Origin of the sequence: uncultured Dubosiella sp. (assembly GCF_964018005.1) — a bacterium.
Classification (GTDB): Bacteria; Bacillota_I; Bacilli_A; order Erysipelotrichales; family Erysipelotrichaceae; genus Dubosiella; species Dubosiella muris.
Window position 1 is genome coordinate 15,175 of the sequence record NZ_CAXHOA010000003.1, and the last position, 84,443, is coordinate 99,617.

Sequence of the window (84,443 nt, forward strand, 5' to 3'; positions counted from 1 at the left end):
GGGAAGCAGGGCCCGAAAGAAGATGTCGTAGCGAATCGTTCCTTCGTGTAGATCCGTATCCTCGGTATTGCCTCCCTGGATGCGCGATCCTTGCACCGGCACCGAGGACACTTCCGGCGTCCCTTCGATATACTTGTTCATAATGTCGTCAATCGTTTCTTCCCGGTATTCGGGAACGCATTCCTTCAAAATCCAGGCGAGGACGATTTTTTCGGACAACAGCCGTTTGCACGCCGCGTCGTATTGGGACTGCATCGACGTGTCGTGCAAAGCTTGCGCCAAAGACGTGTCTTTGTGCTTACATTGTAGCACAGCATCGGGAGAAGAATCGCGTTTTTGCGATGGTCCAAACGGATACGCCATTTTTTGCTTCTCCTTTCTCGTTTTCAAATCTTGTTGTTTGTGGCATCGTTTTTCCCTCCTTCCCAATGAACGAAGTTATAAATTAGTAAATCCTTCATACCTTTATATACGACAAAACGAGGGAAAACCGGACATTATTTTTTAAAATTTTTGAAAATTCTAAAAACTTGCCATATTCGTCGGTTTTTATTTTTTGGTAAAGAGTGCTTTTTACAGGCATTGACTGAATGATGTTGAATAACACAATCGAAAATTGGATGTTTTTGAAAGAATTTGATGACTTTACTTCCTTTCTCCAAAAAGAAACGCCCTGAATCGTAGGCACAGGGCGTTTTGTTTGGATCTATAGATTTTGCTGGAGCGCGCGCACTTGCTCGATGGAAAGCTCGGTATCCTCGGCAATTTCCGCAATGGGAAGGTTGCGCGCAAGCATTTTTTGAGCGAGCTGAATTTTTACAGCTTGAGAAATTTCGTCGCGAATCTCGTTCTTGACTTCGCTTTTCACTTCGTCGCGAATCTCGTTCTTGACTTCGCTTTTCACTTCGTCGCGAATCTCGCTCTTCATTTCGTCACGAATCTCATTTTTGACTTCGCGCTTCACTTCGTCACGCAATTCCACCCGCATTTCCGCGCGGACTTCTTCCCACACCGAATCGGTAAACGTCATCATACTTTTTCGCTCCTTTCCATATTTGACTTGTCGCATTTTATCCCGCAAATTATCATGAAACAGCTGGTTTGGATTGCACTGCCGGAAATCGTGGATCAGTTTTCCCAGCGCAGTGTCCGTTTTTTCATAAGCTCCATTGACACAAACGATTTTTAAATGGGTGTCGACCACTTCTCCTGTTTCCAGTATACTACGTCCTAACGTATATTTGGGTAGATTCATTCCAAATACATCCGTTTCGGTAAAAAAGATGACCGTCACATCCGGAATCTGCTCATAGCTCGCTCCTTTGTTCAAGGCGGCGATAAACGTCAGCGCCGCATAAAACTCCATTCGCGGAAACAAAATGACGAGCCGGCCGTTGCGCTGCATTTCCAAAATATCAATTTTGTTTTCTTTCATCGCAGCATGCAGGTCAAAGACGCCATCGTGCTCTTTCAAGCTGTTAATGACACGATATTCGACTTTGGCATCCACACAAACAAGATCCGGTTCATCCAAAATCGTCCGGAACACGAATTCGACAAGCGGAATATCGTCGTGGAACATCATTTGAAACAATCCCGAATCCAAAATACGAAGCCGGTCAATGAGAGTGGAAATTTTGTCATAGTTTGTTGGCATAGCTTTTCTCCTTTCCGTAGGAGAAAGACCTCTACACCTTTCTATACGACAAAAAGGAGGAAAAGGGGAGAAAAAATGAAAAAAGTGAATGTTTCCGATTTTAAAGAAAACATCACACTTGAACAAAGCGTTTTCCTAAAACTGCTGCTTTTCCAAAAAGTTCAACAAATCATGACGAAAATGTCGAAGGGCGGACTCGTTAGCCCCGGTTTCTAAATAAAAGCGCATTTGCGTGACATATTCGTTTTCCAGCAATTCCATGGATTTTTTCTGTTTCTCCTGCTTCACATAGTGAAACAAGGAAAGAAACGTAAACAAATTGATGATAAACAAGACGCCAAGAACGATCCAGTAGTTTTTTAGAAAAAACAACACGTTGAAGGGTTCGAAAATATGACAGGCGCATAAAGCGACTAAAATCACATTCAGCATGAGTGAAATCAAATATCCGCTCATTTGCACGCTCGCAAGCCGGGCTTTGGAAAACCCGCGAATCATGCCAAACAACAAGAGAAGAAGCAGGCATGAAGCGAACAAATAGACAGAAAACATGTCGCCCATGTTCAACGCGTCGAATTCCGCCAATTCCGGCGGGCGATGCAAAAGAAAGTAGGTGAAAGAAACTGCTAGAATCTCCGAAACCACTAAAGCGATTTGACAAAGCAAAATACCGAAAAGCAACCGCTTTTTCGGCTCCTGCCGGATCGTCTGGCATAAAAACAAAAACTCCAGGGCGCAGTTGAAAACGTTTCGGAAAATCATGGCGCGACTTGGGATTAGATTGTTCACAGGGTACACCACGATCATCATGAACAATGTCATTTTCCAAAAAAATGAGAACCTTCGCTTCATAGAAAAAAACAGCGAATAAAAGAAAGCGATGGTCGCGGACTGGAAAGTCAAAATCAAAACAAACAATCCAAGTTCCATCAACAATCACGCTCTTCTTTCCAATGTCGTTCCCGGGCGCCCAGAATCCACAAATAAACCGCCAGCGCGAACAAAAAGGCGCTATACAAAAAGTAGCCCGGACTGATGCCGGCCACCCCGTTGGCTTTCAAAATAAACAACGTGATTTGAAGCGCGATGGAAGCGATCAGGCAAACAACACCACAAAGCGTCAACATACAAATTCCCCCTTTTTTCTATTATACCAAACTGCTTTCTTTTCCATGGAAAAAGAAAGGTTAAAATATAAGTTAGTATGATAAAAAAAGAAAAATATTTAAAAACAAAGACGTGTTTTCCATTCTTTCATCGGATAAAATAAAAAAGAGGAAAACCACATCCAAAAAGAAAGCGAGGAGGATGAAAAGACAAAAGGGAACAAAAAGCAAATGAATGGAAGTGAAAAAACCAGCGTTCTATAATGATTTTAAAGATGAAAGTAATCTCAAGTAAGGAGGACTTCTATGGATTTTGAAAAAATGTCCGAGAATCTGCAAAAGATCCTGATGAACGCCGTCAACGACGCGAAAGCGAATCAACACGCTTCCGTGGATACGATCGACGTTTTGGAAGCGATGTTCAAAGCCGACATTCTCGACGGTTTGTTCGACCGGTTGAATGTGGACAAGAAACTCGCCCTGACGATCATTGCGGATGAAGAAAAAAAGATCGTGAAGAGCTCTTCTCAAAACATCAATTTGTCGAACGAGGTACAAAAATCAATCGACAAAGCGGCAAAATGGGCGAGTCAGCACGATGAAATCTACTTATCCGTAGCTACACTGTGGATTGCGTTGATGTTCAACCGTTCCTATATTTCCCGCCGTCTCGTTCAAACGTTCAACTTGACGGAAAAAGCTTGCGAGCAAGCCGAACTCGATCGTCGAGGCGGACGCAAGATGGATACGCCAAACGCCGAAGACAATCTGGAAGCGCTGAAAAAATACGGACGCGACTTAGTCGCCGAAGTGCGCGAAGGAAAAATCGACCCGATCATCGGCCGTGACGACGAGATCCGGCGCGTGATGCAAATCCTGTCCCGGAAAACGAAAAACAATCCGGTTTTGATCGGTGAGCCAGGCGTTGGTAAAACCGCCGTCGTCGAAGGACTGGCTTGGCGAATCATGAAAGGCGACGTGCCTGAATCGTTAAAAGATAAAACTCTGATCGAACTCGATATGGGTTCCCTGATCGCCGGCGCGAAATACCGCGGCGAGTTCGAGGAACGCCTGAAAGCCGTATTGGATGAAATCAAAGGATCCAACGGCCGGATCATCGTCTTCATCGACGAGATCCACAATCTGGTCGGCGCCGGAAAGACCGAAGGGTCGATGGACGCCGGCAACCTGCTCAAACCAATGCTCGCGCGTGGCGAACTGCATATGATTGGCGCCACCACGTTCAATGAATATCGTCAATACATCGAAAAGGACGCCGCACTGGAACGTCGTTTCCAAAAAGTCAACGTCCGTGAACCGAACGTCGAAGATACGATCGCCATCCTGCGTGGATTGAAAGACCGCTTCGAAGGCTACCACGGTGTCCGTATTTTGGATGACGCGCTCGTTTCCGCCGCCACAATGTCCGACCGCTACATTACCGACCGGTTTTTGCCGGACAAGGCCATCGACCTTGTCGACGAGGCGTGCGCGACTTTGAAAGTCCAAATGGAAAGCATGCCGCAGGAACTCGACGAACTGGAACGTAAGATCATGCAGCTCCAAATCGAAAAGACGTCGCTCATGTCGGAAACGGATAAAAAAGCCGTGGAACGCCGCAGCGAAATCGAAGAGGAAATGGGCAAGCTTCAGGAAAAGCGCGACGAGCTCCACTCCAAATGGGAAGACGAGAAACGCATTCTCAACATGGCGCAGGAAGACAAGCTCGCGCTTGAAAAAGCGAAACTCGATCTGGAACAAGCGCAAAACGACCTTCGCTATGAGGATGCCGCCAAACTGCAATACCAGATCATTCCGGAACTGGAAGCGCGCATCAACAAAGACAATGGCGGATTGCCAAACGATGAAGGCGCCTTGATTCAGGAAACCGTCAACGAGGAACTCGTATCCAAAATCATTTCCCGCTGGACCGGTGTGGAAGTGACCCGTCTTGTCGAAAGCGAGCGCGAAAAGCTGCTCAACCTGCAAAAGGTTCTCGAGCGCCGCGTCGTAGGACAAGACCACGCGATCGAACTTGTTGTCGACTGCATTTTACGATCGAAAGCGCAAATCCAGGACGAAAACCGTCCAATCGGTTCGTTCATGTTCCTCGGTCCTACCGGTGTCGGAAAAACCGAAGTCGCCAAAGCTTTGGCCGAACAGCTGTTCGACGACGAGCGCCACATCGTTCGAATCGACATGTCCGAATACATGGAGAAACATAGCGTCGCCCGTTTGATCGGAGCGCCTCCAGGATACGTCGGCCATGAGGAAGGCGGACAGCTGACCGAAGCGGTACGCCGCAATCCATATTCGATCGTCTTGTTCGATGAAATCGAAAAAGCGCATCCGGATGTGTTTAACGTATTGCTGCAAATTCTGGATGACGGACGAATCACCGACTCCAAAGGCGTGACGGTTGATTTCAAAAACACGATCATCATTTTGACGAGCAATCTGGGAAGCCAGTACGCGTTCGAATACAAAAACGAACCGGAACTTCTTCAAGAGAAATACATGGAAGCGGTGAAAGCGCACTTCCGTCCGGAATTTATCAACCGAATCGACGAAATCGTCGTATTCAACGCCCTTCACGACAAAGCCTTTGTCAAGATCGCACGCAAGTTCATGGGCGAACTCATCGAGCGTTTGAAAGAAAAAGACATCACTGTCCATGTCAGTGACGCCGTTTACGACCGGATCGCGGAAAATGGCGTGGATCCGTTGTTTGGCGCCCGTCCGATGAAACGGTACATCCAGCGTCAGATCGAGACGGAAATCGCCCGTCAAATGATCAAAGAAGGCGCGATGCAGGACGCGACGATCCGCATCGACGTCCGCGATGGACACTACGACATCAAAGTGACAAAAAACAAAAAGTAAATCCTCAAAACCAAAGCCGGGAAGTCGATTTCCGGCTTTTTTCCAGCCAGAACGATCCCGCTTTGCATCGAGGAAAAAGAAGACTACAATAAAAGAAACAAGGAGGAAACAGTATGAATCCAATCAAGCAGTTACACGATATCATTGAGAAATCCGACAATATCGTTTTTTTTGGCGGAGCCGGCGTGTCGACCGAAAGCCACATCCCCGACTTTCGCAGCGACAACGGGCTGTATAAACGAAAGTATCCTTATCCGGCGGAAACGATGCTGAGCCACACGTTTTACACCCAGCATCCCAAGGAGTTTTTTGAATTTTATTTTAACGAGATGATTTATCAAGACGCCGTTCCCAACAAAGCGCATGCCGCGCTGGCCAAGCTGGAACAGGAAGGAAAGCTCAAAGCCGTCATTACGCAAAACATCGACGGCCTGCATCAAAAGGCCGGTTCTTTGAACGTGCTTGAGCTGCATGGTTCCGTGCTCCGCAATTTCTGCACCCGCTGCCATAAGGCGTTTACGCTCGAGGAAACGATCGCGCGCCGTGATCAGGACGGCATTCCGCGATGCGACGTGGACAACGCCATCATCAAGCCCGACGTCGTGCTGTACGAAGAAGGGCTCGATGAATCGGTCATTTACGCGGCGGTGGACGCCATCTCGCACGTCGACACGCTCATCGTGGCCGGCACAAGCCTGGTTGTGTATCCGGCCGCGGGACTCATTCAGTATTTTCGAGGAAAAAACCTTGTCCTCATCAACCGGGACAGCACGCCAATGGATGGAAAGGCGACACTGGTCATTCACGACGCCATCGGCAAAGTGCTCGACGAAGCCGTCAATGGATAAACAGAAAAGATCAAAGGAGAAGTAGAAACGCGCTTCTCTTTTCTTTTTCATAAAACGGCGGCTAGAACGTTTTGTCTTGTTCTATGGCGCGGACGTTTTCCATCCGATAGGACAAATGCTCGTCATAGTGGCGGGCAAAATAAGCCGAATACAGCAAATCGAGCAAAAAGAGAATGGAAACTTCCGAAGAATACGACGCGATTTTCGCAAACCAGTCTTCCTTGGAAAAAATCGTCAAAACGACATCCGCGCTTTGCCGCAAAACGTTATCGTGCCGTCCTGTCAAAGCGATCATGGGCACGCCGCGCGCCTGACAAAGCGGAATTAAAGCCATCGGCTCTCTTTGAGGCGGCATTCCGGAATAGGAAATCAAAATCGCGCAGTCACGAAAAGTCAATGTGTTGACGAAATAGCGGGCGTCGGCCGGCTCGCATAAGTCGACACGTTTTCCAAGCTTTACCATTTTTTGAATGAAGATCCGGCTCAAAGAGCGGTTGGCGCCAATGCCCAAAACAACGATCCGCTCGCTTTCATCCAAAATCGAGGCCGCCTTTTCCAACGCGGCGTCTTCGCACAAATCGTTCGTTAAATAAACGCTTTCCATATAGATTTGCGCCAAGTGGCTACGCATTTGCGCGGTGCGATCCTGCTTTGAAAAAGGAATGTTTGTGTCGACCCCCTCGAACAACCGTTCCGTTTCCTTTCTTTCGAAAACATACGCCTTGTGAAAGGCGGTCCAGCCAGAAAATCCGAGCGCTTTCGCGACCCGTACCAAAGTCGCCTTGGACGTAAAGGTCGCTTCGGCGACTTCTTGCATCGACATGTTTTCTAGTGCGTTGGCTTCCAGCAATAGAAAGCGGGCGACCGCGCTACGCGCGTCGTGGACTTCCTGGGCCAGACGCTCGATTTTTTCCCGAATAAGCATTGCGTTCCTCTTTCTAAAATTTCGTTTCAAATTTTTTCGTGGTTTTTCATTATTTTATCATGAAAGCGTAAAGACCCGAAACCGGATTTCAGCGCCATCGGGTACAATAAAAGCGAAAAGGAGAGTGTTGAAAGATGAGAACCATTCAAGTTGGAATGATTGGCAATGGAAAAAGCGCAAATCGCTACCACGCGCCGTTTTTGCTGGATCTACCCGAAAAATTCAAAATCAAAACAATTTATAGCCGGAACCATGCCCGGGATTCGTGGGCTGAAATAGAGGGTGTGTGCTACACGAACCAAATGGAACACGTGCTGCTGGATCCCGAGATTGAGCTTGTCGTGATTGCCACCAGACACGACACGCATTATGAATTCGCGAAACAAAGCCTGCTGGCCGGAAAGCACACGCTAGTCGAAAAGCCTTTTACCATGACCAGCGCCCAAGCCATTGAATTGTTCGCTTTAGCCCGCGAGCGAGACGTCATGTTGCAAGGCTATCAAAACCGGCGATTCGACAGCGACTACCTGACGATGAAAGCCGTGATCGAAAGTCAAAAGCTCGGTACGCTGCTCGAAGTGGAATTGCATTATGACTATTACCGGCCGGATGTGCCGCAAGCTGTCGAATCGTATTCGCGCATGAGCTCGTTTGTATACGGACACGCCTGCCACACGCTAGACCAAATGCTGGCGCTCTTTGGAAATCCCCAACGCGTTGTCGGGGATGTTCGCTCGCTGCTTGGCGCGGGCCGGATGAACGATTATTTCGATTTTGACTTATTTTACGAAGAGCCCTTGAAGGTTTCCGTGAAATCCAGTTATTTTCGCGCGAAGGCGAGGCCGAAGTTCATCGCATACGGGACGAAGGGAATGTTTATCAAAGAAACGGAAGACCGGCAGGAGGAAGATTTGAAACGATTTTACTTTCCGCAAGGACATCCGGATTTTGGAAAAGACCGGCCTTTCGAGTTTGGCACGCTCATATACTACGATGAACAAGGCGCGTATCACGAGGAAAAGGTGCCGACGGTCGAAAGCCGGTATTCCAGTTTTTACGAGGCGGTTTACGATACGATCGTTGAAGGCAAAAAACAGCTTGTAACGCCGGAACAAACGATTGCGCTCATGCGCCTGCTCGAAAACGCGTGCGCCGGTTTGGAAAACAAAAGCGAGGATTTAAAATGATCTTCGCTTTTATTCGTTGTCCTGTTCCAGAAAATTGAGCAAATCGTGACGCAGCCGCCGCCATCCGTCCTTGGAAGACTCGTTATTTAAATAAAAGAGCAGCTGGCCGTGATAAATGGTTTCCAGGCGCAGCTGGCTTTGGCGCAATCTTTCCAGCCGCGCAAAGCGGGAGAGCGAGAAAAGCGTCAAAACGTTCAGAACGAGCAGGATCGCCACCACGAATGGATAGGAAACGGAAAAAAAATCATCCCGCCTCGTTCCAAGCAGCTGGCAGACGCACAACACGAGCAAAATATTGTTTAAAAGCAGGCAGCCCAAATATGTGATCATTTTCGTGCTGGCAGTCAGCGTTTTGGAAAAGATTTGCAGCAAAGCGAAAACGATGAGCGTCATCCATCCGCACGCGATCCAAGTCATGATTTTTTGCACGTTGTCAAAAGCCGAAAAGTCCGTTGTTTTTCGCGTCAAGAGATACAGCATCGGAATGCCGCAAATTTCGACGAGCACAAGCGCGGTTTTATATAAGAGAACGGCGAAAACGATTCTTCTTGTCGTTTCCTGCCAAAAAAGAAACCGGCACAACACGCCAAGAAAGACGCAGTTGAAGAGATTTTTAATGATTAAATCCATTTCAGCCAGCCGCAAGTCGATTGGAAAGATGACGCCCACAAACGCGATCCATAAAACGAGAAATTGACGCCATGGTCGTTTGGCGCGCAAATACAAGGCGAATAAAGCCGATTGAACGGCAGACTGGTAAAACAGCGCCGCAATGTACCAGCCGGGCATCAGGATTCCTCCTTTGTCGTTTCCCAGAAGTTCAGCAAGTCGTGGCGCAGCCGGCGCAACACATGCTCGTCAGACTTGTCACGCACATAACAGGCCAGTTGTTTTTGATAGACGGATTCCAATGCGCGTTGTGCGCTTTGCGCTTTTTGGATTCGGATAAACCGGCGCAAAGAAACGAAAGTTGCCCCGTTAAAAACGAAAAGAAACGCCAGCGCGATTCCATAGGAACGGGCGAAGAACACGTGCTCGTCTGGGACGACGATGAACGCGCCGCAAAGCGCCGTAAAACCAACGTTCAGCAGCATGCCCAGCAAATACAAAAATCCCTTTTTCCGGGTCACCAGTCCGTTAGGAAACACTTGAAGCATGACAAGATACACGATGGTCAGCGCGAATGAACCGAGGGCATACATAAAGCTTTGATCGACGTTGAACCGTGTTGGATCCGGGCTGTGGCCGGTAAAGACGTAAAACGCGAAAACCGAAACGATTTCCGTAAGCACGAGTCCGAATTCGTACAACGCCGTCGCCATGATGATCGTGCGCCTTTTCAACGAGCGAAATACGATTTGGCTCGCGACGACAAGCAGTCCGAAGTTGAATATGTTTTTTAGCAGCGGCCACGTGGCTGGAAACAACGTGTCGAGCGGGTAGAGAACCAGCATGAACAATCCCAAATAAAACAGAAAGAGCCGCCGTTTTTCAGGCGAAGGATAGTAAAGCGCGAAAAACGCGGATTGCACGACGCTTTGATAAAGCAGCACAACAAAAAAAGCGGATGTCATCTGGATTCCTCCTTTGCCGCTTCCCAGAAGTTCAGCAAGTCGTGACGCAAGTGCCGCCACGCCATCGCGTCTCTTTCGCGACTGGCGTACAAGGCCAGCTGTTTTTTGTATTCCCGTTCCAGCCCCGAAAGCGTATGCTGACGGCGCGCCGCGTGGAAATGATGGTGCAGCGAACCGAGAATACCGGCCATCAAGACAACCATAAAGCCCGTTAAAAGGCTGTATGCGAGCGGATCGAAAGACAAAATCAGCAGGGATGCGCATAGCGCGGTCAAAATCACGGATACAAGCAGCCAGACCACATTCGTGGCGACTTTTATTTTGGCGGTGACTCTTTTCGAAAAGATGGCGAGCAAAACAAAGAAGACGAAGGTGGCGCCCAACGAGCCAAGTGTGTAAGTCAAAAGCTGGTTTTGATCCAAAGTGGATGGATCGGGCACAAAACCAAACGCGAGGTACAAGACCAAAATCAAAACCACCTCCGTGAGAAAGTAACCGATTTCCAGCAGGACGATTCCAAACGTAAGGACAAACCGCGGGACATCCCAAAGCAAAAGCGAGCTGGCGAACCATAAAATCAAAGCGTTCGCCGCGTTTTTCACAATGGGCTGCCGGGCGAAAAGCCACGTGTCCAGCGGAAACAGCACCAACACGAAAATGCCCATATAGCCTAGTCCAGTTTTTCTTTTTCGCGGAGCGTCGAAATAAAGTGTCAAAAACAGAGAGGAAATCAGCGCCTGGTATCCAACGAGCGCGGCATACCAAAGCGTCATGACTGGTTTTCCTCCCAGAAATTCAATAAATCGTGACGCAGCCGGCGCCAGCCTTCCTCGCGCTGGTCGTTTTCCATATAAAGAAGAAGCTGCTTCTTGTATTCGTATTCCAGCCGTTCCGCGACTTGACGCTGCCGTTCCCGCCGAATCACGCGAGTCAGCGAAAAAAGAGTAGCCAGATTGGCGCCAATCAAAACCGCGACCACGCCCCAGTAGCTGGATTCGAAAAACGAAGGGTTGTACGGTATGAAAATCTGGCAAACGGCCAACACGAGCAAAATGACGTTAAAGAGCAGGCAAGCCAAATACCAGAACATTTTCGTATGGGCGGACGGCGCTTTGGAAACGACAGAAAGCGTCCCAAAAACAAACACGGCCAGCCAGATGCAGGCAATCAACGTGAACACTTTTTGAATCGGTCCGTACATGCGCAAATCGGGCACGAAACCAAAAAGAAGATACATCGTCGGAACGGCGAGGATTTCAAAGAGCACGAGCATGATTTCATAAAGCAGCACAGCCAATATGATTTTTCTCATTTTCTGGTCGCGAAACAGAAACCGGCAAAGCACAACAAGGGACCCGCAAAAAAACGCGTTTTTGATAAAAAGGTCGTATTCGCCAATCCAGGAACCAATCGGAAACAAGACGAATACAAGCAGCGTCCACAAAATCCCAAACGCGCGGGCCGGATGCTTGCCGTTGAGAAAGACGATAAAAAAGATAGCGTGAAGCGCGGATTGATAAGCCAGCGCGGCGGCGTACCAGAGTGGCATAGCGACCTCCTTCACCCGTTGTTTTCGCACAGCGTGGCCGTGCAGCGGCACCGGGTTCCATCGGTTTCGTGTGTAAACAATCCATTGTGGGTTTTGCATGTGTGCTCGATGATCGCCAGGCCGAGGCCGTGCTGTTTTTGGTCTTTTTTCGTGGAACGGCCTTTGACCAGCGCCGCGTGGGCCGGAATGGTGTTTTCCACCTGGCAGACGAGCACGTTGGCACGCGTATGCAAGTGGATGTCAATCACCCGGTCTTTATCCAAGGCGAGCACCGCTTCGATGGCGTTGTCGATCAAGTTGGAAAGGACGCTTAAAATGGCGTAACCATCCAAATTCAGCTCAGCGGGCACGGCCGCGACAATCGAGTAGTCGATGCCATGCGATTTCATAATAAGCGATTTATGGTAAAGCAAGGCGTCCACGATTTTGTGCGGACAATAGTTGACGAACAGCGAATCGGCTTCCTCGTGAAGAAGCTCGTCGATTTTCGCCCGTCGAACCATCTCGTCCTGCGGGATATCCTTCATCATGGTTTTTAGTTTTTCCTGCAGTCTGGCCATGTCCTGCTCGGCTTTCATCGTCGCTAAAAGATGTTCTTTTTGAATCGCGTTTTGCGCGCGGAGCACTTCCTTGCGGGTGTCTTCCTGCATTTCCTCCAGCAGCGTGCGAATGAGCCGGACCGCGAAAAATCCCGAACCGCAAAAAAGCGCGAGAACGCAAAGAACCCATCCGGGAGCGAAGGTGATGCGAATCGTCCGGTTGGCAAGCGGAATGAGAACGATGAGCGCGGCTTCGAACAACAAATACATCGCCACGTTGAAGCGCGGTGAAGAAAAGCGTTTTTTCATAAAATTCCCTCCTTTGGATCGGTTAAATAGCGATGAAAGGAGGTCTTGATCGGCTGGATATAGCCTCTGGAAACCGAAAGAAGCTTGCCGTCGTCCATTTTCAAATCGTGAACCATATAAGAGCGGACGTAACGGAAGTTGACGACAAACGAGCGGTGGCAGCGGTGAAACGAATCGGGAAGCTGCCGGATCAGCGTTTCCAAATCCTCTTTGACTTTGATCGTTTCCGTCCGGCAGTACACGAGCGTGTACCGCTTGATGCGCTCCAAATAAAGCACCCTGTCGGGATCGAGCCGAATCGTCGAAGTGCCGGTGTGGGCGACGATTTCCTTTGGCCGGCTTTTCAGCAGCCCCACCGCCTTTTGCATCGCCGCTTCCAGACGGGTTTCTTTTTGTGGTTTGTAAACAAAATAGCAATGGTCGACTTCGTACACGTCGCACGCCTTTTCCAAATACGAGCTTAAAAACACGAGGATGCACGAAGGGTCGATTTTCTTAATGGTCTTGGCGGTTTCGATTCCGCTGACGTCGTTTTTGAGCATGATGTCCATGAGTACGATGCGCGGGATGCGCGCGGTTTGGATGTGCGCGATCAACGCGTTCTCGTCGGTAAATCCATGGATGGCGCCTTCCGGAAAACGGGCGCGAAGCCAGTCGATGAGCTTTTCGTTTTGCACGGGATCGTCTTCGCAAAGATTGATTTCATAATCCATAAAATTCCTACTTTCTTTATAAATAAAATTATAATTCAAGCGAAAAAAAGAAGGAAGCGGAACTTGAAATAAACACGGAAATTATAATTTAATACTTATATATTTGGATCAAAAAAGGCAGAATTGGCGGGTTCTTATGTTTTTTGGGTCAAAAAGCGTGCATTTGGGGACATAGAGGGGACAAATCGCATAAAAATCGGTAAGATATACTTAGAAGACGAGAACTGTTTTGTGGGGAAGCTGTTTGAATCTTGTTTCAAAAAAAAGCCGGAGGTAAAAATCCGGCTTTTTGCTACTGAGGATAGTGAAGGGAATCCGGTCCAATCGAATCCAGCGTTTGCGAAAGGTAGCGCCGGGCGACAAAACGGGCCATGGGCAAGTTCATATCGAGATAGTTGCCGCAGTCTTTCGGACTCGCGCCAGGGACATCGCCCTCGAAAGTGGCGATCCAGGCGAAAAGGGAGCGGACGAGTTCGACAACGTCCTCGGATTCCAAGTCGCCAGCCAAAATCAAATAAAAACCGGTCCGGCAGCCCATAGGGCCAAAGTAAATGACGTTTTCTTTCCAGTCCGGATCGTTGCGCAAATACGTGGCGCCTAAATGCTCGATCGTATGGACTTCTGCCGTGTTGAGCACCGGCTCGTCGTTGGGACTTGTCATGCGGATGTCGAACGTCGTCAGCGTCGTGTTTCCGGCATGGTCTTTGCGGGAAACGTAAATCCCGGGTTTCAATTTCAAATGATCCACAGTAAAGCTCGCTATTTTTTCCATCGGTTCCTCCTTGTTTTTGATTGATCGAAAAGGTGTTTTCAAATTTCTAGTAATTCAGCATTTCAAAATCGGACGCGCCAACCGGTTCAAGCGTCTGCACATCCACCGATTGGATTCGAATCCGGGGAATGCTTTCCATTTGGGAAATCAAGGCGTCGATTCGCGCTTTCGGCCCTTCGAGTTCCGCGTCCACCGAGCCATCTTCGTTGTTTTTGACCCAGCCCGCCAGCTTCATGTTGATCGCCCGGCGCCACATTTCAACCCGGAAGCCGACGCCTTGCACCGTTCCGGTAAAATGATAGCGGCGGCGGACTATGTCGTCTGTAGGCAGCGAATCGTACGCGTTCGCAACCGGATTTTTAGGATATTTGGTTTGATATTTTTTAAAGAAATTCATAGGGATTCTCCTCGTTTCTTTATTATACCATTCTTCAAAACAAGCGATGGATTTCTTTTTTAGAAAAAAGGCTGGCAAAAGCTGGAAGAATATTGTCTTTTTCGTATAATTGCCAGAAAAAATCGAAGACAATACAATACTTATGATATGATCCGTAAAAAGGAGGTTTTGCCATGTCAAACCAAACCAAAAACAGCGAGACGCTCTCCTGGGTATGTCTGGGCGTCGGCGTCGTTTCATGGCTTTTTAATCCATTCGCGCTGCTTTCGATCCTCGGCATCTTTTTGTACGTGTACACCCGTTCGACGTATGGCGTCAAAAACATCAAGCTGACCGCCGGAGGGCTTTTGTCCGGCATCGCGCTTTTGTTTTTTATACTCGCCATCTTGAAAATCGTAGGCTGGTAAGTGTTATACTGATAGCAATAGAAGAGAGGGTCCACGATGAAAACGTCAATCAAAAGCCAAATCGAAACGCAATGCGATCAAGGGCTGTCCGAATTTGAGGCAATTAGCGAATTTGTTTTCGCCCATCCCGAACCGGGAGGAAAAGAAGAGGTGTGCGCCCGGTATTTAAGCGACCGGCTCGAACAAAACGGCTTCAAGGTTTGGCGGGCGTACCAAGGCATGCCGACCGCGTTTCGCGCCGAATGGGGAAGCGGGCCGGTTACGATCGCGTTTTTAGCCGAATACGACGCGCTCCCAGGCTACGGGCCGGGCCATGACGAATGGGCGCACGCCTGCGGACACAACTGGATTAGCGCCACCGCGCTTGGCAGCGCCATCACGCTTTCACGCGTGTTCTCTTCCCGGGACATTCGTCTTGTCGTCTTTGGCACGCCGGCCGAGGAAACGTTGGGAGGAAAATGCGAGCTCGTTCAAAACGGGGCGTTTGACGACGTCGATTTCGTGCTCCAGGCCCATTTGGGCGGCCATACGATGGTCCGCCCGAAAACGCAAGCGATGGATTCCATCGAGTTTTCGTTTTTTGGCCGCGCCGCCCACGCCGCCATGTCGCCTGAGCAAGGCATCAACGCGCTTGAAGCCGTCTTGCTGCTTTTTCAAGGCATCAACGCGCGCCGGCCCTACTGGAAAAAAAGCGCTTCCGTCGCCGGGATCATTACCGATGGCGGGCAGGCGTGCAATATCGTTCCCGATTACGCCGCGTGCCGCTTTTATGTCCGCGACGCGACCCGCCAAGAGGTCGAAACGCTGACGTCCACGCTGCAAGCCATTGGACAAGGCGCGCAAGCGATGACCGGCGCGCGGATGGAAACGCGCTTTTTTGAAAACTCGTTTGACGAATTGCGCAACGACGAAACGCTTTGCTCGGTTGTCGAAGCCAATTTGCGCCGTCTTGGCATCGAGCGGTTTTACGAACCCGAGTATCCGGGTGGAAGCTCGGACATCGGCAACGTGTCCCACGTCGTGCCGACGATGTATTTTGAACTCGAAACCGGCATGGTTCCACCTGTCTACGCGCACGAGAGCGGATTTCTCGAGGCGGTTCACGGCCCGCTGGCCCGGTCCAGTTTACGGCAGGCGGTTTTGGCCATGACGTGGAGCGTAGCCGATATTTTGGAAGCCGGGAACAAAGAATAAATAAAAAAAGGCGGGTTTGAGAAAATCGCCTTTTTATAAGGTGTCGGATGGTTCGGTGTACAGCTTCCAGCCATCGCTTTCGCGCACGAGAACCGTCTTTTTGTTGGTGGCGCTGGCGTCCAATGCGTTTGGCGGCAGACGGACTCCGTTCGGATGGCTTTCATCGAACAAGAAAGGCGTTTGCCCGTCCCGAACAAAGACGGCGTCGTTGCCAACCGGGAAGGCGTCCTGAAAGGGTCCGCACATTTTGCCGCCGTCAATCACCAGAAACCCATCGTCGGTTTGAACGGGATACATGCCTTGGACCGGCGCGTAAAAGCGGGAAAGGCCATAGTTTTGAAACAAGTCGTTTTGATGGTGGTAAACGGCGTTTTGAAGCGGTCCGTACACTTCGCCGGTTTGCCGGTTCCAAATCCGGTACGCGCCATCGAGTTTTCCTTGCGCCACATCGTCCAGATCGTAAACGATATACGCCTCGCTTGAAAAGAGATCCGAAGGAATGTCCGTCCACGAAGCCCCCTTTGGATCCAGCAAATCGCTTGTGGTCGTATACCGTACTTTTTCGCTGTCCGGGTCGTACGCGAGCACGTTGGAGTCGACGCCGCCAATGCCTTCCAGCGCCTCTTTCTTTTTTCTCCCGGTCGCGTAGTCGAAACTTTGGGAATCGCCATCGCTTGTTCGAAGCAGCACGTCCTCCTCGATCCATAAGGCGTGGGTATACGTCGTTCGTCCCGCCTCGTTGCCTTCACTGTCCAAAATATGCAGGAGGCCGTCGTCCTGCTGCGCCAAATAGTAGCCTTTGTGGACTTGGGGGATGGAACGATCCGCCAAATGCGGCATGTCTTTTTTCAAAATATACGGACTGCCGGCTTGCCCGGGGCGGGCGCACGCAACCATCCCGCCAAGCAAGCACGCCATTCCAATCGTTTTCCATTTTTTCATCGCGCTCATTTCCTTTTTTCTTATCTTAGCATACAAAAAAGACAGTTTCGACGGGAAACTGTCTTCGGGTTCTTTACTGCAATGGCATGGCAGTCTGGACGCGATTGTCCTGCGCCAGTTGCGGCAAGGCAAGGTCGAGCGTTTCGCGCAAGACGTCTTCTACGGTTTTCACAGGGACGATCGTCAGGCTGTCCTTGATTTCCTGCGGCACTTCAGCCAGATCGGACTGGTTGTCCCATGGAATGAGAACTTTGACGACACCCGCGCGCTGGGCTCCAAACAGCTTTTCCTTAAGGCCGCCAATCGGCAGCACGTCGCCGCGCAGCGTCAGCTCGCCCGTCATCGCGATGCGCGCGTCCACTGGTTTGTTTAAAACGAGGGAAGCCAGCGCCGTAAACAAAGTGATTCCCGCGCTCGGTCCATCCTTTGGCGTGGCGCCAGCCGGCACGTGGATGTGCAAGTCCTGCGCTTTCAATCCGCTCGTCAAAGCCGGCATTCTCGATTTGAGCACGCTCAAACTAATGCGCGCCGACTCTTTCATGACGTCCCCGAGCTGGCCGGTCAAAATGGTTTGTCCGGTTCCGGGCATGGCGGCCGTTTCGATGAAGAGCACTTCGCCGCCGACCGCCGTCCAGGCCAGTCCTGTGACGACGCCGGCTGGGTTGCTTTCCTTCACTTGCTCGTGGCGGGCTTTTTTTGGTCCAAGCAATGGCTCGAGGTCGTTTTCGGAAACGACAATCGAGTCGCCGCCTTCCAAAATGCGTTCGGATTGGGAGCGGACAAGCGCCGCGATCTGCTTTTTCAATCCGCGGCAGCCCGCTTCCATCGTGTAGCCGCCAATGAGAGAGCGAATCGCCTCGTCCGTGATCGCGAACTGTTCCGGCGAAACGCCCGACTCGCTTAAAACGGCCGGAACGAGATGGTCTTTGGCGATGTGGAATTTCTCCTCGGCCGTATAGCTGGAAATCGAAATGACTTCCATGCGGTCGAGCAGCGGGGCCGGAATGGAATCCACGCTGTTGGCGGTCGCGATAAACAGCACGTCTGACAAGTCGTACGGCAAATCCAAATAGTGATCGGTGAACGTGTTGTTTTGTTCCGGATCGAGCACTTCGAGCATGGCCGCGGCCGGATCGCCGCTAAAGCCGCCTTGCATCAGCTTGTCGATCTCGTCGAGAATCATGACGGGATTGGTCGCGCCCGCGCGTTTCATCGACTGGAGGACGCGGCCGGCCATGGCGCCCACATACGTGCGCCGGTGACCGCGAATCTCGGACTCGTCTTTGACGCCACCCAGACTCATTCGCACATACGGCCGGTCCAGCGCTTCGGCAATCGACTTGCCCAGCGATGTTTTTCCCGTGCCGGGCGGGCCGACAAGCAAAATCGCGCTCCCTTTGTTGGAGTTTTTCAGCCGCATGATCGCCAAATGCTGAATGATTCGCTCTTTTACTTTATCCATGCCGTAATGCCGGCTGTCCAGGATTTGCCGGGCCTGGGCCAGATCGGCAAAGGACAAAGGCTGTTTTTCCCAAGGCAGGGCGAGGGCGAACTCCAGATACGTCCGCAAGACGTCCTGCTCGCTGCTGTTGGGCGCGAAGGCTGATTCCAGCTTCGCCACATCGTCCAGCAGCGCCTGCTCGATATCGTGAGGAAGGCGGGCGCTCAAAACGCGGGAACGCCAGTCGTTTGGATCGTCTTCGGATTCGCCAGTCGTTTCGGCGAGCTCTTTTTGCAGCGCCTCAATGTGCCGGCGCAGCGCCTGTTCCCGATACGTCTTATTGGCTTGCTCGGTGAATTTCTCGTTCATTTCCAAATTGATGGCGACAACTTCCTTTTGGCGCAGCAGCAAGTCGATAAACGACAGGGCGCGCTCTTTCAAGGAGTCGGTCCGCAGCAAGTCGTAGCGCTCGCTTTGGGTTAGCGGCATGTATTGGGCGACATAGACGATCAACTCGTTGATCGAGGCGATTTCCTCGGCTCGCGCAACGATCGCCTCGCCGCCGCGAAACGCCTGGGCCATGTCGCGGACGATGGAGCGCATGTATTCCAGCATGTCTTGCGTGGAGCGCGCCGGCAAATCGTCGCTTTCCGGCTGTATCGTGTAGGCGCAAGCGGGAAAGCGTCCTTCGACAACGTGCTCGATTTTGACGCGTTCGAGAGCCTTCGCCCAGACGCTTGTTCCTTTTTTCGTGTATTCGATGGAGGTGATTTCGCAGCGGATGCCATAAGGGTGAAAATCCGCGGCGCTCCAGTGGTCTTTTGTGTGCTCGGCTTGAACGAGTCCGGCGATGAACGATTCGTCGCGAATGCGGTCCACGTCGTCTTGACTCAAGTTTCGAAGCTGAATCGTCGTGTTCGGCAATAGGAGAGTGCCGAAGACGGGCACGATCACAGCGGCAGCCGTTTCGTTGTTTGTATTCATAGAAAATTTCCTCTCTTTCCATTTTGCCTTTTTTTGGCACTTTAAACGATGGAGTGCTTAAAGTAAGTGTATTATAACTCATGATAAGAAAAATGTAAATACACATAGAAAACTTACCTTGTTTATTTTTGTAATGAAGTATGGTATAGTGAATAAAAAGGAAAGAAGAGTTAAGAGATGATTGTATTTACGGATGAAACGTGCCCGATGCGCGTGGCGTGTCGGGCGATCGAGGGAAAATGGAAGCTGCCAATCTTGTATGTGTTGTGCGAAAACGGGACGCTGCGCTACAACGAACTGAAAAAGGCGCTCGGCATTACGAACGTCATGCTGTCGAACACCTTGAAGGAAATGGAACAGGAAGGGCTTGTGGCGCGTGTCCAGTACAACGAGATTCCGCCCCGGGTCGAGTATTCGCTCACCGAGGTGTCCGGCGCGCTTTTGCCAATCGTCCAGGCGTTTTGCGCCTGGGGCGAAACGCTTCTTTCTTTAGAGGAAACCGATTGACAGCGTCCTCTTTTCTCTTTATAATATCAATAACAAATAAGTTATATGTTATAGGAGGAAAACATGGCTTTGGATCAAACACTCAAGGCGCTGGACGACCCGATTCGGCGCTCGATTCTCAACTTGCTCAAGCAGCGTTCGATGACGGTACAGGAAATCGTCGAGCATTTTTCCATCTCGCAACCCGCGATTTCCCGGCATTTGTCCGTACTGAAAAAGGCGGATCTCATCCGTGACGAGCGGCACGGGAAATACATCGTGTACACGCTGAACACGTCGGTGCTTGAGGAAGTTATTTTATGGATGCAGGATTTGAAAGGAGAACGCTATGAACGCCAAGTCGTATCGAAAAGAACTTCTCGCTGACTCGCTGCTCATCGTCCTTCCGCTTTTCCTTGGCTTTTTTCTGCCGGTCAGTTCGGAAAGCGTGCTGCGAATCACGTGGCAGTTTGTCTTTCCGCTCACGACGCTAGGCATGTTTTGGCTTATCGCGTATTTGGGCATTTGGAAAGGGCGGTTTGAAACGATGAAGCCGGACGTCGTGCGCTGGACGCTGTTTTTGCAGCCAATGATCAGTTTGGCGGTGTGCGCGATGTTTGTCGGGCTCGAATATTTTCCAAACTGGAACGGACTCGTTTTTGTCAACGGCATGCTCGCCCTGATCTTTTTGGTCTGCGGCAATTTGCTGCCGAAGATCTCGCAAAATGAAATGATCGGGATCCGGACGCGCTGGGCGCTGGAAAACGCGGACAACTGGAACTACACGCAGCGCGTTGGCGGCCGCATTTGGGTCGTTTGCGGTCTGATCATGCTGGGCGCGTGTTTTTTTCCAAACGGGACAGGCGTCATCGTCGTTCTCGCCTTGATCGCTTCGGGGCTTTCCGTGTTCGTGTCGTGGAAGTACGCCAGGGTTCAAAAGGCGCAAGGTGTGGTGTTTTCCAAACCGAAGCCGTTCGACAAGAAAAATCTGCTCTGGCTAATCCTTGGCGTTCCGCCTTTGATTTTCGCCCTGGTGATCGTTTTTGCCGGGGACTATACCGTGCGAGTCGACCGCGGACAAATCACGCTGGACGCCAATTTCGTATCCGACACGGTCGTACCGTTTGACGAGATCGAATCCATCACAATGGAGCCGGACAGCGCGCCGGGAACGCGGGTGAATGGCTACGACGCGCGCTCGATTTTGATGGGACGGTTTGAAAACGACGCGTTTGGCCGCTACACGCGCTACACAAAAGGAAACGGGGACGTGATCGTGATCCAAACGAAAGAGGGAACGATTGTGTTCAACGAGGCGAGTCCAAGCAAGACAAAGGCGCTTTATCGTCAAATCCGGCAAGAAAAAGAAACGGATCACCGCGGAGTTTCCGCGGCTTTTTTTGTCGATCATGCCACAAAAACAGCCAAGTATGAAAGCGCTTTTCATTATAATTGACTTTGATGGTCTACGTTTGTAAACTGGACATAAAGGAAGGTGGAATCATGATCAGGAAAACAGATTACGCATTGCGTATTTTACGGACGCTTTCGGATGGCGGATTGTACTCGATGAAAGCTTTGTGCGCCAGCGAATGCATTCCGCAGCCTTTCGCGTATAAGATCGTCGCCTTGTTGCGCAACGCGGGACTCGTGCAAAGCCTGCCGGGCTCCAAAGGCGGATGCCGGCTGGCGGGGGATTTGCGCGATTTCACGCTGCTCGATTTGATTCGGCTCATTGAAGAGGACGAAGCGATCAATCTTTGCTTGCGCGAGGGTCATTGTTGCGAATGGACGCAGGCGCAAAACGAGCCGTGCCGCATTCATGGCGCGCTGGAAGACGTCCAGCGAAAAATCAACGCGGTGTACGCATCGTATACGTTGCATGACTTGATTCTGGGAAAGACAAAATAAATGAGAAAACCGGAAAAGCCGGAAAAAAGGGAGGTTAACATGTTTCGATGTACCGACGAGCACGAACAGCTTCGTGCCCAGATCCGTGAATTCGCGGAAAGCGAAATCAAGCCGTACGCGTTCCAGTGGGATCGGGAAAGCCATTTCCCGCGCGATGTCGTAGAGAAAATGGGCCAAAAAGGCTGGCTAGGCATTCCGTATCCGAAAGAATACGGCGGCATGGGAAAGGATATTTTGAGTTATTCGATCGCGGTCGAGGAATTGTCGCGCGTCGATGGCGGAACGGGCGTCATTTTATCGGCGCACGTCTCGCTGGGCAGCTGGCCGATCTTCGCGTTTGGAACGGAAGAACAAAAACAAAAGTATCTCGTTCCGCTGGCGAAAGGCGAAAAAATCGGCGCGTTTGGATTGACGGAACCGAACGCCGGTTCGGACGCGGGTGGCACGGAGACGACGGCCGTTTTGGAGGGCGACCACTACGTGCTCAATGGCGAAAAGATCTTTATTACCAACGGCGGCGAGGCCGACACGTATGTCGTGTTCGCAGTCACGACGCCGAACATTGGCACGCGCGGCATTAGCGCGTTTATCGTGGAAAAAGGCTGGGAAGGCTTCACGATTGGCGACCACTACGACAAGCTGGGCATTCGCTCGTCGGCGACGGCGCAGCTGCTGTTCGACGATGTGAAGGTGCCAAAGGAAAACCTGCTTGGCAAGGAGGGCGAAGGCTTCAAGATCGCGATGGCGACACTCGACGGCGGCCGCATCGGCATCGCTTCGCAGGCGCTCGGCATCGCCCAAGGCGCGTTCGAGAGCGCGAAAAACTACACGCTGGACCGGGTGCAGTTTGGCAAGCCGGTCGCGTTCCAGCAAGGCATGTCGTTCAAGCTGGCGGACATGGCGACACAAATACGGGCCGCGAGAATGCTTGTGTACAGCGCGGCCGAATTGAAGGAAAACCACGAAAGCTACGGTATGGAAGCGGCGATGGCGAAACAGTACGCTTCGGACACGGCGGTCAAGGTGACCGAGGAAGCCATTCAGTGCTTTGGCGGCAACGGCTATTTGAAAGGCATGGATGTCGAGCGAATGTACCGCGACGCCAAGATCACGCAAATCTACGAGGGAACGAACGAGATCATGCGGGTCGTGATTTCATCGCACTTGCTAGGCAAGCCGCCGAAAAAGGAAAAGGGCGCGGCGATGCCGGTCAAAGCGGCGAAAAACATCACCGGACCGCGTAAGAAAATCGTGTATAAAAAGGGCAGCGCGCAGGAGAAGGTTGACGCGCTCGTTGAGAACCTGAAAGCGGATGGCTACGATTTCACGGTTGGCATTCCGATCGACACGCCAATCACGAAGGCGGACCGCGTCGTTTCGGCCGGCAAGGGCATTGGACCGAAAGAAAATATGAAGCTGATTGAAGACGTCGCGAAGGCGGCTGGCGCGGCGATCGGCTCGTCCAGACCGGTGGCGGAAACGCTGCAATACGTGCCAATCGACCGGTATGTCGGTATGTCGGGGCAAAAATTCAACGGCAACTTGTACATCGCGTGCGGTATCTCGGGGGCTGTGCAGCATTTGAAGGGCATCGTGAACGCGGGAACGATCGTGGCGATCAACACGAATCCGAACGCGCCGATTTTCAAAAACTGCGACTATGGCATCGTGGGCGATGTCAACGAGGTTTTGCCGCTGCTGGCCGAGGCGCTGGACACGGGCGAGAAAAAGCCGGCGGGTCCGATGAAAAAAGTGCGTCGTGCGACGGTGAAGAAGGAAAAACCGGACTACGCGGTCATGGTTTGCGACGGCTGCGGCTATGAATACGATCCGATGAAGGGCGATCCGGCCAACGGCATCGCACCGGGCACATTGTTTGAACAGCTGCCGGAAGACTGGGTGTGCCCGGAATGCTCGGAACCAAAATCCAATTTTGAAAAGGCGTAAGGAGGGAATAACGATGCATGTCGTAAGAGAAGTAACGGATCAGTTAACGTGGATCGGGGCCAACGACCACCGGTTGACGTTGTTTGAAAATATCCACCCGATCCCGGAAGGGGTGAGCTACAATTCCTATGTACTGACGGGCGAGAAAACGGTGTTGTTCGATACGGTGGACTGGGACGCGTGCCGGCAGATGCTGGAAAATCTTGAATATGTGCTCGATGGGCGCGACCTCGACTATATCGTGGTCAACCACTGGGAGCCCGACCACGCGGCGAGCTTGCAGGAAGTGATCACGAAGTACCCGAACGCGCAAATCATTGGCAATACGAAAGGATTCCAGCTGGCGGAGCAGTTTGGTTTCCAAATCGACGAGGACAAGAAAATCGTCGTCAACGAGGGCGACGTGATCGACGTGGGCGACCACAAGCTGACGTTTTTGTTCATGCCGATGGTGCACTGGCCTGAAGCGATGGTGACGCTCGATTTGACGAACGGGGCGCTGTTTAGCGCGGACGCGTTTGGCTCGTTCAAGGCGCTGGACGGCAAGCTGTTCAACGACGAGGTGAACTACGACCGCGACTGGCTGGACGAGAACCGCCGCTATTTGACGAATATCGTAGGCAAGTACGGACCGCACATTCGCAAAATTTTGAAAAAGGCGGAGCCGGTGCTTGATCAAATCAAGTTTATCTGTCCGCTGCACGGTTTGGTATGGCGCAACGATTTTGGGTATTTGCTGGACAAATACAACCACTGGGCCAGCTACGAGCCGGAAGAAAAGGGCGTGACGATCGTGTACGCGTCGATGTACGGCAACACGGAGCAGGCGGCGCAGGCGCTGGCAGCAAAGCTTTGCGAGCTGGGCGTCGAAAATGTCGACGTGTTCGACGTGTCGAACACCCACGTGTCGTATTTGATTGCCGAAGTGTTTAAGAAGAGCCATCTTGTGCTCGCCTCGTGCACGTACAACCTGGGCATCTTCCCGGTGATGTTGAGCTTTTTGGAAGACATGAAGGCGCTCAACGTGCAAAACCGCACGGTGGCGGTCATTGAAAACGGTTCGTGGGCGATTCGTTCGGGCGACTTGATTTCCGAGTTCCTCGACGAGCAAATGAAGACGATGACCGTGCTCAACGACCGGCTGACGATCGCTTCCCGCCTCAAAGACGGGCAGGAAGAGGAGCTGGATGGTTTGGCGTTGTCGATCAAAGAGTCGATGCGCGGATAAGAAAGAGAAAGAATCAAAGAGCAGTCCAAAGAAAACGGACTGCTTTTTTCGATGGATCGAATAGAAATGGAAAAAATAGGTTTTTATCAGATATACTTGCGGTATCGTGTGAGAAGTTCAAGAAGCGTTCGAAAAAAAAGCGAGGCGATTTCATCGAATAGAAATCCCTCGTCTTTTTTACTGTACGCGCACATACTGGTCGGCGTCGAGCGGTTTGTTTGGATTTGTTTCCACGGAAACGGAATTGTCGTCGACCTCGATGTTCCAGTATATGTCCTCGCCTTCGCGGCTGACGATCAGTTTCGCCTGGCCGTCCTTGATATAGTCGGTGATGTCGAGCGCGAGATCGTGGTCATACACCATGATCGTGCCATCTTCTTTTTTGTCGACGTAGCGGGCGTTGGCTTCCAGAACGTCCTCGGCGGACAGCTTTACTTCCTTGCCGTTTTCAAAGGCGACGCCGCCTCCGCCCATGAACGGCTCGTCTTCGTTTTCTTTATAAAAGTTGTAGCCAAGATCGCCGTCGTCGACCGCCTCGATTTGGGTTTGTTTGCCTTCAAACCAGCTGGTGACGATCGTGCGGATGCCGCCGACGTCGTTCGCGTAGCAAATCGTTCCACCACTCAAAACGAGCACGAGCGCGCTCATCGCGAACGCCAAAGAAATTTTATGTTGTTTTTTCATCGTTTTTTCCTCCACTTTGATTGGTTCGATACACGTCAGTGAGGCGAACGTGTCCTTGTATTTTTGTTTATTCGTTTTCATCCCATTCCTCCTGAAGCTTTTGTTTGAGCGTGGCGCGGGCCCGGGACAGCCGTTTTTTGACGGCCGCCTCCTTGCATCCCAAAATCGCCGCGATTTCCTTGATGGAGTAGTCTTCATAGTAGTACAGCTGCATCGCGCTTCGTTGTTTTTCCGGCAGCCGCAGCACGGCTTCAAACAAGTCGCGGTGGCTGGAAGGGGCCGGATAGTAGGCGTCGACGACTTCGTCCAAACTGACTTTGTTCCGCTTCCAAAACGACTTGCGAATGTCTTTGGCCTGGTTGTACACGGTGCGAAACAGCCAGAGGCGAATGTGTTCCTCGCCATCGAACGCCTGACTGGACTGGTGATAGCGGATGAACGTGTTTTGGACCGCGTCCTGCGCGTCTGCCTGGTTTTGGGTGACAGAAAACGCGGCGCCAAAAAGATGGTCTTTGTAACGCGGAATCAATATTTCAACAGGTATGCGCATAAGCTCCTCACTTTCTTGGAAAGATCTTTCACCCATACTACGACGCAAACGATGAAAAGGTGACAAAAAAGATGAAAAAATGTAAAGGATACGGGGCTATCCAAAAAGCGTGAGCGTTCCTTTGTGGTTTTGATCATTCTACGCCGCCGACGAGCCGACCGGCGCCCTGGACCCGGAAAACCGGACGCTCGTTTTGCGATTGCTGCAAGGAATGCGCGATGCAGGAAAGACGATCGTGATCGTCACGCACGACGACTATGTGGCCAAAGCGTGCGACCGCGTCATCCGGCTTGATGGGATACAATGAAGGCCTATGATCGACAAATTCAACATGACGAAAACGGACAACGTGCTGGCCACAAGACGCGTTTTGCCCGATTCGATATGGAAGAGCGCGAATTTAGCGGGTATCCCGATTTCATACGCCCGAACGAACGATTTGTTGAACGATGTACCCGTTCCGGAAATAAAGCCTTCCGAATCGAACCGGATCCTCGCGCTTCGCGCCGCGTGGGAATGGATGCTGGACACGATCGACACGCCATTAGACTGGCGAACGGTCGAGATACTTCATCGCATTGTCGCTCCTTTCGGGCACGAGGGATGGTTGAAACGACCGGAACAGGCGAAGGCGGATTGGGATGGGTGGATGCGAATCGAAAACGAGACGGAGCGGGCGATCTCGGTTTTGATTGGGATGACGCGCTTGCCATGGTTTCAATATGACAGCGAAAGCGTCGCCCTGCTGGCGGCCAACAAGATCCTGATTGAAAACGGAAGAGGCGTACTTCAAATTCCGGTGGAACTGGACACGACGTTTCGAACGCTTCTTGATGGCGAGGAAAACACCTTGAAAGACTGGCTGTTTGCGCATTGCCTCGATGGCACGGTGTATTCGGAACAATTTTTAAAGGAGATGGAAAACGAAGAGGCTTGCAAGGCGTCTGTTGCGAAACGGAAGGAAAATTCATAATCCTTCCGTTTTTGCACATTTTCTTTGCTTTCATGAGATTTTGACAGGAAACGATCCGAAGCGGCTGACCGGTTTTATTGAAAAAGAAATGGAAGTACGAATCCAACATTTCTCGCGTGCACAAGTCTTGTACGCCAGCGTGATATTCTTTGACTTTTTTTATTCATCTCTTATCTGCCCTATTTGTAGGTTTTCATTCTTGTTTATGATATATTTAAAAAAAGGAGGTTTCTTATGAATCGTAACTATTCTATTTCCGATGAAACGGTTGTAAAACGCGTGCAAGCGGCGGTTGAACTTGAATTAGCCAAAAGAAAGGCGATGGATGTTTCCATTATTCGGTATGATCGGGGTTCCAATTCGATTTACAAAGAAAATAGCGATGGAACAATGGAAAAAGTAGGGACTCGTCTTAGAAAAGGACGTTATAGTGAACAACTCAAAAAAGAAGCCTGAAATTGTCGTATTCGCAGGGCCTAATGGCTCTGGAAAAAGCACGATTACCGAATTGCTAAAACCTCCAATCGACTATATCAATGCGGATGAAATCAAGAAAAATTTAAAGTGTTCTGATTTGGAAGCTGCCCAATTAGCAGAAAAGCAAAGACAACAACATGTTCAATCTATGTCTGAGTTTGCCTTTGAAACAGTTCTATCTACTCCAAGAAATTTAAATCTTTTGAAAGATGCGAAAAAGAAAGGGTATTTCATTCGCTGTTACTATGTATTGACAGCTGATCCCGGAATCAATGTGTGGCGTATAAAATCCCGAGTGGAATCGGGAGGACATGATGTTCCAGAAGAAAAAATCATCTCTCGATATGATCGAGCTTTAAAGTTACTGAAAGATTTGATTCCTGTTTGTGATATTTGCCATATTTATGATAATTCAGGTGATGCTCCTTTCCGAATATTCAAAAAGCGGAAAACAATTTTTTTCTTCGATTCTTGTGAAGACTGGCACTTAGAGGATATTCAAGCCTTAACCAATATTAAGGAGATAGAAAAGAAAAATTTAAATTATTCTCATTAAAAACGCAATCTGGATTTGACATGACGTCTGTTGCGAAACGGAAGGAAAATTTATAATCCTTCTGTTTTTTTTGCGCATTCTCTTTGCTTTCATGAGATTCTGACAGGAAACGATCCGAAGCGACTGACCGGTTTTATTGAAAAAGAAGCGGGGATCCGCCAAATTTTAACATCCTCTAATCCTGTTGTTCTTCGGTGTGAAAAACTTGTTGAGAAAACAAAGTATCTTCTTTTTCTTTTTGGTATCAAAAAAAGGAAGGAGTGTTTCCTTCCATTTATTCAAAACTCGTGATTTGCTTGAACGTGAACGCGTCGCTGGCGTCCAGCGTCACATCGTCCATCGCCGGGCAGTAGCCGCCCGCCTCCTTGCACGACGTGTTCGTTTCCGACTCGTATACAAGCCATGGGCCCTTGTCCATGTCTTGTTTCAAACCGTAAATTTCCGTCAGCAACGAACCATACTCGCCTTGCTCCATTGTGGCTTTCAGTTTCGGCGTGCTTTCCAGAAACTTCGTCAGCGTCGGCGCGTCGGTTTCAAAGTTTTCGTCCAGCACGGTTTTTCCATCTTGGTCCACGATCGTGACGTGCACTTCCTTGTAGCCGTCAACCGGCTCTTTTTTTGTCGTTTGGCTAAGCAGCCACGCGAGCCCGCCCACGACAACGACCGCGATCAGCGCGGCGATCCATTTTTTATTCATTCAATCTCTCCTTCAAATTGATGCTGGTACATCCGGGCCCAGCTTCCTTTCTCCTCCATTAACGATTTCCAGATCGTACGATCTTTTTTAACGCGCGAACGAACGGGTCGTACAGGAACACAAACTCCAAAAACACGATGCCCGCTTGAATGATCGACGTTTTCAAACCCATGAGGATGTAGAGAATCGTAAGCTTTTTGTCAAACAGGATAAACGGCAAATCAACGAGCTGCCCAAGAAACAGGGCGGCGATGGCGCCGTTGATCCACGCGATCCACTCGTGCTTTTTTACCGCTTTTTTCAAAGTGGCAAACCAAAGGGCGTAGCCGGGGAAAATGAGCGCGTACGCCACGTTCCACGGCATGAAGCCATGAAAAAGCAGCTGCAAAAGGCCGGTCAAGGCGCACGCCATCACGACTTCCTTTCTTGAAAACACCTGGGCGCACACGAAAATGGAAAAGGTGATCGCTTCCACATATAAAAGATTGGCGAACATGTGGAACACGATATAAAACAGCGCGCCCAGCATGGCGCAATGCGTCAGCTCCTTAGCGGTGAGGGCGCCGTTTTTGGTTGCCATACGGTTTTTTATAGTCGCCCTTTGGCGGATACGGCTTGATCAAACACTTTGGCCCGGTCCCGATCAAATCCTCGCGACCCGCTTTGATGAGCGCCTTTTTGACGATGTCGTAGTTTTTCGGATACGAATACTGCATGAGCGCCCGCTGCTCGAGCTTTTCCTCAAACGTCTTGGCCACGTACACCGGCTTCATGTTGCGCGGATCCAGACCGGTGTAGTACATGCACGTCGCCAGCGTGCCCGGCGTCGGATAAAAGTCCTGCACCTGCTTTGGCGTGTGGTGGATCTTTTTCAAGTAGCACGCCAGCTCGATGGCGTCCTTGAGCGTGCTGCCCGGATGGGAGCTCATCAAATACGGCACCAAATACTGGTTCATGCCAAACTCCTTGTTTTTGGCGTTGAACTTGTCGACAAACTGAAAATACAGCTCTTTGCGCGGCTTGCCCATCTTGTCGAGCACTTCGGCGCTCACGTGCTCGGGCGCGACTTTAAGCTGGCCGCTAATGTGGTACTGGACGAGCCGGTCGAAAAAGTCGTCGTTTTTATCGTACATCAAATAATCGTAGCGAATGCCCGAGCGGATGAACACCTTTTTGACGTTCGGCAACGCCCGGACCGCGTCCAGCATCTCCACGTAGTGGGAATGGTCGACTTTCATGTTTTTGCATGGTTTGGGCCACAAGCACTGCTTTTTCGGACACGCGCCGTGCTCGACTTGCTTGTCGCACGCCGGGCGCGAGAAGTTGGCGCTCGGACCGCCTACGTCGTGGATGTACCCTTTGAAGTTTTTCATCCGGGTGATTTGCTTCGCCTCCTCCACGACGCTTTCGGTGCTGCGGGTGGAAATGACGCGACCCTGGTGGCTCGTGATGGCGCAAAACGTGCAGTTGCCAAAGCAGCCGCGGTTGCTCGTGATGGAAAACTGCACTTCCTCGATGGCGGGCACGTATTTGTATTTGGGATGGAACGTGCGCTCGTACGGCAAAGCGTACGTGAAATCCATTTGTTCCTGCGTGAGCGGCAGCGGCGACTGGTTAACGACAACGTACCAGCCATCGTACGGCTCGACAAGCATGCGCGCGTTGATCGCGTCCTGGTTCTCGTACTGGGTCATGAAGCTTTTCGCGTACGATTTTTTATTCGTTTTCACTTCGTTGTACGAAGGCAGCACGATGTAGTCGTCAAAAATGGTATCGAGCGACTTCGTTTTCCACGCCGTCCCTCTTATATAGCAAATATCTTTGACGTCCATGCCGCTGGCCAGGGCGTCGGCGACTTCGATGATCGTGTTTTCGCCCATGCCAAACATGAGCAGGTCGGCCTGGCTGTCCATGAGGATGGAGCGGCGCACCTTGTCGTCCCAGTAGTCGTAGTGGGCCAGACGGCGCAAGCTCGCCTCAATGCCGCCAATGAGGACGGGAACGTCCGGGAACAGACGCTTGAGCACTTGCGAATACACGATCGTGGCCCGGTCCGGCCGTTTTCCCATCACACCTTCGTCGGTGTAGTTGTCCTTGTCGCGCCGGCGCTTGTTGACGGAATAGTGGTTGACCATCGAGTCGATGTTGCCCGCGCTCACCAAAAAGCCGAGCCGCGGCGTGCCGAACTGGAGAAACTCCTCGTCATTGTTCCAGTCGGGCTGGGAGAGAATCGCGCACGTGTAGCCAAACGTTTCAAGCGTCCGGGTAATGATCGCGCACCCGAACGACGGGTGGTCGACGTACGCGTCGCCGCTCACATAGACGAAATCGACCTGGTCGAGTCCGGCTTCCTTCATTTCAGCGGCCGTTGTCGGTAAAAATGCCATAAGACACCTCGTTTCTATTTCTCGTAAATCGTTTCCATGGTACAAGATGGAGGAAAAATAATCAATGGTTTCCTCGTCGTCCGCGGCGTGTCGAAGTGTTTTGACGGGAAGGGGACTTTTTGCGAAACGTTGTTCCAAAAAAATGAAAGCGGTTGCGTCCAGGCAAAATTGGATTGATAATAAAGACAAAGAGAAAGGCGGAATTGTAAATGAGTTTTCGAGAAGATTTTTTGTGGGGCGGCGCGAGCGCGGCCAACCAGTATGAAGGAGGCTATTTGTCGGGCGGCAAAGGCCTGGCCGTCGCGGACGCGCTGACGGGTGGCGATGGCATCCATGGCGTTCCGCGCACGTTTATCGCGAAGATGCCGGATGGCACGATGAAAAAATTCGGCAACATGGAGGAAGTGCCGTTGGGCGCGGAAGTCATCGTCGACGAGAACACGTACTATCCAAGCCACGTGGCGACGGACTTCTACCATCACTGGAAGGAAGATTTGGCGCTGAGCGCCGAGATGGGATTTAAATGCTTCCGGATGTCGATCAACTGGACGCGTATTTTCCCGAACGGGGACGACGAGACGCCAAACGAGGAAGGCCTGCAGTTTTACGAGGATGTGTTCAAGGAGTGCAAGCGTCTGGGCATGGAGCCGCTTGTGACGATTTACCATTTCGACTGTCCGCTGCATTTGGCCAACGCCTACGACGGCTGGGTGTCGAAGCATACGCTGGAGGCGTTCAAACGGTACGCGAAGCTGTTGTTCGAGCGCTACAAAGGCCTCGTGCACTACTGGCTGACGATCAACGAGATCAACATCAACACCAACTTTATGATGAATGGCGTGCACGACCATATTTCGAACCGGCAAAACGCGGAGCAGGCGCGCTACAACTTGTTTGTGGGCAGCGCGTACGCGGTGAAAGTGGGACATGAGATCGACCCGGAAAACAAGATCGGCTTGATGATCGCCCATGGCGTGTCGTATCCGTACTCGTGCGATCCAAAGGACGTGTTCGCCGAACTCGACGACAGCCGGCATGGCAAGTGGCTGTATGGCGACGTGCAGGTGCGCGGCAAATATCCGCAATGGAAGATTAACGAGCTGAAGCGCGAAGGGATCACGCTCGATAAGGATCCGGGTGATGACGAGCTGTTGAAAGAAGGCGTCGTGGATTTCTACTCGTTCTCGTATTACAGCTCGCAGGCAATCGCGGCGAAAACCGACGACAAGGAGTCGAGCGCGGGCAACCAGTCGCATGGCGTGAAAAATCCGCACTTGCAGGCGTCGGAATGGGGCTGGACGATCGACCCGCTCGGCTTGCGGATCACGCTCAACGAGATTTACGACCGCTACCAGATCCCGTTGATGATCGTCGAGAACGGATTGGGCGCGCTGGACAAAGTCGAGGAAGATGGCAGCGTGCACGACCCGTATCGCATCAACTACATGCGCGACCACATCCAGATGATGAAGGATGCGGTGGAAATCGACGGTGTCGACTTGATGGGCTACACGCCTTGGGGCTCGATCGACCTCGTGTCGGCGGGAACGGGCGAAATGCGCAAGCGCTACGGCTTCGTGTATGTCAACATGGATGACGACGGCAACGGCGATTTGTCTCGGAGCAAGAAGGACTCGTTCTTTTATATGAAAAAAGTGTACGAGTCCAACGGGGAAGACCTGGATTAACAATAAGCAAAAAGAACGTCGGGACGCCCGGCGTTTTTTTAACGGCGCAAAAGAAGGAAATTCAAAATCGTGTTTGACAAAAAGGACAGCATCCATTATTATAAACGGGTAACGGAGAGTTGTCCGAGCGGCTTAAGGTGCAGTCTTGGAAAGGCTGTGTAGTGAAAGCTACCAAGAGTTCGAATCTCTTACTCTCCGCCATTTTTTTTTACAACGCAAGCGCCGAACGATTTTCGCCCGGCGCTTTTTTCTTTTATTTGGATTCGCGCGCGATTCGATCCATCATTTGCGCGCAAGCCAGCGAGTCCTGAAGCGGCATGATGTCGCTTTCTTTTTTTCCTTCGCGCACAAGTTGTTCGAAGTGGGCGATTTCGCCATAAAAATCATCCTGTTCGTAAGGATAGACGAATGGGTTCGCCATTCCGTTTTCCTCCAGCGTCCAGCCTTCTGCCCGATGGAAGTTTGGAATCGTGATCGACCAGGTTTTCGCTCCTATGACGGCTTGGACGTCTTTTGTCCGGTCGCAGGCGCATTCCATGGCGCACGTCGCGCCCTCGTATGTGAAAATCACGCGGTCAAACACGTCGACTCCATGCGCCACGCGTGATTCGCACGCCACGTCAAGCAGTTTCCGGTCTTTCATCAAGTCCTGCATCAGCGCGATTCCATACACGCCGCAGTCCAGCAAAATGCCGCCGCCCGGCGTTTGGTACACGTAGGAGTCGGGATCGTAGGCGAACTGCCGATCCATTGTCACATCCAGATAGGCGGGTGTTCTGGCGCGCAAAGCATGTTTCAAGGCGTGATACGCCGGCGTGAAGCGCTCTTTCATCGCCTCCATGCACAAGGTGTCGTTTTTTTGGGCCGCCTCGATGATCATTTTTACTTCCTCGCTGTCGATCGCGAGCGGTTTTTCGCACAGCACGGGCTTTTTGCGAGCCAGCGCGGCAAGAACAGCGTTGGCGTGCAGTCGGTGCGGCAACGCGATATAGACGGCTTCGATGGCCGGATCGTTGAGCAGCGTTTCTGGATCCAGCGTATACCACCCGATTTCGAATCGCTGGCAAAATCGTTTGAGTTTTTCCTCGTCGCGTCCGCATACCATGGCAATCGAGGCGTTTTCCATGCGCGCGATGGATTGGGCGAACCGGTGGGCGATGTTCCCGGCGCCGATGATCCCCCATTTCATTTGCATCCCTTCTTTCTTTGTTTCTATTATACGGAAAGAAGGCAGGAAGTTAACATTGCGTGCGCGAAAACGGTACAATAAAGAGGAATGAAAATAAGGGGGAAGATGGAACATGGATGGTTTGTATCAATTTCATATTTCGGATTTGAATTTTGAAGCGTTTTTCACTCATCTCGGACCTTTTTTGGAAAAGGCGTGGATCCCGCTTCTGGAAGTCGTTTGCGGGGTCGTGCTCGGACCGTTCGTGAAGCGGATTTTGATGCGCGCGGCCCGCAACGCTCCCGATCAGGGCGCGCTGACGTTTCTCGCTTCGTTTTCAAATATCACGATTATCGTCTTTTCAATTATTCTTGCCATCGAGCAGCTTGGCATCAATATGACAAGCATCGTCGCGCTCGTGTCGGCTTTGGGACTGGGCGTGTCGCTGGCTGTGAAAAACAACATGGCCAACGTCGCGGGCGGCATTCAAATCCTTTTGACAAAGCCGTTTGTCGTGGGCGACTATATTCGCATTGACGAGCACAAAGGGGTCGTCAAGTCGATTGAGCTGATGTTCACGACGCTGGTGACCGACAACAACAAGCTGGTTGTCGTGCCCAACGATGAAATCGTGACCAATTTGGTCACGAACTATTCTCAAACGCCAACCCGCCGTTTGCGGCTCGTGATTCCGGTCAAGCTGCCGGACGACATTCCCAAAGTGTGCGCGCGCATCCAGGCGATTGTCGAAGGGGATCCGCGCATTTTGAAAGATCCGCCGCTGCGCGTGACGGTGGACAAAGTCGTGGAAGGCTACGCCAATATTTTGCTGATTGCGTACGTCGACTGGGAAGACTACGAGCGCTGCAAGGAAGATTTCAACTACAAGATCGTATCGAATTTGAAACAGTTTCAGCCACAGCCTAAAGCGGACGATTCCTCCTCCGATTCGGAGTGAATCGCTCCTTTTTTTATTGGAAGCGCGCGAACGCGAAAAAACGGATCCGGCCGGCCGCGTTCCATTGTGTGATTGTATGTGTTTGAAAGCAAGACACCTTGCAATTTGAATGAAAAATTAATAAAATTAACCCATGTCTAAGAATTCAATTTTACGACTCGCGTCGTATAATATCAAACGAACGATGGCGCTGGATCCAGCCGCCAAATCGAAATTCGAAGTGCTGTTTATTTATCCGCACATCAAGGCGTTGTACCATTATCGCATCGCCCACCACTTTTGGGTGCGCGGACACCATTTGCTGGCGCGCTGGATTTCGAACCGGGCCCGCCACAAGACGGGGATCGAGATCCATCCGGGCGCTCAAATCGGCAAAGGGCTAGTCATCGACCATGGAATGGGCGTCGTCATTGGCGAGACGACGATCATTGGCGACGATTGCCAGCTGTATCACGGGGTGACGCTGGGCGGGCGGGGTTCGACCGACTGCAAGCGGCATCCGACGCTGGAAGATGGCGCCTACGTGGGGTCGGGCGCGAAGGTGCTTGGCAACATCACGCTGGGAAAAGGCAGCAAAGTGGGAGCCAACGCGGTCGTCCTCGAGGATGTGCCGCCTTACGCCACGGCCGTTGGATTGCCGGCGCGCAATATTTTAAAAGAGGAAAAACTAGAAGAGAAAAAGGAAAATTATGTGGAAATATAAATGTAAGTCGCAGTTTTTTGTTTTACTCATTTCATTTTTTGCCGGTGTCTTGCTCATGGCGTTCACCTTTTCAAATTCCGCGATCATGAACGCCGACATTTTGCCGGCGGAAGTCATTTCGTTCATGAAGTCGAACATCGTTTTGACTTATGTGGCCGGTGGCATGACCGTGGCCGGCATCGTCAACGTGATCCTGATTACGCAAATGCTCATGCCGCTGAGCCAGTGGGCGCCGTTCATGATTTTCGCGATGTTGTTTATCGCGCCCGATTACGTGTTTATCGCCAGCATCGTGCTTGTCATCCCGATGATGATCTTGTCGTTGTACGGATGGCTTTCGCTGCGCTCGAACATGACGCGTGAAATGCGGTCCCGCAAAATCAGCGACGAACAGGAAATCGTGCGGATTTATCAAATCCACCACGCGCTGCTGCCCGAGTACAAGGAAATGGCGATCGCGTGCCGGAAAAACGTGGAGCGGGTTTCCGCGATTTACGCGCTGGGCATCGTGGCGATCTTCTGCATCATGTTGTTCGTCAACAACTTGTGGATCCTGATTATTGCTTTGTTTTTTTACATGATGGCGTTCAACGCCCTGCTTCGGTACCGGACGTCGTGCTTCATTCCGATCACGAAGCTGCTTTATGAAAAATGCGATCCGGAAGCGTGCGCGTCGGCCATCATTTATTATTCGACGAAAGGGAAAAAGATCCGTCTGACGCAAAAGGCGCTCTTCGCGCAATGCCTCATTTATATGAACGACCCGGAACTTGCCCAGGATGTGCTGATTACGTATCCGCGTAAAGATCCGGCCAGCTCGCTGACGTACTGGAGCTTGATGGCGTATATCGACTATTTGCTCAAAGACGAGGAAGCGCTTGAAAGAGCCGAGGAGGAGGCGTCGCGGGTTCGTTTGAATTTTGGTCCGACCGGCGTCATGATTCGTTCGGAGGAGCTCGCTTCCATCAAAAACAAAGTGAATCTCATGAACGGCGATTTCAACGAATGCAAGAAGTTTTACTTGAACGCGCTCAAGCGCTCTCCGTTTCCATTTCAGCAAGCGGACGCCAGCTACTATATTGCGCTCATTAGCTTCGTGCAGGAAGAATACAAAGTCGCGAAAATGTATTTTGAGAAAGTCGTGCAAATCGGAAACAAATTGTATTTTGTCAAAAACGCGAAAGCGTACCTCGACAAGATCGACAACATGGATTTGTCGGACGAGGAAATGTAAGACGATTGAAACGGAAAGATTTTGGCCTTTCCGTTTTTTTTACACCTTTCCTTGCGAAAGCAAAAAGGGTATATTCGTTGAAATAGGAATAACGGATGGAAGCATCGGCGTTTATGATTGCGTTGTGTTGACAAAAAAAGCTTTATAACATGCCGAACGAAACAACAAAAGCCGCGTTTTGGATTGCGATGCATAGAAAAAGTTCGCTTTCCGGTTCATTGACAGTTTTAACTGCACCAATATAATTAATTTGGAAAGTTGAAATTTCCTTTGAAGCCCGAGGATGACGGGATGCGAAAGCGAAGAATATTGCCTTTTTTTATAGAAAGGAAGACTATGGGAAGTCAAAATAAACGAAAAATCAAAGTTGGTATGGTTCATCATAACTTTTTTAAAGACCTTAAAGATTCAGATCCAGAATTGTTAACGGGTAAAAGAGAGAGATGCATAGAAGGCCCTGTCTCATCTTGATCAAGATAAAATACAAAAAGAAAGATTATACCTTTGCTTTGCCACTCCGCTCAAATATATCCGGTTTTTGTCCTAAAAACACTTATTTCGCATTGCCTACGCGTTCCACTACCCGTGATAGAAACCATCATGGAATCCATTATTCAAAAGCTTTTCCAGTTGACCCAAAATATTTACTCCCTTACCAAATGAATGACGACATGTATGGAGAACTTGTTCTTGCTTTGATTGAAAAAAAACATCAAACAAATCATTCGAGATTTTAGATCTTATATTGTAAATTACGAAAAAGGAATCCGTCCTAAATTTTGCGTTGACATGGAGAACGCAATCGAGAAACAAAATTTGTAGTCAATTCCTCTTTTTGATTCTTCCATCTATCGTCTAAACGAAATACAAGAAATCATCCTTTTCATTGCGGATATCTTCTTTTTGCTTTCAATACGAAACTTTCATTTTATACGGGCTGTAAAGGCTCAAAAACCGGTAGACGAATTTGACAGCGTGAAAAATGCGTCGTTTAACGTTGCCGATGGGACGAAGCGTTTTCCCTTCCCAATGACGTTTCATGGTTCGCGAACCAAACTCCACGCCAGCACCACATTGACGCCGACGCTAAACGCCATCTCGCACAAAGCGTTGACGTGGCCTGCGCTTGTCAGACATAAGAAGCTGAGAGCGAACACGGTCATCAAGGAAAAGCCCAGTTGGCGGTACGCTTTGGAAAGGGTGAAGACAGGCTGGAAAAACGTGACGATCCATTCAAGCATGAAGGCGCAAACGCACACGATCGCCAGCCACACGTGGATGTCGTTGACCCAGCCGGGCAGCCCGGGATCGTAAGGCACGACGCACGAAAGCGGCATGCCGGCGCAAATGAAAAGGTGGAGGAATTTTTGGTACGAAATATGGTACCTGTTCCAAATCGACTTGGAAAACCAGTACATACCAATCACACTCGACACGGCCCAAATCCACAAAAAGAGCGGATGGTGGAGGGTGTTGCCGATATAGCTTAAATTGTCATACGACGGGTCGATCATAAAAAAGACGAGCGCGTTCAGCGCCGGATTGAGCAGCCAGCCATACAAAAGAATCCAAAAACGTTTCATTCGACTATTGTAGCGAAAAGATGGAAATTTGTATATCGGTGCCGGCAAAAAAGCGGAAAGATTTGGAGAACGTGTGCCGATTTCCGGAAAATACGCTATGATGGAAAAGTGAAAGTGTTTCAAAAGCACGGAAAGGAAGTTTTTATGTATACGATTAAAAATCTCAAAAACAATCCCAATATTGAAATGACGGCCCAGGCCGGGCCGTTCACGATTTGGGAGTACAAGCAGGAGCGCTCGACTAACATCGCCGACGCCTCCATGGAATATTACGCTTCGAAAATGAACATCCGCAAGCGGCAGGTTTTATGCCAGGTAAGCCGCGGCGAAGGCATCGTGCTGCAAGCCGGCGCGATGCAGTGGACAGCCGGCAACGTCAACGCGACGACGGGCGTCAAAGGCGTCGGCGACTTTTTCGGGAAGATGATTGGCGGCAGCGTGACCGGCGAGGCCGGGATCAAGCCGGAATACCAAGGTGAAGGCGTCGTCATGACCGAGCCGACCTACAAATATTTGCTGCCGGTCGACGTGTCGGAATGGGGCAGCGGTATCGTGCTGGAAGACGGCATGTTTTTGGCGTGCTCCGAGCGGCTGGAGCGCAAAGTCGTTTCCCGCAAGTCGCTATCCAGCGCGGTGGCGGGAAACGAAGGTCTGTTTAACTTGTGCCTGCGCGGATCGGGCGTGGCGATTTTGGAAAGCCGCTATCCGAAAGAAGAGCTCATCGAAATCACACTGGAAAACGACGAGCTGAAAATCGACGGCTCCATGGCGGTGGCATGGAGTGCCGACCTTCAATTTACCGTTGAGCGGGCGGGAAAAACGCTTGTCGGTTCCGCTGCGAGCGGCGAAGGTCTGGTCAACGTGTTTCGGGGAACAGGCAAAGTGCTCATGGCCCCGGTTGCCTAGAAAATCAGGATGCTTCGGCATCCTTTTTTGCTGGAAATGGAGCCGTTTATTGGGATTGACTCACAAAATATGGGATGTTTTGAGCGTTACAATCTGTGTGAACAATGAAAAATGCTAAACTGAAATTGCTGGAGAGCACCTGTTCCATGTGCAAACCACTTTTAGAAAGGGGGAATTCCATGAAAACAGGATTGCGAGGATTGTTTTGTCTCGCATTAACCGGCACTTTGTCGGTTAGTTATGTTCTTCCTGTTCAAGCCGAAGAAGCCGGTTCTGAAGCGCCAGCCGAGGATCCATCCGTGGCGGAAACGACAGAAGAAACCGGCCAGGTAGCGGAAGAATGTGAAGTTCCCGCACCCCAACAAGAAATTCCGGTCGAATCCACAAATCCGCCTCCCGACTCATCCACACCAAATGACGTAGAAGAACCGGTGGAGGACACGCCGCAACCGGCCGAACCCGAGCAGCCAAAAGAGGAAGCGAAGGAAGAGGACGAAGAGAAGGATGACGTGGAAACGACGATTCGCGCCAACGGCATCGAGCTCACCGGCCTTGATCTGGCTGCTGTCAAAATCAAAGAGGAAACGACGGCGGCAAAAGCGTGGCGCGACACCCTGGAAACGGACGATGAATCGGTGGAATCTATCAAAGAATGGTCATTGAGTCCGGCAATCGCGGGCTCTTTCAAAGCGCGTTTTGAACTGGACGATTCCACGCTGCCTTGCGTTTTATACGAGGTAGTCGATGGCAATCTCCATCCGCTTGCCTCTTCCAACGACTTTAATGGAAACACGGTTTCCTTTGACGGAGAGCAAATTGAAAAAATCGTTCTCGCGCAAATGGCGCCAAAGGAAAAGCCGAAAAAGGCGCGCGCCATCGAGCGGGCCGCCCAAAAGGTGACCATCGACTTCAAGGTCCAGTATCCGGGCAGCACGTCGTATGAAAGTGTGACCAACTGGAGCGATACGACCCAGGAAATCAACGCGGGCGACACGTTGCAAGCGGTGACGTTTCCGACCAACGCGCAACTTGAAAAGGTAAAAGGCGACAACTTGTTAACGAACTGGTACACCGATGAAGCGTGCACCCAAAAAGCGGATATGAACGCGCCAGTCAACGCGTCGATGACCTTGTACGCCAAATACGTGGAATCGCGTTATGTGCGGATGCGAGAGCTCATCAACACGGAAAATCCGCCTTCCCAAACATTCACGTGGCATTTGACGGCGACGACGAATTCGCCGGCCGATATTTATACGCCGGCGATATCCAGCGACATCACGAAAAACGGTACAAACGACTATACGTTGAATTTGCCGGACGACAGCGATATTCGCTTTTACATGCCGGTCGGCACGACGTTCCAAATCGTGGAGGACGATTACTCCTCCCAGGGGTACGACACGTACTGGCAATGGAAGCACCAAATTGTCCGTGGAAACACGAGCGATCCGATCACGCTCAGCTCCAACGAATCGTTTTATTTCATCAACTGCAAGCAGCCATATATTCGATACGATGTGTATACGTACGCGAACGTGGTGTATTCCGATGATAAAAATACGACACTGCTGTCGGATTACGGAATGGGAACCGGAAAAGTCTGGGGACCAACTGTAACAAGACCAGGGTACTGGCCTCTAGGGTTGAACTTGTTTACGATGCATCCGGATATCCTTTATCCAAACGACAATCCGAATCAAAATATTTCGCCTAGCTTTACGGGAACGCAAATCAACGGATACGCCACGATCACGGTCGGCGGCTACACGTATCAATACGCCGCGACGCCGGAGCAGCAGACAAAGCCGGGCTATTTCACGGTGAACTGGACAAAAATTCAAAGCGCCTACAACCGGAGGCCCGGCAGCAACGATATGTATACAACGAGTGATAATCCTATTTCGTACTTGATGACAGGCGATGTCATTTTGAATCGAATCATCCCGCACGATGTGACGTTTAAGGTTCGCTATCCGGGCAGCACGAATTTTGAAACGATGCGCAACTTTAACCCCGGACCTCTCATTCAGGGGGATCCTTTGTCTTCGTTGAATCCGCCCGATTCCGATATGACACAAAACGGTGTCACCTACAAGCTATCCTCGTGGTACACAAACGAGAATTTAACGACCAAGGCGGATATGGACGGAACGGTAAACGCCAACACGACCCTTTACGCCACGTACATGCCGGTCAATGCGGTGTACACGTATGGAAACATCAAAGATGGCAGCGGTCAGGTGCTGGCGACGATGGGTCTTGGCACGGCAAGCGCGACCGGCGTCAATTTGCCGCTTCCCGGCCAGGCGCAAACGGGCGTGAATTTGATGGACAACTCCACGACGATCGACTATCCCGCGCGCTATCCGAACATTACCTATAACGGAATCACGTACGCCTATACGGCAGACGCGACGCCGGGAACCAACGAGTACACGATTCAATGGGATTCTCTGGAAGCGAAAAACATGGTGATTGCCGGCGACAACAGCGCCTACACGCCGCAAGCCGGGTCGGTTTACTGGCTCAACGGGACGATCACATTAAATCCGATGCGCTACACGTTCGCGATTTATTCGATGAATCCGGGCAGCACGACGTACACGCGGGAGCGGTATGGCTATGTTGACGAAGGTGGCGAGGTTACCAATATCGCCTTGAATTATATTAAATCATGGAATGGAAAAGAATATTATGCGACGCAGTTCTATACCAATCCGGAATGTACGATCAAAGCGGATTTGGTGCAGGAAAGCCAGACGTCAAGAACATACAAAACGAAAAACCCGGTCGAAAGCAATGTGACGCTGTATAAAAAATACGAGCCTATGAACGAGCTGATGATCAAGACCCAAATCAACGGACCGTCGGATGCGCAGCAAAAAGCCTCGTTCGCGATCACAAGCTCGAACCCGGGGCCAAACTTCACGATTCCGGCTGCCGGCTATCCGATCCACGCGATTCCGGCTTTTCAAAACACGCAGATGACCGAGACCGGGCCAGGAGACTATACGTGGAACATGCCGATTCAATCACAGGTTTTCCGGTTTTATTTACCGGATCAAACCACGTTCGACATTTCCCAGAACAGCCTTGCCCAGCAAGGCTACAAAACCTACTATCAATGGGACGGGCAAGTGCGTGAAACGCTTTCCACCGGCGATATTGTGATTCCGGCCGGGCAGAGCACGCTGGGCATCATTTACGCCAAAGGGCCATACATAAAACAAAATATTTATTCCTATGGCAAACTTCCGGATGGAACGTATGTCGGACTCGGTCAAGGGCAGGCGAGCGCCGGACCATTGTTGAGTGTGGATAAAGCGGCGGTCCAAACAAACTATATGGATTTCAATCCGGACATTACCGGACCGGCCATCTATCCGAATATCACGTATCAGGGAAAACAATACGTGTACGCAGACGCAAACAGCGCGCAAGCCCGACAGCCGGGCTACTACACGATTTCCTCATGGGATACATTGAAAGCGGTGCAGGCGGTGGAGCCTGGAGCGAACAACTTCTATCCCGCTTCGCAAACCGCCAACTATCGTTTGAACGGCACGATCCATTTGAACACGTACAACGAGATGACGTTTAAGGTAAAGGACGTAGGCTCGCAACAGTTTACGGATGTGCAAAACTACGCGCCAGTCAAACTGGACACGAACGATCCGTTGTCGAGTGTCGCGCCGGCGATGCCGGACAAGACGGTCAACGGAATCACCTATACGTTGAAGGGATGGTACACGAACGAGGCGCTGACGAACGCAGCCAACTTGAATGGCACGATGGCGCAGGATACGACCTTGTATGGCGAGTACACGCCGGCGATGAAGACTCTTACGTTGCGTAGCGACAATGTGAATGGCAATTTGGACGCCGACGCCCATCAGGCATTCACATACCGGATCACGCTGAGTCCATCCAGTCAAATGTCGGTCACGGCATCCAGCAATGTAAAGCTGGTAGGAAACAACACCTACGAGGTCACATTGGAAAGCGGGCAGGAGGCGACGCTGAATGTTCCGGATGGAACAACGTATTCGATCGTTCAAACCAATCCGAGTTCCTTGTATGAAACCTCGTGGCAGGCTGCCAACGGCAATGGATCCGTATCGGGAACGAACAGGTCGGCCGCGCAGCAAGTCGTTGGCGATTCGACGTGCACGTTCACGAACCGGCGCACCAGTCCGCCGCCAACCGCCTACGACTCGAATGACTGGACGCCTTATCTTTTGATGGCGGGCGCCTTGATCGCGATGGCCGGATTTCTGCTGCGAAGGAGAAAAGGATGAGCGATGATCAGCAACGAAAAAAGGACAAAGCCGAAATCAAATTGTTTTTGAAGCGGCTCGCCATCTTCGTGGTGGCGATGGTCATCCTGTTTGGTTTCGTTTTTCGAATCGTCGTCATGCCAAGCGACGATATGAAGCCGGCCATCCGGATCGGCGATATCGAGCTGGTGTATTGCCTGCCTTCGACCAAACGGGTCGGACAGGTCGTCTATTACAAAGAGGATGGAAAAAAATACACGGGGCGGATCGTCGCGGGGCCGAAAGACACGGTTTCGATTCAGGACGAAACGTTGTATATCAACGGCAACCCGACATCCAATCCATCCATTTACTATGAAACGCCTGCGTATGAAGGCGATGTGAAATATCCGCTCACCTTGAAAGAGGACGAATATTTCGTTTTGAGCGATTTTAGGGAAGGGGCAGTTGACAGTCGAAGTTTTGGTCCGGTAAATAAAAGCCAGATCATCGGGACTGTCATCACGATTATCAGACGCTCGCAAATCTAGCGTGAAAAGAAAGAAATGAATCTTAGGAGATGAAAATGAATACATTAAAAAAAGGTTTAATGTCTATCGCCGCTTTGTCATTGGCGGCAGTGATGGGTGGGGCGATGTTGACACCGGCTTTCGCAAAAAACGGAAACACGAATACGCCCGGCATATCCATTGATATTGTAAAAACATTGCATAAAGATCCAAATGTGCCAGTTCCGCAAGATCCGGTTGTATTCAATATTCAACCAGGCACGCAGGCGGATATCAATGTGAGCAGCTACAATGGAAACCCGATCTATCCGGGAATCGCGAATGTCTTTCCTTCCACGGTAAGCATCGCTCCGGTTGCGAATACGACGACCATCATCCAATCGGGAAATCCAGTTGGTTATTCTAACCATGCTACATTGACACCGAGTTCGACGGCTACTTTCCCTCGCGCGGGAATCTACCGATATGTGGTAACCGAGCAGACGCCAACATATGATGGCTTGGCGCTAACGCCGAACTCCACGGCCTCCTATTATTTAGATGTGTATGTCACAAACAACGTGACAACAAACGCGAAGGAAGTAACGGATATTATCGCATGGAACGCAGGTCAGGCGGGCGCGAGCACAGCCAATCCTTCCACGTTCAAAGTCGATCAATTCGACTTCAGCAACACGTATACGACACACGATTTGACGATTCAAAATTACATCACAGGTAATGCTGCGGATACAAGTTTAGTATTTGACTATACTTTGAAAGTCAACACGACAGAACCAAATCAAACGTTGTACGTTCAAATGCCGGATGGTTCGTATCAAACCTTACAGGCCACGAATGGTGTGGCGACGCTGCCAAATATTAAACTGGGACAAAACCAGACGTTTACTGTTTATGGATTGAGCGCCAATGACACGTTCACGGTGACGGAAACCAATCCGCAGCCTGATTACAATGTCAGCATCAATTTGGCAAGTGGTGATAAATCCGACGATACGGTGGATGCGATGACAGAAACATTGACCGGTAAGGTTGGAACAAGCGATGATACATGGAACTTTGTGAACTATCGTCAGGGAACTGTTCCGACGGCGTTCTTCACAACATACGGTCCTTACGTAGCCGGCGTTGCCGTATTGGGCGGACTTGGCTATGCGATGTTCAGAAAGAAGAAGGACAACGAATAAGCCCTCTTCTCGTCTGCATCAAGCGGCATGCCTGGCACGAATCGGAAACAAGATCTTGTCGGTCTTGACGATTCTCGTGCTACTGATTGGAAGCGTGTACTGCTTTTACTGTCTTTTCGACGATTGGAGACAATCGCAAGCCGGACTGCCTTCGCAGATGGCGAAGTTCAAGCCGGACGCCGACGATCCGCTCTCGTTTGAAGAGCTGTTGAAGCTCAATCCGGATGTGATTGGCTGGATCACGATTGACAAAACGCATATCGACCAGCCGATCGTGCAGGGAAAAGACGATTTGGAGTACATCAACAAAGCGGCGGATGGATCGTTTTCGCTGGCGGGAGCGATCTTTCTCTCCCATTTAAACAATCCCGATCTGGACGATCCGTACAATATTTTATATGGACACCATATGAAAAACGGCGGCATGTTTGGCGATGTGATGAAGTTTACGCAGAAAAAATATTTTGACGGGCATGTGGATGGAACCGTGCTCACGAAAGACGGCAGGGAATACCGGCTGAAGATCTTCGCGGTGCTGGAAACCGACGCGGCCAACAGCGCGGTGTATTCCATGCGCGAAATTCACGAGCGGGACACGTCTTCTCTAGTCCGGTATTTGAAAAAGCATTCGAAATACTTTCGGGATCCAGTCGACGCTTCGCCGATGATCTTCGCGCTCAGCACATGCAACAGCGCGGAAACGGAAGGGCGGACGATCGTGTTCGCGCAAGTGGTAAAGGTGGTGGAACATGAAAAATAAACTCATATCATGGATCGGCATAGGCGCGGCTTGCGTGATGATGCTTTGGGGAAGTGTGCCGGCTTATTCGTTTACGAACAAAGTCACGGTCAACATTCCCGTGGAAGTGGTGTCCACCCGCGCGCCCAAACCGAAGACGGGGGTAAAATTCACGCTGGAAGCGGTGGATGGGTCCCCTCCTCCGGCAGGCAGCGAATGTGTCGTGCTTGCCGGAACGCGTTCGGTCATGCCCGTGATCGGGTTCGACCAGCCCGGCACGTACGTGTATCGCTTGCGCGCGGCAAGCGAGGATCCGTCCAAGGCGTCAATCGAGGGCGTCAGCGATTTTCGTGTCGAGATCCTCGTGACCAATGGCGAAAACGCCTTGCGGGCGGTCGTGGTCGCCTCGGATTGGAACGCGCCGGCCGGACAGCAGGCCAAAGAAACGATTCATGTCGTGCTCGATTCCGTCGCTTTGCCCGAAGCGGCGCCAAACCGCCCGAACACCTCGGCGCATACGCAGCGGGAGATGTGGGGGTATTTGGCGTGTGGAAGCGCGCTGCTGATCCTCGTTCTCGTTTGCTGGTACCGAATGGGAAAAAAAGAAAATGGATAAGCTTAAGCCTGATCTCATCGAAAGTTTTAAAAATGGAGATGGAGTCAGGCTTTTCCTTTGAAAGAGCAGAAAGGAGGAACCAAATTGAAGTTTGAAAAGGGAAAAAAGCGCCGGACGGTTCTTTACGGTTCGGGCAGGGAGCTGCTCATCGTCTTCGTCAATCTGGCTGGCGCCACGCTGCTGGGCTCGCTGTTTTGGAAGCTCGATTTTCCGGAAACGAATATCGTCTTGCTGTATTCTTTCGCGATCTTTTTGATCGCCCGCTTTTGCGCCCATCCGATCTATGGCGTGCTAGCCGCCATCGCCGGCACGCTCATCTACAACTACTTTTTCACCGAGCCGTATTTTACGCTGAACGTGTACGATTCCACGTGTCTGATCACGTTTATGACGATGACGATCACCTCGCTGCTCACCAGCGCGCTTGTCAGCAGCGACCAGGAGCATCTGGCGCAAACCAAGCGCAAGGAGGCGCAAGTGCGGGCACTGTATTTGCTGACAAACGAGTTGAACCAGGCGCGCGACGAGGCGCAGATCTTGGAAATCGGCACGCGGATGATTGAGCAGACGTTTCACCAGCCGGCGCGGTTCGTTTATGGCGCCTGCTCGAGCCGGGGCTGGTGCGTCCAGGGACCGCAAAAAGAATTTGGCATGTTTTTGTTCGATGAAAAGACGCCGGCCGTGCAGCCCGACCAGGAGGAATTCGTGCGCTCGATATGCGAGTGCATGGCCATCGCGCTCGATCGGGAATACAATGTGCAAGAAAAGATCCGTTCGCAGGAAGAGCGGATCCAGGAGCACGACCGGGCCAACTTGCTTCGTTCGATTTCGCATGATTTGCGCACGCCCCTTTCCGCGATCATGGGCAGCAGCGAGATGCTCCAACACGAGCAAAGCGGACAAGTACGCAAGCTGGCGGACGGGATTTATCAAAACGCGCGCTGGCTGTACGACCTCGTGGAAAACATCTTGATTTTGACGCGGATCAACGACGGACGGATGCAAATCCATAAACAACCGGAAGCGGTGGAGGAAGTCGTCGGCTACGCGGTGGGCCTTTTCGAAAAAAACAATCCAAACCAGCGCGTCGACGTGCGTCTGCCAAAAGACTTCGTGATGGTGGACATGGACGCCAAGCTCATAACGCAGGTGCTTTTGAATTTGCTGGAAAACGCGCGCAAGCACACGCCGCCAGGCCAGCCCATCGAGCTGACAGTAAAGGAAACCGACCGGGAGGTGCGCTTTTGCGTCGCGGACCATGGTGCGGGAATTCGCGCGCAGGACATGGAGCACGTGTTTGAAATGTTTTACACGCAAGCGGGGCAGGCGGTTGACGCCCACCGCGGCGTGGGGCTTGGACTGACGATTTGCGAAAGCATCGTCAAGGCCCATGGCGGTTGGATCAAGGCGGAAAACCGCGCGTCGGGCCAGGGCGCCATGCTGACATTCGCGCTCAAAAAGAAAGGAGAAAACGACCATGGAAACGAACAATCCCAAGACGGTGCTCATTGTCGAGGATGACGCCCAAATCGCCGGTTTCGTGCAATACGCCTGCGAGCAAAACGGCTACCGGGTGCTTTGCGCCAGCGATGGCGAACAGGGACTGGCGCTGTTTTTTTCACAGCGGCCGGATTTGATTTTGCTGGATTTAGGCTTGCCGGACATGGATGGCCTGCAAGTGCTGGAAGGCGTGCGCGCCGCCTCTTCGGTTCCGGTGCTCATTTTATCGGCACGCGACCAGGAGCAGGAAAAAGTCAAGGCGCTGGACGCGGGGGCGGACGACTACTTGACGAAGCCGTTTTCGGTGTCGGAGCTTTTGGCCCGCCTGCGGGTGGCGCTGCGGCACGCCCAGCCCGATGGACGAAAAATATATCGGGCCGGCGATTTGCGAGTGGATCCCTCGCGTCACGACATCGAGCTGGAGGGACGGCCGATTCATTTGACGCCGCTGGAATACAAGCTGCTGCTCGTTTTGTTTGAGAACCAGGGCAGCCTGATGACGACGCAATCCATTATCAAAGCGGTGTATGGTCCGTATTACGGGACGGACACGCGGGCGCTGCGGACGTTGATGGCTTCGCTGCGGCGGAAAATTGAGAAAAACCCCGCGAAGCCGGAATACATTTTTACGGAAATCGGCATCGGCTATCGCTTGCGCGGCGAGTAGAAAAGCCGGATTTCCTCACACGATTCTCACACGCGGATTGGATTCCTCACACCCTCCTTATACGTTTTGGCGTATAACAAAGGTACAAACAAGGAGGAACAAATCATGAAAACGAGAAAATTGAAAACAAAAGAACAAAACGCATTGGAAGAATTGTGTCAAACGGTTCAATCGTTCATCGAGCAGGGCCGCCTTGACGAGGCGGAAGGAAAGATCACGGAAGCCATGCTTTGGTATCCGCATTCGGCCATTCCGCACAACTTGATGGGAATCGAACAAGAATACCGCGGAGCCCACCAGCGGGCCCTTCGTCATTTTACAGCGGCTTTGGCTTTGGAGCCTGACTACGCGCCGGCGCAGGAAAACCTGCATCGGTGCAGCGCCGTGTACGACAGAAAGCGGAACCGATACATTTATTGCGACAATCAACGGAAAACAAAAGAGCGGTCATTGCTTGGCGTGGATTTGGCGGGCATGAATCGCGTGATGGATTGTTTTTCATAGAAAGGAGATTACAATGCGAAATCAAAAGCAATCATTTTACACTATTATTATTGGCTGCGGACGCCTGGGAGCCACGCTTGCCGACGCTTTGTCGGCGCAAGGCAAAGACGTGACAATCGTCGACAAGTCGCAAAGCGCCTTCCGCAAGCTGTCTTGCGGTTTTGCCGGAATGACAAAGCTTGGTAATGGATTGAATTTGGACACGCTGTCCGAAATCGAGATGGCGCACGCCGACGAGGTGCTAGTCGTGACGGACAACGACAATGTGAATGTGATGATCGCGCAAATGGCGCAAACGATTTACCATGTCGACCACGTGGTGGCGCGGTTGTATGATCCGGATAAGAAAGTCATCATGCAAAACGCCGGCATGGACGTGGTTTGTCCATGCGAGCTTTCTTTCGCGGCGATGCAGGCTTTCATCGAGCCTGGAAAGGAGACGAGTCATGCGGCGTAAAGTAGTGATTGCCGGCGGCCGCAGCAAGGCGCGTTCGCTGGCGCTGTCGATGTTAAAACAAGGATATGAAGTCACTTTGATCAACTTGTCCCACCAGGACTGCATGGAACTGGCGATGATCGAGTCTTTGACGGTAATCGAAGGGGACGCCACGAAGCCATACGTGCTCGAAGACGCGGGCATCGAAGGCTTTGACGTGGCGATCGCGCTCAACACGAAAGACGAGGACAATCTGGTCATTTGCGAATTGTGCAAAACGCTGTTCCGGGTGAAAAAAACCGTTTCGCTCGTGAACGATCCGAAAAAGCAGGATTTCTTTTTGAAGCGCGGCGTCGATCACGTGATTTGCGCGCTGGAAGAGCTGGCAGAGCTCATACGGCAGCAGGCGTCGGTTGAAGAGATCAAGCGCGTCAGCGCGCCGAAAACCGACGCGTTGCACATCGAGGAAGTGACGATTCCGAAAAACGCGTGGTGTATCGACAAGCCGATTTGCGCGCTCGGTTTGCCAGACGACGTCATCGTTGCGTGCATCAACCGGCGTCACGACACGATCATTCCTAACGGCAGCACGCAGCTGAAGGCGAAAGACCGGCTCGTCGTGCTGACGACGGAAAACGAGAAAAGCGCGATCCGGATCTTGACGGAGAAAAACGGATATGGCGAGTAGACTGACAAAGTATTCGCTGCCCGGACGGATCATGATGCTCGTAGGGCTTCTCGTTTCCTTTCCAATCGTGCTTGCTCCGTTTTTGGAAAACGGCTTGCGCGAGGCGGTTTGGTTTCTCGTGCCTGGCGCGGGATCGGTCGCTTTGGGTATGCTCGTATGCGCCTTCTGGCGCCAAGACGGGACGATGGATACGGCGTGGCGGCCGACGTTGCAGCGGACGAGTTTGACGGTGCTCTTCGCCTGGGTTTGGGGAATCCTCGTAGGCTCGCTTCCGTTTTTGTTTGGTATGGGCCTGACGCCGGTGCAGGCGCTTTTTGAATCGGTGAGCGGCTGGACGACGACGGGACTTTCGGTCATCGACGTGACGAAGTGTTCCGATTTATTTTTGTTTTATCGCAGCTTCATCCAGTTTTGTGGCGGCTTGGGCTTCGTGGCGGTGATGATGGTCATCGTGGTGGAGAAGCAGTCGATGAGCTTGTACAACGCGGAAGGCCATTCCGATCAAATCAAGCCGAACTTGAAAAAGAGCGCGCAGGCGATCGGATTGATGTACTGCGGCTTTTTGCTGGCGGGAACGATCGCGTACCGCCTGGTGGGGATGTCGTGGTTCGATGGCGTCAACCACGCGATGTGCGCGCTGTCGACGGGTGGCTTTTCGACGCGTCTCAACAGCATTGGCGAGTACGAGTCGGTAGCGATCGACATCGTGACCATCGTTTTGATGCTCATTGGAACGACGAATTTCGCGGCGCTGATGCTGCTGGTCAAAGGGAAATGGAAAAAGTTCTCGAAAATCAGCGAGGTGCGGTTCATGGCGGTGGTTTTGCTCGTGGTCATTCCGATGATGACGGTTTCGCTTTCGAACGCGTTCCAGCTTTCGCTTTGGGACGGCTTCAAGCACGCGGCGTTCGACTCCGTGTCGGCGCTTTCGACAAGCGGGTTCTCGTCGATGGCTTACGACGCGTGGCCGCCATTCGCGATTGGCTTGATGATCGTGCTGATGCTGTTTGGCGGCGGGGCCGGATCGACGGCGGGCGGCATCAAGCTGAACCGGGTGTATTTGATGCTACGCTTTGCCAAAGACCATATGCGGGCGATGGTGTCGAACAAGCGCCAGGTGCATGTGTCGTACTATGAAACGGCGCAAGGAAAAACGGCGATCGACGAATCGCTCAAGGATGGCACGACGACGTTTGTGACCGTGTACTTTTGCCTGTTTCTGGTCGGCTCGCTGCTGATTACGCTAACGGCGGGCTGCGGCTTGACGGAGGGGATGTTCGAGTTCGCCTCCTCGCTTGGAACGGTTGGCTTGTCGATTGGCTTGACGAATCCGGCGACCGCGGCACCGGTTTTGCTGGTGGAAATGTTTGGCATGGTGTTTGGCCGGCTGGAAATCTTCCTGATTTTTACAGGTTTGTTTTGCGGCTGGAACGTCATCCGGTCGGCTTTTTCGAAAAGAGTCGGCGGATAAAGAATTCCGGGAAACACATCCCGGGATTTTTTTGTGGTTTCAAACCGTTCGCTGCCGGCTTGGAATTTGGCGGGTCAGCACGTATAATGGATAGGACGAATACGAGAGGAGGGATACGATTGCCCAAGAAACAAATGAAAAAAGTAAAGAAGCACACGTTTCGGTTTTCCGGCGCGGCGCCGGATGTCGATCGTTCGGTGTCGAAGCGGATCATCGTGTTCGCCAGCGTGATTGGCGGCGTGTTTCTTGTTTTACTATGCAGACTTGTGTATCTTCAAGTGTTTTCCTATCACGACTATGTGGTGAAAAAGGACGACTACACGTCGATCCTTCAATATACGAGCGCGCCGCGGGGACAGATTTACGACTGCAAAGGCCGGGTGCTGGCGAAAACCGTTGTCTCGCACAACATCGTCTTTACGTCGCCCAACAACATGACGACGGAGGATTATTTGATTTACGCCAACCGGCTGGCTACGGTGTTTGACGTCAAGCTGGACGACTTTTCGCTGCAGGCGAAAAAAGAGGCGTATATCGCCTGGAAAAACATGCTGGACGCCGACGATCCCGGGTACGCGGGAAACAACTTCCTGACGGAAAAGGAGCGGGTGGCGTACACCAGCGGCATGTGGGGATCGGACGCGGAATCGCGGAAGTACTCGATTTTGATGTCGCGGATCAGCGAGGAGGACCTGAAGGAAATGGGTGACGACGAGTTGAAAACGTATGTCATTTATTCGCGGATGGTTTCGAATCTTTCGACCGGGCAGGAAAGCGTCATTTTGGAAGACGTGCCGGACGAGGATGTGGCGTATCTTGTCGAGCATAAAACCGAGTTTCCGGGGTTCGATGTGGATTTTGGCGGCTGGAAGCGGGAATACCCGTATGGGGAAACGCTTTCGGACGTTCTCGGGCGCGTGTCCACGAGCACGGAAGGCTTGCCGGCCGAGTCGAAGGAATACTACTTGTCGAAGGGCTACCAGCTCAACGCGCCGGTCGGGGTGTCGGGACTGGAATACCAGTACAACGATATTTTGGCGGGCACCGAGGAAATTTCGAAGATCACGTACGATTCGAACGGCCTGGCGCTTAAGGAAACCGTGCAGAGCGCGCGAAAAGGCAACGACATCGTGATTTCGGTCGATATCGACTTGCAGCTGACGATGGACGACACGGTAAAAAACGTATTGCAGGCTAACGCCGGCACGCGGAACCGGGAAAACTTCACGTCGCTGTTTATGTGCACGATGAATCCAAACGATGGCTCGGTGCTGGCGCTTTCGGGGTATCAAATCGACCTGGAAACGAGAAAGATGACGTATTTCGCGTCGGGCAACTATGTGTCGCTGGCCAACCCGGGATCGTGCATCAAGGGCGCGACGGTGTACATGGGCTTGAGCGAAGGCGTCGTGAAGCCGGGCGAGACGATCATGGACGAGGTCATGAATATCAACGGCGAGGAATTCGGCTCGTTTGAAAACCACGGGCCGGTCAACGACGTGTCCGCTTTGGAAGTGTCGAGTAACGTGTACATGTTCCATGTCGCGATCCGGCTTGGCGGGGACACGTACCGGGAAGGAAAGCCGCTGGCGATTGGCGATGTGCAAGGCACGTTCAACAAGATGCGGCGCTATTACTCGATGTTTGGCCTTGGCAACAAAACCGGCCTCGACATTCCGGGCGAGGTGCAGGGCTACATGGGCGCGATCATGAATCCGGGCCAGCTGCTCAACTACTCGATTGGCCAGCTCGATATGTATACACCGATGCAGCTGCTACAATACGTGTCGGTCATCGCGACTGGCGGCGATATGTACGGGCCGCACTTTTTGGAGTATGCCAAGGAAGTGGGCGGCTCGCAAATTTTCGACGTGTACGGAAAGCGTCTGGAAGCGGTGCTTCCGGAACAAAACGACGCGTATTTGGATCGGGTCAAAGAAGGGTTCCGGGCTTGTGTGACGTCGGGCAACTGCGGCAACGCGCTCAAGGACATGGAGCAGCCGATGGCGGCCAAAACCGGCACGGCGGAAGTGGAGAGCGTGTGGACGACGGCGAACCTGCTTGGGTTTGGCCCGTACGACGATCCGAAAGTGGCGTTCGCGTGCGTGTCGCCGACGTCGTCGGTCAACAACGAGAGCGTCGCGGACAACATTTGCGGCTCTTCGGTTGTCGGACCGGTGCTGGACAAATATTTCGAATTGTATCCGCAGTAAAGTTTGCGTCTTGATTTGTCGCGTTCTTTGACGTTCTCCTTGCCAAGGAAACCGGGACTGTGGTATCATTTTGAAGTAATGTGAGGAGGACCGACCATGAGAGATCGTATAACGTTTAAATGTTCTGTTTGTGGTGAAGAAAACTACATTGGTACACGTAACAAGAAAAAACATCCTGAACGTATGACAGTCAATAAGTATTGCCCGAAATGCAATCAAAAAACTGAGCACAAGGAGAAACGATAAAAAAGGCCGGAAAACGGTCTTTTTTATTCGGATTCCAAGTTGCTCGAAGGAAACGAGGAAATAGAAATGATAAAAGTGTTTACCCAGCCTTTGGGGCCGGTGGAGGCCAACTGCTATGTGGTCGTGAAAGACCATCACGCGCTGGTAATCGACCCGGGCGACGATTTTTCCGCTTTGAAGCGGCTGCTGACAGAAGAGGAGGCGACGCTGGACGCGATTCTTTTGACGCATGCCCACTTCGACCACATTGGCGGACTGGATGGTTTGATTGAGGAATATGGTGTGGATGTGTATATGAATCCAAAAGAGTTTGATTTTTTGGACGACATGCGGCTGAACGGCTCGGCGTATTTTTACGCCAAGGTGAAATCGCACGCGGTGCCCAAAGCCGTCCATGACGGGATGCAGAAAATCGGGGCGTTCGAGGTGGAGGCCAAGACGCTGCCGGGCCACTCGGTTGGCTCGACGATTTACCGGATCGAGGACGCCTTGTTTACTGGCGACGTTCTTTTCCAGGGGTCGGTTGGCCGGGTCGACTTGCCGACAGGAAGCGAGCGGGATATGATGGCGTCGATTCAGTATTTGAAGACGCTGCCGCAAGACTTGGTCGTGTATCCGGGCCACGGTCCGGCGACAACGATTGGTCAGGAGCTGCGCTGGAATCCTTATTTTCGCTAAACCGGAGAGATCCGGTTTTTTTTCGCTTGAATAAAAAAAAGACGTCTCCATCGGAAACGCCACACACAGTACATCATGATTCGAAGGGATTCGATTATGAATAGTCTTATTTTAAAGCGGTTTGTCTAAATATTCCATTGCGAAAATTGCGCTATTTATACTGATACAGCCGGATTGCGCGAATCCGGTTGTCAAAGCGAATCAAGTCGAGTATCATAGGACTGCGGTTTTCAATAAAAACGGAGGGTTTCAATGAAAGATGTTTGGAAGTGGATTACAGGGGTGCTAGGCGTCGGAGTCGGCGTTCTGGCGGCTTGGTTTTCTTATCAGTTGATTACGCTGGGCATGGTTCCGAATAAGATTTTGGCGATGATCGTCGTGATTGTCGTGCTGTTGTGGCTCATCGCGCTTGTGCTCATGCTTCGGGTCCAGAGCGTGCTTTCCCGCGTGCTGGGCGTGGTGCTGGCTTTGGCTTTGGCGCTCGCGACGGGTTTTGGCACGTATTACTTGCAGGTGACCAACGGCGCGCTGCGCTCTTTGACGTATGGTGATCAAATCCGGAAAATTTCGAGTGTGTACGTGTTGAACAACCATGTCATTGAGAAGCCGGAGCAGCTGGACGGGCGCACGATTGGCTATGTGAACCCGGATGCGGAGGGAACGAAACGGGTGCTTGATGGCTTGAAGGCGAAAGGAATCGAGGTTGTGGGGAAACAATACGAGTCGTCGATTCAAATGGTGAACGACTTGAAGGGGCAGGCGATCGACGGCATCGTGCTCGATCAGTCGTACCTTGGCACCATCGAAGAGATGGAGGGGCAAAACCGGATTCGCGAGGAAATCGTGCCGGTTTTCGATGTGGAGTACGCGATTCAAAAGACGGATTCGTCCAGCGGCGTCAACACGGCGAGCGAGCCGTTCAACGTTTTAATTAGCGGCATCGACACGTATGGCTCGATCGAGGACGTTTCGCGCAGCGATGTGAACTTGATCGCTTCGGTCAATCCGCAGACGCACCAGATTCTTGTGATTTCCATTCCGCGTGACTTTTACGTGGAGACGGCGTGCGACGCTTCGGCGGGATGCGCCCAGGGGAAAATGGACAAGCTAACGCATACGGGGCTGCATGGCATTGAAACGACGGAACGGACGCTGGAGAAGCTGTTCGGGATCGAGATCAACTACAATGTCCGGGTCAACTTTTCCAGCCTTGTGACGATCATTGACGAGCTGGGCGGCGTGGATGTGGACAATGTCGACGAATTTACTTCTTTGCATGGAAACTATCATTTCGCGCCTGGCAAGGTGCATCTGGATGGCGATATGGCGCTTGGCTTCGTGCGGGAACGTTATTCCTTCACGGAAGGGGATCGCGAGCGGGGACGCAACCAAATGCGGGTGCTGACCGCGATTATCGACAAGATCACGTCGCCGGCGATTTTATCCAACTACGCGGGCATCATGAAGTCGATTTCCAAATCGTTCCAGACGAATATGTCGACGAAGGAAATCGCCGCGCTTGTCAACGCGCAGCTGTCCAGCGACGCGCCGTGGACGATTTACAATTATTCCGTCAATGGAACGGGGGGAACGGACTTCGCATACGAACTGCAAAACAACGCGTACGTCATGTATCCAAACGAAATGACGATTTCCAACGCGAAAGCGGATATCGACTCGATTTTCCATGGCGAGACGCCGCCGTATGTGAATCATTGATGAAAAGTCTTTCGGGACTTTTTTCTTTTCCTTGCAAAAAAAAAAGAGCGGGACTTATAATGAAATCGAAAAAGGAACCCATTATGTTCAATGATGGTTCGGATTTTTATAGAGATAAAAATAGCCTCTAGTCTTCCAAACTATTTGAGGGGCTATTTTTATTTTGTCTCTTCGTTTCGGATTTTTTCTTTTACTTGTCCTTGCCTTTTAAAATCGAGGATGCCAGAATGGACTTAACAAGGAGCAGGAAAGATGAGGAAGGTAAAAAAAGGAAAAGCGATTTTATTCGGGATCGGGTTGTCGTGTGTGCTTGGATTGGGCGGCGTTTCCGCGCTGGCCAATGAGAGCGAGGTTCAAAACGGTGAGCCGTTTTGTATGACGGATTTTGCGTTTTGCGTCAATCCGATGCGGGACTGCTATCAGCGGGCGCAATGCGTCATTGATGGACAGGTGCAGGAAGCGTGCGTCCAAAAACGGGAACGCGCCTGGCAGCGACAACAACAGGCGCAAGTCCAGGCTGTCACGCAAAACACCACGACGCAAGATGTTCCAACGGGCAATGGCGGACAGGGACAAAATTGCGCGCAAGCGCCAAACTGTATGCCACAACAACCGAAAGGCTACGGTGGCGGGCATCATGGCCAGGGCGGTGGACATTGCCGTCGTGGATGGTAGAACAAGGATTGAGAGAAAATGGAGGGAATCCTTTGATTTTCTCTCTTTTTTTATAGAAATAAGATTTTTGTTTTATTTCTTCGTCGAGTCAGTATATAATGAGATAAAAGAAGAAGGAGAAATTGAAATGAAAGGGTTTAAAGAAGGAAAAAACAATCTTTTATGTTTTGGTCTGGCGGCTTTGCTTGGAATGGGCGGGCTGGGCTTTGGCCTGACAAAAAACGGGGAAGTTTCCCGATTGGAAAGCGAGTTGGCGCAAGCAAATCAAGAAGTGGTTCATCTGACGGACTCGAATCAAACACTGGAAAACGAGAAGGACGCCTTGATTTCGGAATTGGAACAGACGCGGTCGACGGCGCAGGAACTGGCAGTCAATGCGATGGCGAAAGCCTCCAAACAAGACGTTCCGGCTTTTTCAGGTTCCGCCTCCTTTGTTGTGAGCGAGGAAAAACCGACGTTGAATGCAGAATCGCTGTTTGATGAATTGTATGTGAAAGCCAAAGAAGGAAAAGTGGAAACGACGGCTGTTGTTCTTGGTGCCGACAATGTGCGGCAGGATTGGCAGGTAGAAGAGGATTTCGAGCCATTGGGATGGAAATCAGTCACGTCCGATTTTATTGAATCCGATCAGTTTTATCAAAAGACTCGTCTGGTGCCGGTCGAGTTGATGGATCAGGCGCAGGACGGCTTGATCGTCGCGGGAACGCCGGCGTTTGCCAGTGAATTGGAAAATTATTTTTCAAAAATTGAAGACTACATCGCCGAAACCGGAAACCACGTGACATACCGCGTCGATCCATTGTACGAACCGGAAGCGAAGCTATGTAACGGCGTTTTCCTTAAGGCGCGGTCTATGGAAGACGATATGCTGTCTTTTGACGTGTTTGTTTACAACGAGCAGCCCGAATTTGTGATTGATCGCAAAACAAGCGATATTCGCGATTTGAAAAAAGAAGCGGAAGAAAAAAAGCGGCAAGAGGAAGAGGCGCGTAAAAAAGCCGAAGAGGAACAAAAGCGGGCGGAAGAAGAGGCGAAACGCCAGCAAGCGCTCGCTGAGCAGCAGCTCCAATCCCAGACGCAAGCCGTGGACAATCAAAGCACGCTCGTATGGATTCCTCGAACCGGAAGCAAATACCACACGCACGCCTCGTGCTCGAATATGAAAAATCCATCGCAAGTTTCCAAAGAACAGGCGATTGCGTGGGGCTTTGAGCCTTGCAAAAAGTGTTATTAAGAAATTTTGTCAGACTTTTTCGTTAAAGTCTGGCTTTTTTGTAGATGAACGGCAAAAAGGACAATTTTCATTGTCCACATTGTATTGCTTTTTTTACTGCTCCTCCGGATCGGGCGGCAAGGCAATCGTTCCGGAAAAAGTCCGTTCTCCGATGGATTTCCAAGTGTCCAAGTCAAAAACTGGATATACGATTTGAAAATCGCAAGGACCAACATTGTCCACCGTTTCAAATTCATTTTCCGGATTTTGCGAAGAGTAGACAAATGGAGAACCGTCGCTATGAAACCCCGTATAGATGCACATTTCTTTTCCAGATCCGGTAGGAATGAAGCCGTTCTCTATGATTTGCAAGATAAATCCATCCACATAGCCTAGCTGAAAGCGCATGTTCTCCTCATCGACCCCATACGCTTCAGCCGGATCAAACGCGTTGCCAATCGAATGGTTCCAGTTGGCGCTGCCCCGTCGTAAATTGGCGGGCGCGTTGTTTAACTCCATTAGAAAATCGTCGAGCAAATCCACGAAATTTTGCGAAAGCTCCGGGGTCCTTGGCGGCCACAGCTGGCAAAGCTCTTCCACGATCGCTTCAGTATCTCCCAGGTCGGAATTCCAATACTCGATTTGCCGGGTGACTTCGTTCCATACTTTATGGATCATGACTAGATCACGCAGGTTTTTAAGCACAGTGAATGGATTTTCGATGGATGGATCAAACGCGAAGCCGATGACTTCCTTCATCGTTTGAAACGAAATCCGATGGCAGAGATCCTCGTCGTTTTCGCACGGAAACATGGCAAGGATCGCCGGCTTGAAAATTCGAACTTTTGAGTTTCCAAGCATCAGCGTGTTGTCGCCAGTTAAGATAAAATGCCCGTTTTTACTTTGAATTCCCATGATTTTCCCTCCTTTTTAAATGGTGATTTGTTTTAGAAAACAAGGTGGAAGCGTTCCGTTGATTTCTAGCTCCTGCTTCATCGTTCCATATTGGATGTACAGCTCGTTCCACGCGACGAGCGATTTTTTGCTTTCCGAAATTTTATCCGTTATCTCGAGTAGCGTCTTTTTCAATTCCGCGATGGCGCTGGCGTATTTGGACGACTCGTCCTGGCTGTTTAAAAACGCCTGCCGCGTTTGCCGCACCTCGTCCAGCAGCGCCTGTCGCGCGTGTTCCCGGTTTTCCAACCGGTGTTTGAGCGCTTGCAGGCGTTCGTCGCTCGCGTTGATTTCCGCGTCCAGCGCCAAATACAAGTTGTAGCCGGGAATGATCATATAGTACCACGTACTTGCTTTTTCGCGTTTTTTCCGCGCTTCGTTGTATTGGTCTTGCAGCGATTGGATTTCCGTGTTCAAATCGTTCGTCTCTTTTTCAAACGAATCAAGGCGGCTTGAGAGCTGCGCGAGCCGGGCGGACAGCTCGTCGCTTGCTTTTTCGCCCGTTTCCATTTTGTCGTACAGCTGGCTTTCCAAATCGAGCAAATCGCTTTTGAGCGCGCCATACGCCGCGACTTCGTGTTCCGCGAGCTCTTTTTTCGTTTTGGCTTCTTTCATCCAAATATCCAGCTTGATTTTCGCGATGTCGATTTCAAACGCGCCGGCGTCGTTGCGGGCGTCTTGCAAGTAGAGGTTGAGCTCGGCAAGACGCTGTTCGATCAGACGTCCAAAGTTTGCGCTTTCGCCGCGGCTTTGTTCCATTGTTCCTCACGCGTCCCTTCTTTTTCCGCCATGGCTTCGGCCAGGCTTTTTCGTACCGTGTCCATGCTGTCGACATATTCGTTGGAAATGAGGCGCAGCGCCTGCCATTGAATGAAATACAGCAGGAACGGCTTAATAAACAATCGTTTTTCGTAAAACCGGTTTTCCGTTTTCGATTCGGTTTGTTCAGCTTCCTCGATTTTGGCGACCAGCTCGGAGTCGGCCAACGTCTCGCAGCATACCACGACGCCTTTCCAAAACAAGATCGTTTCGTTCAGGATCGTGACGATGCGGCGCATGCTGCCAATGGCCATCGTCAGCGACTGGATCGTCAAGTCCAAATCTTTTTTGTGGTCGATGGACGACGCGATTTTCGCTTTGTATTTGGCGATCTTCGCCTTGTTTTCCGCGTCCTGCTGTGCCATTTCGTGACGCAGGCGGGCGAGTTCCTCCAGTCGTTTGTTGTACGCTTCGACCGAGGTTTGCTCGTGGGAGGCGGCGGTGGTGAAACTGCTTCCGGCCGCTTTGAGGGCGCCCGACACTTTTTCAATCGTCTTTTCCTGCGTTTTAATGTCCTGCTCGAGCTGTTCACGCTCCGCTTCCTTTTCTTTGAGCGTCTGGCGCTTTTTTTCCAAATCGGCGATGGCTGGATCGCTTAGCTCTTTTTTGAGCGCTTCGATGTCCTGATCGAGTTGTTTTTTCCGTGTTTCTAAATTGTCTTTTTTCTGCTTTGATTTTCGCACTTCCTCGTTTTGGGCGATTTGGGAATCATCGACCGGATCCGGCGTGGATGTCGCTTCGGGGCTCGGCTCCGGGGTGATGCCACCCACAAGATCTTTGATTGGGAGCACCGTGGTGACGAGTTCGCCGATGCCACCCAAAATCGCGCCGGTCAGTTCCAGTCCAAACGCCCGGTCCGCCGCTTGTTCCTCTTTCTTTTCAAGCGCCTTGTATTCCTCGTTCATCGTTTCGACTTGGGTTTCCAAAATCGTTTTTAACACTTCGAGCGCTTCGAGTTCCGCGTTCATTTCCGCGAGTTCCTCGGTCGTTTGGTCGCGGTGGTCGAGAAATTCCTGATTGCTGTGGAAGGCGTCTTGCAAAATGGAAGCCGTCTCGTCGCAGCGCGCCTGGAAGGCGTCCCGAATTTCAATGGCCGCGTTTTCCATCGCTTTCGCGACGTTTTTGACGGACTGAAGAATCGACACCGCGCTTTGATAGTCGCCATCGCCCAGACATGGATACACCTCGCTTAAATCGGACAGGACTTTCGATGTCGAGCGGACAAACGAGTTCATTGTCAACTCGCTGTCGCTGACCGTCTGGAGCAGGGAAGTTTGGAGCTGGCTGACCCGTCCGGGCAGTGTGCCGATCCCGGCTACCGAACAATACACGACGTCCAGCAGCTTGGTGCAGTTGAGAAGGTTTTTCAGCATCTCCTCCAAATTGATTTTCATCAAAAGAGATTGTTTTTGGTTTTGAATCAAAGGAAGCTCGTTTCCGTTTTCCTGCGACAGGAAGTATTGCACTTCGTCGACAATGACCGAGTACGAGTCCTCGCAAACCTGTAGTTCGTAGTTGTTTGACATGATGTTCTCCTTTCTTCGTGTGAATGAATTATACCATAGAAAATGGAACATCACAACCAAAAATACAGAATTATTTGATAAAACAGATTGAGAAAACAGGGGTTGGAAGAAAAAACACAGAATAAAAGTGAAAAAGGGATTTGATTGATTTTTTTCTCTTTTTGTCAGGAAGGATTTCTTTAAGGCTAATCAGATTTCTCTATAAAAAATGTGAATAAAAAAAAGAGAGCCACAGAGTGCCTCCCCCAGTGCAGTCCGAAAACATACACCTCAATCGTGCTTTTAGTATACTTTAGAAAGGTAAAAAAAGAAAGGGAATTTTTATCCCTATGTACATCGAGTTGGTATATTCCTTCACATTCAGCTCGTTATAATTGTCTTGTAATTGAAATCATTGGAAAGAATAAAAAACATCTTTTTTTCATTTTTTTGCTATTATTTATAAAAAATGAGTGGTATTTGAAATTTTGAATAAAAAAATGGCTTGATTTTCCAATCCACGTTGTTTAGTGGAATTTTTCATATACGAAGTTTTCCCGGAGCAAGCCGGTATCCCATTGGCTCAGATGATAGCAAATAAGAAAAAGCACACAACCTGGCTTCCTGCTTTGATATATGACTTGGGTTGTGGGAGAGAAATAAGAAAAGAAATTATGAAATAATTGGATTTTCCGAAAATTTTTCTTTACTAGCATTAGGTTATAAGGTCCAAAATAACACAATCCATGCCAAAATAAAGGCGAAAAAGGAAAATTGTATTGACGAAGAGCAAGAAAATACCTAATATACAATTACTTTCTATAAATTAGGATTCAATGAAAGTTATCAGGAAAACGGGAGGAGATGAAATGTGCGATAATGGAATTGAAAAGGAAATAGAAGGAGGTAGATAGAATGAAAGAAGGGAAGTATTCGGCGTTAGATGTGGCTTATGAAGCCATCAATTTTTTGAACAAGGAAAAAAGCGTAGTTTCCAATTTGAAACTGCAAAAACTTTTGTATTTTTTTCAAGGATTGTATAGTGTGCCCGATCATGAAGCGCTGTTTAAGGATGAATTTGAAGCGTGGCAATATGGACCGGTCGTGCGCGCCGTGTACAGAGAATTTCGAATGTTTGGGGCGAATAGTATTCCAGCGTTTTCACAAGCCTATTTAGAACGAAAGGAAATCCGAAGTTTGGAAGAAGAAGACAAGGGCTTTATCCATGATATCGCGTTGATTTTAAAAGACTGCTCGGCATCCGATCTAGTAAACATGACCCATGAGCAATCGCCTTGGCAAAACGCGTACGATCCAAAAAAAACCGACAATTTGATTTCATTTGAAAGCATCGATTCTTATTTTAATGAGACGTATGGAAAACAAGAATAGGCAGAATGTGATCGAAGGTTTTCGGAATTTGGTTCAAAAAGAAGAAAAGAAGAATCCCAGTGCATGGAAAACACAAAACGCGAAAAACGCGATGCGTGAATTGTTGGAAAACCTGGATCAAAATCCAACACCAGAAGGTTTCGAGATAGTGTGGATTGGTAAACTGGAAGGATATCTTGGATTATATGGCCGGTTGCTGTATTCGGAAATCACTTCTTTTTTATCTAATAAATGTTGTAATGAATTGAAATTGGATGGCTTTTTTGCAACTTTCGAACACATTACAGAAAATATAGATCATCTGCTAGAGTTTTCAAAAAATTCATCCAATGGCGTGAAAACTGAAACACAAAAAGTCATTCTTAAAGTTTGGGACCACATCAATCTGGTTCAGGACCAATATGAGTTTTTTTATACTTCGAATGAAAAAATAACAGAAATGGTAGAATCCGAAATAAATTCAGCCGTGACCAAGGAAGTAAACAAAATAATGGATGATTTGAACGCTTTTAGAGAGGAACTCAATAAAGCGGAAGAGGATCTAGAAAACTCGAAAAAAGAAGTGGAGAATATTAAAACAGAACTTAAAGAAGCAAAAAAAGATTTAGATAAGGCGCAAAAAGAAATTTATACCCAACTCATCAGTATTGTAAGTATATTTGTCGCCATCGCCTTTGTCATGTTTGGCGGAATGTCTTTGATGAATGGGCTATTTGACTATTCAAAATTAAAGGAAGTACCGTTATTCGCGATGCTATGTAGCGCGTGTTTAATCGGGATAGTGATTCTATGCGCCTTATATTGTTTCGTTGTGCTGATTGCCCGGCTCGTCGGTAAAGATATCATAAGGTCTCAAGATGGAATGCCAAAAAGTTTAAGGAAGGCGCTCATTGGACTTGTTATTGCAGGTATAATTTTCTTCATTTGTTATGGAGAAGACGAATATAATTGGATCACAAACTTAAATAAAAATCATTCGCAAACATTGGTTTCTGGTAAAATCCAAAATTAAAGGATATGGATGAAACCAATAAAACAAGGCGTTCATCGGTGGGAAGAGATTCTCACGCGTGAACGCCCTTTTCTAAACGTGATTCTATTTTCGAATCACATTCTGGGATTATGGCAGAAGGAAAAACTATAAATGTATAAATTTCCAGAATGACTATAGGTACTTAATTAAGTCTCATGATGAAAACTATTACTTGGCTTTTGCTTTTTTTTGCAATTTTTTCTTTTTTTTCTTTATTCGATAGGAAAAATTACTATAGCCTCTAATACAAGTAGTACCACCCCGATTTAAGCGGTTAATATGACCTCCATAAGGGGGATGAACCTGGGAAGAAGGTGGATTTTCTTTTGCTAATCGCGCTTTTGAACTGCAGATTTGATTTTTTAGTTGTCCCAGAAGAGGATAAGGGGCTAAACTTTTATATTTAATTTTTATGTATCTATATCCTTCTCTGCCGTGTTTTATTAAATATTTTGTAATATAATTCGGAAGACGAATACCTAATTCTTTTTTTTCGAGTAAAATAACGGTCGTAAAAACACTTTTAATCGTTTCTAAAGCATTTTGGTTAATAATAGTACGATCAAGAATTTCAAAACATCCTTCAAGTGCTGAAGAAAGTATTATCTGATTATGCCTCTGTCCTCTTTCATAATAAAAGAGCACCCACTTTTCATTGCTATCTTTTTTTAGACAAAAAGAATCTTCTCGAGGATTTTGGTAGGAAATTTCATCTTGTTGAAATCCATATTGAGCAGTAAGTTCTTGAAAAATTTCTAAAATTCCAGATTCTGCCTCTGGTAACCCTTCTATTAATTCAATGGGTAATTCGCAATAGTTCATAGTTGATTTCCTCCAAATATTTTTCTTTTCCGTAAAGACCAAGATACTGCCTTAACCCATTTTCATTTGAAAAATAAAATTGAATTCCAAAGCCTGGTTGTCCAAAAGCTGGTGCACTAGTACCGATTTCACATTCCACAGTAATAGGCTTGATTACTTTATAAACATGATATTCCATCGTCTCTTGAAGATAAGGAAGAGAAAGTTGCTCGTAAGGTGTACCATATGGAGAAGCATATTGTCCAGAAGGATGTCCATAACGAGCGATAAGGGCTCCTATTTCTAATTTACACGCTTGACGTGAAATAAGCTCACTTTCTGTTTCTTTGCAAGGTAAGCGACGAAAACAGCGCCCATAATCGATTTTTTCTTTTTTACATTTTATAAAAAAGCCGTCTCCATCTGAACACGGCGGAAGCCATGAGTAACTTGGATCATTATTTTTTCTTTTTCCAGTGAAATAGTTTTTTGAGTATTTCAAATCTGATAATTGTTTCTCGCCTGAAATTAGCTCTCCTTTGTCATTGTGACGACTATGGGGAATGTCTTTTTCTATCTTTTCTTGGTTGGCATTGCATATACCTGCAGCTGTTTTTAAATCATTTCTAATTTCATTTTTCTTCATTTCATATCCCTCGCTTATTAACTTCATTTTACCTTAAAAAAGTAAAAAGAGAGAAGAATAAATTCATAGAGTACGTTAGTTCATTTTCTTTGATTATCTTAGAATTGAAGTGAAAAAATCTAGGGGTATTTTATCAAAAGATATATATTGTTTTTTATCGGATCATTTGCACTTTATGAGATGAGAGAGAAAGGATTAGTTGTATAAAAGAGACTTGGGCTAACAGATAATCATCTATGATTTGTTTAATAATTACTCATTCATTTTATGGTTTCATTATGGTATGCAAAAATGATTAGCTAAATTTCTTATTCGGTAGGATAGAAAAAAAGACTATTTTATGTGGTAGAATAAGAATACTAATGAAAGAAGGGATTTGAAATATGGCGTTTATTGGAAATATGAAATTATGGGAGGTAGAGTATTTATTTATCAAAGAAGATGGCGATCTTAGTCTTTATCGTTTAGAAGCAAAGAATAAATACTTTCCTATAAAAATAGTTGGAAATATTTTAGAAAAAATTCATTCAAAAGTTATTGTGGGATATGATCGGTCCGGAAAAACTATTGTATTTTATGTAGAAGATTTTCCGGAAAACGAAGAGGATTTTAAACAAGATGAATATCATTTTAGTGTCACTGAATATATAATATTAAATAATCGTCAGTCAAGCATATGTGGGATTTCATTCTATGGACCAGAAATAAATTGTATGTATCCCCCATACAATACAATCGAAAAATCAATGAGAAGTGATGATAATCAATGGGAGTTCACATTAAAAAAATTTTCTGAATTAAATACAAAAAAAACCACTTTTAAAGTGGACAATCAAACAGTAGAGGTATTCTTTGGAATGGAAATTACAAAAGCTTATAATCCTACAAAGCAACCAATTATGATAAATTCATTCCTTCGTTTTAAGTTTGAAGAAACGAATGATTACAGGATGATTCAGAAATTATGTCGATTTGGAAAAGAATTTCTTCAATTTTTATGGTATCGACGCAATATTCATTTTAATAAAATTGAAATGAAGGGAATCATATATAAGAAAAAAAGTGGCAAAATTGGAGAATTTAGATTTGAAAAAAGCAACTATCCAATTGAGACTTTTCCTTTGGAAAAAAATCGTTGTATTTCAATTAAAGAGTTTGAAGGACATGAAGGGGAAATTTTACAGGAAATTGCAGATGGAAACTTATACAATATCCATATTTCGGAGTCGTATCAAGATAGCCATTTGATTACAGAAGGGAAATTTGTATTAATTACCTCAGCGTTTGAATGGACTTATAAGAGAATCTATTCAAATCAGAATATGCAAAGTGAAGAGAGAAAACAGGCGAATGAAGCAGCTATAAACGAATTGGAAAAATTAAAGAAGAATTCCATGGGAAGAGAAAAGAAGTGGTATAAAAAGTTCATAAACGAAATAAAGAGTGATCATCAAGAAAGTTTGCAGAGTAAAATAGAACGTGTTGGAAAGGATTATGAAAATGTTCTTGGAAGATATTGTGAGGGGATGGCTTTGCGATTAAAAACAAATAACTTTGATTTTGTCGAAATTGGAGAAGAAATTGCTCATCAACGGAATAATTTTGCACACGGAAATATTGACAAAGAATTTAAAGAAGAAGCTTTACCAGCAGTTATAATTTTAGAATATATGGTGTATTGCATGCAACTTCGTAGTTTTGGATTCTCAGATGAACAAATTATAAGTTCAATTAATCAACTATTCAATCCGGTGTTGCTAAGTGAATATGATTTTAGTGATACAAAAAGGGTCGAGGAGGATTAGAAATGGTTAAAGAAGAAAAACAAAGTATTAAGGATAATTCAAAAGATAATACCAAAAAAGAACCAATAATTATATATAAATTTTGCGAAAAAAAACAGTATGCCGATGACATCTTGAACGGAAAATTCTACTTAAATGACATCAAACATTTTAGAAAATTAGAAAAAGAGAAAGGAAAAAAGGACAAGGAGATGCCCAGGAAGCGATATGGGCGAAAATGGATAATGATGAAAAAGTTTCTCTATGTTGCTTTTTTGGCGTTTTTGCAGATGAACTAGATATAACAGGCATAGAGGAAATAGGTGACGGTAAATGGAAAATAGATTATAAGCTGCCTCTATTCTCAGATGAATGGAAAGAAATAGTAGAGAATTTTGGCGATTATTGTGTAGTTATGTGGGAAAATGAATTAGCTGAAAAATTCAAAAATAAATTTCCTGAAGACAATTATTATTTGGCTCCTTGCATCTACCGCGAACCGAATGCTGAAGAAATAGAAAATTTTAATAAAGGAGATGTAAGAAGATTTTTATTTAAGAATCCGGATTTAAAGTATCAACACGAATATAGGATTCTGTATTTTGATCAAATGCCGGAAGATCATTTTCTAAATTTAGATAAATTCGAACAAGCACAGGTTGTAGACACAGAAAATCTAGCAGAAGCTTCTTTTTCTTTTGTGGGAGAATAGAGAAAATCAATTGAAATCTTATTACTTAAGGAGAGTTTTTGATAATATGGGAAGCTAAAAGGAATAAAAAATTAATTTATAATCAAAAAATGTGCCATCTAAATCAATCAGCTGGTACGTTTTTTACAAATGGATTCATTAAGCATTTGCGTTACCATTATACTTATCACTATTGAACAAAAAAATAAAAATAATCAACACATAAAATAATTTTTTTGTGTAAAAGCCTAGATAAAAAATAAAAGCCGAAAATTATATCAGTATCACATAACTTTTTGAAATGATTTGCCTAAAAAAATCACGTTTCTCCCACAATCTTGCAATTTTATGTTGAGGTTTTTGTAAGGTATGCTATTATTGACGAGTGATAAAGTGTTTTTTCAAATATATTATATCATAATTAATCAGGTCAAAAGGAATCGCTAAATCAAAGAATGAATATGATTCAGTACAATAATTATTATTAAAATGTGGCAGAGTGTTCACAAGATTGAGATGATAAGCGAATATTTAAGAGAAATCTATATCATGAATATTGAAAATATTGTTTTATATAATTTGATCAGCTCGATATGAGCTCTACCATATAAGGGGAAAAAGGAAAAGGTGTGCGCAATGGAATATAAGAGAAAGGTTAATAAAATACTCATTCCAACTTGTAATATCATGGGGGTTAATATTGCAGCAATTAATATGGAATGGTTGGTGAGCTATCTCGAGAAAAATATTTCAGAAATAAAAGGAGACTATATATGTGTCTCGAATGTCCATACAACCGTAACAAGTCATGAAGATGCGACTTATTGTGCGATTCAAAATGGCGGGTTAATGGCAATTCCAGATGGTGGACCTCTTTCTACTGTTGGTCAGAAACGTGGTTATAAGAATATGGAGCGCACAACAGGTCCAAGTTTAATGGGAGAGATATTCAAAATATCTGTGAAGAATGGATATCGCCATTATTTTTATGGCAGTACAGAAGAAACTTTGAGATTGCTAAATCAGAATCTTATGAGTAATTATCCGGGAATTCAAATAGTTGGAATGTATAGCCCCCCCTTTAGACCAATGACAAAAGAGGAAGATAAAGCAATTACAATAAGTATTAATGATGCTAAGCCGGATTTTGTCTGGGTGGGCCTTGGCGCTCCAAAACAGGAAATGTGGATGGCGGCGCACCAAGGAAAAATTGACGGACTGATGCTTGGGGTAGGAGCAGGTTTTGATTATTACGCAGAAAACATTAAACGTGCACCTATATGGATGCAGAAACATAATCTGGAATGGATGTATCGTTTAATACAGGATCCTAAAAGGTTGTTTAAAAGGTATTTGACCACTAACACAAAGTTTATATGGAATGCGATGATAAAAGGAAAGTGAGGTAATGACTGTGGACATTAAAAGAAAACAGAATATTTTAATTGTACATAATTATTATCAAATTCCTGGCGGTGAAGATACAGTTGTAGCGAATGAAATGAAGATGTTGGAAAAGCATGGACATAAAGTGTGTTTATATAGTCGCGATAATATGGAACTAAAGCAAATGAAAAAAATTCAGAAGATTTTTCTTCCGATCACAACGGTATTTAATCCAAAGACATATAGAGATATAAGGAAATTGATAAGAGAAGAAAATATAGAGATTGTTCATGTTCATAACACACTTAATCTAGTAAGTCCAGCAGTTTATTATGCCGCAAGAAGCATGAAAGTGCCACTAATCCAGACTATTCACAACTTTCGGTTACTTTGTCCTGGAGCAACTTTTTATAGGGATAGCCATATTTGTGAAGATTGCGTAGAACACGGTTTAAAATGCGCATTAAAGCACCGTTGTTATCGAGGAAGTAGGATTCAGACGTTAGCATGTGTGACTAGTACAATTTTTCATAGGATGACAGGTATTTACGGAAAAATCAATTATATTTGTTTGACGGATTTTAATAAGGAAAAATTACTTGAGTTGAATCAAATAAAATATCAGAACGTTTTTGTAAAACCTAATTTTATTAGTGATAAATTGAATGAAAAAATAAATATCAGACGGAGCGATGAATTTATTTTTGTGGGCCGCCTTGATGAATTAAAAGGAATTAAGCTTTTATTTAATGCGTGGAGAGATTTGGAAAGGGAAGAAAAAAGGCCTCCTAAACTTATAGTTTGTGGAACTGGGCCCGAAGAAAAATGGTGTAAAGATTTTATAGAGAAATATAAAATTAAAAGCATAATTCTAAAAGGCCATATTTCAAATGATGTGGTTAAAAAGATGATAGCTAATGTTAAAGGTCTGATTCTTCCAACGCAATGGTATGAGGGGTTTCCTATGACTATTATCGAAGCCTTTTCTGTAGGGACACCCGTTTTATGCTCTAATCTTGGAAATGTAAACAATTTAGTGGAGGATGGAGTAACGGGATATAAATTTCAGTTTGATTCTGTAGAAGGGATAGTAGCTGGGGTAAAAAAAGCTATGCACCAACCTCTTGATTTTAAAAAAATTTATGAACAGTTTATGGAAAAATATAGCGGAGAAGAAAATTATGAAATCCTTAAGCAAATATATGATTCTGTATGAGCATATGATGTTTTGACTAAAATAAAACAATTATCAGTCTTTTTAGAATAGAGGTAAATTGAATGAAAAAAATAGCTTTTTTTACACAATGGATGCTATGTGGTGGAGTCGAAAATGCTTTAATATCTTTAGGGAATAAGTTAATAATGATGGGGCACGAAGTGACAATATATTCTATAGTAAAAAAAGGGGAATTTGTTGAAAAAGTACCGGATGAAATTAATTTCTTTGAGATTCCGATGAAAGAAGATTTGAGAAACTCGATTCCAGTTGGAGGGACTAAAATAACAGTCCGGGACTGCATGAAAAAAAGAGAATATTTAAAAGCTTTAGAATTTTCTATTAAACATAAACTTAACAAAACTCCATTTGCTGAGTTAAATGTAAATTTAGAAGAAATACCTCAATTAAATAGAAAATATGATATTGCCGTTAACTTTCACATGCATTCTCCTTTTTTGGCTTGGTATTTATCGCAAAGAGTAGAAGCCAGAAAAAAATATACTTGGATACATAATGATTTTCGGACGACTAAATATGAAATTAGTGCTCTAAAGGAATATTTAAAATGTGTGGACCAGTTTTTTGCGGTATCACAGCAATTAAAAAGGGAATTTATAGAAGCTATTCCAGAGTATGCAACAAAAACCCAAGTAGCATTGAACATTGTACCAACAGACCAAATTATCAAAAAAGGAAATGAAACTTACCCCGACGAATATAAAAAAGTTGACTGTATTAAAATTTTAACTGTTGGACGTTTGGAAGAACAAAAAGGATATGATCTTGCAATCCAAGTATGCAAAAAACTTAAAGATGATGGATTTAAATTTAAGTGGTATGTATTAGGAGAGGGAACATTAAAAAAGTGTATCAGCAACGATGTAAAGAAATATGGATTAACGGATTGCTTTTTTTTATTAGGTAATAGGATGAACCCTTACCCATATTTTAAATACTGTGATATTTATGTCCAATGTTCTCGACACGAAGGGTATGTGACAACTGTAACAGAAGCTAAACTTTTTAATAAACCGATTATTACTACGGATGTTTCTGGTGCTAGAGAACAAATTATAGACGGCTTTAATGGAGAAATCTCAAATGTTAATGTAAATGATATTTATTCTAGGATAAAAAAGTTGATTGAAAATCCTATGATAAGGGAGAAGTACTCTGCAGAATTAGAAAAGAAAGACTATTGTCAGATTGGAAAATGGATTAGTTGGTTTGAGTAAGGAGAAATCTATGCAATTAACAGTTATAACAGTGTGCTTTAATGCAGAGAAAACCATTGAAAGAACATTTAAGTCAGTTATTTTACAAAATGATAAAGATTTTGAATATCTAGTAATAGATGGTGACTCTCAAGATTCTACAATTGAGATTATAAAAAAATGGGAAAGAAATTTTATAGATTCTGGAATAAGATTTAATTGGATAAGTGAGGAGGATAAAGGATTATATGATGCGATGAATAAAGCGGCGCAAATCGCACAAGGAGAATGGTTGGTTTATTTAAATGCGGATGATGAATTTATTTCTGAGGATGCAGTTATAGTTGCAAAAAACAATTTAGGTTCTGATATCGATATACTTTATGGAGACTCAATATTTGTTGATAAAAATGGGATTGAAAATAAAAGAAAAGCATTATCTATAGATACAATATATAGACATCTTCCTTTTATTCCTCAATCTGCATTTATTAAAAAGGATGTCCAAAAAGAATTCTCATTTAATCTTCAATATCAAATAGCTGCAGATTATGATAGTTTTCTAAGGATGTATCTTTCAAATAAAACTTTTAAAAAAGTAAACTATTACTTTTCAAGGTTTTATGAAGGAGGGATAAGCAATGAAAATGAATGGAAAACATATAAAGAAGATATAAATATTAAATATTCCAATGGGATACTTAACAAAAAATCATTAATGCAAAGATTGAAATATTTAAGGCGATGGATTAAATGCAAGGTGTAAATAATGATAGAAAAAATTTTTGGATTTTTTAAATATAATTTTCTTAGAATTTTGAATTTTAGAAAATTATATACCAAAGGATTAAAGGGATACTTAGGGACAGGAAGTAAAATAATTGTGAAAAACAAATCAAAAATATATCTAGGTGATAAAACATGGATATCTGATTATTGTGCTCTTGTCTCCACAGGACGAGGTTTGAATATAGGTGATAATTGTTACTTTAATTCAAATGTAAGGATAATTTCAATGGATCAGATAGAAATTGGGAATAATTGTTTGTTTGGACCTAATGTTGTGATTGTGGATCATAACCATAAACATGATGATTTAAAAAAACTGATTTGTAATCAAGGTTATGAGTATAAAAAAGTAGAAATAGGATCAGATTGCTGGATTTGTGCTAACGTAGTTATAACTCCTGGAAGTAGAATAGGAGACCGTATAGTGGTTGCTGCAAATTCAGTTGTGATTGGAAATTTAACTATATCTGGTACTTACGCTGGCATACCTGCTAAACTGGTAAAAAAGCAGGGGGAGGAATAAAGTGAAAATATCGATAGTGACAATTACATATAATTCTTCAAAAACTATAATAGATACTTTCGAATCTATATTAGGACAACTATATCGACCATTAGAATATGTAATTGTTGATGGAGGATCTACGGATTCAACTTTGAATATAATTAAGAGTTATGAAAAAAAATTTATAGATAAAGGAATTGAATATCGATGGAGTTCAGGCAAAGATAATGGTATTAGTGATGCCTTTAATAAAGGCATAATAAATACTACAGGAGAAATAATTGGGATAATTAATTCAGATGATAAGTTAAATAAGAATGCCTTAAATGCTATCTATGAAAAATACGATGAAAAAACTGATGTTTACTATGGAAACTGTATTATTTTTAGTAATGAAAATAAAGATGAATACATAGCTATTCCTAAATTTTCAAAGAATGAAAGAAGTTTATTTATGGGGATGTCAATTTATCATCCAGCAACTTTTATCACTAAAAAAGCTTATAATAAATATGGTCTATATAATGAAATGTTTAGAATGTGTATGGATAGAGAATTATTATTGAGATTTTATACTAAAAAAGCAGATTTTAAATATATTGATTATCCTCTTGCTTGCTATAGAGAAGGAGGAACGAATCAAATTAATTATGATAAAACTGCAGAGGAGAACATGAATATTTCTGTTTTAAATGGTTTTAGTTCTAGAAAGGCAAAGTTAATAAGAATGTATTTTAAAATGCATGATAAAATGTGGCTATTTACAAAAAAAATAGGATTAGAAAAGTTATTTCATAAAAAAATATAGAAGAATAAATTTTTATTTTTTTGTTTATAGAAATCAATAAGTGCTTTTTATATTCTAAATAAAAGGAGAAATTATGGAAAATAAAAGACTTAAAGTAGTTCATCTTATAGCTACAAATGAAGGAGGGGCCTATAGAGCGGCAAAAAGGATAAATTGGGCTTTAAATAATATAGGTGTAGATTCTAAAATATTAATTCTTTTTAAAAGAAAAGAAGAGCCAAATATAAATAGTTTTTATAAATCGAATATGCAAATATTTTTTCATAAAATAATATATATGGCCAGTGTTTCTAAACTAAAAAAATATAATATTATCGGAAACATTTATGAAAGTAAAATAGGAGTTAATATATTAAAAAATAAATTAATGAAGAGCGCAGATATAATTAATATCCATTGGGTTAATGATGGTATGCTTTCATATAATGGGATAAAGAGATTAGGAGAAAAAACAGGAAAGAGGATTGTTTGGACATTACATGATATGTATGCATTCACGGCAGGATGCTATTACAGTAATGGGTGTGATGAATATAAAAGAGGATGTACTCATTGTCACTATATAGAAAACAATAATCAAGCGCAAACATATATAACTTCTCTGTTTAGGAAGAAAAAAGACGCTTTAAAGGAAAATGTGTCATTTGTAGGTTGCAGTAATTGGATATCTGGGTGTGCAAATGAAAGTATAATTTCTAAAAATTGTCTAGTTGAAACTATACCAAATCCTATTGATTTAAAGATATTTTATCCAAGAAGAGATTTTTCGAGGGTTTATCAGAGATACATGATTCCAATGGGCAAAAAAATAATTTTATTTGGTGCCATGTCTGCATTTTCTGATAAGCGTAAAGGATATGGATATTTGCTAAAAGCATTAGAATTTGTCGAAAACAAAAAAGAGTATCATATAATTGTTTTTGGAGGGAAAAATGATTTTTTATTACCTGTAAACATGGAATATACAAATATAGGGGTAATAAATAATGATGATGACTTAGCTATGATTTACTCTGCTGCAGATGTATTTATTGCTCCTTCAATTCAGGAAAATTTATCAAATACCGTAATGGAGTCTCTAGCTTGTGGAACTCCAGTCGTGGCATTTAATATTGGTGGAATGCCAGACTTGATAGAGCATCAAAAAAATGGCTATTTAGCTCGTTTATATGATTCAGAAGACTTAGCAGAAGGTATCCAATTTTGCTCAAAAAATAAAAAAGATTTATCATCTATTTGTTTAAAACTAGTCAATGAGAGATTTAATTATAAAATTATAGGTGAAAAGTACTTGAAACACTATAAAAAAAAGGTAAAGAAAATAAATGAAGAAGGTGTGAAATGACAATAAGCAAGAGGAAAATTTTAATGCTAATTTTAATTTTTTTATGGCTTCCGGCTTATCGCATATTCGCTTTTATTCCTGGAGATATTAAGACAATCTATGTTGTTAGGTCGATAATAGAGATATTTATTATCATTCCCCATTTTAAACTATTAAAGAATAAAAAAATATTATTAGTTATTGCTTATATTATTTTATTATGTATATCTGAATTAATAAATTACAAAAAATATGTACATATCAATGATCTTATATATACGATAGAACATTCATTATATATATTATCAATGTTTGTATTTTTTATGTCTTTAAATCGTAAAGATTGGAAATTATTTTTTGATGATATAAAAATAGTTGCTATCATTTATATTATGGGAACTATAGCTTTTTCTATACCTTATATTGGTGCTTCAAACATTGAAGAACTAGGAATAGAATTTTTTGTAGGTAGTAGAGCACAGACGGTTCAATGTTTAGCTCTACTTATAACGTTACTTTTGCTTGGGGATTATCTTTATAATGGAAAACCGAGAATTTTAAGCGTTATTCTTTTATTAATCTCAATTCTTATAACTGTGTTTTACCATAGCGGGCAAGGAATGGTTACCTGGTGTTTTATAGGAATGATGCAATTTCTTTTGCGAAAGAATAAGAATTTATTGAGCAAAGTATTTTCTCCAGTAAAAGTTATGGGAGTGACATTGATTCTTAATGTGATCATTGTCTTTCAAATATACCAAAAAATCCCATTAATAGTGTGGCTGATTACGGTTTTTTTGAAAAAAGATATTTCGATTACCGGTAGGTCACAGTTGTATTCCTATTTACCAAGTTTATATGATAAATCTCCGATTTGGGGATTCGGCTATAATAATACAGTGGTAAGTGATGCGTTAAGTTCAATTCAGCTGGGATGGAATAGCGCGCATAATTCTTTAGGAATTGTTATGTTTGAATCTGGAGTAGTTGGTCTTGTTGCATATTTATTTGTTTTATATATGATTTTGAAGGTGCTATTTAATAAATATGATAAAGATACTATGCTGATTTATTCTCTTTTTATAGGGTTTATGATAAGTGGAATTGTATCAGGCGTGCTAGTGAGTAATTATTATTGGATGATTTGCGCAATTGCTTTAGGGTTATATGGACGATCATCTAATTCTATATATAGTTGAAAAGGTAGGTAAGATGAATTTATATACAATAAGAAAAAAAGTGGCATCAAATAAATTTTTTGAACTTTTCTTTAAGCCAATTTATATGAAAACGCAAAAAGTATATTTTAGGGAAAGAGCAAAAAAAAATATCAGAAAAGAAGAAGTAAGAATTAGTGAAAAAAACATTTGGTTTTTAGATATACCAACTCATACCAATTTAGGAGATTTGGCGCAATATTGGAAAATAAAACAATGGCTTTGTCAATATTATTCAGGCTATGTCATTCATGACATTTCAGCGCTAACTATTTGTAATGCGGAAAAAGAGTTTATTGAATTGATAAAAAAAAGAAAAAAGGGTGACCTTATTTTCTTTCAGAGTGGATATTGTACACAAGATTTAGGAGGAACTCATGATTATGTTCATAGATCGGTAGTAGAGATAATTAAAGATACTCCTATAATTATGATGCCACAAACTATTTATTTCAAAAATAAAAAAAATGAAAAAAGAACAGCTGATATATATGCTAAAAATAATAACTTACTTCTTCTTTGTAGGGATGAAGTTTCTTTTAACAATGCAAAGCGAATTTTTCCAAATAATAAAGCGCTTTCTTATCCAGATATTGTGACAAGTATGATTGGAAAGATTGAAGTTTTACCGAAGGATTTAAGAGATGGAATATTACTATGTTGTCGAGATGATAGTGAGAAGTATTATAATGAGAGGGCTATAGATTTTCTCTGTAAGGAATTAAAAAAAATAGGAGATGTTTCAAGATCAGATACGACAATTGCTTGTGATTTTTCAAAATTAAAAGATATTATTTCTGAGAGTGTTATGGATTTGATTCATGAGTATATGAAATATGAATTAATTATAACTGATAGATATCATGGAACTATATTTTCATTAATAGCGGGAACCCCTGTAATTGTTATCAAATCAAATGATCATAAAGTGGTAACTGGAGTAGATTGGTTTAAAGAAGTATACAAAGAAAATATATGTTATGTGGATAATATAAAAGATGTTCCAAAAGTTGCCGAAAAAATGATAAATAAATGCAAATATAAAAAGTTAAATAGTTATTTTGATGAAAAATATTATGCAAAATTAAAAGAAATTATTGAAAATTGGATAGAAAATATTTAATAGGTAGCGTATGAAATTTGAGAGAACAAAAAACACATCAAGAAATATATTTTTTGGATCTATTTTAAAAGTATATCAAATTATATGCCCTTTTATTATAAGAACAGCAATGATATATAGCCTTGGAATGGAGTATGTTGGTTTAAATAGTTTATTTGCATCTATTCTCCAAGTTCTGAATCTTACAGAACTTGGGGTTGGAACAGCGATGGTTTATAGTATGTATAAACCTATAGCTGAGGATGATCAAGTTAAAATTGCTCAACTTATGAATCTTTATAAAGAGTATTATAAGATAATAGGGTTTATAATTGCAGTTGTTGGGCTAGCGATTACGCCTATTGTACCTAGATTAATTGCTTCAAATTCTAAAGTCCCTTTGAATATATATGTTCTTTATTGGATTAATTTAGGATATACAGTGATTTCATATTGGTTATTTGCCTATAAAAGCAGTGCCTTAATCGCTCATCAGAGAAATGATATAATAAGTAAAATTATGCTGGTAACTAATACCATTATGTATATCTTACAATTAGCAACAATTGTTTTTATCAAGAACTATTACGCTTATTTACTAGTTCTTCCATTTGGGCAAGCAATAAATAATATTGTTACTGCTATTATAGTAGATAAGATATATCCAGAATATAAAAAAGGAGGCAAAATAGATAAAAATGAACAGAGACAAATAAATGGGAGAATTATGGACTTATTTACCTCTAAAATAGGAGGGGTAATTCAAAACTCGGTTGATTCAATTGTCATATCAGCTTTTTTGGGATTAACAATACTCGCTAAATATAACAATTATTATTATATTATGAATTCGATTTTTGGGTTTCTTATTGTTATTTTTAATTCTTGTTTAGCAGGAATTGGAAATAGTCTTGTAACAGAGACTCCTGAAAAAAATTATAAAGATTTAAAAAAGATTGCATTTTTGACAGAATGGTTAGCTGGTTTTTGCGTTTGTTGTTTATTTTCTCTTTATCAGCCTTTTATGAAAATTTGGGTTGGAGATAGTAATCTGCTTCCGATCGGTGTCGTTTGCTGCATTTGTATTTACACGTATATTTTAATAACTAATCAAATGCTTTGTTTATATAAAGATGCGTCAGGAATTTGGCATGCAGATCGATACAGACCGTTAATCACTGCGATGATCAACCTGGTTTTAAATTTATTGCTTGTTAATTTTTGGGGATTATATGGTGTAGTTTTATCAACTGTAATTAGTATGTTATTTGTAGGTATGCCGTGGTTGATTCATAATATATTCTCGGAAGTTTTCCATAGAAAATCTACTTTTTTTGTTTATGATATTATTTCTTATGCTTTGATATGGATTGGAATTAGCTTTTTAAATTTTCTAATTTGTGGTCTAATCCAAGATAATGGGATACTTACTTTTCTGTTGAAAATAGTTATATGTACAATTATTCCAAATACTATTTATTTTTTGATTTATAAAGATAGAAGAATATTTAAAGAAGCAATGTGTCTTGTTAATAAAATGACAAACAATAGGTTGAATAAAATACCTGTTATTAAAAAAATTATATAAAAGAAAGGAAAAAAATATGGCATATAGTGATATAAGAAGTGTACAAATATTAATTGCTCTTTTAAAAGAATATGAAATTTGCGATGTTATTCTTTCACCCGGAGGAAGTGATATCCCATTGATTCATTCTGTAGAAATGGATGATTTTTTTACTTGTTATTCTGTTGTAGATGAAAGAAGTGCAGCCTATTTTGCTATGGGAGTTGCTCAAGAGAAAAATAAACCTGTTGCGTGTATATGTACTTCTGGTACGGCTGTTTGTAATTATGTTCCTGGAATTACTGAAGCTTATTATCAGAACGTCCCTGTATTAGCAATTACAGCGGATAAAAACCCATATTTTCAGGGTCAACTTGAAATACAGAAAATTAATCAAACTAATATTTTCACAGACGTTATAAAAAAAAGTGTTGATCTTCCATGGATTCGTGGCTTAGAGGATGAATGGCTTTGTAATAGATTGGTAAATGAAGCTTTGTTAGAGTTAACACATCATGGATGGGGACCAGTCCAAATTAATATTCCTATTATTGGCCCCACTAATTTTTATAACTGTTTAAAATTACCTAAAGAGAGAAAAATTTCTATTGTGGACAATCCTATATGGGAAAATATTAGTCATGAGTTAAAAAATAAGAAAATTATGGTTGTTGTAGGACAGAATGTTAATTTTTCCGATTTAGATATTCAAAATATGAATTCATTTTATGAAAAATATAATTGTATCTTTGCAGTCGAGAATCTTTCTAATCTAGATTGTAAGGGAGTGATAAATAGTTATCCAATCACTGAAATGTACTCACAATCTAAGCTTTCTCATTTGCTTCCAGATATAGTTATTTCCTTAGGGAATAATCTAGCAGCTTATAATCTCAAGCCGTTTTTAAGAAATAACTATAAAAAAATTGATAATTGGCTAGTATCAGAAGATGGTAAAGTTCGTGATGCCTATAAAGCGTTAACTACTATATTCGAAATTTCTTCATCGAGATTTTTTGAAAGCTTAGCAAAAATAAAAATGGATTCAGAGTGTAATGGACATTCTTATTTTGGTTGTTGGGAAAAAGAAATTAATTCTATTAAATTACCAGAATTTGATTTTTCTAATTTTTATGTAGCTCAATCTTTAGCAAAAATAATTCCAGCAGATTCAATTCTACATACTGCAATTCTTAATAGTACGCGAATTATGCAGTTTTTTTCATTAGCAAAAAATGTTAGAAACTATAGCAATGTAGGGGGGTTAGGAATTGATGGATGCTTTTCTACATTTGTGGGACAAGCTTCCGCTTCTCCAAATAAGCTTTCTTTCCTATTAATTGGCGATTTAAGCTTTTTTTATGATATGAATGCAGCTGGACTAAGAAGTATTCATTCAAATGTCAGGATTATTTTACTTAATAATGGGGGTGGATCAGAATTTCATTTCTTTATGGGGAAAAAGAATATCTCCACTTTAAATAAATATATTTGCGCAGAACATGACAATAGTGCAGCTGGTTGGATTAAATCGTTAGGGTATGATTATTATTCAGCTTCTACAAAAGAAGAGTTTGATAATATTATTAAACGATTTGGAGAACCATCTGACAAGCCCCTATTTTTGGAAATTTTTACTGATATGGAAAGAGATGCAGAATATACCAATGAACTATATGATAGATATAGGAAGGATAGAACGAGTAATAAGGAAAAGACAAAAAAAATATTGGCTGGATTTCTCTCTCAAAAACAAAAAGAAAAAGCCAAGAAAATATTAAATATTTTAAAGGAAGAATAAAATGATTAAGAAAATAATAAAAAGGATCATATCTAAGGTTAGAGTTGAAAAACTTTATCCGATTAAAATTCCCGTTATGGAAGGAAGTTTTTTAAAAGGGAAAACTGCATTTATATCTGGTGGGGCTGGTGGAATCGGATTTGCAATTGCAGAGCGTTTTATTGCAAATGGAGCCGATATTATAATTTCTGGGAGAAATAAGGAGAAATTAAAAGCGGCTTGTAAGAAATTAGGCTCGAATGCTCATTATGTTGTATTAAACTTAGATAATCCAGAAAATTTTGATGAAGTGATTTTTTCTATTATTCCTGAATTTTGTTCTAAGATAGATATTTTAGTAAATTGTTCCGGAATCCATGGTTCATCTAATTTTTGGGATGTTACACCATTAGAATGGGATGAGGTAATGAATGTTAATCTTAAAGGGATGTATTTTCTAAGTCAAACATTTGGTAAATATTTTAAAAAAAATCAGATTGCTGGACATATTTTAAACATTAGTTCAGCATCCGCTTTAAAACACGGAAAAACACCTTATGAAATATCAAAAAATGGTGTTCGGACAATTACTCTCGGAATGGCAGAAGAAATGATTAAATTTGGAATCGTTGTAAATTGTTTGGCTCCTGGGCCAACTGCTACTAGTATGCTTAACATGACCAATACGTCTTCTTTAAAATGGAGTGGGAATCCTACTGGAAGAGTAGCCACTCCAGAAGAAATTGCAAATTGGGCTGTTTTAATGGTAAGTGATATGGGAAATTATATAGTTGGAGACTCATTTTATGTTACAGGAGGATCAGGAACAATATGCATAGATAGATAATTTTTTAGAACATATGTAGCGTGTCAGTTTATTAGCCTTGATTATCTTAGAATTGAAGCAGAATAAATTCGCTTTCTTTTTTCGGAGATTGAATTTATTCTGTAAGCGGGAAATCTAACCGCGTCTTCCTGACCTCCAAATCACTCGATATCCTAAGTGGGGCAACCAAAATCTTTAGGGGTTTCCCAAGAAATTTTGGGGGCAATTTTGGGGTCTAAGCCACTTTCGTAAAAAAAGAAGTTGACCCCCAAAGTGTAAAAAAACGTAAAGAAGCCGGATTGTTTTCCGACTTCTTTTTCGATGTTTAGGCAAGCTCTAAGATCGTTTAGAGACTTTAGATGGTAATCCTATTTTTCCATTTTGTCTTTCTTGTTGTAAGTCTTGCTCCTGTGCTTCTGCGTCTTTTTGCGCAGTGAATAACTATGCACCTGTTCCATTGGTTTTGGAACCGCTCGTATCGCTGGATCCTTTCTTTCAGACCATAGGATGCGGTTGCGTGTATAATCAAAGTTGGAAGCACCTCTCGCGTTTCGTTTGTAGTCCTTTGGCTTTCGGTTGAATGACTCCATTGGACCGTTTGAGAGCCTGGCATAATACTTTTCGGATTCATCTTCGCTTTTTCTCGACACTGTCAATGTCGTGAATGAGAGTGCGATTTCATGCATATGGACCTCTAGAAATTGAGCGATTTTTTCAAAGGTGGTCCTATGTCAAGAAAACGGATAAAATAAATAGATTTTTTTTATTTCCTGACTGCGCGCTTGGTAGTCTGACTCGAAAAATTTCTTCCGCTTCCTCTCTTGACACCGGGTCCCTTTTTCCCCTGAACCACTTTCTTTGCCATCACCCAATTTCTTGATCGTATACATTGGGTTCGATGGCCTCCCTAGCTTATCAGGGGAAAGCCCGCTGTAAAGAGTGCTTCAGAATTTTTTCTCTTTTCACGCTACTTCTTACGTTCTTGCTTGTGCCATTCCATTTCATAGTCATTGGGCGATTGGTATTCGCAATGACTGTGGATCCGGATCGTGTTGTACCAGCCTTCGATGTATTCCCACACGAGACGGGACGCATGCCGATAGTTTTGGATCTCGCATCGTCCTAGCCATTCTCGCTTGATCAATGAATGAAACGACTCGATACACGCGTTGTCGTACGGCGTGCCTTTTTGCGAATAACTCCGCTTCATCCCCCTGGTCATTTGTTGATACAATTCGCATGTATAGTGGATCCCGCGGTCTGTATGGATGATGAGCGGCTGGTCGATGTGACGTACAGTTTTCGCCATTTCGATGCATTCCAGCACTTCGGTCACTTCCAACGTTTTTGACAATTTCCACGCGATGATCTTCCGGGAATAGAGATCCATGACGCATGTCAGATACACGAATCCGGACAATCTCGTTCGGATGTAGGTGATGTCGCTACACCATACCGCATTCGGCTTTTCTGGTGAGAATTGTCTCTGCAATTCGTTTTTCAACTCGGTATGGAAACAGCTGTCCACGGTTGTTTTTACGCCTTTTTTGACCCATTGAGCCTGTATGTCCATCTCGCGCATATACAGCCCGACAGTACGCGGTGAGATCACGATCCCTTGTTTTTCGAGAACTTTTGCAATCTTGGGTGCTCCATAGTTCTGGTGACTCTCTTCATAAATATCTTTGATCTGTTTTTTCACTTCTTCTTTATGAAGCGCCTGTTGGCTTGGTTCTCTTTTTAGAAAATCGTAATACCCGGAGGTGGAGAGCTTTAAAAGATGCAGCACTCTGGACACGGAGAAGCGAACTCCGGCGTTGTGTTCCAGTGTGACAAGTTCATAGATGACTTGTGTTAATTTCCCAGAATGCTGATGGCTTTTTTTAGGATTTTCAAAGCCTCCTGCGTGTCACGCAATTCTCTTTGAAGCCGTATGTTTTCTTTTTCGGCTTCTGAAGAATAATGACCGGATCCTACAAATGGAACTTCGTGGTTTGGGTTGGCTTTGGCTTCGCGTTTCCAACGGGCCAAGGTGCTTTTTCCGACTTCCAAATGATCGGCGCATTGCTGGACGGTCATGTCAGGATGCGCGTAGACATAATCCACCGCGTTCTGTTTAAATTCGGCTGTAAATTGTTTTTTCTTGTTTGCCATAGATCTTTGCTTCCTTTCGTAGA

General features: G+C 46.2%; 84 protein-coding genes, 1 tRNA gene and 2 pseudogenes. 56 read left to right on the plus strand and 31 right to left on the minus strand.

The genetic code is table 11. The features are described from left to right. From ABNS49_RS02895 to ABNS49_RS02910, 4 genes and pseudogenes are all read right to left on the minus strand, one after another. A pseudogene (locus ABNS49_RS02895) lies at positions 1–363 on the minus strand (hypothetical protein); the annotation flags it as partial. Positions 364–706: 343 nt separating this feature from the next. Continuing rightward, positions 707–1,657: a hypothetical protein gene (locus ABNS49_RS02900; RefSeq protein WP_288342363.1), complete on the minus strand. Its 951-nt coding sequence runs from the start codon at positions 1,655–1,657 to the stop codon at positions 707–709. 135 nt (positions 1,658–1,792) lie between these two features. After that, positions 1,793–2,419 carry a hypothetical protein gene (locus tag ABNS49_RS02905; protein WP_135980135.1) on the minus strand — a complete coding sequence of 209 codons (627 nt, stop codon included), beginning with the start codon at positions 2,417–2,419 and terminating at the stop codon, positions 1,793–1,795. A 167-nt stretch (positions 2,420–2,586) separates the two neighbouring features. Next, positions 2,587–2,784, minus strand: coding sequence for a hypothetical protein (locus ABNS49_RS02910; protein WP_135980136.1), 198 nt, complete (start codon positions 2,782–2,784; stop codon positions 2,587–2,589). A gap of 285 nt (positions 2,785–3,069) precedes the next feature. On the opposite strand from ABNS49_RS02910, the gene ABNS49_RS02915 reads away from it, so the two are divergent. Continuing rightward, positions 3,070–5,646, plus strand: coding sequence for an AAA family ATPase (locus tag ABNS49_RS02915; protein WP_135980137.1), 2,577 nt, complete (start codon positions 3,070–3,072; stop codon positions 5,644–5,646). A gap of 113 nt (positions 5,647–5,759) precedes the next feature. Further along, a complete protein-coding gene (locus ABNS49_RS02920) occupies positions 5,760–6,494 on the plus strand; it encodes an NAD-dependent protein deacylase (RefSeq protein WP_305084938.1) in 735 nt (244 codons plus the stop codon). 61 nt (positions 6,495–6,555) lie between these two features. On the opposite strand, the gene ABNS49_RS02925 is transcribed toward ABNS49_RS02920, so the two are convergent. Continuing rightward, positions 6,556–7,419, minus strand: a complete 864-nt coding sequence (locus tag ABNS49_RS02925) for a MurR/RpiR family transcriptional regulator (RefSeq protein ID WP_135980139.1) — start codon at positions 7,417–7,419, stop codon at positions 6,556–6,558. 134 nt (positions 7,420–7,553) lie between these two features. Between ABNS49_RS02925 and ABNS49_RS02930 the strand changes: the two genes are divergently transcribed. Continuing rightward, positions 7,554–8,606, plus strand: coding sequence for a Gfo/Idh/MocA family oxidoreductase (locus ABNS49_RS02930; RefSeq protein WP_288342359.1), 1,053 nt, complete (start codon positions 7,554–7,556; stop codon positions 8,604–8,606). A gap of 9 nt (positions 8,607–8,615) precedes the next feature. On the opposite strand, the gene ABNS49_RS02935 is transcribed toward ABNS49_RS02930, so the two are convergent. The 8 genes from ABNS49_RS02935 to ABNS49_RS02970 all read right to left on the minus strand — a co-directional run bounded on the left by ABNS49_RS02935 (position 8,616) and on the right by ABNS49_RS02970 (position 14,459). Next, complete coding sequence (locus ABNS49_RS02935) at positions 8,616–9,395, minus strand: hypothetical protein (RefSeq protein ID WP_305084937.1); 780 nt, start codon at positions 9,393–9,395, stop codon at positions 8,616–8,618. Further along, entirely contained in the window at positions 9,395–10,180 is a 786-nt protein-coding gene (locus ABNS49_RS02940) for a hypothetical protein (RefSeq protein ID WP_135980142.1), read from the minus strand. Before ABNS49_RS02940 ends, ABNS49_RS02935 begins: the two co-directional genes overlap by 1 nt. Beyond that, positions 10,177–10,953: a hypothetical protein gene (locus tag ABNS49_RS02945; protein WP_135980143.1), complete on the minus strand. Its 777-nt coding sequence runs from the start codon at positions 10,951–10,953 to the stop codon at positions 10,177–10,179. Before ABNS49_RS02945 ends, ABNS49_RS02940 begins: the two co-directional genes overlap by 4 nt. After that, complete coding sequence (locus ABNS49_RS02950; RefSeq protein WP_135980144.1) at positions 10,950–11,729, minus strand: hypothetical protein; 780 nt, start codon at positions 11,727–11,729, stop codon at positions 10,950–10,952. Before ABNS49_RS02950 ends, ABNS49_RS02945 begins: the two co-directional genes overlap by 4 nt. 11 nt (positions 11,730–11,740) lie before the next feature. Next, positions 11,741–12,577 (minus strand): GHKL domain-containing protein, encoded by an 837-nt coding sequence (locus tag ABNS49_RS02955; RefSeq protein WP_135980145.1) that lies wholly within the window; start codon positions 12,575–12,577, stop codon positions 11,741–11,743. Then, entirely contained in the window at positions 12,574–13,290 is a 717-nt protein-coding gene (locus ABNS49_RS02960) for a LytTR family DNA-binding domain-containing protein (protein ID WP_135980146.1), read from the minus strand. Before ABNS49_RS02960 ends, ABNS49_RS02955 begins: the two co-directional genes overlap by 4 nt. 292 nt (positions 13,291–13,582) lie before the next feature. Beyond that, on the minus strand, positions 13,583–14,062 hold the full coding sequence (locus ABNS49_RS02965; protein WP_135980147.1) for an S-ribosylhomocysteine lyase: 480 nt from the start codon (positions 14,060–14,062) through the stop codon (positions 13,583–13,585). A gap of 46 nt (positions 14,063–14,108) precedes the next feature. Next, positions 14,109–14,459 carry an acylphosphatase gene (locus ABNS49_RS02970; protein WP_168353574.1) on the minus strand — a complete coding sequence of 117 codons (351 nt, stop codon included), beginning with the start codon at positions 14,457–14,459 and terminating at the stop codon, positions 14,109–14,111. A 173-nt stretch (positions 14,460–14,632) separates the two neighbouring features. Between ABNS49_RS02970 and ABNS49_RS02975 the strand changes: the two genes are divergently transcribed. Together ABNS49_RS02975 and ABNS49_RS02980 are read left to right on the plus strand one after the other, a co-directional pair. After that, the gene (locus ABNS49_RS02975) at positions 14,633–14,866 is read left to right on the plus strand and encodes a hypothetical protein (protein ID WP_135980149.1); all 234 of its coding nucleotides are present in this window, start codon (positions 14,633–14,635) and stop codon (positions 14,864–14,866) included. Positions 14,867–14,902: 36 nt separating this feature from the next. Beyond that, on the plus strand, positions 14,903–16,060 hold the full coding sequence (locus ABNS49_RS02980) for an amidohydrolase (protein ID WP_135980150.1): 1,158 nt from the start codon (positions 14,903–14,905) through the stop codon (positions 16,058–16,060). A gap of 33 nt (positions 16,061–16,093) precedes the next feature. Here ABNS49_RS02980 and ABNS49_RS02985 read toward each other — a convergent pair whose 3' ends face one another. Continuing rightward, positions 16,094–17,002, minus strand: a complete 909-nt coding sequence (locus ABNS49_RS02985) for a hypothetical protein (protein ID WP_135980151.1) — start codon at positions 17,000–17,002, stop codon at positions 16,094–16,096. A gap of 73 nt (positions 17,003–17,075) precedes the next feature. After that, the gene (gene lon, locus ABNS49_RS02990) at positions 17,076–19,427 is read right to left on the minus strand and encodes an endopeptidase La (protein ID WP_135980152.1); all 2,352 of its coding nucleotides are present in this window, start codon (positions 19,425–19,427) and stop codon (positions 17,076–17,078) included. Positions 19,428–19,604: 177 nt separating this feature from the next. Between lon and ABNS49_RS02995 the strand changes: the two genes are divergently transcribed. The 7 genes and pseudogenes from ABNS49_RS02995 to ABNS49_RS03025 all read left to right on the plus strand — a co-directional run bounded on the left by ABNS49_RS02995 (position 19,605) and on the right by ABNS49_RS03025 (position 24,999). Next, positions 19,605–19,934 carry a helix-turn-helix domain-containing protein gene (locus tag ABNS49_RS02995; protein WP_135980154.1) on the plus strand — a complete coding sequence of 110 codons (330 nt, stop codon included), beginning with the start codon at positions 19,605–19,607 and terminating at the stop codon, positions 19,932–19,934. Positions 19,935–19,997: 63 nt separating this feature from the next. Next, positions 19,998–20,300, plus strand: a complete 303-nt coding sequence (locus tag ABNS49_RS03000; protein ID WP_135980155.1) for an autorepressor SdpR family transcription factor — start codon at positions 19,998–20,000, stop codon at positions 20,298–20,300. Continuing rightward, complete coding sequence (locus ABNS49_RS03005) at positions 20,263–21,369, plus strand: SdpI family protein (protein ID WP_135980157.1); 1,107 nt, start codon at positions 20,263–20,265, stop codon at positions 21,367–21,369. Before ABNS49_RS03000 ends, ABNS49_RS03005 begins: the two co-directional genes overlap by 38 nt. Positions 21,370–21,416: 47 nt before the next feature. Then, positions 21,417–21,824, plus strand: a complete 408-nt coding sequence (locus tag ABNS49_RS03010) for an Rrf2 family transcriptional regulator (RefSeq protein WP_168353575.1) — start codon at positions 21,417–21,419, stop codon at positions 21,822–21,824. Positions 21,825–21,863: 39 nt separating this feature from the next. Next, positions 21,864–23,000, plus strand: a pseudogene (locus ABNS49_RS03015) (acyl-CoA dehydrogenase); the annotation flags it as partial. Between the two features lie 27 nt (positions 23,001–23,027). Further along, positions 23,028–23,771, plus strand: a complete 744-nt coding sequence (locus tag ABNS49_RS03020; RefSeq protein WP_348687923.1) for an FAD-binding protein — start codon at positions 23,028–23,030, stop codon at positions 23,769–23,771. A gap of 13 nt (positions 23,772–23,784) precedes the next feature. Next, complete coding sequence (locus tag ABNS49_RS03025) at positions 23,785–24,999, plus strand: FprA family A-type flavoprotein (protein WP_135980161.1); 1,215 nt, start codon at positions 23,785–23,787, stop codon at positions 24,997–24,999. A 177-nt stretch (positions 25,000–25,176) separates the two neighbouring features. Here the strand turns inward: ABNS49_RS03025 and ABNS49_RS03030 are convergent, their stop codons facing one another. Further along, positions 25,177–25,764 (minus strand): hypothetical protein, encoded by a 588-nt coding sequence (locus tag ABNS49_RS03030; RefSeq protein WP_135980163.1) that lies wholly within the window; start codon positions 25,762–25,764, stop codon positions 25,177–25,179. Then, entirely contained in the window at positions 25,751–26,233 is a 483-nt protein-coding gene (locus ABNS49_RS03035) for an RNA polymerase sigma factor (protein ID WP_288342536.1), read from the minus strand. The genes ABNS49_RS03030 and ABNS49_RS03035 overlap by 14 nt, the downstream gene beginning before the upstream one ends. A 331-nt stretch (positions 26,234–26,564) precedes the next feature. Between ABNS49_RS03035 and ABNS49_RS03040 the strand changes: the two genes are divergently transcribed. The 3 genes from ABNS49_RS03040 to ABNS49_RS03050 all read left to right on the plus strand — a co-directional run bounded on the left by ABNS49_RS03040 (position 26,565) and on the right by ABNS49_RS03050 (position 28,239). After that, positions 26,565–27,206, plus strand: a complete 642-nt coding sequence (locus tag ABNS49_RS03040) for a hypothetical protein (RefSeq protein ID WP_168353576.1) — start codon at positions 26,565–26,567, stop codon at positions 27,204–27,206. 234 nt (positions 27,207–27,440) lie between these two features. Continuing rightward, complete coding sequence (locus ABNS49_RS03045) at positions 27,441–27,662, plus strand: hypothetical protein (protein ID WP_135980169.1); 222 nt, start codon at positions 27,441–27,443, stop codon at positions 27,660–27,662. Then, positions 27,637–28,239 (plus strand): zeta toxin family protein, encoded by a 603-nt coding sequence (locus ABNS49_RS03050; RefSeq protein WP_135980171.1) that lies wholly within the window; start codon positions 27,637–27,639, stop codon positions 28,237–28,239. Before ABNS49_RS03045 ends, ABNS49_RS03050 begins: the two co-directional genes overlap by 26 nt. A 274-nt stretch (positions 28,240–28,513) precedes the next feature. Here ABNS49_RS03050 and ABNS49_RS03055 read toward each other — a convergent pair whose 3' ends face one another. Genes ABNS49_RS03055 through ABNS49_RS03065 form a run of 3 tightly spaced genes read right to left on the minus strand, consistent with a single transcriptional unit; the run spans position 28,514 to position 31,323 of the window. After that, entirely contained in the window at positions 28,514–28,936 is a 423-nt protein-coding gene (locus ABNS49_RS03055; protein ID WP_288342539.1) for a hypothetical protein, read from the minus strand. A gap of 58 nt (positions 28,937–28,994) precedes the next feature. Further along, a complete protein-coding gene (locus ABNS49_RS03060; RefSeq protein WP_135980174.1) occupies positions 28,995–29,516 on the minus strand; it encodes a hypothetical protein in 522 nt (173 codons plus the stop codon). After that, complete coding sequence (locus ABNS49_RS03065) at positions 29,485–31,323, minus strand: YgiQ family radical SAM protein (RefSeq protein WP_135980175.1); 1,839 nt, start codon at positions 31,321–31,323, stop codon at positions 29,485–29,487. The genes ABNS49_RS03060 and ABNS49_RS03065 overlap by 32 nt, the downstream gene beginning before the upstream one ends. A gap of 209 nt (positions 31,324–31,532) precedes the next feature. Between ABNS49_RS03065 and ABNS49_RS03070 the strand changes: the two genes are divergently transcribed. Beyond that, the gene (locus ABNS49_RS03070; RefSeq protein ID WP_135980176.1) at positions 31,533–33,011 is read left to right on the plus strand and encodes a family 1 glycosylhydrolase; all 1,479 of its coding nucleotides are present in this window, start codon (positions 31,533–31,535) and stop codon (positions 33,009–33,011) included. A 113-nt stretch (positions 33,012–33,124) separates the two neighbouring features. After that, positions 33,125–33,212, plus strand: a tRNA-Ser gene (locus ABNS49_RS03075). 52 nt (positions 33,213–33,264) lie between these two features. Here ABNS49_RS03075 and ABNS49_RS03080 read toward each other — a convergent pair. Further along, positions 33,265–34,200 carry a Gfo/Idh/MocA family oxidoreductase gene (locus ABNS49_RS03080; RefSeq protein ID WP_168353577.1) on the minus strand — a complete coding sequence of 312 codons (936 nt, stop codon included), beginning with the start codon at positions 34,198–34,200 and terminating at the stop codon, positions 33,265–33,267. A 112-nt stretch (positions 34,201–34,312) separates the two neighbouring features. On the opposite strand from ABNS49_RS03080, the gene ABNS49_RS03085 reads away from it, so the two are divergent. The 4 genes from ABNS49_RS03085 (at position 34,313) to ABNS49_RS03100 (ending at position 37,545) form a co-directional block, all read left to right on the plus strand. Then, positions 34,313–35,137, plus strand: coding sequence for a mechanosensitive ion channel family protein (locus ABNS49_RS03085; protein ID WP_135980178.1), 825 nt, complete (start codon positions 34,313–34,315; stop codon positions 35,135–35,137). Between the two features lie 133 nt (positions 35,138–35,270). Next, positions 35,271–35,840, plus strand: a complete 570-nt coding sequence (gene epsC / locus ABNS49_RS03090) for a serine O-acetyltransferase EpsC (RefSeq protein WP_277820802.1) — start codon at positions 35,271–35,273, stop codon at positions 35,838–35,840. Continuing rightward, complete coding sequence (locus tag ABNS49_RS03095; RefSeq protein WP_135980179.1) at positions 35,827–37,074, plus strand: hypothetical protein; 1,248 nt, start codon at positions 35,827–35,829, stop codon at positions 37,072–37,074. The genes epsC and ABNS49_RS03095 overlap by 14 nt, the downstream gene beginning before the upstream one ends. Positions 37,075–37,365: 291 nt before the next feature. Then, entirely contained in the window at positions 37,366–37,545 is a 180-nt protein-coding gene (locus ABNS49_RS03100) for a hypothetical protein (protein WP_168353578.1), read from the plus strand. A gap of 566 nt (positions 37,546–38,111) precedes the next feature. Here the strand turns inward: ABNS49_RS03100 and ABNS49_RS03105 are convergent. Further along, a complete protein-coding gene (locus ABNS49_RS03105; RefSeq protein ID WP_135980181.1) occupies positions 38,112–38,657 on the minus strand; it encodes a hypothetical protein in 546 nt (181 codons plus the stop codon). Positions 38,658–38,801: 144 nt separating this feature from the next. On the opposite strand from ABNS49_RS03105, the gene ABNS49_RS03110 reads away from it, so the two are divergent. From ABNS49_RS03110 to ABNS49_RS03195, 18 genes are all read left to right on the plus strand, one after another. Further along, a complete protein-coding gene (locus tag ABNS49_RS03110; protein WP_135980182.1) occupies positions 38,802–39,563 on the plus strand; it encodes an AIM24 family protein in 762 nt (253 codons plus the stop codon). 179 nt (positions 39,564–39,742) lie between these two features. After that, on the plus strand, positions 39,743–43,864 hold the full coding sequence (locus ABNS49_RS03115; RefSeq protein WP_289108287.1) for an InlB B-repeat-containing protein: 4,122 nt from the start codon (positions 39,743–39,745) through the stop codon (positions 43,862–43,864). Further along, positions 43,861–44,373, plus strand: coding sequence for a signal peptidase I (lepB, locus tag ABNS49_RS03120; protein ID WP_135980184.1), 513 nt, complete (start codon positions 43,861–43,863; stop codon positions 44,371–44,373). Before ABNS49_RS03115 ends, lepB begins: the two co-directional genes overlap by 4 nt. A gap of 35 nt (positions 44,374–44,408) precedes the next feature. Further along, on the plus strand, positions 44,409–45,539 hold the full coding sequence (locus ABNS49_RS03125; RefSeq protein WP_288342814.1) for an FctA domain-containing protein: 1,131 nt from the start codon (positions 44,409–44,411) through the stop codon (positions 45,537–45,539). Continuing rightward, positions 45,505–46,299 carry a class B sortase gene (srtB, locus tag ABNS49_RS03130; protein WP_135980186.1) on the plus strand — a complete coding sequence of 265 codons (795 nt, stop codon included), beginning with the start codon at positions 45,505–45,507 and terminating at the stop codon, positions 46,297–46,299. Before ABNS49_RS03125 ends, srtB begins: the two co-directional genes overlap by 35 nt. Then, positions 46,289–46,894: a hypothetical protein gene (locus ABNS49_RS03135; protein ID WP_135980188.1), complete on the plus strand. Its 606-nt coding sequence runs from the start codon at positions 46,289–46,291 to the stop codon at positions 46,892–46,894. Before srtB ends, ABNS49_RS03135 begins: the two co-directional genes overlap by 11 nt. 84 nt (positions 46,895–46,978) lie before the next feature. Next, positions 46,979–48,415 carry a DUF4118 domain-containing protein gene (locus tag ABNS49_RS03140; protein ID WP_168353580.1) on the plus strand — a complete coding sequence of 479 codons (1,437 nt, stop codon included), beginning with the start codon at positions 46,979–46,981 and terminating at the stop codon, positions 48,413–48,415. After that, entirely contained in the window at positions 48,372–49,061 is a 690-nt protein-coding gene (locus ABNS49_RS03145; RefSeq protein WP_135980190.1) for a response regulator transcription factor, read from the plus strand. Before ABNS49_RS03140 ends, ABNS49_RS03145 begins: the two co-directional genes overlap by 44 nt. A gap of 105 nt (positions 49,062–49,166) precedes the next feature. Next, positions 49,167–49,565, plus strand: coding sequence for a hypothetical protein (locus tag ABNS49_RS03150; protein WP_135980191.1), 399 nt, complete (start codon positions 49,167–49,169; stop codon positions 49,563–49,565). Positions 49,566–49,578: 13 nt separating this feature from the next. Further along, complete coding sequence (locus tag ABNS49_RS03155; RefSeq protein ID WP_135980192.1) at positions 49,579–50,022, plus strand: TrkA family potassium uptake protein; 444 nt, start codon at positions 49,579–49,581, stop codon at positions 50,020–50,022. Then, complete coding sequence (locus tag ABNS49_RS03160) at positions 50,012–50,689, plus strand: NAD-binding protein (RefSeq protein WP_135980193.1); 678 nt, start codon at positions 50,012–50,014, stop codon at positions 50,687–50,689. Before ABNS49_RS03155 ends, ABNS49_RS03160 begins: the two co-directional genes overlap by 11 nt. Beyond that, positions 50,679–52,160: a potassium transporter TrkG gene (locus ABNS49_RS03165; protein WP_135980195.1), complete on the plus strand. Its 1,482-nt coding sequence runs from the start codon at positions 50,679–50,681 to the stop codon at positions 52,158–52,160. The genes ABNS49_RS03160 and ABNS49_RS03165 overlap by 11 nt, the downstream gene beginning before the upstream one ends. Positions 52,161–52,279: 119 nt before the next feature. Further along, a complete protein-coding gene (locus ABNS49_RS03170; RefSeq protein ID WP_277820803.1) occupies positions 52,280–54,373 on the plus strand; it encodes a penicillin-binding protein 2 in 2,094 nt (697 codons plus the stop codon). A 96-nt stretch (positions 54,374–54,469) separates the two neighbouring features. Continuing rightward, positions 54,470–54,619, plus strand: a complete 150-nt coding sequence (rpmG, locus tag ABNS49_RS03175) for a 50S ribosomal protein L33 (protein ID WP_016319100.1) — start codon at positions 54,470–54,472, stop codon at positions 54,617–54,619. Positions 54,620–54,685: 66 nt separating this feature from the next. Continuing rightward, a complete protein-coding gene (locus tag ABNS49_RS03180; protein WP_135980197.1) occupies positions 54,686–55,297 on the plus strand; it encodes an MBL fold metallo-hydrolase in 612 nt (203 codons plus the stop codon). Between the two features lie 252 nt (positions 55,298–55,549). Next, entirely contained in the window at positions 55,550–57,016 is a 1,467-nt protein-coding gene (locus ABNS49_RS03185; RefSeq protein ID WP_135980198.1) for an LCP family protein, read from the plus strand. Between the two features lie 252 nt (positions 57,017–57,268). Further along, a complete protein-coding gene (locus tag ABNS49_RS03190) occupies positions 57,269–57,691 on the plus strand; it encodes a hypothetical protein (protein WP_288343475.1) in 423 nt (140 codons plus the stop codon). A gap of 127 nt (positions 57,692–57,818) precedes the next feature. Beyond that, positions 57,819–58,925 (plus strand): hypothetical protein, encoded by a 1,107-nt coding sequence (locus tag ABNS49_RS03195; protein ID WP_288343477.1) that lies wholly within the window; start codon positions 57,819–57,821, stop codon positions 58,923–58,925. Between the two features lie 93 nt (positions 58,926–59,018). Here the strand turns inward: ABNS49_RS03195 and ABNS49_RS03200 are convergent, their stop codons facing one another. From ABNS49_RS03200 to ABNS49_RS03210, 3 genes are read right to left on the minus strand one after another with little or no spacing between them, the layout of a single operon-like run. Beyond that, positions 59,019–59,819: a hypothetical protein gene (locus ABNS49_RS03200; protein WP_288343479.1), complete on the minus strand. Its 801-nt coding sequence runs from the start codon at positions 59,817–59,819 to the stop codon at positions 59,019–59,021. Between the two features lie 15 nt (positions 59,820–59,834). Then, entirely contained in the window at positions 59,835–60,617 is a 783-nt protein-coding gene (locus tag ABNS49_RS03205; RefSeq protein WP_288343480.1) for a hypothetical protein, read from the minus strand. Then, entirely contained in the window at positions 60,575–62,203 is a 1,629-nt protein-coding gene (locus tag ABNS49_RS03210; protein ID WP_288343482.1) for a hypothetical protein, read from the minus strand. The genes ABNS49_RS03205 and ABNS49_RS03210 overlap by 43 nt, the downstream gene beginning before the upstream one ends. 894 nt (positions 62,204–63,097) lie before the next feature. Between ABNS49_RS03210 and ABNS49_RS03215 the strand changes: the two genes are divergently transcribed. Further along, entirely contained in the window at positions 63,098–63,574 is a 477-nt protein-coding gene (locus ABNS49_RS03215; RefSeq protein ID WP_289108285.1) for a type II toxin-antitoxin system antitoxin SocA domain-containing protein, read from the plus strand. Beyond that, on the plus strand, positions 63,558–64,586 hold the full coding sequence (locus ABNS49_RS03220) for a hypothetical protein (protein ID WP_289114033.1): 1,029 nt from the start codon (positions 63,558–63,560) through the stop codon (positions 64,584–64,586). The genes ABNS49_RS03215 and ABNS49_RS03220 overlap by 17 nt, the downstream gene beginning before the upstream one ends. A 189-nt stretch (positions 64,587–64,775) precedes the next feature. On the opposite strand, the gene ABNS49_RS03225 is transcribed toward ABNS49_RS03220, so the two are convergent. Both ABNS49_RS03225 and ABNS49_RS03230 read right to left on the minus strand, forming a co-directional pair. Further along, positions 64,776–65,429 carry a hypothetical protein gene (locus ABNS49_RS03225; RefSeq protein ID WP_289116847.1) on the minus strand — a complete coding sequence of 218 codons (654 nt, stop codon included), beginning with the start codon at positions 65,427–65,429 and terminating at the stop codon, positions 64,776–64,778. Further along, a complete protein-coding gene (locus ABNS49_RS03230) occupies positions 65,404–66,054 on the minus strand; it encodes a TNT domain-containing protein (protein WP_289116846.1) in 651 nt (216 codons plus the stop codon). Before ABNS49_RS03230 ends, ABNS49_RS03225 begins: the two co-directional genes overlap by 26 nt. A 383-nt stretch (positions 66,055–66,437) precedes the next feature. On the opposite strand from ABNS49_RS03230, the gene ABNS49_RS03235 reads away from it, so the two are divergent. The 15 genes from ABNS49_RS03235 to ABNS49_RS03305 all read left to right on the plus strand — a co-directional run bounded on the left by ABNS49_RS03235 (position 66,438) and on the right by ABNS49_RS03305 (position 82,287). Continuing rightward, positions 66,438–67,859, plus strand: coding sequence for a HEPN domain-containing protein (locus ABNS49_RS03235; RefSeq protein ID WP_289116844.1), 1,422 nt, complete (start codon positions 66,438–66,440; stop codon positions 67,857–67,859). 2 nt (positions 67,860–67,861) lie between these two features. Beyond that, positions 67,862–68,137: a hypothetical protein gene (locus ABNS49_RS03240; protein ID WP_289116842.1), complete on the plus strand. Its 276-nt coding sequence runs from the start codon at positions 67,862–67,864 to the stop codon at positions 68,135–68,137. Next, positions 68,077–68,550 carry a hypothetical protein gene (locus tag ABNS49_RS03245; protein WP_289116841.1) on the plus strand — a complete coding sequence of 158 codons (474 nt, stop codon included), beginning with the start codon at positions 68,077–68,079 and terminating at the stop codon, positions 68,548–68,550. Before ABNS49_RS03240 ends, ABNS49_RS03245 begins: the two co-directional genes overlap by 61 nt. A 615-nt stretch (positions 68,551–69,165) precedes the next feature. Then, a complete protein-coding gene (locus ABNS49_RS03250; protein ID WP_289116839.1) occupies positions 69,166–69,933 on the plus strand; it encodes a WecB/TagA/CpsF family glycosyltransferase in 768 nt (255 codons plus the stop codon). A gap of 4 nt (positions 69,934–69,937) precedes the next feature. Further along, complete coding sequence (locus ABNS49_RS03255) at positions 69,938–71,131, plus strand: glycosyltransferase (protein ID WP_289117312.1); 1,194 nt, start codon at positions 69,938–69,940, stop codon at positions 71,129–71,131. A 62-nt stretch (positions 71,132–71,193) separates the two neighbouring features. Continuing rightward, positions 71,194–72,369, plus strand: a complete 1,176-nt coding sequence (locus ABNS49_RS03260; protein WP_348687858.1) for a glycosyltransferase — start codon at positions 71,194–71,196, stop codon at positions 72,367–72,369. 10 nt (positions 72,370–72,379) lie between these two features. Further along, positions 72,380–73,114 carry a glycosyltransferase family 2 protein gene (locus ABNS49_RS03265; protein ID WP_348687860.1) on the plus strand — a complete coding sequence of 245 codons (735 nt, stop codon included), beginning with the start codon at positions 72,380–72,382 and terminating at the stop codon, positions 73,112–73,114. A gap of 3 nt (positions 73,115–73,117) precedes the next feature. After that, a complete protein-coding gene (locus ABNS49_RS03270) occupies positions 73,118–73,660 on the plus strand; it encodes an acyltransferase (protein WP_348687862.1) in 543 nt (180 codons plus the stop codon). Between the two features lies 1 nt (position 73,661). After that, the gene (locus ABNS49_RS03275; protein WP_348687864.1) at positions 73,662–74,450 is read left to right on the plus strand and encodes a glycosyltransferase family 2 protein; all 789 of its coding nucleotides are present in this window, start codon (positions 73,662–73,664) and stop codon (positions 74,448–74,450) included. Positions 74,451–74,523: 73 nt separating this feature from the next. Then, the gene (locus ABNS49_RS03280) at positions 74,524–75,795 is read left to right on the plus strand and encodes a glycosyltransferase (RefSeq protein WP_348687866.1); all 1,272 of its coding nucleotides are present in this window, start codon (positions 74,524–74,526) and stop codon (positions 75,793–75,795) included. A 23-nt stretch (positions 75,796–75,818) separates the two neighbouring features. Continuing rightward, positions 75,819–76,973 carry an O-antigen ligase family protein gene (locus tag ABNS49_RS03285; protein ID WP_348687868.1) on the plus strand — a complete coding sequence of 385 codons (1,155 nt, stop codon included), beginning with the start codon at positions 75,819–75,821 and terminating at the stop codon, positions 76,971–76,973. A 13-nt stretch (positions 76,974–76,986) separates the two neighbouring features. Then, positions 76,987–78,114: a polysaccharide pyruvyl transferase family protein gene (locus ABNS49_RS03290; RefSeq protein ID WP_348687870.1), complete on the plus strand. Its 1,128-nt coding sequence runs from the start codon at positions 76,987–76,989 to the stop codon at positions 78,112–78,114. A gap of 10 nt (positions 78,115–78,124) precedes the next feature. Beyond that, complete coding sequence (locus tag ABNS49_RS03295) at positions 78,125–79,681, plus strand: oligosaccharide flippase family protein (protein WP_348687872.1); 1,557 nt, start codon at positions 78,125–78,127, stop codon at positions 79,679–79,681. 16 nt (positions 79,682–79,697) lie between these two features. Continuing rightward, on the plus strand, positions 79,698–81,461 hold the full coding sequence (locus tag ABNS49_RS03300) for a thiamine pyrophosphate-binding protein (protein WP_348687874.1): 1,764 nt from the start codon (positions 79,698–79,700) through the stop codon (positions 81,459–81,461). Position 81,462: 1 nt separating this feature from the next. Further along, entirely contained in the window at positions 81,463–82,287 is an 825-nt protein-coding gene (locus tag ABNS49_RS03305) for an SDR family oxidoreductase (RefSeq protein WP_348687876.1), read from the plus strand. 347 nt (positions 82,288–82,634) lie between these two features. Here the strand turns inward: ABNS49_RS03305 and ABNS49_RS03310 are convergent, their stop codons facing one another. The 4 genes from ABNS49_RS03310 to ABNS49_RS03325 form a co-directional block, all read right to left on the minus strand. Next, positions 82,635–82,952, minus strand: a complete 318-nt coding sequence (locus ABNS49_RS03310) for a transposase (RefSeq protein ID WP_348687878.1) — start codon at positions 82,950–82,952, stop codon at positions 82,635–82,637. A gap of 45 nt (positions 82,953–82,997) precedes the next feature. Next, positions 82,998–83,156 carry a hypothetical protein gene (locus ABNS49_RS03315; protein WP_348687880.1) on the minus strand — a complete coding sequence of 53 codons (159 nt, stop codon included), beginning with the start codon at positions 83,154–83,156 and terminating at the stop codon, positions 82,998–83,000. Positions 83,157–83,233: 77 nt separating this feature from the next. Next, positions 83,234–84,112: an IS3 family transposase gene (locus tag ABNS49_RS03320; protein WP_135981388.1), complete on the minus strand. Its 879-nt coding sequence runs from the start codon at positions 84,110–84,112 to the stop codon at positions 83,234–83,236. A gap of 8 nt (positions 84,113–84,120) precedes the next feature. Next, positions 84,121–84,420 carry a transposase gene (locus ABNS49_RS03325; RefSeq protein ID WP_277820874.1) on the minus strand — a complete coding sequence of 100 codons (300 nt, stop codon included), beginning with the start codon at positions 84,418–84,420 and terminating at the stop codon, positions 84,121–84,123. Between the last annotated feature and the right edge of the window lie 23 nt (positions 84,421–84,443).

What these genes read in the sequence shown, in the direction of transcription:
- ABNS49_RS02900 (WP_288342363.1), bottom strand. Translation starts at nt 1,657, where the DNA reads ATGCCAACAAACTATGACAAAATTTCCACTCTCATTGACCGGCTTCGT.
- ABNS49_RS02905 (WP_135980135.1), bottom strand. Translation starts at nt 2,419, where the DNA reads ATGATTTTCCGAAACGTTTTCAACTGCGCCCTGGAGTTTTTGTTTTTA.
- ABNS49_RS02910 (WP_135980136.1), bottom strand. Translation starts at nt 2,784, where the DNA reads ATGTTGACGCTTTGTGGTGTTGTTTGCCTGATCGCTTCCATCGCGCTT.
- ABNS49_RS02915 (WP_135980137.1), top strand. Translation starts at nt 3,070, where the DNA reads ATGGATTTTGAAAAAATGTCCGAGAATCTGCAAAAGATCCTGATGAAC.
- ABNS49_RS02920 (WP_305084938.1), top strand. Translation starts at nt 5,760, where the DNA reads ATGAATCCAATCAAGCAGTTACACGATATCATTGAGAAATCCGACAAT.
- ABNS49_RS02925 (WP_135980139.1), bottom strand. Translation starts at nt 7,419, where the DNA reads ATGCTTATTCGGGAAAAAATCGAGCGTCTGGCCCAGGAAGTCCACGAC.
- ABNS49_RS02930 (WP_288342359.1), top strand. Translation starts at nt 7,554, where the DNA reads ATGAGAACCATTCAAGTTGGAATGATTGGCAATGGAAAAAGCGCAAAT.
- ABNS49_RS02935 (WP_305084937.1), bottom strand. Translation starts at nt 9,395, where the DNA reads ATGCCCGGCTGGTACATTGCGGCGCTGTTTTACCAGTCTGCCGTTCAA.
- ABNS49_RS02940 (WP_135980142.1), bottom strand. Translation starts at nt 10,180, where the DNA reads ATGACATCCGCTTTTTTTGTTGTGCTGCTTTATCAAAGCGTCGTGCAA.
- ABNS49_RS02945 (WP_135980143.1), bottom strand. Translation starts at nt 10,953, where the DNA reads ATGACGCTTTGGTATGCCGCGCTCGTTGGATACCAGGCGCTGATTTCC.
- ABNS49_RS02950 (WP_135980144.1), bottom strand. Translation starts at nt 11,729, where the DNA reads ATGCCACTCTGGTACGCCGCCGCGCTGGCTTATCAATCCGCGCTTCAC.
- ABNS49_RS02955 (WP_135980145.1), bottom strand. Translation starts at nt 12,577, where the DNA reads ATGAAAAAACGCTTTTCTTCACCGCGCTTCAACGTGGCGATGTATTTG.
- ABNS49_RS02960 (WP_135980146.1), bottom strand. Translation starts at nt 13,290, where the DNA reads ATGGATTATGAAATCAATCTTTGCGAAGACGATCCCGTGCAAAACGAA.
- ABNS49_RS02965 (WP_135980147.1), bottom strand. Translation starts at nt 14,062, where the DNA reads ATGGAAAAAATAGCGAGCTTTACTGTGGATCATTTGAAATTGAAACCC.
- ABNS49_RS02970 (WP_168353574.1), bottom strand. Translation starts at nt 14,459, where the DNA reads ATGAATTTCTTTAAAAAATATCAAACCAAATATCCTAAAAATCCGGTT.
- ABNS49_RS02975 (WP_135980149.1), top strand. Translation starts at nt 14,633, where the DNA reads ATGTCAAACCAAACCAAAAACAGCGAGACGCTCTCCTGGGTATGTCTG.
- ABNS49_RS02980 (WP_135980150.1), top strand. Translation starts at nt 14,903, where the DNA reads ATGAAAACGTCAATCAAAAGCCAAATCGAAACGCAATGCGATCAAGGG.
- ABNS49_RS02985 (WP_135980151.1), bottom strand. Translation starts at nt 17,002, where the DNA reads ATGAAAAAATGGAAAACGATTGGAATGGCGTGCTTGCTTGGCGGGATG.
- lon (WP_135980152.1), bottom strand. Translation starts at nt 19,427, where the DNA reads ATGAATACAAACAACGAAACGGCTGCCGCTGTGATCGTGCCCGTCTTC.
- ABNS49_RS02995 (WP_135980154.1), top strand. Translation starts at nt 19,605, where the DNA reads ATGATTGTATTTACGGATGAAACGTGCCCGATGCGCGTGGCGTGTCGG.
- ABNS49_RS03000 (WP_135980155.1), top strand. Translation starts at nt 19,998, where the DNA reads ATGGCTTTGGATCAAACACTCAAGGCGCTGGACGACCCGATTCGGCGC.
- ABNS49_RS03005 (WP_135980157.1), top strand. Translation starts at nt 20,263, where the DNA reads ATGAACGCCAAGTCGTATCGAAAAGAACTTCTCGCTGACTCGCTGCTC.
- ABNS49_RS03010 (WP_168353575.1), top strand. Translation starts at nt 21,417, where the DNA reads ATGATCAGGAAAACAGATTACGCATTGCGTATTTTACGGACGCTTTCG.
- ABNS49_RS03020 (WP_348687923.1), top strand. Translation starts at nt 23,028, where the DNA reads ATGCCGGTCAAAGCGGCGAAAAACATCACCGGACCGCGTAAGAAAATC.
- ABNS49_RS03025 (WP_135980161.1), top strand. Translation starts at nt 23,785, where the DNA reads ATGCATGTCGTAAGAGAAGTAACGGATCAGTTAACGTGGATCGGGGCC.
- ABNS49_RS03030 (WP_135980163.1), bottom strand. Translation starts at nt 25,764, where the DNA reads ATGAAAACGAATAAACAAAAATACAAGGACACGTTCGCCTCACTGACG.
- ABNS49_RS03035 (WP_288342536.1), bottom strand. Translation starts at nt 26,233, where the DNA reads ATGCGCATACCTGTTGAAATATTGATTCCGCGTTACAAAGACCATCTT.
- ABNS49_RS03040 (WP_168353576.1), top strand. Translation starts at nt 26,565, where the DNA reads ATGACGAAAACGGACAACGTGCTGGCCACAAGACGCGTTTTGCCCGAT.
- ABNS49_RS03045 (WP_135980169.1), top strand. Translation starts at nt 27,441, where the DNA reads ATGAATCGTAACTATTCTATTTCCGATGAAACGGTTGTAAAACGCGTG.
- ABNS49_RS03055 (WP_288342539.1), bottom strand. Translation starts at nt 28,936, where the DNA reads ATGAATAAAAAATGGATCGCCGCGCTGATCGCGGTCGTTGTCGTGGGC.
- ABNS49_RS03060 (WP_135980174.1), bottom strand. Translation starts at nt 29,516, where the DNA reads ATGGCAACCAAAAACGGCGCCCTCACCGCTAAGGAGCTGACGCATTGC.
- ABNS49_RS03065 (WP_135980175.1), bottom strand. Translation starts at nt 31,323, where the DNA reads ATGGCATTTTTACCGACAACGGCCGCTGAAATGAAGGAAGCCGGACTC.
- ABNS49_RS03070 (WP_135980176.1), top strand. Translation starts at nt 31,533, where the DNA reads ATGAGTTTTCGAGAAGATTTTTTGTGGGGCGGCGCGAGCGCGGCCAAC.
- ABNS49_RS03080 (WP_168353577.1), bottom strand. Translation starts at nt 34,200, where the DNA reads ATGAAATGGGGGATCATCGGCGCCGGGAACATCGCCCACCGGTTCGCC.
- ABNS49_RS03085 (WP_135980178.1), top strand. Translation starts at nt 34,313, where the DNA reads ATGGATGGTTTGTATCAATTTCATATTTCGGATTTGAATTTTGAAGCG.
- epsC (WP_277820802.1), top strand. Translation starts at nt 35,271, where the DNA reads ATGTCTAAGAATTCAATTTTACGACTCGCGTCGTATAATATCAAACGA.
- ABNS49_RS03095 (WP_135980179.1), top strand. Translation starts at nt 35,827, where the DNA reads ATGTGGAAATATAAATGTAAGTCGCAGTTTTTTGTTTTACTCATTTCA.
- ABNS49_RS03100 (WP_168353578.1), top strand. Translation starts at nt 37,366, where the DNA reads ATGCGAAAGCGAAGAATATTGCCTTTTTTTATAGAAAGGAAGACTATG.
- ABNS49_RS03105 (WP_135980181.1), bottom strand. Translation starts at nt 38,657, where the DNA reads ATGAAACGTTTTTGGATTCTTTTGTATGGCTGGCTGCTCAATCCGGCG.
- ABNS49_RS03110 (WP_135980182.1), top strand. Translation starts at nt 38,802, where the DNA reads ATGTATACGATTAAAAATCTCAAAAACAATCCCAATATTGAAATGACG.
- ABNS49_RS03115 (WP_289108287.1), top strand. Translation starts at nt 39,743, where the DNA reads ATGAAAACAGGATTGCGAGGATTGTTTTGTCTCGCATTAACCGGCACT.
- lepB (WP_135980184.1), top strand. Translation starts at nt 43,861, where the DNA reads ATGAGCGATGATCAGCAACGAAAAAAGGACAAAGCCGAAATCAAATTG.
- ABNS49_RS03125 (WP_288342814.1), top strand. Translation starts at nt 44,409, where the DNA reads ATGAATACATTAAAAAAAGGTTTAATGTCTATCGCCGCTTTGTCATTG.
- srtB (WP_135980186.1), top strand. Translation starts at nt 45,505, where the DNA reads ATGCGATGTTCAGAAAGAAGAAGGACAACGAATAAGCCCTCTTCTCGT.
- ABNS49_RS03135 (WP_135980188.1), top strand. Translation starts at nt 46,289, where the DNA reads ATGAAAAATAAACTCATATCATGGATCGGCATAGGCGCGGCTTGCGTG.
- ABNS49_RS03145 (WP_135980190.1), top strand. Translation starts at nt 48,372, where the DNA reads ATGGAAACGAACAATCCCAAGACGGTGCTCATTGTCGAGGATGACGCC.
- ABNS49_RS03150 (WP_135980191.1), top strand. Translation starts at nt 49,167, where the DNA reads ATGAAAACGAGAAAATTGAAAACAAAAGAACAAAACGCATTGGAAGAA.
- ABNS49_RS03155 (WP_135980192.1), top strand. Translation starts at nt 49,579, where the DNA reads ATGCGAAATCAAAAGCAATCATTTTACACTATTATTATTGGCTGCGGA.
- ABNS49_RS03160 (WP_135980193.1), top strand. Translation starts at nt 50,012, where the DNA reads ATGCGGCGTAAAGTAGTGATTGCCGGCGGCCGCAGCAAGGCGCGTTCG.
- ABNS49_RS03165 (WP_135980195.1), top strand. Translation starts at nt 50,679, where the DNA reads ATGGCGAGTAGACTGACAAAGTATTCGCTGCCCGGACGGATCATGATG.
- rpmG (WP_016319100.1), top strand. Translation starts at nt 54,470, where the DNA reads ATGAGAGATCGTATAACGTTTAAATGTTCTGTTTGTGGTGAAGAAAAC.
- ABNS49_RS03180 (WP_135980197.1), top strand. Translation starts at nt 54,686, where the DNA reads ATGATAAAAGTGTTTACCCAGCCTTTGGGGCCGGTGGAGGCCAACTGC.
- ABNS49_RS03185 (WP_135980198.1), top strand. Translation starts at nt 55,550, where the DNA reads ATGAAAGATGTTTGGAAGTGGATTACAGGGGTGCTAGGCGTCGGAGTC.
- ABNS49_RS03190 (WP_288343475.1), top strand. Translation starts at nt 57,269, where the DNA reads ATGAGGAAGGTAAAAAAAGGAAAAGCGATTTTATTCGGGATCGGGTTG.
- ABNS49_RS03195 (WP_288343477.1), top strand. Translation starts at nt 57,819, where the DNA reads ATGAAAGGGTTTAAAGAAGGAAAAAACAATCTTTTATGTTTTGGTCTG.
- ABNS49_RS03200 (WP_288343479.1), bottom strand. Translation starts at nt 59,819, where the DNA reads ATGGGAATTCAAAGTAAAAACGGGCATTTTATCTTAACTGGCGACAAC.
- ABNS49_RS03205 (WP_288343480.1), bottom strand. Translation starts at nt 60,617, where the DNA reads ATGGAACAAAGCCGCGGCGAAAGCGCAAACTTTGGACGTCTGATCGAA.
- ABNS49_RS03210 (WP_288343482.1), bottom strand. Translation starts at nt 62,203, where the DNA reads ATGTCAAACAACTACGAACTACAGGTTTGCGAGGACTCGTACTCGGTC.
- ABNS49_RS03215 (WP_289108285.1), top strand. Translation starts at nt 63,098, where the DNA reads ATGAAAGAAGGGAAGTATTCGGCGTTAGATGTGGCTTATGAAGCCATC.
- ABNS49_RS03220 (WP_289114033.1), top strand. Translation starts at nt 63,558, where the DNA reads ATGGAAAACAAGAATAGGCAGAATGTGATCGAAGGTTTTCGGAATTTG.
- ABNS49_RS03225 (WP_289116847.1), bottom strand. Translation starts at nt 65,429, where the DNA reads ATGAACTATTGCGAATTACCCATTGAATTAATAGAAGGGTTACCAGAG.
- ABNS49_RS03230 (WP_289116846.1), bottom strand. Translation starts at nt 66,054, where the DNA reads ATGAAGAAAAATGAAATTAGAAATGATTTAAAAACAGCTGCAGGTATA.
- ABNS49_RS03235 (WP_289116844.1), top strand. Translation starts at nt 66,438, where the DNA reads ATGGCGTTTATTGGAAATATGAAATTATGGGAGGTAGAGTATTTATTT.
- ABNS49_RS03240 (WP_289116842.1), top strand. Translation starts at nt 67,862, where the DNA reads ATGGTTAAAGAAGAAAAACAAAGTATTAAGGATAATTCAAAAGATAAT.
- ABNS49_RS03245 (WP_289116841.1), top strand. Translation starts at nt 68,077, where the DNA reads ATGGATAATGATGAAAAAGTTTCTCTATGTTGCTTTTTTGGCGTTTTT.
- ABNS49_RS03250 (WP_289116839.1), top strand. Translation starts at nt 69,166, where the DNA reads ATGGAATATAAGAGAAAGGTTAATAAAATACTCATTCCAACTTGTAAT.
- ABNS49_RS03255 (WP_289117312.1), top strand. Translation starts at nt 69,938, where the DNA reads ATGACTGTGGACATTAAAAGAAAACAGAATATTTTAATTGTACATAAT.
- ABNS49_RS03260 (WP_348687858.1), top strand. Translation starts at nt 71,194, where the DNA reads ATGAAAAAAATAGCTTTTTTTACACAATGGATGCTATGTGGTGGAGTC.
- ABNS49_RS03265 (WP_348687860.1), top strand. Translation starts at nt 72,380, where the DNA reads ATGCAATTAACAGTTATAACAGTGTGCTTTAATGCAGAGAAAACCATT.
- ABNS49_RS03270 (WP_348687862.1), top strand. Translation starts at nt 73,118, where the DNA reads ATGATAGAAAAAATTTTTGGATTTTTTAAATATAATTTTCTTAGAATT.
- ABNS49_RS03280 (WP_348687866.1), top strand. Translation starts at nt 74,524, where the DNA reads ATGGAAAATAAAAGACTTAAAGTAGTTCATCTTATAGCTACAAATGAA.
- ABNS49_RS03285 (WP_348687868.1), top strand. Translation starts at nt 75,819, where the DNA reads ATGCTAATTTTAATTTTTTTATGGCTTCCGGCTTATCGCATATTCGCT.
- ABNS49_RS03290 (WP_348687870.1), top strand. Translation starts at nt 76,987, where the DNA reads ATGAATTTATATACAATAAGAAAAAAAGTGGCATCAAATAAATTTTTT.
- ABNS49_RS03295 (WP_348687872.1), top strand. Translation starts at nt 78,125, where the DNA reads ATGAAATTTGAGAGAACAAAAAACACATCAAGAAATATATTTTTTGGA.
- ABNS49_RS03300 (WP_348687874.1), top strand. Translation starts at nt 79,698, where the DNA reads ATGGCATATAGTGATATAAGAAGTGTACAAATATTAATTGCTCTTTTA.
- ABNS49_RS03305 (WP_348687876.1), top strand. Translation starts at nt 81,463, where the DNA reads ATGATTAAGAAAATAATAAAAAGGATCATATCTAAGGTTAGAGTTGAA.
- ABNS49_RS03310 (WP_348687878.1), bottom strand. Translation starts at nt 82,952, where the DNA reads ATGCATGAAATCGCACTCTCATTCACGACATTGACAGTGTCGAGAAAA.
- ABNS49_RS03315 (WP_348687880.1), bottom strand. Translation starts at nt 83,156, where the DNA reads ATGTATACGATCAAGAAATTGGGTGATGGCAAAGAAAGTGGTTCAGGG.
- ABNS49_RS03325 (WP_277820874.1), bottom strand. Translation starts at nt 84,420, where the DNA reads ATGGCAAACAAGAAAAAACAATTTACAGCCGAATTTAAACAGAACGCG.